This is a genomic window from Consotaella salsifontis (genome assembly GCF_900167365.1).
Classification (GTDB): Bacteria; Pseudomonadota; Alphaproteobacteria; order Rhizobiales; family Rhizobiaceae; genus Consotaella; species Consotaella salsifontis.
Genome location: NZ_FUXL01000012.1, coordinates 1 through 114,604 on the forward strand (window position 1 = coordinate 1; position 114,604 = coordinate 114,604).

The following is a 114,604-nucleotide window of genomic DNA, read 5'->3' on the forward strand; positions in this document are numbered from 1 at the left end:
TCTCTAGGCTGATGAAGCGGGATCCGTGAGGACCCGTGGAGGTATGAGAAGTGCGAATGCTGACATGAGTAACGATAAAGGGAGTGAGAGACTCCCTCGCCGAAAGTCCAAGGGTTCCTGCTTAAAGTTAATCTGAGCAGGGTTAGCCGGCCCCTAAGGCGAGGCCGAAAGGCGTAGTCGATGGGAACCACGTTAACAATCGTGGGCCTGGTGGGAAGTGACGGATTGCGTATGTCGTAAGGTCTTATTGGATTGATCTTGCGGCGAAGCGGTCCCGGGAAATAGCCCCACCGTATAGACCGTACCCGAAACCGACACAGGTGGACTGGTAGAGTATACCAAGGCGCTTGAGAGAACTCTGCTGAAGGAACTCGGCAAATTGCACGCGTAACTTCGGAAGAAGCGTGACCTTGCATCGGGCAACCGGTGTGAGGTGGCACAGACCAGGGGGTAGCGACTGTTTACCAAAAACACAGGGCTCTGCGAAGTCGCAAGACGACGTATAGGGTCTGACGCCTGCCCGGTGCTGGAAGGTTAAGAGGAGGGGTGCAAGCTCTGAATCGAAGCCCCAGTAAACGGCGGCCGTAACTATAACGGTCCTAAGGTAGCGAAATTCCTTGTCGGGTAAGTTCCGACCTGCACGAATGGCGTAACGACTTCCCCGCTGTCTCCAGCAGAGACTCAGTGAAATTGAATTCCTCGTGAAGATGCGAGGTTCCTGCGGTCAGACGGAAAGACCCCGTGCACCTTTACTATAGCTTTACACTGGCATTCGTGTCGGCATGTGTAGGATAGGTGGTAGGCTTTGAAGCGAGGGCGCCAGCCTTCGTGGAGCCACCCTTGAAATACCACCCTTATCGTCATGGATGTCTAACCGCGGCCCGTTATCCGGGTCCGAGACAGTGTATGGTGGGTAGTTTGACTGGGGCGGTCGCCTCCCAAAGAGTAACGGAGGCGCGCGATGGTGGGCTCAGACCGGTCGGAAATCGGTCGTCGAGTGCAATGGCATAAGCCCGCCTGACTGCGAGACAGACAAGTCGAGCAGAGACGAAAGTCGGTCATAGTGATCCGGTGGTCCCGCGTGGAAGGGCCATCGCTCAACGGATAAAAGGTACGCCGGGGATAACAGGCTGATGACCCCCAAGAGTCCATATCGACGGGGTTGTTTGGCACCTCGATGTCGGCTCATCGCATCCTGGGGCTGGAGCAGGTCCCAAGGGTTTGGCTGTTCGCCAATTAAAGCGGTACGTGAGCTGGGTTCAGAACGTCGTGAGACAGTTCGGTCCCTATCTGCCGTGGGTGTAGGAATATTGACAGGATCTGTCCCTAGTACGAGAGGACCGGGATGGACGTATCACTGGTGGACCTGTTATCGCGCCAGCGGTAGTGCAGGGTAGCTATATACGGACGGGATAACCGCTGAAGGCATCTAAGCGGGAAACCCACCTGAAAACGAGTGTTCCCTATCAGGGCCGTGGAAGACGACCACGTCGATAGGCCGGGTGTGGAAGCGTGGCAACACGTGAAGCTTACCGGTACTAATAGCCCGATCGGCTTGATCATTCTCATTCGCCAATGTTCATCAGATGAACGGCAAATCTCTCCAGCTTCTCAAAATCTTGGAATTGGCTGACCTGGTGGTTATAGCGGGGCGGCCGCACCCGATCCCATTCCGAACTCGGCCGTGAAACGCCCCAGCGCCCATGATACTTCGTCTTAAGACGCGGGAAAGTCGGTCGCTGCCAGGTCTGCCAATTCCAAGATCAACCTTCTCTTCATTCGCATCAAAAAGCCCCGCTCGGTTCAAACCGGCGGGGCTTTTGCGCGTCTCAAGCCCAGCCCCCCACGCTCAGCCTCCCCCACGCTTGCCCGGGCGCCAGCACGAGCAAACCTACACACAATCAAACACCGCTCGCCAGATCAAACCACGCGCCGAAAACCCGGTCGGTCAAAACACCGCTCGGCCCTCAATCCTTGCGCCCTGACGTTGCCCCAAAGGCCAAGCAGCGCTCGCGCGCCGCTCCACAAACCCCATAACCCCGGTCCCAAAACGCCGCAATTCGACCGGACATCCGGCGTAAGCGGAAAGGCTCCAGGATGTCCTTGAGGACAGGCTTAGGTCGGACGAGTGTCAGCGGATCGAGGTGATCACGGGCACGGCCCGACGGCGCCGTTGGTCGGTGGTGGAGAGACTGCGGGTCCTCGAGAAGAGCCTGTCGCCGGGCAAGGAGGTGTCACTGGTGGCGCGACGCAACGGTTTGGCCTGACCCTGCTGACTCGATGCTGACGGGCGAGGAGCGAGGGAGACGCGACGGCGGTGGGATCGGACGAACCGGTGATCGGCGCCTGGGAGGTGAGTCGGCTCGCGCTGGTGAACCGCGAGCGGAAAGCCGAGGGCTTGGCGCCGGTCAACCGCAAGCGGGTTCATCGCATGATGCAGCGGCACGCCCTTGTTCTCGTGCGCTGCACCGGGCGGCGCGAAGGCTGTGTCCACGACGGCAAGATCATGGTGATGCGCTCGAACGTGCGCTCGTGCCCGGACGGTCTGGAGTTCACCTGCTGGATTGGCGAGATCGTGCGGCTCGCCTTCGTGATCGACGCCTTCGACCGCGAGATCATCGCTTATGCGGTCGTGTCGGGCGCCGGCATCAGCGGCTCGAATGTGTGCGACATGATGCTGGCAGCGGTGGAACGCCGCTTCGGCATCCTTCAGGCGCCGGATCCGATCGAGTTCCTCAGTGGCAACGGCAACCCCTACATCGCCAAGGAGACGCGGGACTTTGCCATTGCGCTGAATCTGACACCGTGTTTCACGCCGGTTCGCAGCCCGGAACGGTTTGCATGGCGGAAGCCGTCGTGAAGACCTTCAAGCGCGCTGGACAGCCGCTTGCCTTTTGCTTCCCAGCCGCGCCATATTCGTCTTGATCCGCGGGTCGTCAATGAATCACCAACCGCCGCGAGTCGAGATTGGCTCGGCCACGCCGGCGAGGAATGTGGGCACGGGCCTGACCAAGAGCGAGCAGAGTTTTTCGCCGGCACGTCTCGCGGCGCGGGAATAGCCAGACGGCGTTGTGCGGCCCCTTCAACCTACGCTCTGCGAGTTCATATTCCGGGCCGTGCCGCGTCGAATGAGGCGCCTCGATCCGGTCTGGCGGTAGCGTTGCGACCACTTCGCCGCAGACGAGACCGCCCCCTAACCACAAGGCCTCTGACCGGCATGTCTCCCCCGCCAGGGTCGCCGTTCCACCCGCTCGCGAAGATCGTTGAAAAGGGGCTTGACCATCTGATGGTGGCAACCACCCAGCCAGCATCTTGAACCACATTTCCAACCCGCCAGAATCGCGGGATTCAAGGCCCCTGTGAAAAAGCTCTAGTCTTGTTGATGACCGGATTCTTGTCGCCGCTCGACCAGCGCCTTCTCGATCCGTCGCAGCGTTTCAATGATCTCATCCATGGCCGACGGATCGTCCACAATGCCATCAAGGGCCGCGCTCCAGGCATCGCGCATGCGAACGAAGTTGCGCGCCGCCATATCCGTCAAATGAAGATCGACGCTCCGCGCGTCCGCTTCGTTCGTCTCCCGTCGCACGAGACCCTTTGCTTCCAGTCCACGTACCGCTCTGGAAAAGTTGCTCGAGGGCAACCGGGAGGCCTGCGATATCGCCCGCGCCGCCTTGCCCGGATGCTTCGAGATGCAGCGCATCACATGGATCTCAACCGGCGTGCAAATGCCGGGCTCCAGATTGCTCGGAGGCGGAAGCTGGCGGCTGATGCCATGAACAACATCCGCTAGGTCGAAAAGTCGTCGGGCGTCGGCTTCGTCCACTCTTTCCCTCGTGACAAAAGCTATCAAACGATAGCGAAAGCAAGTAAGCTCGGTCGATCTCGGGCCAAGTGGCCTTCGCTGGCCTACCCGATACCACACCACACCCACAACGAGGGAAGCAGTCATGGAAATTAATCGGTCGATAGCAATCGTCACCGGCGCCTCTTCCGGTATCGGCGCCGCCACAGCGCGCGCTTTGTCTGCTGCCGGGGCAAAAGTGGTGCTGCTCGCTCGACGCAAGGACCGAATCGAAAAGCTCGCCGACGAGCTGAAGGACGCGATCGCACTCCCTTGCGATGTGACCGACAGGGAGCAGGTGGACCACGCGGTTGAGGAAACGCTCAGGGTCCATGGTCGGATCGATATTTTGGTGAACAACGCGGGTCAGGCTCTGCAAGCCTCGATCGAGAATATCGATGTCGATGACTTTCGCGACATCTTCGAACTCAACGTTTTGGCACCGCTGGTCATGATGCAAAAGGTCATTCCGACCATGCGTAGGCAGCGCGCCGGAAGCATCGTCAATGTCAGCTCGGGTATCTGGTTCCGCCCGCTTCCAGAAAGCGGTGCCTATAGTGCGACGAAAGCAGCACTCAGCACACTGACCGGCGTGGCGCAGGTGGAACTTGCCGAAGCCAACATTGCTGTTTCTCTGATGTATCCCTTCATCACGAAGACCGAGCTGGTCGCATCGATCAAGGCGGGAAGGGAGTCGGCCGAGAGGATGGAGGCGCCGATCGACGCCGAACGGCAGCGTCCCGAGCAGGTCGCAGACAAGATCCTTGAATTGATCAAGTCCGGTGAGAAGCAGGGCGACCTGGTGCCGGTCAAATATGGCGGCACCTACCAAGGCTGACGTGCGGCAAGGACGAGGGGTTGCAACGCGGCCGACGACCAACACCACCGGCCCCTGTGGACTTGCAGCGGGGCCGGCCAAAGGGCCTCGGGCTAAAGAACTTGCCTCGCCAGGAGATTGGGGGCGCCAAGGCAAACCTTCTTTCGCAAAGCGAGCCGAACCGCCGTCTGTTCCGTCTCTTGCAAGCCAATATTCGCGCGTGCCGGGATGGCGGATGATCTCGAAGGACAGCACCTTTATCTAGACGCTTGCGTTCCCACCGCTCTCGAGGAGAGAAGACGAAAGGTCGATCGTGATCTTGGTGCCCCCGCCTTCCGCGGAGACGATGCGCAAGGTCGCTTCGTGCAGAGCGGCGATGCGCTGGGCGATCTTGAGACCGACGCCGAGCGAGCCGCTGCGCTTCACCTCTCCGATCTCCGTCTGCTCTCCCCTCGGCGCGCTGGGCATCCCAGGCCCATTGTCTCTGACGATGAGGCGCGCCGGAGCCTCCACCGCGATTTCGATGGCGGTGCCCACGGGCGTGTGTTTCACCGCATTCTCGACGAGGTTGCGCATCAGGGTCGAAATGAGGGTCGGAACAGCGCGAACCTCAGGATCCGTGCGCTTGTCGAGGCCGATCGAGCGCCCGCTGGCGAACACCAGCGGCGCGAGCTGCTCGACCGTCGCCTCCGCGAGGTTGCCAAGGCGAACATCGGCGAAGGAGCTCGGCTCCACGACATCAAGGCGGGCAAGGGCTGTCAGCTGTTCCAGCGTGTGGGTCAACTGCCCGAGATCCGCCTCGGCGGCACGCGCCCGTGGACCCTCGATCTGCTCGAGTTCGAGTTTGACGATGGCGAGCGGGGTGCGGATCTCGTGGGCGATGGAGGCCGAAAAGACCCGCTGCGACCGGATCAGGTCCGACACCCGGTCGAGCGCCTGGTTCACCGCGCCCGTCAGATGGGCAATTTCCCGCGGCATGCCTTCGGTTGGTAGCGGGTCGATGCGCTTCGTTGGATCGAGTGCGCGCGCGGCCTCGGCGGTGGCGGCGACCGGGCGCAGCGCCTCGCGGATCGACAGCAGCATGCCGCCAAAGACGAGCCCCAGAGTCACCAGGGTCGGGATCACCATGTGCTCGACGACTTCTCCGCCGAGCACTTCCAGAAGCAGATTGTTCGGATCGCCGAGGGAGAGGAATTCGATCCTCAGTGGTGGGTGACCGTTTAACTCGACGACCTGCCCCCCGACGACGTCGAGCGGTTTGCCCCAGTTAAGAGCACGTTGCCAGAACATGCCGCTGTCGACCTGAAGCGGAGGGAAGCGATCGCAGGCTTCGCCGCAGCTCGAATAGATCACTTGTTCGTCGGCCTGCCTGACTCGAAGAGCGTATCCAGGGCCGCCCTTATGCCAAGGTTGATGAAGGTCGTAACGATTGATCAATGAGGCGCCGGGAAAATGGACCGGGTCATCCCAGTAATTCTGAGCGACGATCTCAGTTTCCTGCGCGATGAGCAGGCTTCCCAGCTCTCCATCCTTGAACCAGTACTCGGCAAAGACAAGCGCGGTCTGCAGCGTTGCCGCTAAGCCTGCGAAAGCGAGGATGCGCCAACCGATAAGACTGAAGAGAGAACGATGGCTGTTCATTACCCGACGGTTCGCAGCAGATAGCCCACACCGCGCACCGTCTCGATGACGGCACCCGCGGCACCCAGGTCGATCTTCTTGCGCAGCCGGGAGACGGCGAGCTCCAGGGCATTGGCGCTCATCATGTCACCGTATTCAGAAAGCGCATGTTCGAGCTTGCGCTTGGGCACCACGCGATCCGCGTCCCGCATCAGGAGCTCGATCAATTGACGTTCCCGCGGCGGCAACGCCAGGACTTCGCCATTGCACGTCACGACGGATGTGGCGGGATCGTAGGACAGGCGCCCCACCGAGAGCACCGGCAGCGCGCCGGAAGCACTCCTGCGGGCGATGGCACGGCAGCGGGCGAGGAATTCACGGTGGTGGAACGGCTTGGTGAGGTAGTCGTCGGCCCCGGCATCGAGACCGGCGATCCGCGAATCCACGCCATCGGCGGCCGTGATGATCAGGACGGGGATCGTGTCGCCGCGCTGGCGCAATTCCCTGAGGAGATCCAGCCCGCTTCCGTCGGGCAGGCTGAGATCGAGGATCAGGATGTTGTGCTCGCTGCTCGCCAGGGCGAGCCGGGCATCCGCGAGGGTTGAGACACCATCAATCCGCCAGCCGGCACCGTGGACGGTCTCCGTCAGCAATTGCAGAAGCCTCGGACTGTCCTCAACGAGCAGCAGCCGCATCAGTCCTCCGCGCGCTTGTCTCCCGTGATCATCGCCAGGACAAGGTTTTCCCCGTGCCTGTGACCCTCGACCAGGGCAGCGAGCGCATGAACGAGCGCCAGATAGAGGATCGAGTTGGCGAGAATCTCATGTGCCTCCTTGACCCATCTGACGCCCCAGAAAGCATCGAGCGTCATCATATACCCTGTCGCGCCGGTCGCGGCCAGGACCAGCATCAATATCAGCATCATGATGGCGCCGAGGGGATTGTGCCCGAGGAACCTTGGTTCCTCGCCATGGCGGAGGGCATGGATATACCGCGCCAGCCGCCGAGGTGTCGGAATGAAATCAGAAAAGCGCGCGTAGCGGCTGCCGACGAACCCCCAGACGAGGCGAAAGGCGAGGCTGCCGAGAATGACATAGCCGACGGCGCGATGCGCCGTCTTGCCCTCTTCGAGAACGAAGAGATTGAGGCAGACGCCGGCGACCACTGTCCAGTGGAACAGCCGCACCGCCGGGTCCCAGACGCGCACCGTCTCGCCGGCGTGGGCGAACCTATTGGCTCGCCCGATGTTTCCGATCCGCGTCACCGCTCTCAATCCTGTTCCTCGGACGGATAGATCGTGGCCGTCGCCGGATCGACATAGATTTCGGCGCGCTTGCCGTCCTTGTCGAAAGCGTAGATTTCGATGCAGCTGCCAAGGCGCTCCATGCTGCGGATGTTCTTGTAGCCGGCTGCTTCGACCTTCGCCTTGAGGGCGTCCTGGCTCATCCACTGGGCTTCAGGCACGGTGGTGCAGTCCTTCTTCTCTTCCTCGGCCTGGGCGAGCGCCGGCAGAAGCATGACAAGGAGGAGGGAGGCCGAAAGCGCGATCTTCATGAGGATCTCCTTTTCTGAGAGGATGGGAGTTCAGACCGGATCGATCTACGGCTTTTCATCTGTCCATCAGCCGTCGTGGGGGAGAAAAGCGGAACCGTCTATCAGGCAAGATGAAACAGGTGCTGGACTGGTCGGGCCCGCTCTGTGAAGCGTGGCTAAGTCCTCAGGCCACCTTGACCAGCGGAATGACCGGAGCCGGCGTCGAGGTCAGACGCGCGCGCATCTCGATCAGCATGGAGACGAGGAGATCGCGGTCTTCCTGAGCAATGCCATCCATCATCATCTCGTGAGTCGCCGAGATGATGGGTCGAACCTCCTCGAAGACCTGATCAGCCTTGGCGGTCACGCTCACCAGCTTGGCCCGCCGATCTCTCGGATCGGTCTGGCGCGTGACCAGGCCGTAGGCTTCGAGCCTGTCGATGTAGGCGGAGACCGTCATCGGTTCGATGCCCATGCGCTCTGCAAGGACAGCCTGCCGCACACCTTCATAGCGAGCGATATGAACCAGCGTCCGGATTTCGCCTGGGGTCAGGCTGAGGCCGCGCGAGATGACGCTCTTGTCGAGCGCCGCGCGGTACATCCGGGTCACGTCGGTCAGAAGAAAGCCGAAGATGGTCTCGAGGTCGTTGTGCAGCATGGTTCCTCTCCTGGATCTGTCGTTGGTCGTCGCCTACGTCCAAAGGGGTACCAGCGCGAAGCTGTCGATCAGCTGTCCGAGAGTGAGCCATATCATGGGGCCTGAATGTAAAACGGCGTGACCGGATGGATGTCGTCAACAAACAGTCCGCTGTTCTGCCCAAAACAGAAGAAAATTCTACTGGTTCGAGGCCAGGTGAAACTTGTCGTTATGAAGGAATGATTTGGCAGCCGGAGTAGGTCGGGCGGACGCCCGGGCGCGGCGGAACAAGGCTCGCACTTTCTGTCTGATCCTGTGCCGGATGCCGTTCCTCGATTTCCCGCGGATTTCCAGTGGATGGCGCGGTGGAGACTCCAACGGTGGGGCGATCAGCCCTAGATTGTCGACGGGACGGCGATTTGCTCGCCACCGAGGGAGGGAACCATGTTGATCGGCATCGACGCGAGAATGACGCCTGACCTGATCTATTGTCTGGCGGCGATGGGGCATGGCGACGAGATCGCCGTGGTTGACGCGAATTTTCCGGCGCATTCGACCGCGGCCCACACGGCATTCGGAGAAACAATCCAGCTCGCCGGTCTTTCGGCTGCCGAGGCGGTTTCGCTGATCTCCGGCCTGATGCCGCTCGACGCCTTCGTCGATCACTGTGCCGTCAGGATGGAGGTTGACGGGAAGGCGGATGAGATGAACGAGGTCCATAAGGACGTGTTCACCGTTCTGGAAGCCGCCAAGCCGGCCGAAGCGGGGTTGGGCTCCATCGAGCGCCAGGACTTCTACAGCCGCGCCAACCGCTGCTTCGCCATCGTCCAGACGGGCGAGCGCCGAGCCTATGGCTGCTTCATCCTGCGCAAGGGCGTCGTCTTCTAGACGGCGGGAACCGCCGCCGCACCCGCTCTATTGGAATGCCTGACGGCGGGAACGACCTCCGCGCGCAATCATCCGGCCTTGCAATTTGGCCGATGCGATTGACATGATGGATGAACGCAACGAGAGCCGAAATGCCGAGTTTTTCGTCCCCTCAGCCTGATCCCTCTGTGCTTGGTGGCGTCGCCAAGGCGCCCTTTGCCATCGCGCCGCTGCCGGGGCGGCTGTTTGCCGAAAGAGCCGCGCGGTTTGTCGCGTTGGCGCAGGGCAATCCGCTCGGTCCCTATCTCCGCTTCCTCGGCGATCTTTCGCATCTGCAGGACCGGATCGTCGCCGGAACGGAAGCCCCGGCACCGCTCGCCGAGGAACAGGTCGCGCGCGCCCGTGCCGGGGAAATGCCACCGCTCGACAGCGATAGCATCAAGTTGGCCATGCTCCGGCTCTTCGAGCCGTTTCGTGATGGTGCTGCGGCGCTCGCCATGCCCGCGCCCGCATCCGCCGCCCTTGCCGAGGTGTCGGCGGCCTCGCCCGAGGCTCTTGGAGCGATGGCCGACGCTATCATGGCGGCGGCTGTGCCTCCGGAGCGGCTGGCCCAGCATCTCTTCGTCGCAGCCGCCCTTGAGATCGGGGCTTGCCGGCTCGCGGCGAGCCTCGATGGCGCTCGCCTCGTCCCTGTCGGCGTCGGTGTCTGCCCGGCTTGCGGTGGGCGGCCTTTGGCCTCCCTGGTGGTCGGCTTCCAGGGCGCGGAAGGCGCGCGCTATGCCGTCTGCTCCCTCTGCTCGACGCGCTGGAACGAAGTTCGGGTGAAATGCCTGGCCTGTGGCTCGACAAAGGGCATCAGCTACCACGCGGCGACCGCCGGGGAGACCACCGATGAAGCCGAGGCGACGGTCAAGGCGGAGGCGTGCAGCACCTGCGGGAGCTGGCTCAAGATCCTCTATCAGAACAAGAATCCCTCGCTCGACGTGGTCGCCGACGATGTCGCGAGCCTGGGCCTCGATATGCTGATGCGCGAGACAGACTATCGCCGCGCAGGCTTCGCGCCCTTTCTTCTCGGCTACTGAACCCATGGATTCCTCCAGCGCCTATCGCGCCTTGCCGTCGGTCGACGCAGTCCTGAACGACCCTGGCGTTGCGGCAATTCTGGATCGCCATGGACGCGAGCGCGTGACGGCGGTCGCGCGGCAAGCTCTTGCTGAGGTGCGCTCCGCCATCGGCGCCGGCGAACCGGCACCCGACCGGGCTGCGCTCGTCGCCCAGATCGGATCACGGCTGGAGGCCGAGCACAGCACGAACCTTCGCCCGCTCTTCAACCTGACAGGAACCGTCCTGCACACCAATCTCGGCCGCGCGCTTTTGGCCGAGGAGGCGGTGGAGGCGGCGGTCGCGGCAATGCGCTCGGCGCTTGCCCTCGAATTCGACCTGTCGAGCGGGCGGCGCGGCGAGCGCGACAGCCACCTGCGCGGCTTGCTCTGCGAACTGACCGGCGCCGAGGATGCGACCCTCGTCAACAACAACGCCGCCGCCGTTCTGATCGCTCTCAACACGCTCGGCGAGGGCCGGGAGGCGATTGTCTCGCGCGGTGAACTGATCGAGATCGGCGGCGCCTTTCGCATGCCCGACATCATGGCGCGGGCCGGCGTCCGGCTTGTCGAGGTCGGCACCACCAACCGAACCCACCCGAAGGACTATCGCGGCGCGATCCGGCCCGAGACGGCGCTGATCCTGAAAGTGCATACCTCGAACTACCGCATCGAGGGCTTTACCGCCGAGGTGGCGGGGAAGGATCTGGCGGCGATCGCGCGAGAGGCGGGGGTGCCTCTTCTCAACGATCTCGGTTCGGGCACGCTGGCGGATCTGTCGCGCTATGGCCTTGCGAAGGAGCCGACGGTGCGCGAGGTGGTGGCGGAGGGCGCTGATCTCGTGACCTTCTCCGGCGACAAGCTTCTGGGCGGCCCGCAGGCCGGCTTCATCGTCGGGCGGCGCGATCTGATTGCGGCGATCAACAGGAACCCGATGAAGCGGGCGCTGCGGGTGGACAAGCTGCGCATCGCGGCGATGGATGCGACGTTGAGGCTCTATCTCAACCCTGAACGGCTTGCCGAACGCCTGCCCACCCTGCGACTGCTGGCTCGGCCGCTTGCCTCTGTCGAAGCGGCGGCGGCGCGTCTGCTGCTCCCTGTCGCGGCGCTCATGAAGGGGCGTGGCGTTTCCGTCGAACTTTGCCGTTGCGCGAGTCAGATCGGCTCCGGCGCGCTGCCGACCGAGACGATCCCCAGCGCCGGGCTTCGCCTCGCCGTCGCGGGCGGGAAGGAACTGGAGGAACTGGCAGGCGCCCTGCGCGAGCTGCCAAGACCCATCCTCGGACATATCCGCGAAGGGGCGCTGATCCTCGACCTTCGCTGTCTTGAGGACGAAGCGGCATTTTTGGAGAGCCTTTCGGCCCTTCCTCCGCTTGATCCTTCACCCGAGGCGGCCGCGTGATCGTCGGCACGGCGGGCCACATCGACCATGGCAAGACCGCGCTGGTCAAGGCGCTGACGGGCGTCGACGCCGATCGGCTGAAGGAGGAGAAGGCGCGCGGCATCACCATCGAGCTGGGCTTCGCCTATGCCGAGATCGGCGGGGGAACGATCGGCTTCATCGACGTGCCGGGGCATGAGCGGTTCATCCACACCATGGCGGCGGGCGCGTCGGGCGTCGATTTCGCCCTGCTCGTCGTCGCCGTGGATGACGGCGTCATGCCGCAAACGCGCGAGCATCTGGCCATTCTCGATCTCTTCGGCGTCGAGCGTGGCATCGTCGCGTTGACCAAGGCCGATCTCGCCGATGCCGGGCGAAGGCAGGCCGTCACCCATGACGTTCGAGCGCTGCTTTCGGAAAGCCGGCTAAGGAATGCACCTATCCTGCCGGTTTCGGCCCTCACCGGCGAGGGCATCGACGAGCTGAAGGACGCTCTTGCCAGGGCGGCAGAGGAGACCGAGGCGCGCCGCGCCGACGGCCGCTTCCGCCTCGCGGTCGATCGCTGCTTCACGCTCGCCGGCGCGGGAACCGTGGTGACGGGCACGGTGCTGTCGGGAAAAGTGGCTGGGGGCGAGCGCGTGACGGTCAGCCCGAGGGGCCTTGCCGCAAGGGTGCGCTCGATCCATGCCCAGAACCGACCCGCGCAAGAAGGCCGGGCGGGGGATCGCTGCGCGCTGAATCTGGCCGGCGAAGGGGTGTCGAAGGAGGCGATCGCGCGCGGCGACATGGTGCTCGATCCGGTGCTGCACGCCCCGACCGCCCGCCTCGACGCCGAACTGACCGTGCTCGCCAGCGAGCGCAAGCCGATCGGGCCGTGGTTTCCCGCCCATCTTCACCACGCGAGCGCCGAGGTCGGAGCGCGGATCGTTCCCCTTGCCGATATCGTAGCGCCGGGCGAGACGGCGCTTGTTCAGATCGTTCTGGATCGGCCGATCGCCGCCGCCGCTCTCGACCGCTTCATTCTGCGCGACGCCTCGGCTCAGCGCACCATCGGCGGCGGCCGCTTCCTCGATCTTCGCGCTCCCGCCCGCAAGCGCCGCTCGCAGGAGCGTCTGGCGCAGCTCTCCGCCATGGCCGAAGCCGATCCGACGCAGGCGCTTCGCCGGCTTGTCGGCGCACCACCGGGGATCGTCGATCTCGCCGTCTTTGCGCGGGATCGTGCGCTCGGGCCATCGCGCATGAACGCGCTTGCGCAAGACGCGGGCGCAGCGGTGGTCGACACGGGCAATGGCATCTTCGCCATGGAGCGGTCGGAGTTGGCGTTGTTTTCCCGGCGCCTTCTGGCGACGGTCGGCGAATTTCACGCCGACAATCCGGAGCTTCAGGGCATTGGCCGGGAGCGCCTTCGCTTGGCGATCGCGCCCCGAATGCCGTTTCCGCTGTTCTCGGCGCTGCTTCAGGCGGAGGCGAGGGCGGGCAAGATCCTTCTCGCGGGCTCGTTCGTCGCCCTGGCGGGCCACGAGGCGCGGCTGTCACCTGAGGATGAGGCGCTCTATCGGCGCATCGTGCCGCTGCTGTCTGGTGAGGCGCGCTTTCGCCCGCCCCGGACACGCGATATCGCCGGTGAATTCGGCATGGACGAGGAGCGGGTTCGGCTTGTCCTCAGGTTGGCCGCGCGTGCCGGCCGGATCGACGAGATCGCCCACGACCACTTCTTCCTGCGCGAGGTCACGGCGGAGATGGTGGCGCAGGCACAGGCGGCGTCAGAGGCTTCCGAGGATGGCTGGTTCTCCGCCGCTGCGTTTCGCGACCGTGTCCAGAACGGGCGCAAGGTAGCGATCCAGATCCTCGACTTCTTCGACCGCCATGGCGTAACCTTGCGGCGCGGCGACCTCCGCCGCATGAACCCGCACCGCCTCGACCTCTTCTCTGATTAGGAGAGGAGTAGAAGCGGCCGTGCGACGGAAGAGAATCGTCCCCGGTGGGGCGTCCGGACTTCAAATCCGGGTGGGGCAGCGAGACTGTCCTGGGTGGGTTCGACTCCCATTCTCTTCCGCCATACACCCAGGCGAAAGAGGGTCGCGCCAAGCGACCGCAGCGTCCGGTCGTAAGTCGCGAAATGGGATTGAGCCTCAGCAGGCCGAGGCGGCGGGCGTCGGCTCCGGCCGTCCCGCCAGATCCAGGCCGCGCACGGTCGGCGGCTGCCACGTGCGCGAGCTCGGCACGGCGCCCGCGGTATTGGTGCCGATCTGCGAGCCACCCGTGCCGCCGGTCCAACCGGTGGAGCCCGCATTGCCCGGCGCCGTAGCATCGCCCGGCTGGGGCTGCGTTGCCGGCTCCGCCTGACTGCTCGCGTTGCAGGCCGCCTTGTTCTCCAGCGTCTGGCCGGAAGGGGCGGCGCTCCCTTGCGCCTGCGGGCTTTCCGCACTCGCGAGGCTGCTGAGGGAAAGGCTTGCGGCAAAAGCGAGAGCGGTGGCGAGGGCTATGCGCATGGATGGCCTCCCGGCAATGGATTTAGTGGCAACGGCTGAGAGGGCGGCGGGGTTCCGCGCCTCTGCTATGTGAGCGCTGCCCGAAACCCCGCAAAGGCTCGGAGGACCCTTTCAGGAGACGATGATCTTGGCCGGTCCCTCGCGCGCGGTGCCGATGATCGCGGCAAGCGGGTAGCCCTCGGCTCGGATTTCCTCGACCAGGGATTCGGCGCGGTCGGGTGCGACGGCGACGAGAAGCCCGCCGGACGTCTGCGGATCGGTGATAAGCTTCCGCCGCCACTCGGGCAGGTCCCGCGGCAGTTCGACATCGTGCCCGTAGCTCGCCCAGTTGCGGCCCGAGGCGCCGGTGGCAAAACCTGCTTCGGCGAGTTCGGCCGCCTTCGACAGCAGCGGCAGGGCGGAGAGGTTGAGATCGAAGGTGAGCCCCGAGGCGCGGGCCATCTCCAGACCATGGCCGAGAACGCCGAAGCCGGTGACGTCGGTGAGGGCATGGACGTCCGCCCGCGCGGCGAGCTTCGGCCCGATGCGGTTGAGCAGAGTCGTCGAGGCGATCATCTCGTGATAGGCGTCCTCGGGCAGCGCGCCCTTCTTGATCGCCGCGGAATAGATGCCGATGCCGAGCCCCTTGGTCAGGATCAAGGCGTCACCGGACTTGGCGGCGGCATTGCGCCGCACCTCGCTCGGATGGCAGAGCCCGATCACGGCGAGGCCGTAGATCGGCTCCGGCGCATCGATGGAGTGACCGCCCGCCACTGGAATGCCCGCCTCGGCGCAGATCGACGCTCCCCCTTCGAGGATTTGGCGGATCATCTCCACCGGGAGCTTGTCGATGGGCATTCCGAGGATGGCGAGCGCCATGATCGGCCGCCCGCCCATGGCATAGACGTCCGAAATCGCGTTGGTGGCGGCGATCCGGCCGAAGTCGCGCGGATCGTCCACCATCGGCATGAAGAAATCGGTCGTGGCGATGACGCAGGTCTTGTCGTCCACCTGCCAGACGGCGGCGTCGTCCGCCGTTTCCGCACCGACGAGGAGTTGGGCGAAGGGAGGCGAGAGAGAGGCATCCGAAAGGAGCTGTTGCAGAACGGACGGCGCGAGCTTGCACCCGCATCCGCCGCCGTGGGAGAGCTGTGACAGGCGAAGAGGCTGATCCATGGTAGCTCCTGTTCCTTCCTGGAGAGGATTGCCGGATAGGTAATGTGCTGGACGATTGCTCCACTGGAGATTTAGAGCGCTATTCTATGCACCCAAGACACTCGCGATCGGCGGCGATGATGGCCGGCGGCGCGGCTTTATCCTTTGGCTTCGGCGATCGAGTGGCGGATTTCGCGCTCCACGCTCTGAAGGCGGATGAAGGCCTCGTACTTTGCCGCGTGAAGCGCCGCGATGCGTCCTTCGTGCGGCGCAATCTCCTCGCGAATGCGGCACATCCTCGCGGCGGCGGCCGAAATATCCTCGAAGGCGCCGGAAGCAACGGCGCCAAGGATCGCGCTGCCCAGGAGAACCGCCTCCTGCGTTTCGGGCAAAGCGACGCGATGGCCGGTGGCGTCGGCGAGAATGCGGCGCAGAAGCACCCCTTGCGCAGCTCCGCCGGCGACCACCAGCGTTCTGAACTCGATGCCCTTCTCGCGATTGGCCTCGATGATCTGCCGCGTGCCATAGCAGAGGCCGCAGAGCGCTGCGACAAAGAGCCGGGTCAGGCTGTCGAGGCCGTTGGCAAGCGTCAGACCGGAGATGACGGCAGTCGCCTCGGGATCGGCATGGGGCGATCGATTGCCAAGGAAATCCGGGACAATGTGGATATCAGCCCCCAGAAACGCCGCTTCCTCCACCGAGCCCGCCATCTGGATTGCCCGGCGCTCCAGGAAGGAGAGGAGGGAGAGGCCTGCCACGCGGGCCTTTTCCGTCGCTTCGGCGGTGGCCGGATGCATCGCGACCAGCTGATCGAGAGCCGCGCCAAAGGCGGATTGCCCGCCTTCGAGCAGCCAGTATCCGGGCACCATGGCGCTGTAATAGGGGCCCCAAACGCCGTCGACGAAGGCGGCTTCGCGCGTCAGCGACATGGTGCAGGAGGAGGTGCCCATGATGAAGGCGAGTTGGCTCCTGGGGTCGGATACCACGCCCCTGGGCGAAATGCCGCCAAGCGTGCCGACGCCACCGGCATGAGCGTCGATGAGCGAGGCGCCGACGGGCGTGCCGGGCAGAAGGCCGAGTTCGTCCGCCGCTTGCTTGGTCAGGCCCGCGCCAAGAGGCGTTGCGATGTCCACCACCTCGGCGCCGATGCGTGAGAAATCCTCCTCGACGAATTCGCCGAGCCCCACGGTGCGGAAATAGTCCGGGTCCCATCGACGCTCATGGGCGAGATAGGTCCATTTGCAGGTGAGGGTGCAGACCGAGCGCGCGGTGGAGCCGGTGGCGCGCCACGACAGATAGTCGGCGAGATCGAAGAAGTGCGCCGCGCGCGCGAAGGTATCCGGCTGGTTCTTCTTCAGCCAAAGCAGCTTCGGCGTTTCCATCTCCGGCGAAATCGCGCCGCCGACATAACGCAGCACCGGGTGGCGGGTCGCGTTGATCGTCGCGGTTTCGGCAAGAGCCCGATGGTCCATCCAGACGATGATGTTGCGGTCGGGATCGCCGGATGGCCCGACGGGGAGCGGCGCGCCGTCCCTGTCCACCACGACCAGGGAGCAGGTGGCGTCGAAGCCGATACCCTTGACCGCTTCGGGGCCGATGCGGGCAGTGTCCAGCGCCTCCGCCACAGCCGCGCGGATCGCCTGCCAGATATCGGCGGACGATTGTTCGACGATATTGCCGTCCTCGCGCCATATGCGGATCGGCCTTCGCGCCACCGCCAGCAGGTTCCCCCTCGGATCGAACAGCCCGACGCGCGCGCTGCCCGTCCCGACATCAATGCCGATGAAGACGCTGTCCATGACGCTTCCGACCCTCCCCGGAAGCGCACTAGACCATTTTCTGCCGGGAGGGAAACTCTCTCCTCGCCGCAGTCTCCTTCACAGCCGTGTGACATCGAGGCAAGTTGGCCGCTCCCCCCGATGTCCGTCTTTGCGTTCGCGCCTTCCTCCGGCGGCACACCTCCGAGCGGTTGCGCGAGGGGACTCAGGTTCTGCCGAGATATGCGTCGAGCATGGCCCGAACGCCCTTTTCGGAAAGGCCCTTCAGGGCCGCTGAGAAACGCTCGACCATGTGCGGGTTCTTGCCGAGCTCGCCATAGACGTTGCCGAGCGCCAGGAACGCCGCCGGGTCGCTTTGCGCCGCCTTGGCCGCCGCGCGAATCTCCTCGATGTTCGGATCGTTGTATTCGAGCTCCTTGCCGCCTTCGCTCGGCCCCTGGAGGTAGCGGCACCACAGGGCCGAGACCAGCGCCAAGCCGTCGATGCTCTCGCCCTTCGCAAGGCGGTCGCGGATCGTCGGAACGATAAACTTCGGCTGGCGGTTCGAACCGTCCTGGGCAAGGCGCGGGATGGTGTCGCCGATCTTGGGATTGGAGAAACGGCGCTCGATGAGCTTGCGGTAGTCCTCGAGCGAGGTGTCGGGCACGGGCGGGACGATCGGGATGATCTCGTCCTTGGTCAGCTTTTCGAGGAATGCCCGGATCTGCTCATCCTCCATCGCCTCATGAACGAAATGGATGTCGAGCAGCGCCGCCGGATAGGCGATCGAGGCATGGCCGCCGTTGAGGATGCGGATCTTCATCATCTCGTAGGGCGCGACATCCTCGACGATGGTGACGCCTACCTCCTCGAAGGCCGGCCGGCCGTCGGTGAAATGATCCTCTAGAACCCATTGGCGGAATTCCTCGCAGAACACCGGCCAGGCATCCTCGACGCCGAAGGCCTCCTTGAGGCTGTCGATCTCGCGCTTGCCGGTGGCGGGCACGATGCGGTCCACCATGGAATTGGGGAAGGCGACATTCGCCTTGATCCAGTCGGCCAGCTCGGGGTCGGAAAGCCGGGCGAGGCCCGTCACCACCTGCTCGGTCACCTTGCCGTTGTGGGGGATGTTGTCGCAGCTCATCACCGTGAAGGGCACGAGCCCCTTGGCACGCCGGGCCTTGAGACCGGCGGCGATGAGGCCGAAGACGGTCTTCGGGTCGCCCGGATTGGCCGCGTCCGCCTGGATCGCGGGATGTCCCTCGTTGAAGGCGCCTGCCGAATCGATGAAGTAGCCGCCCTCGGTGATGGTCATCGAGACGATGTGGATCGAGGGATCGGCGAGCCTTTCTATGATCGACTTGCTGTCGCCCACCGGCAGGAAGCCGACGAGAGAGCCAATAACGCGGGCCGCCGTTCGGGCGTTGTCCTGCTCGACGACGGTGGTGAGAAAGTCCTGGGCGCCGAGCTTGTCGGCCATTGCCTTGTCCGACGGCAGCATTCCCGCGCCAAGCACCGCAAAGTCGCGGCTCTTGCCCGCCTGGAAGAGGTCGTCGAGATAGACCTCCTGGTGGGCTCGATGGAAGTTTCCGACCCCGAAATGAACGATGCCCGGCGACACGGCGCCTCGGTCATAGCCGGGGACCGCCGCCTTGCCGGCGATCTCGCCAAGGGTGGCGGACGAAAGCCGAATGCTCATTTCAAAGCACCTCCCGATGTCTCGTTAGCGTTGGGCCACAGGTTTCCGTTCGCCCGGCACCAGCCGGGCGTTGTTCGCGGTCCCAAGAATTTGCCGTCTCCGGCGTCAGCTCATCCCGTTGCCGCCGCCGACCTCGCTGGTTTGGGCGACGACGTGGCCGGGCTCGGCGCAACCTCTGCCAGTGCCGCGCGCAGCGCCCATGCCCGGCTCTCCATCCGGATGTTTCACCGGATGGCCTTGCCCTGGGCGTCGAAACGATGGAGCCGGTCCTCGTCCGGTGTCAGCCACACCGTGTCGCCATGGCGCAGGACGCTGTCGCCCGAGGTTCGGACGGTGATCATCTGGTCGGGAGCGACATGGACATGGACGAAGGTATCGGAGCCGAGATGCTCGGCGACGCCCGCCGTGCCCTTGATGAGGCCGCTCTCCTTCGAGATTTTGATGTGCTCCGGTCGCACACCGACCGTCGCCGCGCCGTGCTCCTTGGCGTAGGTCGGCCCAAGGAAATTCATCTTCGGGCTGCCGATAAAGCCGGCAACGAAGAGGTTGTCGGGCTTGTTGTAGAGCGTCAGCGGCGAGCCGACCTGCTCGATGTGGCCGCGATTGAGCACGACGATCTTGTCGGCCATGGTCATCGCCTCCACCTGATCGTGGGTGACGTAGATCATGGTCGTCTTGAGCTGGGCGTGGAGCTCGGACAGCTCCAGGCGCATGTTGACGCGCAGCGCCGCATCGAGGTTCGACAGCGGTTCGTCAAAGAGGAAGCCCTTGGGCTCGCGCACGATCGCGCGGCCGATGGCGACGCGCTGGCGCTGGCCGCCCGAAAGCTCGCGCGGCTTGCGGTGAAGGTAATCGGTGAGGTTCAGCGTCGCCGCTGCCGCCCGGACCTTCTTGTCGATGGCCTCCTTGGATTCACCGGCCATCCTGAGCGGAAAGCCGATATTGCCCGCCACCGACATATGCGGATAGAGGGCATAGGACTGGAACACCATGGCGAGGCCGCGCTTGGCCGGCGCCGTGCCCGTCACATCGGCGCCGTCGATATCGATGACGCCCGCCGATACATCCTCCAGGCCCGCGATCAGGCGAAGAAGAGTCGACTTGCCGCAGCCCGAAGGCCCGACGAAGACCACGAACTCCCCGTCCTCGATCGACAGGTCGATGCCGGGAATGACGGTGACGTCGCCGAAGCGTTTGGTCACGTTCTTGAGGGTGATGGCGCTCATCGGGAGACCCCATTGTGACTCTTGATCATTTGACCGCTCCGAAGGTGAGACCGCGCACCAGCTGCTTCTGGCTGAACCAGCCGAGGATCAGGATCGGCGCGATCGCCATGGTGGAGGCGGCGGACAGCTTAGCGTAGAACAAGCCCTCCGGGCTCGAATAGGATGCGATGAAGGCCGTGAGCGGCGCCGCGTTGGCCGCCGTCAGGTTGAGGGTCCAGAATGCCTCGTTCCATGCCAGGATGACGTTGAGGAGCAGGGTCGAAGCGATGCCGGGAACGGCCATCGGCGTCAGGATGTAGATGATCTCCTCGCGCAGGCCCGCGCCATCCATGCGTGCCGCTTCCAGGATCTCTCCCGGAATCTCGCGGAAATAGGTGTAGAGCATCCACACGATGATCGGCAGGTTCATCAGCGTCAGGACGACGACGAGGCCGGTGCGGGTGTCGAGCAATCCCGCGTCGCGGAAGAGCAGGTAGATCGGGATGAGCACGCCCACCGGCGGCAGCATCTTGGTCGACAGCATCCACATCAACACGTCCTTCGTCCGCTTGCCCGGCACGAAGGCCATGGACCAGGCGGCGGGGATCGCGATGATGAGACCGAGGACGGTGGAGCCGAGCGATATCACCACCGAATTCCAGAAGTGTAGGAAGTAGTTCGAGCGCTCCTGGACTGTCGTGTAGTTTTCCAGTGTCCAGTCGAAGAACAGGAAGGACGGCGGCGAGGCGATGGCCTCACCCTCGGTCTTGAAGCTCGTCAGGATGGTCCACAGGATCGGGAAGAAGATCGCGATTCCGATGACCCATGCGATGACGGTGAAGGTGATCTTGCGGCGGGTTGAAACGGCGCGGGCCATGTCAGATCGAGCCTCCCATGCGCCGGAAAATTCCGGCAATCGTTAGAGGAATGGCCAGGCGCGTGGCGGCCCTGGTGAGCGGGCCGTCACGCATCGAGGTTCTTTCCGATCATGCGCATCAGGAAGATGGCGACAATGTTGGCGAGGATGATGGCGACCACACCGCCGGCCGATCCGCCGCCGACATCGAACTGGAGCAGCGACTGCACGTAGACGAGATAGGTCAGGTTCGTCGTCGCGGTGCCCGGTCCGCCATTCGTTGTCACCAGGATTTCGGCAAAGGTCGACAGGAGGAAGATGGTCTGGATGAGGATGACCACCGTGATCGCGCGGGAAAGATGCGGCAGCACGATGTAGAAGAAGCGTGAGATGAAGCTCGCGCCATCCATCTCCGCCGCCTCGAGCTGCTCGCTGTCCAGCGATTGAAGAGCGGTCAGAAGGATCAGGGTGGCAAAGGGGAGCCATTCCCAGGCGACGATCATAATGATCGACAGCATGGGCGCCTGCGCCAGGAAGTCGAAGGGTGGCAACCCGAAGACCTTCGCGAGGTAGGCGAAGAGCCCGTTCACCGGGTTCATGAACATGTTCTTCCACACCAACGCCGAAACGGTCGGCATGACGAAGAACGGCGCGATCACGAGGATGCGGACAGCACCTTGACCCCAGAATTGCTGGTCGAGCAGCAGCGCCAACAGGATGCCGCCGACCACGGTGATGATGAGCACGCCGCCCACCAGCTCGAGCGTCTTCCAGACCGCCGAGAAGAACGCGGGATCGGTGAGGAAGAACTTGTAGTTGAGAAATCCCGCCCACTCCTCCATGCCGGGCATGAGCAGGTTGTAGCGCAGGAAAGAGAAATAGAGCGTCAGGGCGAGAGGCACGATCATCCATGCCAGCAGCAGAAGGACCGCTGGAGAGATCATCAGCCGGGCCGTGGCGCGCGAATGTTCAGTCGCCATCGCACCAGTCCTTGAAGCGGATCGCGCGGCAGCCGCCATCGAGGCGGGCTGGAACGCGAAGCGGCCGAAGCCATCGGCGGGAGGGGGCGCGTGAAACGGTGATGGTTTCGCGCGCCCCGTCTTTGTCAGGCGTTGCCCTTACTTGGGATAGCCCGCCTTTTGCATCTCACGATTGGTGAGCTGCTGCGCGTTCTGAAGCGCCTGGTCGGCCGAGGTTTGGCCGGCGAGAGCCGCCGAGAACTGTTGGCCGACGGCCGTGCCGATGCCCTGGAATTCGGGGATCGCTACCCACTGCGAGCCGATGTAGGGCACTTCCTGCGATGTCGGATGAGCCAGGTCGACGCCATTGATCGCCTTGATCGTCTTTTCGGCGAAGGGAGCGGCAGCCTTGTAGTCCGCATTATCGTAAAGCGATGTGCGGGTTCCCGGAGGTGCGGCGCGCCATCCTTCCTTTTCGGCGACGAGCTTGGTGTAGTCCTTGGACGTCGCCCACGCGACGAACTTCTTTGCGGCATCTACCTTGTTCGAACCCGCCGGAATGGCGAGGTTCCACGACCACAGCCATTCGCCCCGGCCTTCCTTTCCAGCCTTGTTGGGGAACTGGGCGTATCCGACTTTGTCCGCGACCGTCGATTCCTTCGGGTCCGTCACGAAGGAAGCGGCCACCGTAGCGTCGATCCACATGCCGCACTTGCCCTGCTGGAAGAGCGACAGGTTCTCGTTGAACCCGTTGGAGGACGCGCCCGGAGGCCCGTACTTGTTCATCATGTCGAGGTACTTGGTGAGGGTTTCTTTCCACTCGGGGCTGTCGAACTGGGGCTTCCAGTCCATGTCGAACCATCGCGCATCCATCGAATGAGCCATGGCGGTAAGAAACGCCATATTCTCGCCCCAACCCGCCTTGCCGCGCAGGCAGATGCCATACACCTCATTGTCCTTGTCGGTCATCTTGGCCGCGGCTTCCTCGATCTGGCCCCAGTTAGGGGTGTCGGGGATAGTCACTCCGGCCTTCTCGGCCAGATCGGTGCGGTACATCACCATGGCTGATTCGCCGTAGAACGGTGCGGCATAGAGCTTGCCGTCCACCGACAGGCCATTGGCGATGGCGGGCAGAAGATCGCCGGCGTCGTAGCCCTCGGGCATGCCTTCCAGCGGGGCCAGCCAGCCCTGCTTGGCCCAGATCGGAACCTCGTAGTTGCCGATGGTGAGGACGTCGTACTGGCCACCCTTGGTGGCGATGTCGGTGGTGACGCGCTGGCGAAGAACGTTCTCTTCCAGCGTCACCCAGTCCAGCTTGATGTCGGGGTTATTCTTGGTGAAATCGTCCGTCAGCTTCTGCATCCGGATCATATCGCCATTGTTGACAGTGGCGATCGTCAAAGTCGTTTCAGCTTGGGCATATGTCCCAAGGGCCAGAAGCGAAACCGCTCCCAGCAGCAAAGTTCTGCTCATCCGTTGCCTCCCAAACCGTGAGCAATTACTCAATCTACGAGCAAATATTCAAACACCTGCGGCATGATGTCAATGGGCAATCTTGACCTCCTCGCCAATTCATTCCCGGACCTTAACACAACCCCGGGCTGAGTCCCATGGCTGCCAACGGGCCGACGATTTGCCTGCCATTGCGGCGTTTCCTCCAGTTGGCTGCCGGCTATTCCGCCAACAGCGCGGCGGCGGTCGCCTCGTCGGTGATGACGCCGTTGACGAGGCGCCCGACGATGGCCGCCCGGGTGCCGACGAGCTTGGCCGGCCCCATGGCCACCGCGATCACTTCGCCGCGATCCGTGGAGGGGATGGGCGCGCTGGCGACCCTTTGATTGTGCGGGCAGTCGATCAGGCGGCCGTCGCGGTTGAACGCCCAGCCGACGATCTCGCCCACGGCGCCTGTCTCCTCCAGCATCGCGACGTCGCCGCGCGAGATGAAGCCGTCGGCCAGGAGCGGCGCGGCGGGGCCGAGCTCGCCGATGCCGACGAAGGTCACGGAGGCTTCCTTGACCAGGGCGAGCGTGTTCTGCACCACCTTTTGCTCGTGAAGCAGCTCGCGCTCGGCCGGGCTCGACACCACCACCGGCAGCGGCATCGGGTAGTGCCGCGCCTCCTGCAGCGTGTCGGCCATAACGTAGACGACGTTGTAGACCGAGGCCGAGCCATCGGAGGAGAGGTTGCCGGTGAGCGAGACCACGCGGTGCTGCGGGCAGCTCATCTTCGGGAGGTTTTCGACGGCCGCCTTGAGGGTGCGGCCGGTGCCCACGGCGAGAACGAGCGGGTCGGATTGGACGAGGCGCCGCTCCATCTCGGCGGCGCAAGCCTCGGCGACGCCGAGAATGGTCGATGTCGAATTGGGGTCTGTCGGCACGACCTCCGCCAACGTCAGCCGAAAGCGCTTCTTCAGCTTCTCGGCGAGCTCCAGACAGGCGGCGATGGGATGGTCGAGACGCACCCGGATCAGCCCCGCGCTGACCGACAGCGAAACGAGACGCTGGGCCGTCTGGCGCGAGACGCCGAGCTTGGCGGCAATCTGGTCCTGGGTGTTGCCGGCGACATAGTAGAGCCATCCCGCCCGCGCCGCTTCATCGAGCCGGCCGGCCTCGCCGCGCGCCTTCGCCATCGTCTCCTCCCCCATCTTCTTGCGCCGTCGCCGGCGAGAGCCCCGCGAATGCTGGAGCGGCATGGTGCGCGGGTCTCTATCGTTCACGCCCTCACAATGCCGGACCTTCCCCCTCCACAAAGGAGCGGAAACGGCATCTGGCGCCGCGGGGCCGCTTCAGCGGCCCGCAGACTTGCCGCGACGCCTCTTCTCGCGCCTATGCCGGTTCCCGCATCGAATCCATTCCGGCCATAGCGACATCCCCCGGCTTCTCGTTGTACTCTTCTTCCATACCCCAAGGGACAGGGATCGTCATGTCCGAGCTTTCCTCCTCGCAGGCCGAGCGGATCATCCAGAAGCTCGCGCGCGTGCGCCGCGCGCCGCAGCCCATCGATGATCCCGACCTTGCCCCCCTCATGCCCGGCTATGGCTTTGCCACCCGTCTCACCGCCGGCATCACGCCGATCGAGCGCGGCAGCCCGCTCGATTTCGTCATCGAACGGCCAAAGGGAATGGCCGGCTGGATCATCAATCTGACGGTGCGCGGCCGGGGCCGCATCGGTCGCGAGGAGGGCTTCGACGCCGAAGCCGGCGATCTCCTCCTTTTCTCTCCGGGCATCGTCCACCACTATGGACGCCACCCCGACGCCGAAAACTGGTGGCACCGCTGGGTCTATTTCCAGCCGCGGGCCTTCTGGGCGAGCTGGCTGGCGTGGAAGACCCGCATCGACGGCGTCTATGTGCTGCGCCGACAGGACGACGATCTTTTCCGCGAGCAGGACCGGCTGTTCGCCGAGATCGCCAGTTGGCCCTCCAACACCGATCCTTTGTCGATGGAGTTGTCGATGAACCTTCTGGAGCGCCTGATTCTCCTGTGCGCAAAGCAGAACCAGACGCCGGGCCTTACCGAGCATTTCGACGAGCGTCTGCTGGCCGCCTGCCGCTTCATGATCGACAATCTTCACCGTCCCATGCCGGTGGAGGTGGTGGCGCGCGCGGTCTGCCTTTCGCCTTCGCGGCTGGCGCATCTCTTCTCCAGGAAGCTCGGTCTTTCGGTCATGCGTTGGTGGGAGGAACAGCGCATCCAGAAGGCCAGCCAGCTGCTCCAGATCACCAACATGTCGGTCAAGCAGATATCGGCCCAGGTGGGCTATGACGATCCGCTGTATTTCGCCCGCGTCTTCCGAAAGCATCAGCGCCTCAGTCCGAAGGCATTCCGCGAGCGGCACGGCGCTCTTTGACGGAAGCAATGTTCGTCGGCGTTGGAGATTGTCGGAGGAGAGCGGCGGTCGGCGATACCACTTTCGCCCCCGATGCTTTATGAGCGAAGGAAGGCTGGGCGGCGCGAGCGGGCCGCCGGCGCATATCGAGAGTATCGAGGAGCCGTCCCTTGCCATCGCTCCAGGCCACCTTGCGCCATCAGGCCATCCTCACCGTCATCGGCGAGCGCGGACAGGCCAGCGTCAACGACCTCTCCGATCGGCTGGGCGTTTCCGCCGTGACGATACGCCAGGATCTGCGCGATCTGGAGGCGGAGCGGCGGCTGCTGCGCACCCGGGGCGGAGCGCTTGCGCTGGTCGACCCCGGCAAGGAAATGCCGCTCGAGGTTTCGAGCAAGACCCACACGGCCGAGAAACGCGCCATCGCGGCCGCCGCCGCCGCCCACATCCGCGATGGCCAGACGATCATCATCGACGTCGGCTCCACGACGTCCGCTCTTGCCGAGCTTCTGCCGGGCAAGCGCAAGAATCTCACGGTGATTACCAACGGCCTGACGATCGCGCTTCTGCTGGAGCGCCATCCCGAGATCACCGTCGTGGTGACGGGCGGCACGTTGCGCGCGCTGCAACACGCCCTGGTCGCCCCGCTCGGAAATGTGCTGCTCCAGCACGTCAATGCCGACATCGCCTTCATCGGCTGCAACGGCATCGACGTTCGGCGCGGCATCACCAACTCCAACATCGCCGAGGCCGAGATCAAGCAGGCCATGTTGGCCGCCGCCCGGCGCACGGTCGTGCTCGCCGACCACTCCAAGATCGGCGTCGTCTCCACCGCCTTTGTCGCAAACCCTGCCTCCGTTGATCGTGTGATCACCGACGAGGCGGCCGATTCGAAAACCGTGGCGCGCCTGCGCGAGACGGGGCTCGCGATCGAGCTGGTGAAACGGGCAATGGTGGACGCCGTGGCGGACTGACGCGGCTCCCGCTTCGTCGACGGGCCTTTCCGTCTTGTGACAGAACTGCGCGCTGCCGTCTCGGCGCTAATTGGCGCTTCCGCTGACGGCGTCGTCGCTTTCGAAAATCTTCCTTTTCCTTCTTTTTCTTGTGAAGTGGCGCAATTGGGCCTATGATCGCGGCCATTCGGGGAGCGATGGCGATGAGTGAATCTGTGTTGGTATGCGGGGGAGCCGGCTATATCGGCTCGCATATGACCCGGCTTTTGGCGGAGGAAGGCTTCGATGTGACCGTTTTCGATAATTTATCGAGCGGTCATCGCGAAGCGGTGCGCGGTGCGCGCCTCGTCGTGGGAGACGTCAACGATCGGGCGGCCCTGGACGATCTGTTCAGAAGCAAGCGCTTCACCGCAGTCTTCCACTTCGCCGCGCTGATCTCGGTTTCGGATTCGGTCTCCGACCCCGCCTCCTACTATCGCAACAATGTCGTCGGCACGCTCAACCTGCTCGATGCGATGCGCGCGGCCGGGGTCGAGCGTTTCGTCTTCTCCTCGACGGCGGCGACCTACGGCAACCCCGAATACACGCCCATCGACGAGGACCACCCTCATCGGCCTCTCAACTCCTATGGCCGCACCAAGAAGATGGTCGAGGAGGTGCTGGCCGATTACGCCGTCGCCTATGGCCTGAAGTCCGTCTGTTTCCGCTATTTCAACGCGGCGGGCGCCCACCCCGACGGTACGATGGGCGAGGCCCATGACCCCGAGACCCACCTCGTTCCCAACGTGTTGAGGGCGATCGCCGGGGAGATTCCGGCGCTCCAGATCTTTGGGCGCGATTATCCGACGCCGGACGGCACCTGTGTGCGCGATTACATCCACATCCTGGACCTTTGCTCCGCGCATCTGGCCGCGCTCGGCTGGATGGGCCGGGAAGGGGGCGCCTCGATCTTCAATCTCGGCAACGGCGCCGGCTTCTCGATCCTCGAGGTGATGGCGGCGGCCGAGAAGGTGACCGGGCGCCCGGTGCCGCACAGCTTCGCGCCGCGCCGCGCGGGCGACGCCGCCGTGCTGGTGGCCGACAGCAGCAAGGCGCGGCAGGCTCTCGGCTGGACGCCGCGCTTTGCCGATCTTTCCACCATCGTCGAGACGGCTTGGCGCTGGCAGACGAACCGCGCCTATTGAGCGCCGCCGCATCCACTTCTTCCACCGGGTAGTCCATGATGTCTGAGTTCGACCCGCGCGAACATCCGCACCGCCGCTTCAACCCGCTCATCGGGGAATGGGTTCTGGTGTCGCCCCATCGGGCCCGGCGGCCATGGCAGGGCGGCCAGGAAAAGACCGCGCGCGAGGCCATGCCCTCCTACGATTCGGGCTGCTATCTGTGCCCCGGCAACAAGCGCGTGACCGGCGAGCTGAATCCCCATTATGCCGACACGTTCGTCTTCACCAACGACTTTGCCGCGATGCAGCCGGATGTGCCGACGGGCGGCGGCGAGGATGATGGCCTGATGCGGCTCGTGCCGGTGCGCGGCACGGCGCGGGTGCTCTGCTATTCGCCGCGTCACGACCTGACGCTGGCGATGATGGACGCGCCGGCGATCCGCAAGGTGGTCGATATGTGGGCCGAGCAGCTCGCCGATCTCGGCCGCACCTATCGCTGGGTACAGATCTTCGAGAATCGCGGCGCCGTCATGGGCAGCTCCATGCCGCATCCGCACGGCCAGATCTGGGCCGGCGATGCGCTGCCCAACGAGCCGGCCAAGGAGGACGCCTGTCAGCGCGCCTATTTCGAAGAGCACGGCCGGGCGCTGCTCGTCGACTATGCCGAGCGCGAGGCCCGGGAAGAAATTCGCGTCATCGTCGAGAACGAGGGGTGGCTCGCCGTGGTGCCATTCTGGGCGGTCTGGCCCTTCGAGGCCCTGGTCCTGCCGCGCCGCCCTGTCCAGCGGCTGACCGACCTTCGGGAGGCCGAGCGCGACGGGCTGGCGGACATCATGCGGCGGCTGACCATCCGTTACGACAATCTCTTCGAGGTCGATTTCCCCTATTCCATGGGCTGGCACGGCGCGCCCACCGGGCCAGGGGCGGGGGCTCAGCCCCATTGGCAGCTCCACGCGCATTTCTATCCGCCGCTTCTGCGCTCGGCGACGGTGAAGAAGTTTCAGGTGGGCTATGAGATGCTGGCCGAGGCCCAGCGCGACCTGACGCCGGAGCAGGCGGCCGAGCGGCTGCGCTCGCTTCCCGACATCCGCTTCGACAGACGGGAGGCCGCCGTCTGAGATCGGCGGACGCATGAAACCAACCGTCATGCGTGTCGGCTAACCAGGCGGCGTCAGGCTCTTGGGAACCCCTTCAATGGGCGGAGCGATTGGGCACGATCGGACCGATAGCCGTCGCGATCTCGCTGCCCGGTTCCGGCCACGCCGCAGGAGTGACGATCCCTCGCCTCTCGCCTTCGAGGCGGATGCCTTCAGGCATGCCGATGGCGGCGCTCCTGCCCAGGAAGACCGCGGCCATCCACTCGGCGGCCTTGTCGGAGACGGCACCGAGAGTGGAGTGATGTGGCTTGCGCGAAGCGCTCATGGCTGGACCCTCGACGAGGTCGATTTCGGACAACCCGAACGCGAAAAAATGAGTTCGTCCCTGATCTATGCGAGAAGATAGCGGCGGCAAGGGATGAGCCGCATTGACTTCGGTCAACCATGTCGAGAACTGAAAATTCTGGCATTTGGAAGAAGAATAAACTTCCGGTCTTAACTTTCGTCGTCCGGCTCTTCTTTATCGCCGGTTGCAAGAGGCAGCTCCGAGCGCAGGAACGGCTCGGCGGCGATCAGCGCCTCGACGCGAATGGCGATCTCTTCGAAGAGAATCTCGGTTTCCGGGGCGTGAGGGGAGAGCGCAGCCTTCATCGAGCCCACGGCCCCGGCGGAGCAGACGCGCGCGGCGCCGGCCGTGCGATAGAAGAGGTTGGTGATCCTGGCGAGTTCGCTCGGGTCGCCATCGATGATGAGAGCGGCGGCGGTGGTGGCGTCGAAGGCGCCCGAGCGCTGGCGCCAGCGCTGTGAAAGGCCGGCGATCTTGGTGTGCTTGAGCGAGATGTCGTAGCGACCGGGGCAGAACGCGTCAGGTCTTTCTCCGGCCACCGCCTCGAGGCCGTAAGGCGAAAGAGCCGCGATCAGCAGCCGAGCGAGTTCCTCATAAAGCGCTTCCGTGGTGCCTCCCGGCACGACGCGCCGGGCCAGGGCGATCTGCAGCGTTCCCGGCGAAACCGGACAGGCCAAGCCGCCGCTGTTGCGCACCAGAACCGGCCAGCCTTCCGCGGCCAGCTTTTCCACGGCGGCCTCGAAGCGCGGCAGCCGTGTATCGCCCCGACCGACGATGAGGGCCGGCGGCGAGCGCCACATCAAAAGCGCCGGCCGCTTCTCGTCGGGAATGGCGTCAGCAAGATGTTCCTGGCGATCGAGACCACTCGCACATGTTGGATGGTTTTCGATGAGCACCGGAGGACACGCCTCACGTGGGATCATTCGACTTTTCCTGTTGGATGTCGGCGGGCTGGGAAGGCCCATGTGGGAAGCGGCATCGTTGCCGTAAGCGGGAGCGCGACAACCCGCCATGGCGGGTTGTGCTTCTGCACAGAGCCCTAGCGCAATCGGTCGTCAGCCGACAGCCAATCTTTCCGTGATCCATTGAATGATTTGGCGCGCCGTCATGGCGCCCGAGACGCGATCCACCTCGGCGCCGCCGCGATAGAGCAGCAGCGTCGGAATGCCGCGAATGCCCAAACGCCCGGCCACTGGCTGTTCCTCGTCGGAATTCAGCTTGAGGAACCGCACATTGGGCTCCAGCGTGTGGGCCGCCTCCTCGAAGGCGGGAGCCATCATGCGGCACGGGCCGCACCAGGGCGCCCAGACGTCCACGGCCACGGGAATGGTGCTCCTGGCGATCTGGCGCTCAAACAGGGCGCCGGTCACAGGTGCGGGGTGACCGGAAAACAGCTTCTCGTGGCAGGAGCCGCAACGCGCGGCCTCGGCCGGCCTGCCGTCAGGGACGCGGTTGATCCCGCCGCAATGCGGGCAAACGATGTGGCGATCCTCGCTCATGAGCTTCTCGTACCGGAGGGACTCGGCGCCCTGCGGGATGGCCGGCGCGAGACGCGGCGGCATCGGCCGTGGGCGTTGGCGGGTGCCCTTTGTGTATGTGCCTTCCTTATTTAAGAAGGCGAAGGCGTGTCGCCCAGCGCTCTCGAGAGCTTCATCCACCTCAAGAACCCAGAAAAAATCTTGCCCGCGAGAAGCTCGGGATTCGCTGGGATTTGGGCCGCTTGCGATCCTCCCCTTCCGCCTTGAGCCTCTACCCACCGGCTTGACTCTTTTCCTAAAGCGAGTCCTTTCTAGAACAAAAGAAGAACGGATATTGATCGTGAACGCAGAGATCATCTCTTCCCTGCGGCGGGAGATCGCGCGCCTGGAAAAGGCGCCGGTCGCCAGCCTGCCTCCCGGCAATCTCGAAGCGCCCTCGGCGCCTCGGGCCTCCGCGCGAGGGCAAGCGGGCGGGGCGGAGCGGGTGGCGCTCGGTCCGGTCGATCTCGACCGTCGTCTCGGCGGCGGTCTTGCGCGGGGCACCGTTCATGAGGTGCGGGCCGGCCGGCCTGCCGATGGCACGGCGGCGGCGGGTTTCGCGCTTGGCGCCGCGCTGCGTCTGGCTCCTCGCCGGCCTCTCCTCTGGGTGCGACAGGATTTTCTTGATGCCGAGACCGGCGGGCTTTATGCGCCGGGCCTTGCCGAGTTCGGCTGCGACCCCGCCCGTCTCGTCCTGGTTCGGGTGCGCGACGGCGCGGCGGCCTTGCGCGCCGGCCTCGATGGCGCACGCTCGCCGGCTCTCGGCGCGATGCTTCTCGCCTTCTGGGGCGAACCCAAGGCATTCGATCTTTCGGCGAGCCGCCGCCTGTCTCTGGCGGCCGAGGCCTCGGGGGTTTCCGTCCTCCTCCTGCGTCTGGCGGCCGAGCCCGCTCCGAGCGCCGCCGAGACGCGCTGGCGCGTCGAGGCCTCGCCCTCCCGTGCTCTGGAGGCGGGCGCTCCCGGCCCGCCCGCCTTCACGGTGACGCTGGAGCGCCAGCGCGGCGGCATGAATGGCGGACCATGGCATATGGAGTGGAATCGTGAGCGAGACTGCTTTGAGGAAAGATCGGTCGAACCGGCGCTATCTCGCCCTGTGGTTCCCGTTCCTCTCGACCGACCGGTTCCGCGCCCTCCGGCAGGGCAGGCGTGGCGCCGCGCCGGATGAGCCTGCCGCCGGGGTGCCGCTCGTGCTTTACGCCAAGGAGCGCGGAGCGCTACGGATCGTGGCCGTGGACGCCCATGCGGCGGCGCTCGGCCTTGCTCCCGGCCTTGCGCTTGCCGATGCGCGCGCCCGCTTCCCCAGGCTTTTCAGCGCGGAGGGCGACCCTCACGCAGATGCGCGGCTTCTCGAAAGGCTGGCGCTTTTTTGCGACCGGTTTAGCCCGCTGGTCGCCGTGGACGGCGAGGCCGGGCTTCTCCTCGACGTCACGGGATGCGCCCATCTCTTCGGCGGCGAGGCCGCGCTTTTGAAGGATGTTCGCCGCCGGCTCCAGGGTTTCGGCCTCGCCGTCGAGGCGGCGCTTGCCGCGACGCCCGAGGCGGCCCATGTCCTCTCCCGCTTCCGCTCCGGCGCCATCGCCGCGCCGGGGGAGGAGGGGGGGCTCGTCCGACCCCTGCCGCTCGCCGCGCTGGAGCTTTCCGGCGAGACGGCGCTGGCCCTCGCTCGCGCCGGTCTCAAGACGGTTGGCCAGGTGGCGGATCGCACGCCTTCCGAGCTCGTGGCCCGCTTCGGTGCCGAGCTGACGCGCCGTCTCGGCCGGGTGCTCGGCGAGGAAGATATTCGCATCTCGCCCTTGCGGCCCGCTCCCGAGGTCATCGCCGAGCGCCACCTCGCCGAACCCCTGCTGGAGACGGAGGCGCTGGTTTCGCTGCTCGCCCGGCTTGCCGGTGAGATCGCCCTTTGCCTGGAGCGGCGAGGGGAGGGTGGCCGGCGCTTCGAAGCGAGCTTCTACCGCACCGACGGGCTGGTGCGCCGCATTCCCCTGGAGACCAGCCGCCCCTCGCGCGATGCGGCGATGCTCATCCGCCTTTACCGCGAGCGGCTGGACGCGCTGTCCGATCCGCTCGAAGCCGGCTTCGGCTTCGACGCCGTTCGCCTTTCGGTGCTGCGCGCCGAGAAGCTGGAGAACGTTCAGCCTTCCCTCGATGGCCACGCCGTGGAGGAGGCCGACATGGCGGCGCTGGTCGATCGGCTGATCGCCCGCTTCGGGGCCGAGCGCGTGCTGCGCCTTGCCTTTGCCGATACGCATGATCCGCGCCGTGTGGCCGTGGCGCTTCCCGCCGTGAGCGCGGCGCGGGAGAAGCCGGTCCTCTGGCCCGAGCCGGAAGCCGGAGAGCCGCCCTTGCGCCCCTTGCAGCTCTTCGATCCACCCCAGGCGATCGAGACGCTGGCCGAGGTGCCCGACGGTCCGCCCTTGCGCTTTCGCTGGCGCAAGGTGCTCCACACCATCGCCCGGGCGGAGGGGCCGGAGCGCATCGCTCCCGAGTGGTGGCGCGAGGATGCGCGAGCCCTGCCGCGCGACTATTACCGGATCGAGGATCTGGAGGGGCGGCGCTTCTGGGTGTTTCGGGAGGGGCTGGCCGGCGAGATGGAGGGCCTGCCGCGCTGGTATCTCCACGGTCTCTTTGCGTGAGGACGGGGTGATGGAATCGCTCTCTTCGGACGCGCCCTTCTTCGCTGAGATGGTGGCCGCCTCGAACTTCTCGTTTCTCACCGGGGCGTCGCACCCGGAGGAGCTGGTGCTTCGGGCCCTCGCCCTCGGCCTTCAGGGAATGGGGATCGCCGACCGCAACACGCTGGCCGGCGTGGTGCGCGCCCACAGCGCCCTCATGGAAATCCGCGAGTCGGACGATGGCACCTCCGAGGGAGCCGCGCTGGCGGCGCGCGCGGGGGCGTTCAGGCTGGTCGTGGGCGCCCGCCTCGTTTTCGCGGATGGTGCGCCGGACGTCGTCGTCTATCCCGAGAATCGCACAGGCTGGGCCAGGCTTTGCCGGCTTCTGACGGATGGCAATCGCAAGGCTGCGAAAGGCGAATGCCATCTCGTCCTTGACGACCTTCTGGCGGACATGGCCGACCTCTGTCTCATTTTGATGCCGCCCCATCGCCTGACGGGGATCGAGGAGCCGCTGCGTCGCCTTGCCGACGCCGCCCCCGGCCGCCTCTGGCTCGGCGCGACGATGGCCCGGCGCGGCGACGACCGGCGCCGCCTCCAGCGCCTAGAGGCCCTTGCCCGCCCGCTTGGTGTGCCGCTTCTGGCCACGGGTGACGTTCTCTACGCCGCTCCGGCAGAGCGTGACCTTCAGGACGTTCTCTCCTGCATCCGCGAGAAGACGACGATCTTTGCGGCCGGTCGGCTTCTCGAAGCCAATGGGGAGAGGCATCTGAAGGCGCCCGGCGAGATGGCTCGCCTTTTCGCCGACGTGCCCGAGGCGGTCGGCGAAACGCATCGGCTTCTTCAGCGCATCGGCTTCTCTCTCACCCAGCTGAAATACGAATATCCCGACGAGCCGGTGCCGCCGGGCTGGGAGGCGCAAGCCTGGCTGGAGGATCTCACCTGGCGCTGCGCCGAGAAGCGCTATCCGGAAGGCGTGTCGCAGAAGGTGCGCGGGCTTCTCGAAGGCGAGCTGAAGCTCATCGCCGAACTGTCCTATGCCCCTTATTTCCTGACGATCTACGACATCGTCTCCTTCGCCAAGGAGCGCGGCATTCTTCATCAGGGGCGAGGCTCGGCGGCCAATTCCGCCGTCTGCTACGTCCTCGGCATCACCGCGGTCGACCCGATGGAGCACGACCTGCTCTTCGCCCGCTTCATCTCCGCCGAGCGTCAGGAGCCGCCCGATATCGACGTCGATTTCGAGCACGAGCGGCGCGAGGAGGTGATCCAGCACATCTACGAGAAATACGGCCGCCACCGCGCCGGGATCGTCGCCACGGTCATCCGCTATCGGCCGCGCAGCGCCATCCGCGAGGTGGGCAAGGCGCTGGGGCTGACGGAGGACGTGACGGCCCGCCTTTCCAGCACGCAGTGGGGAAGCTGGGGCAGCGACATCACGCGACGCCAGATCGAGGCGACAGGGCTCGACCCCGACAATCCCGAAATCGCCCGGGCCGTGCGCTTCGCCGTGCGCCTGCTCGATTTTCCCCGCCATCTCTCCCAGCATGTCGGCGGCTTCGTGCTCGCGCGCGGTCGGCTCGACGAGTTGGTGCCCATCGGCAACGCGGCGATGGCCGATCGCACCTTCATCGAGTGGGACAAGGACGACATCGACGCCCTCGGCCTGATGAAGGTCGATGTGCTTGCCCTCGGCATGCTCACCTGTATCCGCAAGGCCTTCGAACTGCTGGAGAGGCACGAGGGCATCGTCCATGACCTCGCCAGCGTGCCGAAGGAGGAAAAGCCGGTCTACGACATGCTGTGCCGGGGCGATTCCCTCGGCGTCTTCCAGGTGGAGAGCCGGGCGCAGATGAACATGCTGCCGCGCCTGAAGCCGGAAAAATTCTACGACCTCGTCATCGAGGTGGCGATCGTGCGCCCCGGCCCCATCCAGGGCGACATGGTACACCCCTATCTGCGCCGCCGCGCCGGCCTGGAACCGGTGGAGTTTCCCTCGCCGTCACCCGATCACGGGCCGGCGAACGAGCTGGTCAGCGTGCTCGGCAAGACCATGGGCGTGCCGCTCTTCCAGGAGCAGGCGATGAAGCTCGCCATGGTGGCGGCGAAGTTCTCCGATATCGAGGCCAACAAGCTGCGGCGCGCCATGGCGACCTTCAGAAATGTCGGCACCATCGGCTCCTTCGAGGAACTGATGGTCGGGCGCATGGTGGCGCGCGGCTATGACGAAGGCTTTGCTCGGCGCTGCTTCGAGCAGATCAAGGGCTTCGGCAGCTACGGCTTTCCCGAGAGCCACGCCGCCTCCTTCGCCAAGCTCGTATATGTTTCCTCCTGGATCAAATGCGTCCATCCGGCGGTCTTTGCCTGTGCGCTTCTGAACTCCCAGCCCATGGGCTTCTATGCTCCGGCGCAGATCGTGCGCGACGCTGAAAGCCATGGCGTCAGGGTGCTGCCCGTCGACGTCGATCGCAGCTTTTGGGACAACGGCCTGGAAAGGGACGGGAACGGGCGCCTATGCCTGCGCCTCGGCTTTCGCCAGATCGACGGCTTCTCCCAGGACGATGGGGAGAGCATCGCGGCGGCGCGGCAGATGATGGACGCTGCCACCTCGTCTCATTTCGATATCGAGCGCCCCTATGCCTCCATCGAGGATCTTGCCGCGCGCACGGGTCTCCTGCGCCGGCCACTGCGCCTTTTGGCCGATGCCGACGCCTTTTCGTCCATGCGGGTTTCCCGGCGCGAGGCGCTGTGGGCGATCCGGCGCCTGCCGGGGGGCGAGGCGCTGCCTCTCTTCGCTGCGGCCGACGCCCGCGAGCTTGGCGAAGAGGCCGGCGAGCGTCTTCCCGTCATGATGCGCTCGGAGGAGGTGGGGGCGGACTATCAGACCGTCCGCCTCTCGCTCAAAGGCCATCCGATGGAATTTCTGCGCCCGGTCTTTGCCGCCGAGCGGGTTTCGACCTCGGCCGAAATCGCGGCGGCGCGCGATGGAGCCTGGAAAAAGGTGGCGGGCGTCGTTCTGGTGCGCCAGCGCCCCGGCAATGGCAAGGCGATCTTCATCACTATCGAGGACGAAACCGGCGTCACCAACATCGTTCTATGGTCATCCACCTTCGAGCGTTTCCGCAGCGCCGTGATGGGCGCGCGGCTTCTTCTCGTCGAGGGCAAGGTGCAGAAGAGCCCGGAAGGCATCGTTCACCTGATGGCGATGCGCCTCACCGACCGCACGGGGGATCTGAAGCGCCTGTCGGAGAGCCATGAGCCGAAGATCACGCTCTCGGGGGCCGACGAGTTCCTTCACCCGCAGATGCGTCGCCATCCGCGCAATGTTCGCGTTCTGCCGAAATCCCGCGACTTCCACTGAGAGATGAGTGCCATGGCTGGCAGAGAAGGGCGGCGGCCGGCGGAGAAGCAAATCGAGGACGTTCCGCCACTCCTCGCATGCATTAACCCCAGAACCATTCAACCTGACGCTGCGTCAATATAGGATTTGCAGGATACCTTATGATCAGCTTTGATGAGAGCTGCCTGTCATCGCGCGCCAGGGGAGGGATGCTCTGCGATCGCGCTTGTCCTGTCCTGCCCGGCGCGCGGCCCTTCTTCTCCGCCTTCCTCGGCCGCTTTTCCTTGTCCTCGCAAGCCTGACCCTTTGCAGTCCGGCATTCGCCGGAGCGTGGACGCTGGAGAAGGGCAAGGCCCAGATCATCGTCACCGCGACACACACCAAGGCGGATCGGGTCTTCGATGCCGATCGCGCCAAGAAGCCAGCGGAACACTTCTCCAAGACCGGGATCGACGCGCTCGCGGAATACGGCCTTGTCGATGGCGTGACGGTGATGCTGAAGGGCGAGGCGGAAAGCCTGACGATCGATCACTGGTACGGAGAGCAGACGCCAAAATCCGGCCTTGCCGATATCGGCGCAAGGGTGCGGCTTTGGCAGGGCGGCTCGTCCGTCGTCGCCGTCGAGGGACATCTCCGCACCTCCGGCGTCGGCGAGGATATAGAGGCCATCGGAAAGGACGGCATGGCCGGCGAGGTCCGGCTTCTATGGGGGCGCAGCATCTCGCTTTGGGAGCGGCCCGCCTTCGCGGGCGCCGAGATCGCCTATCGCGTGGAGGAGGGGGCGGCCCCCGACGTGGCGAAGCTCGATCTGGCGGCCGGCATCCGGCCCTGGCGCGACGTTCTTTTGATGGCGCAGAGCTTCTCGACCTTGGCCGCCGAGGGCGAGCCCCAGGATCAGCACAAGCTCGAGCTGTCCGTCGTCTACGACTTTACCGAGGCCGTCTCCCTCCAGCTCGGCGGCATCGCCACGGTGGCCGGCAGCAACGCGCCCGCCGAAAAGGGGCTGGTCGCCGGCCTCTGGCTGCGATTCTGACCAAATCTCCGCATCCGGCGACGGCAGCGCCTTTTCGATCCCGCGTCACGATCCAAGCGCTTCAGCAATGACCTTGTCGAAGCGGTTGCCCGTGCAGGCGCTGAGGTCGCTGGTTGCGAAACGTCCGTCCACGAAAAGGCTGAAGATCGTAGCCGGACTCGGCGCATTCTGTGCCGCCGACACCGTATCGAGCTTGTGGATGGTGAGGTGAAGGCCCCTGTCATGGCACACCTGCCTGAGTGAGACCTCGACATGATGCTTGGTGAATGGGCAGCGGTCGGAGTAATAGGCTGTGATTCCAGGGCATTCGAAAGCACTGAGGTTACGGGCGCATTCCGCGAAGCGGGGCACCTCGGCCGAGCCGCTCTCGTTCAGTGCCAACGCCAGCAGACAGAATCCGCTGTCGAGCGCATCCACTTCTCGGAAGCCCTGCCGCAACAGCCACTCGCCATCGCTCTGAAAAGGCATCTTCCTGCGCCCGACGACAGCCACGAGGCCGGCGCGCCCTTGATCCCGCGCATCCTGAAGAGCGCAGCCGAGAAGGGCCTTGCCGTGCCCATGCCCCTTGTGCCGCCCCGAAACCCAGAAGCACCCCATCACCAGCCAGCCTGGCGCGATCACGGGCATCCAGGCGGACTCCGCAGGCCCATACTCGATGAACACCTTGGCCCGTTCGTCCAGACGGCGAAACCGATAGCCATAGGCATATTGTTCGCCGAGCCACTGCTTCTTCGCTTCAGAGCCACCCGCGCATTTCTTGTCTGAAAGAGCGCAGCAAATGTGAGAGCCGGGAAGGGTTTCGGGAGTCAGCGTTAAATAGGCCATCTTTGATCCATTGCAGCGCGCTCACTCGAAATCGATGGTGTGGAGGCTGGCGCCATGATGCTTCAGCCAAGCTTTGCTCTCTTCCGTGCGGGGGCACAGCGAGCGGCAGAGGGCCCAGAAATGTGGCCCATGGTTCATTTCGCGAAAATGGGCGACCTCGTGGGCGACGAGATAGTCGAGCACGTGCGGCGGCGCCATGATGATGCGCCAGGAAAAGGCGAGGCGGCGGTCATGGGTGCACGAGCCCCAGCGGCTGGTCGTATCCTTGAGCTGCATGGCCCGGGGCGACAGGCCGACCGCCGCGGCGTGCTTCGCGACGGCCTTCTGAAGGCGCGTCTTCGCCTCGCGCTTCAGCCGGTCGGCGGTGCGGCGGCCAAGATGCTCGGGCGCTCCGCCGACGAAAAGGCGCGCCGGCTCTCCATCCTCGTCTGGCGGCAGGAGTTCGCTTGCCCGCCGCCCCGGCTCGTGAACGATGAGGAGGGTGCCGCCGCGAAAGGGCAGCTCGGCGCCGTCTTCCACCTTGAGACGCTTCGGCGCCGCGGCGATGCGTGCCTCCGCCCAGCCGCGATGGCGCTCCAGAAAGTCGAGCACGATTTCTGCCCGCGCGCGCGGCGGGATGGTGAGCGACAGCGCGGCGCCCCCTGGCGCGACGCGCATGATGATGCGCTTGGCGCGGGGGTTATGGCGAATCTCCAGGGGGATCTCGCCGCTCGAAAGCGCAAGCGCCCGCGGCAGCGCGGGTGCCGCCGGCCTAAGGGTCGCGATGCGTTTGAGGAGCGGCGGCCGTGTCATGCGGGCGACCCTATCCGATTCGCGTTGCTCTTGCCGATGTGCTCAAGGCACGCGCATTCGCCAAAATGCAGGCGCGCCTCTGGACCGCCCCGTCCTCCGTCCCTATAACTCGCGCCCCGTCCGGGATGGACAAGGCACCGGAATTTGCGTCGCGAGCCCGCCATCCCGCATCGTTCATCGGCGCGAGCCAATTGCTCGCCGATCCGTTGTCTTCGCCAGCGAGTTTCACCATGCCTAACGCCGTCTCGGGCCTCGATTTCGGCACGACCAATTCCACCATCGGCCTGGTCCGGCAAGGGGTGCCCACCCTGTTGCCGGTCGAGGGCGAGGACGTGACGATACCCTCCGCCCTGTTCTTCAGCCTCGAGGACGGGCGCACCTATTTCGGCCGGTCCGCAGTCGCCGAATATGTCGATGGCTCCGAAGGGCGTTTCATGCGCGCTTTGAAGAGCGTTCTGGGCTCCTCGCTGATGAGTGAGACGACGCAGGTCGGCCGCATGCGCCTGACCTTTCAGGATCTGATCGGCCGCTTCCTCGGCCACCTTCGCGAGAAATATTCCGAGGCGATGGGCGAGGCACCCGATGCGGTGGTGCTCGGCCGTCCGGTGCATTTCGTCGACGGCGACGAGACGGCCGATCGCACCGCCCAGGATCAGCTCGAGGAGGCGGCGCGGCAACAGGGCTTCCGACACATCGAGTTCCAGTTCGAGCCGGTGGCCGCCGCGCTCTATTTCGAGCGGCAGGTAACGTCCGAACAGCTTGCGCTCGTGGTCGACATCGGCGGCGGCACTTCCGACTTTTCCGTCGTCCGTCTCTCGCCCGAGGCGGCGAGGGCCACGAACCGCCTCAGCGACATCCTGGCCTCGACCGGCGTCCATGTCGGCGGCACGGACTTCGACCGAATGCTGTCGATCGCGCGCGTCATGCCGCTTCTGGGGATGGGTTCGGAAACCGCCGACCGCAAGCGCACGATGCCGAACTGGTACTTCAACGAGATGGCCACCTGGCACCGGATCAACACGCTCTATACGCCGAAGATCAAGCGCGACATCTTTGAGCTCAAGCGCGAGGCGGCCGAGCCCGAAAAGCTCGCGCGTTTCGAGCATGTCCTGGAGCATCGCTCAGGGCACCGGCTGGCGGGCGCCGTCGAGGCCGCCAAGATCGCGCTTTCCGACCGTGACGAGGCCGTCATTCGCCTGAAGGAGGGGGGCTTTGCCCTTCATGCGCCGGCGCCGCGCGCCGCCTTCGAGGCGGCGGTGGGCGAGTTGGTCGAGCGCATTGCCGGCGCCATCGACGAGGCGCTTGCTCAGGCGGCCGTCGCGGCGGAGGCGATCGAGACGGTGATCCTCACCGGTGGCGGCGCGCAGACGCCCATCGTCCGGGCCGCCGCGACCGCGCGTTTCCCCTCCGCCCAGATCGTCCAGTCGGACGCCTTCGGCTCGGTCGGCCTTGGCCTTACCATCGACGCCGCCCGGCGTTTTGCCTGAAGGCGGAAAAAAGCGCAAAAAAAGCGGCGCCGGATGAAGGGCGCCGCCGTAGCGAAGCAAGGGGATCCGCCGCCTTAGCCGTCGATGGTGGGCTCGCTGTCCGTCGAAGGACGGGGCTTCCTCGACGCCATGAAGCGATCGAACTCTTCCTGGTCCTTGGCGCGGCGAAGCTCGCGGGCATAGGACTCGAATTCCTCCGACGCCTCATGGAGCTTGCGGCGCTCCTCGTCGAGACGGGCAAGTTCCTTCTCGCGCCAGTCGTCGAAGGCGACGTTGCCGGTACGCTCCATGCCGAAGGGCCGACGCATGCCGGCGCGGCGGAAGCCGCACATGACCCGGTCTGTCGAACGGTTCACGTCGCGGCGGAAGGCCTCGAGCCGATCGCCCCAAAGAATGTAAGCGATCATGGCAAGGCCAAGCGGCCAGTAGATCATGAAGCCAACAACCATCAACGCGATGGTGGCGGGCGTCCAAGCAGGCCGGATCAATGCATGAGAGATCATGTCTTCAGCTTCCTTCATCTCAAACGCGACGCGCGCATCGCATGGAAATCGAGATGGGAACGCTGAAAACGACCTTCAATAACCTTTCGAAGGAAAATCGGACATCAGGCTCTTCTTGAACCTTCTTCACATGTTTGCGCGCGCCGCTTGACGCTCGCGAGGCGGGCCGGGCGGCGCGCCTGCCCGCCTCGCCGCCTCAGTGCGCCTCGTCCCAGTTGTCGGCGGCGCGCGCTTCCACCTCCAGCGGCACGGAAAGCTCGACCGCCGGCAGCGCCGCTTCCTCCATCACGCGCTTGACCACCGGGATCGTCGCCTCGATCTCATCCTCCTCCACCTCGAAGATGAGTTCATCGTGGACCTGGAGCAGCATCCGCGCCGACAGGCGGGCCTCGGCGAGGGCATCCTCCATTCGGATCATGGCGCGGCGGATGATGTCGGCGGCCGTGCCCTGGATCGGCGCGTTGATCGCGGCGCGCTCCAGCGCCGCGCGCACCGAGGCGTTGGAGTGGCGAATGTCGGGATAATGCGCGCGCCGGCCGAACAGCGTCTCCACATAGCCGTGCTCGCGGCAGAAGGCCTTGGCCTCGTCCATGTAGTCGCGAATGCCGGGGAAGCGCTCGAAATAGCGCCTGATATAGGCGCCGGCCTCCTCGCGCGGGATGGAAAGCTGGTTGGAGAGGCCAAAGGCCGAGATGCCGTAAACGATGCCGAAATTGATCGCCTTGGCGCGGCGCCGGATTTCCGACGGCATGCCCTCCACCGGCACGCCGAACATCTCGGAGGCCGTCATCGCATGAATGTCGAGCCCTTCCTGGAAGGCCGTCTTGAGCTGCGGAATGTCGGCGACATGGGCGAGGATGCGAAGCTCGATCTGGCTGTAGTCGGCCGAGAGCAGCTTCTTGCCGGGAGGCGCGATGAAGGCGGTGCGGATCGCCCGACCTTCCTCCGTCCTCACCGGGATGTTTTGAAGATTGGGTTCCGAGGAGGAAAGGCGCCCCGTGGTGGTCGAGGCCATGGAATAGGAGGTGTGGATGCGCCCTTCGCCGTCCATATAAGCCGGCAAAGCATCCGTGTAGGTGCCCTTGAGCTTGGTCAGCTGGCGCCAGTCGACGATGTGGCGGGCGATGGGATTGCCGGAGAGCGCCAGCTCTTCGAGCACTTTGGCGTCCGTCGACCATTGTCCGGTCTTGGTCTTCTTGCCGCCGGGCAGGCCGAGCTTGCCGAAGAGGATCTCGGCGATCTGCTTGGGGCTTCCGGGGTTGAAGCGCTCGCCGGCGAGCTCGGCAATTTCCTCCTCCAGCGCCGCCGCCTTTTGCGAGAAGCGGGCGGAAAGGCGGGAAAGGATGTCGCGATCGACCCTGATCCCGCGCGCCTCCATGCGCATGAGCACAGGAAGAAGCGGGCGCTCCAGGCGCTCGTAGACGGCAGTCAGCCCCTCTCCGGCAAGGCGCGGCTTCAGCGTCTTCCAGAGGCGCAGCGTCACGTCGGCGTCCTCGGCCGCGTACTCCGTCACCTTGTCGATGGCGCAGTGGGCGATGGCCACCTGTCCCTTGCCCGAGCCGCACAGCTCCTTGTAGCTGATGGGCTTGTGGCCGAGAAAACGCTCCGAGAGCTCGTCCATGCCGTGCCCTTCGAGAGAGGACGAGGCGTCGAGCGCATAGGAGATCAGCATCGTATCGTCGAAGGGCGCGATGGTGACGCCGTATCGCGACATGACGAGGCAGTCGAACTTGAAGTTCTGGCCGATCTTGAGAACGGCCGGGTCCTCCAGCACGGGCTTCAGGATCGACAGCGCCACATCGAGCGGGATCTGCGGCCCGACGCTGTCGTCGGCGCCCTTCTCGTCCCAGAGATCGCCGGTGGTGGCCGCCGAGGCATGGGCGAGGGGAACATAGGCGGCGCGCCCCGGCGCCGTCGCGAAGGAGACGCCGACGAGATCGGCCATGTTGGCGAAGAGCGAGTTGGTCTCGATGTCGAAGGCCAGGATGCCGGCCTCGCGCGCCTCGTCCATCCAGGCTTCCAGCGTTTCGACGTCGCGAATGGTGACATAGGTCGAGCGGTCGAAGGGCGCGGGCTTGGCGCCCTCGAGCACGGCCGCGGCGTGGGCGACGGGGCTCAGCGGCAAAAGGGAAGAGGTGGCCGCCGTAACAAACTGCGCGGGCTTTGTTGCCCCGTCGAAATCGGGGCCACGCAGCGCGCCGGTGGTCGCTACCGGCGCCGCTTCGACCGAAGAGGCCTCCAGGCCGAGCTTGGTCGAAACCCGACGCGTCAGCGAGGTGAACTCCATCGCCTTCAGGAAGGCGATGAGCTTCTCCCCATCGGGCTCATGAACGAAGAGCTCGTCGAGCGGCGTGTCGAGCGGCGTCGAACAGTCGAGCGTCACCAGCTTCTTCGACAGGCGCGCCTGGTCCGCGAACTGGATGAGGTTCTCCCGCCGCTTGGCCTGCTTGATCTCGGAGGCGCGCGCCAGCAGCGTTTCGAGATCGCCGTATTCGTCGAGCAGCTGGGCGGCCGTCTTGGGGCCGATGCCCGGCACGCCGGGAACATTGTCCGAGGTGTCGCCGACCAGGGCCTGGAGGTCGATCATCTTCTCGGGGTAGACGCCGAACTTCTCCTTCACCTCCTCCGGGCCGAGGCGCTTGTCCTTCATCTGGTCGTAGAGAATGACCTGCGGCCCGACGAGCTGCATCAGATCCTTGTCGGAGGAGACGATCGTCACCTCGCCGCCCGCCGCCACCGCATGGCAGGCATAGGTGGCTATAAGGTCGTCCGCCTCGTATCCCTCCTTCTCGATGCACGGCAGATCGAAGGCCCTGACCGCCTCGCGGATCAGCGGGAACTGCGGGATCAAGTCCTCGGGCGGCGCCTCGCGGTTGGCCTTGTAACCGTCGTAAAGAGCGTTCCGGAAGGTCGTCGAGGAATAGTCGAAAATCACCGCGAAATGCGTCGGCGCGACGCCCACCGCAGTCTCGCGCGCTTCCTCGACGAGCTTCCACAGCATGTTGCAGAAGCCGGAAACCGCACCGACCGGCAGACCGTCGGATTTGCGCGTCAGGGGGGGCAGCGCGTGATAGGCCCGGAAGATGTAGGCCGAGCCGTCCACCAGGAAGAGATGATCGCCTTTTTGCATGAAGGAGGTGGTACCTTGCCGTAATGGCCGAGTCCATCATTTGTCGCCGGCAAGCTGCCTCATGCCGTCGTGGACCCTGCAAAACCGAGCGCTTCGAGAAGATTCCGCGAGGTTATTCAACCGGTAATTTCGCGGTTAACAAAGTGTAATGAAGGCTTCACGTCGATGTGACGGAAAAAAAGTTGGCGACCCTTGAAACCAAATCGGCCGGGCGTCATTTTATCAGCAACGGCGAGACAAATCGCCGCCTTCGGCCAAAGCTTGTCCCCCGCTTTTGAGCCGGAAGTGAGAAAGCAGATCGTTCCCATCCCCCTCTCCGGAACGATCAATGCTAGAAAAAGAGAGCCGTCGCGGTGTTCCCCCTCCAGGCCGTGGCGGCTCTCTTCTTTTATCACCCCTCGCTATCGCGCGAGGCTTGAGCGGGCCTGATCCTGCTTCCTGGGACATTCGGCTTTTCTCTTCCGCTCTCCTGACCTACCTTGCCGCCCTGGCGCGCCGCTTTCCCGCCGAATCGCACGAGACGATATCGGCATCTGGCGCCCCGTTTGCTCAAGGAGTGTCGTTCCATGCCCAGCCTCGACAGCGTGCTCGCCTGTCTCGATCTCAACATCGACCGCTCGGTCGCTCGGCTGATGGAACTGTTGAGGATACCCTCCATCTCCACCGATCCGGCCTATGCCGGCCATTGCCGCTCCGCTGCCGAATGGCTCGCCAAGGATCTTTCGGCCATTGGTTTCGAGGCCGCCGTTCGCCCGACGCCGGGCCACCCCATGGTCGTCGCCCATGATGGGCCGGAAGGGGCGCCGCACGTCCTCTTCTACGGCCATTACGACGTTCAGCCGGTGGTGCCGCTGGAGCTGTGGGAGGATGATCCGTTCGATCCCAAGCTCAAGGAAATGCCTGACGGAACGAAGCGCCTCACCGGGCGCGGCACGGCCGACGACAAGGGCCAGCTGATGACGTTCATCGAGGCGGCGCGGGCCTACAAGGCCGAGACGGGCGGGCTGCCCTGCCGCGTCACCGTGCTCCTGGAGGGCGAGGAGGAATCCGGCTCGCCCTCGCTCAATCCCTTTCTCGACGCCAACAAGGGCGAGCTCAAGGCCGATATCGCACTCGTCTGCGACACCAATATGTGGGACGGCGAAACGCCCGCCATCTCGACGGGCCTTCGCGGCCTCGTCGGCGAGGAGGTGACGATCCACGCCGCCAACCAGGACCTCCATTCGGGCTATTTCGGCGGCGCCGCCGCCAATCCCATCCGCGTGCTTTCGAAGATTCTCGCCGCTCTTCACGACGACAATGGCCGCGTCACGCTGCCGGGCTTCTACGACGGCGTGCAGGAGCTGCCCGAGGAGGTCAAGAAAATCTGGGACGGCCTCGGTTTCGACCCTGCCGCCTTCCTCGGCTCCGTCGGCCTCTCGGTGCCCGCCGGGGAGAAGGATCGCGCTGTCCTCGAACAGCTCTGGTCGCGCCCGACCGCGGAGATCAACGGCATTTTCGGTGGCTACACCGGCGAGGGCTTCAAGACTGTGATTCCGGCGGAAGCGTTCGCTAAGGTGTCGTTCCGGCTTGTTGCCGGTCAGGACCCCGATAAGATCAGGGCGGCCTTCCGCGCCTTCGTCGAGGAGCGCCTTCCGGCCGACTGCACCGCGAGCTTCTCGCCCCATGGCGGCTCGCCGGCGATCCAGCTTCCCTTCGATTCGCCCTATCTCGACACGGCGCGCGCCGCCCTGTCGACGGAATGGGAGAAGCCGGCGGTGATGATCGCCATGGGTGGATCGATTCCGGTGGTTGGCGAGTTCAAGAGCCGTCTAGGTATGGAGTCGCTGCTCATCGGCTTCGGCCTCGGCGACGATCGCATTCATTCGCCCAACGAGAAGTACGAGCTGAAGTCATTTCACAAAGGCCAGCGGTCCTGGGCCCGCGTGCTCGACGCCATCGGCCGTATGAGATGAGCCGGACGAGCCCAAAGGACGCATTTTGACATCCAGAATCGAAGATTACGCCCTCATCGGAGATTGCGAGACGGCGGCGCTGGTTTGCCGCGACGGATCAATCGACTGGCTTTGCCTGCCGCGCTTCGACTCGTCCGCTGTCTTCGCCGCGCTTCTCGGAGACGAGGAAAACGGGCGCTGGCGCATCAACCCGTCTGAGGAATACGAGGTTTCGCGGCGCTACCGCCCCGGAACCTTGGTGCTCGAAACCGAGTATCGGACGAAGACCGGCAGGGCGACGATCATCGACTTCATGCCGCCGCGCGACGGCGTCTCCGACATCATGCGGATCGTCGTCGGCGAGGAGGGCACGGTCGAGTTCGACTTCGATCTGGTCATGCGCTTCGACTACGGCCGGTCCGTTCCCTGGGTGGACCGGATCGACGACCATACGCTGACGGCGGTCGCCGGCCCCAATCTTCTGGTGCTGCATACGCCGGTCGATTTGCACGGCGAGGACATGCACACCAAGGGGTGCTTCACCGTCTCCGCCGGTGAGCGCCTCGGCTTCTCGTTGACGCACAACGCCTCCCACCTTCCGCCGCCGGCACCGCGCGACGCCGAAGCGTGCCTCAAGGACACGGAAGCCTTCTGGATCGAGTTCTCCTCGCGCTGTCCAGAAATCGACGGATTCACCGAGGACGTGCGCCGCTCAATCATCACGCTGAAGGCACTGACCTTCCGTCCGACGGGGGGCATTGTCGCCGCGCCCACCACGTCGCTGCCGGAGGAGATCGGCGGCAAGCGCAACTGGGACTATCGCTATTGCTGGCTGCGTGACGCCACGCTGACGCTGATGGCTTTCATGGACCTTGGCTATTACGAGGAGGCGGAGGCTTGGCGCGAGTGGCTGATGCGCTCGGTGGCGGGCAACCCGGCGCAGATGCAAATCATGTACGGCGTCGCCGGCGAGCGCGAGTTGGTGGAATGGGAAATTCCCTGGCTCAAGGGCTTTCGCGAGTCCGCCCCGGTGCGCGTCGGCAACGCGGCGGCCGGCCAGCATCAGCTCGACATCTTCGGCGAGGTCGCCGACATGCTGATGCAGGCCCGCAAGGGCGGGCTGGCGGCCCACCCTCGCACCGGCGCTCTCGGCCGAACAGTCATTCCCTATCTCGAGCAGATCTGGCGGCAACCCGATTCCGGCATCTGGGAGGTTCGCGGCGGCCCCCGTCATTTCGTCCATTCCAAGGTCATGGCCTGGGTCGCCTTCGACCGCGCCGCCCGCATGGCGGAGGACATGAATGACGACGGCAATTACACCGAGCTCGTCGAGCGCTGGCGCGCGGAGGCGGACGCCGTTCATGCCGAGGTCTGCGAGCAGGGCTTCGATGCCGGCCTCGGCAGCTTCGTCCAGTCCTACGGCGCGAAGGTCGTGGACGCGAGCCTGCTCTTCATCCCGCTGACGGGCTTCTTGCCGATCGATGACGAACGGGTCGAGGGTACCATCGCCTTGATCGAGAAGAAGCTGCTGAAGGACGGCTTCGTTCTGCGCTACGACACCGACGAGACGGATGACGGCGTTGAAGGCTCGGAAGGTGCCTTTCTCGCCTGCTCGCTATGGCTGGCCGACATCTACATCATGCAGGAGCGGTTCGACGAGGCGCGAACCCTGTTCGAGCGGGTGCGCGCGGTTCAGAACGACGTCGGCCTTCTTGCCGAGGAGTACGACCCGAAGGAAGGGGTGATGCTGGGCAATTTCCCGCAGGCCTTCAGCCATCTCGCGCTGATCGTGACCGCGCTCAACCTGTCGCGGGCCGTCGGCCCGGCGCAAAAGCGCGCCGATGGCAAGGAGGAGGAAAGCGAAACGCCGCTCAGCGAAATGCCACGATGACCGCGCTGCCGCGGCAGAGTCGTCCTCGTCAGACGCCGGCTTCGCGCAGCAGGCGATCGACCAGAGAGGCATAGCCGACGCCGAAGAGGCGCAGATGCATGAGAGCTGGCCAGAGTTGATAGATTGGCCGGCGTTGCTCGAAGCCGGGGTCCAGGGTGCCATAGGCGTCAAAGAACGAGCGCCCCGGCTGGCCGAACAGCGAGAGCATGGCGAGGTCGACCTCGCCATGGCCGTAATAGCAGGCGGGGTCGATCAGGCCGGTCACATGGTCGTGGTCGACCAGCACGTTGCCGCTCCAGAGATCGCCGTGCAGCAGCGCCGGCTCTGGCGTCGCGGGCAAAAGTTCAGGCAGGCGGCCGACCAGACGGTCGATCCGGCGTGATAGCGATGCGTCGATATGTCCGCGATGGGGGCCGAGCCGCTGTTCCGCCCAGAAGGCCGGCCAGTCTTCGCTCCAGCGGTTGTCGATCCTCACAAGGCCGCAGGCGTAGCTCTCCCGCCAGCCATAGCGAGGCCCCTGCGCGCCGTGGAGCGTCGCGACAGCCACGCCGAGATTCTCCCAGGCATAGGACAGGCTGCCGCGCGTCGGAAGCTGCTCGATGACCAGCGTCCGGTCATCGACCGCCAGCACTGCCGGGGCGGGGGCGCCGGTGGCTGAGATGGCAGCGAGCATCGCGGCCTCGGTGCGTGGTGCCGGGCCGGACTTCACCACCGCCTCCCGCCCGTCCGCGAGACGGATGAGCACGACATCGGAAAGATCGCCGCCATGAACGGTAGTGGCGTGATCGAGAACGCCGCCGATGAGCGCGGCGCCCGCCTCGGCGAGAGCGTTCATGAGCCCCCCGCGAGCTTGCGCAGGAGGGCCGCCGAGCCGAGCGCGACGTCTGCCCAGGTTTCCTCGAATTGTGAGAGGTCGCCGTAATAGGGGTCGGAGACGGCCTCACCTTCGCGGCCGGGCACATGGTCGAGCAACAAGCTCACTTCCGCCGTGGCATCGGCGGGCGACAGGGCATGAAGGACGCGTAGATTGTCAGGATCGAGCGCGACGATATGGGTGAAGCGGTGGAAATCCTCGCGCGACACCAGCCGGCCGCGATAGGCGGAAATGTCGATGCCGTGGCGTTTGGCCACAGCCTGTGCTCGGCGATCCGGAGCCTCGCCGATGTGCCAGCGTCCGGTGCCGGCCGATTCAGCCTCTACCTCGACGCCGACACGCGCGGCCTCCTGCCGGAAGGCGGCTTCGGCCAGCGGCGAGCGGCAGATGTTGCCGAGACAGACAAAGAGAACGGATGGCGGCTTCGACATGGCTGGCCTTCGCTCAAACGTCCCGGTGGACGGGGCAGGGGCCTCGATGCGCCAGGCGGGCGCGAGCCATGCCCGCACCCGCCATTATGACCTGTTGTCCGCCCCCGTCCAGACGGGGCGTGATATCTGCGGCTAAAGCGCCTGTCGTCAGGACTTCGCGCTGGTGGCGATATCGACCCAGACGGCCAGCAGCAGGATCGATCCCTTGACGATCATCTGCCAGAAGGTCTCGACGCCGAGCATGGACATGCCGTTGTCGAGGCTCGCCATGATGAGCGCGCCGATGAGAGCGCCGTAAACCGTGCCTGAGCCGCCGCGCATGGACGTGCCGCCGATGATGCACGACGCGATGGCGTCGAGCTCGCCGAGATTGCCCGCCGAGGGCGAGCCGGCGGCGAGGCGCGCCGTGGTGGTGAGGCCGGCAAAGGCGCACATCAGGCCGACGAGGCCGAAGATCATCAGCTTGACCATGCGCACGTTGACGCCCGAGAGCCTCGTTGCTTCGAGGTTCGAGCCGACTGCGTAGATGCGGCGGCCGAACACGGTGCGCTGGGCCAGCAGGGTGAAGACGCCGAGGATGATCATCATCACGAGGACGGGGATCGGAATGCCGCGATAGTCGTCGAGGGTGATGACGATGCCTGCAATGACGATGCCGATAGCAACGAGCTTGGCGACTTCCTGCCAGAGCGGCGGCACATCGAGATTGTACTGCTGACGCTTCTGGCGCGAGCGGAGGATCAGGAATGCGATGAGGAGGAAGGCAAGACCGGCCAGGATGTCGCCGACGAGAAGCGGCAGATAGGCCTGGCCGATGATGACGAAGCCGGGAGAGACCGGGGCAATGGTAGCGCCGTCGGTGACGCCGAGCAGCACGCCGCGATAGGCCATCAGGCCGGCGAGACCGACGATGAAGGACGGGACGCCGCGAAATGCCACCCACCAGCCGTTGAAGAGGCCGGCGGCGAGACCGAGCAGAATGACCACAAGGAAGTTGGCCACCACCGGCACACCGTATCGCACGTCAAGAATGGCCGCGACACCGCCGAGGAGGCCGAGCAGAGAGCCGACCGAGAGGTCGATCTCGCCGGAGATGATGACGAAAACCATGGCCGAGGCCAGCATCCCGGTGATCGCCATCTGGCGCAGAAGGTTGGAGAAGTTGCGCGGGGACAGGAAGAAACCGTCCGTCAACCATCCGAACAAAAGCCAGATCACCGCGATGACGAACAGAAGGCTCAGGACCTTGTAGCGGCTGAAAAGGCTGGTGAAGTTTTTCGTCCCCGACGCGATCATCGGCTTCCCCCTTGAACTGTGATTGTCTGCAAGCCGGTCAGGCGGCCATCTGGCGCCGGGTCAGGGCGGCGGTCAGGATCTTCTCCTGCGTCAATGTGCCGTCGTTGACGAAATCGCCGCGCAGCTGGCCCTCCCCGATCACCAGGACGCGATCCGAAATGCCCAGAACTTCCGGCATTTCGGACGAGATCATGATGATGGCGATGCCTTGCTTGGCCAACTCGTAGATCAGTTTGTAGATTTCGTATTTCGCCCCGACGTCGACGCCACGCGTCGGCTCGTCCAGGATCAGGACCCGTGGGTTGGCCAGCAGCATCTTCGACACCACCGCCTTTTGCTGGTTGCCGCCGGATAGGCTGGCGATCGCCAACACCGGGCTCGCGGTCTTGATGCCCATGCGGTCGATCTCACCTCGGATCGTCGCGAATTCGGCCGCCTCGTTGATCAGGCCGCCCTGGGTAAAGCGCGGCAGCACAGCCATGGTGATGTTCTGGCCGACGCCGAGCAACGGAACGATGCCGTGGCGCTTGCGGTCCTCCGGAACCATGCAGATGCCGTGCTTGACGGCGGCTTCGGGGTCCTTGACGCTGATCTGCTCGCCATTGAGGTAGACCTCAAGGGAATGCGGCCCCTTGTAGTAGCCGAAGATGGCGCTGGCCATTTCCGTGCGTCCGGCGCCCACCAACCCGGCGATTCCGAGAATCTCGCCGGCGCGCACCTGGAAGGAGACGTCGTCGACCTTCTTCATTTGTGGATTCAGCGGGTCGTAGCAGTTTATGTGGCGCACCTCGAAGATGACATCGCCGATGGTGTGCTCTTCGTGCGGATATTTTTCCGTGAGCTCGCGCCCCACCATCATGTTGATGATCTTGTCGATGGTGAGCTCGCTCATCGGCGCCGAGCCGATGAACTGGCCGTCGCGGATGACCGTAACGGTATCGGCGATCGCCTCGATCTCCTCCAACTTGTGGGAGATGTAGACGCAGGCGACATTGCGGTGCTTAAGGCCGCGGATGAGGTCGAGAAGAATCTCTGTTTCGGTCTGCGACAAGGCCGAGGATGGTTCGTCGAGGATGAGGAGCTTGGCGTTCTTGCCCAGCGCCTTGGCGATTTCGATGAGCTGCAGCACGCCGCCCGAATAGTGCGAAACCGGCATGGCCACGTTGACGTGGCTCATCTTGAGCTCGGCCATGAGACGCGCCGCCTCGGCGTTCATCGCCTCGTAGTCGAGAAAGCCGCCATTGGTGATCTCGCGGCCGAGGAAGATGTTCTCGGCCACCGAGAGCTCGGGCACCAGCATCAGTTCCTGGTGGATGATGACGATGCCGGCATCTTCCGTTTCACGGATCGAGGCAGCCTGAAGGGGTTTGCCCTCCCAGAGAATTTCGCCGTCCCACGTGCCGTAGGGATAGACCGCCGAGAGGACCTTCATCATGGTCGACTTGCCGGCGCCGTTCTCTCCGCACAGTCCCACCACCTCGCCGGGATGAACCTTGAGATCGATCCCATCGAGCGCCTTGACGCCCGAGAATTCCTTGACGATGCCCTTCATCTCGAGAAGGTAGTCGGACATGACGGATGCTCCCCCTCATGGCGAGCCCTAGGGCTCGTGGGCGATCGACAGGCGGATCGCCTCTTTCAATCGGTTCAATAATGGCAAAAGGGGCAGCTTGCGCTGCCCCTCGATATCATCGGTCTTAGTTTCCGAAGACCTGCTCTTTGGTGTAGAAGCCGTCGTCGACCAGGAGCTGAGCGTTCTCCTTGGTGATGATCGTCGGCGTCAGCAGCAGGCTGTCGACCTCTTTCATGCCGTTGTCGAGCTTGGCGTTGAACTCGGGCTTCTCGCCCTTGACGAGCTGGATCGCCAGCTTGGCCGCCTCGGTGGCGATCTGCTTCAGGGGCTTATAGACGGTCATCGTCTGCGTGCCCTTGACGACGCGCTGGACGCCGGCGAGGTCCGCATCCTGGCCCGACACGGCAACCTTGCCGGCGAGACCCTGCGCGGCGAGCGCCTGGATCGCGCCGCCAGCCGTGCCGTCGTTCGAGGCGACGATGGCGTCGATCTTGTTGGCGTTCGCGGTGAGCGCGTTCTCGACGATCGACAGAGCCTCGGTTGGGCTCCACTCTTTCACCCACTGATCGCCGACGATCTTGATGTCACCCTTGTCGACCAGGGGCTTCAGGACGTTCATCTGGCCTTCGCGCAGAAGCTTGGCGTTGTTGTCGGTCGGCGAGCCGCCCAGCAGGTAGTAGTTGCCGGTGGGCTGGGCGTCGACCACGCCCTTGGCCTGGAACTCGCCGACGCGCACGTTGTCGAACGAGATATAGGCGTCGACATCGGCGTTGAGGATCAGGCGGTCATAGGAGACGACCTTGACGCCGGCGCTCTTGGCTTCGTTGATGGTGTTGGTCAGGACCTTGGAGTTGAACGGGACGATGACGATGGCGTCGACGCCCTGGGCGATCATGGTCTCGATCTGCTGAATCTGGCGCTGCTCGTCGGCGTTGGCCGACTGCACGTTCACCGTCGCGCCCATATCCTCCGCGGCGGCGACGAAATAGTCGCGATCACGCGCCCAGCGCTCGACGCGAAGATCATCGATCGAGAACCCGATCACCGGCTTTTCAGGGCTGGCGGCGGCGGGCGCCACGAGCGCACCGAGACCGACCATGGCCACGGTCACGTAGCTGGCGACGGAAAACAGGCTCTTCATGAATTCCTCTCCTTTTAGCCGCCCGGCGGGGACTTCTCCTCTTCCCCGAACGGCATTCGCGCGCGGGCTGCGCGCAGCTTTGCGCTCGTCCCCTGGCTCGCCGGACGGACCGTCCGTCGGCGAACATAAGGATGCAACGTCACTCCCTATGGCTCCCGCTGTCTCCCGTCCGTCGACTGGACCGAAGCGAGGGAAGCCGCGTCAGCTCGCGGTCAAGTGGAACCGGGTTGACTGCTGCCTTATAGACAGCGGACGGCCGTACCTCAAGACCCCCTCAGCGCCCATCAGAGGTCTCGACCAATCCTGTGGATTGTCTACCGGCCGGCCCGGGCTCTCCTTGGCGATCGAGCTCAAGGTCTTGCTGTTCAACGGTCAAATGCCTTAACAAGATGCATCCGCTGCGCCTCGCCTGGAGTACGGACAGGACGAGGCGCTGGTGGCGCCTGCCGTCATGCGGCTTGAAATCTGGCGTGGAATTTGATGAGCGTACCTCAAATATCGATCCGGCGATCGCGTCGCGCGGTGATGTCGTGAAACGCGTCACGGTCCATGACGTCGCGGCCGAGGCGGGCGTCAGCTTGGCCACGGTGGACCGTGTTTTGAACGGGCGCAGCGGCGTGACGACAGCCACGGCCGCTCGCGTCAAGGACGCGGTGGAGCGGCTCAACTACCGGCGCGACCTTTTTGCCGCGAGCCTGGCCACCGGCCGGGAGTATCGCTTCCAGTTTGTCGTCCCGAGTGGCAACGCCAACACCTTCATGGGCAATCTCGGGCGTGCCGTCGAGGAGGAGGCCGAGCGCCTCGCCGAGCAACGCATCCTCGTCTCCGTCGATCATTATGTCGCATTCGACGAAGTGTCGCTGGCGGAGCGTCTGGCGGCCATCGACACGGAGCGCGTCAGGGGCGTTGCGGTGGTGGCTGTCGATACGCCGCGCGTCAAAGAAGCCGTGGACGCCCTGGTCCTTGCGGGCGTCAAGGTGGTGACGATCGTCTCCGACGTGATCCCCTCGCTCCGCAGCCACACTATCGCGATCAACAACATCTGCGCCGGCCGCGTCGCCGGAACGCTCATCGGCCGCTTTCTCGGAGGGCGGGAAGGCGAAGTTGCACTGGTGTCGGGCTCGATGGCGCTGCGCGACCATGTGGAGCGGCGCATCGGGTTCGAGCAGGTCTTGCTGCGGGACTTCCCGCACCTCCAGATTCTCTCGCCCTCGGAAGGCCGTGACGACAGCGGCGTGACGCGGCCCTTGATGCGGCGGATGCTTCACGATCATCCTCGCCTCATCGGCCTCTACAGCATCGGCGCCGGCAATCGCGGCATCATCGACGCGATGGAGGAAAGCGGGCGGGCGCGCGATATCGTCGCAGTGGCGCACGAGCTCACGATCCATTCTCGCCAGGCCTTAATTTCCGGAAGCTTCGACGCCGTGATCCATCAAAATGTCACGGCGGAGGTCGCCGCTGCCGTTCGGGTGCTCAAGGCGCTCTGCGACGGTCAGGCCGATGTCGTTCAGCCGGGTATCCCCATCGACATCTTCTTCCGCGACAATCTGCCCTGATGCTCCGCGCTCGATGATGAGACCTTCGCAAGGAGAAGCATTTCGCTTCGCCCCGGTCGTCCGGCCTTGCGCATGGCGCCGATGAACGCATCTCTTGCGGGTAAGGACAGAAGAGCAAGAGTTGGAGATCGTGCGATGAACGAACGGACCAAGACCACGACGCTGCCGGTGCGGCGCCTGGGCCGCAGCGACATGGAGATCACGCGCGTCGGCTTCGGCGCCTGGGCGGTCGGCGGTGCCAATTCGCCGTTCAACTGGGGAAACCAGGACGATCGCCAGTCGGTCGCGGCCATTCGCCACGCCGTGGCGCGCGGCATCAATTGGATCGACACCGCACCCATCTACGGCATGGGCCATTCGGAGGAGGTGGTGCGCGAGGCACTGGCCGAAATGCCCGCGGCCGAGCGGCCCTTCGTCTTCACCAAATGCGGCATCGTCTGGGAAAAGGGCGAGGCATCGGAGACGACGCGGCGTGTCGGCGCCCCGGCCAGCATCCGCCGGGAGGTCGAGGCTTCGCTGAAGCGTCTGGGCGTCGAGCGGATCGATCTTTACCAGATGCACTGGCCGGCCGAGGACGGCACGCCGCTCGAGGAATACTGGCAGACCTTCCAAGAGCTGAAGCAGGAAGGCAAGGTGCGCGCCGTCGGCCTCTCCAACCACTCCGTCGAACAGTTGGAGCGGGCCGAGGTCATCGGCCATGTCGATTCGCTTCAGCCGCCGTTTTCGGCCATTCGCCGCGATGCCGCGGCCGAGCTGTCCTGGTGCGGCGCGCATGAGACGGGCGTCATCGTCTACAGCCCCATGCAGTCAGGACTGCTCACGGGTCGTTTCTCGCTGGAGAGGGCAGAGGCTCTCGCTCCCGGTGACTGGCGCCGACGCAACCCGCTGTTTTCGGGCGAGGCGCTACGGAAGAACCTCGCGCTCGCCGACGCCATGAAGCCTGTTGCCGAGCGTCATGACACGACGGTTGCCGCCGTCGCGGTGGCCTGGACGCTGGCCTGGGCGCCTGTGACGGGCGCGATCGTCGGCGCGCGCGGCCCCGAGCAGGTGGACGGCTGGATCGGCGCGGCCCATCTGGGACTGACCGCCGACGACCTCGACGAGATCGCCGGTGCCATCGAGAAGACCGGCGCGGGAAGCGGCCCCGCTAGACCCTAGGGAAATGCGCCTGGGAGACATTGTCGCGCGGCAACTTGATTGACGCACCCCGCCGGCCCTTCCTATGGTCGCCGGCGGCGGCGTCGCGAAAATGGACGGCGGCTGCTATTCCATGTTTCGCGACAGGACCTCGATTCTCCTGGAAACACACGGCCGCGCGCGATCGGCGCCGGCCGCAAAAAAGCGAGAAGACAAAGATGACCAGCGATCCGACCGCGCCCGAAGGCGCGCGCCTCCAGATTCCCGACCTCTCCGGCAAGGCGGTTCTGATCACCGGCGCCTCGACTGGCATCGGCGCCGCCTTGGCGCGCGAGTTCGCGCGGCAGGGCGCGCGCGTCGGCCTTCACTACAATGCCAGCGTCGACGCCGCGGAGGCCGTGGCCGAGGAGATCGTCAACAATGGCGGCACCGTCTTCCTGACTCGCGGCGACGCCTCGAAATCGGCTGAGATCACGCGCGTCGTCGAGGAAACCGCTGCCCATTTCGGCGGGCTGGACGGTCTCATCAACAACGCCGGCGCCATGCTCGGCCGCGTTCCCTATGCCGAGATGACCGACGAGCAGTACGATCGGGTGATGGATCTCAACTGCCGCTCGGTAATCGTCGCGTCGCGCGCCGCGCTACCGTTCCTGAAGAACCAGGGCGGGTTCATCATCAACACCTCCTCCATCGCGGCGCGCAACGGCGCCTCCTTGGGCTCGGGCGTCTATGGCTCGGCCAAGGCCTTCGTCTCCAACGTCACGAAGGGCATGGCCAAGGAGTGGATCGAGTTCGGCATCCGCGTGAATGCCGTCTCGCCAGGCACGATCATGACGCCGTTCCACGAGCGCTATTCGACGCCCGAACGTCTCGCCGCCATCGCGGAGACGATCCCGCAAAAGCGTCTCGGCCTCGCCGAGGACTGTGTCGGCGCCTATCTCTTCCTCGCCTCGGAAATGCTCTCCGGCTACGTCGTCGGCCAGACCATAGAGGTCAACGGCGGCCAGCTCATGGTGTGACGCGCTCCGCGGTTCTTCAGGCAGTGCCGGCCCATCCGGCCGGCGCTCCATTCATTCATCTTCTTTGAGACGGAAGGAAATCCATGTCCAAGCGGATCGTCTTCACCGGCGGCTCCGGCAAGGCCGGCCGTCACGTGGTTCCCTGGCTGAAGGCGAGGGGACATGAGATCCTGAACGTCGATCTCGTGCCTCTCGACTGTCCCGGCGTCAACACGCTGATCACCGATCTTGCGCAAGAGGGGCAGGTGATGAATGCCCTCTCGACCCATTTTGGCTTCGAGGATCAGAACGCCGGAGCCTTTCCGCCGAAGATCGATGCGGTGGTCCACTTCGCCGCGATCCCGCGCATTCTGATCAAGCCGGACAACGAGACCTTCCGCGTCAACGTTCAGAGCACCTACAACGTCATCGAAGCGGCGATGAAGCTCGGCATCCGCAAGGTCATCATCGCCTCCAGCGAGACGACCTACGGCGTGTGCTTCGCGGAAGGCGACAAGGACTTCCATTCCTTCCCGCTGGAAGAGGACTACGACACCGACCCGATGGACAGCTACGGCCTGTCGAAGGTGGTGGGCGAGAAGATCGCGCGCGCCTTTTCCATGCGCTTTGGCGCCGACATCTACGCGCTGAGGATCGGCAACGTCATCGAGCCGCACGAATACGACAAGTTCCCCGCCTTCCTTGCCGAGCCCATGTCGAGAAAGCGCAATGCGTGGAGCTATATCGACGCCCGCGATCTCGGGCAGATGGTGCATCTGTGCGTGGAAAAGGATGGGTTGGGCTTCCAGATCTTCAACGCGACGAACGACACGATCACGCTGAACGAGCCGACGGAAGACTTCCTGAAGCGCGCCTGCCCGGGCGTGCCAATCACCCGGAAGATGGGCGAGTTCGAGGCGCCGCTCTCCAACCGCAAGATCCGCGAGGTCCTCGGCTTCAAGGAAGAGCACGACTGGCGCAAATACGTGCCGCAGGCTTAAAGCCCGCGCCGCGATCGGCCATAAATGCAAGACGCCATCCTCGCGAACGTTCAGCGAGGATGGCGCCATGACTTGTGGCGAATAGCGTCGACCGATCCTAGAGGGTCGTCATGCGCAGATAGGGCCGCACCGCGTCCCAGCCCTGCGGATAGATATCCCTGGCCTGCTCGTCGGAAACGGAAAGCGGGATGATGACCTTGGAGCCGGGGCGCCAGTCGGCCGGCATCGCCACCTTCTTCGCGTCCCCGGTCTGAAGCGCGTCGATGACGCGGATGATCTCGTCGAAATTGCGCCCGACCGCCATCGGATAGGTCATGGTGAGGCGGATCTTCTTGTTCGGATCGATGATGAAAACCGAACGCACCGCCGCCGTCTCGCTCTCATGCGGATGGATCATCTCGTAGAGCTTGGCGACCTTGAGGTCCTTGTCGGCGACGATGGGGAAGGTCGCGTTCGTGCCGGAGAAATGGTTGACGTCGGCGAGCCATTTCTTGTGCTCGTCCACCGTATCGGTCGACAGGCCGATTGGCTTGACGTTGCGCTTGGCGAACTCCTCCGAGAGCTGCGAGGTGCGGCCCATCTCGGTGGTACAGACGGGCGTGAAGTCGGCGGGATGGCTGAAGAAGAAGACCCAGGAATTGCCGATCCACTCGTGAAAGTCGATGGGGCCGTTGGTGGTGTCGGCCTGAAAGTTCGGCGCGACCTCGCCAATGTGAAGAGACATGGGGAACTCCTGAAGGTTGTGGACCTGGCTGCGCGGGAGGACAGCGCGCTATCGATGCATCCGCCTCGAGCGAGACGTCAATAGACGGGATCTAATATGAATCGTTTTTAATATTCGGATCGTCGTCGATGCGAAAATGGCCGGCGCCCTGGGGGGACGCCGGCCATTCGCTTCGCGCAATGACGAGACGGTCAGGCGGCCTGGAGCGTCTCGTTGGGATAGCCGGCGGCCGCGATCGCCTCTTTGATGGCGGTGGCGTCAGCCGATGAATCGACGACCGCCGTGCCGGCGGAAAGATCGACATCCACCTTGGCGGCGGGATCGACGCTCTTCACCGCCTTCTCGACATTGGCGACGCAGTGTTTGCAGGACATTTCCTCGACTTTGAGCTTCAGCATGGCAGTCTCCTTGTTGACTGAATTTTCGACGAGCGGCGCGGCCTTCACTTCCGTGCGCGCCGGTGACTGGTTGGTTTCGGGCCGCGCCGCCGTATGGGGCAGAGGCGGCAATGCCGCATCCGCACCGGCTCGGCGCGAGGGGGAGTAGCGCTTCAGCCGCAGGGCGTTCGACACGACGAAGACGCTGGAGAGCGCCATCGCGGCCGCCGCGAAGACCGGCGAAAGCAGGATGCCGAAGGCCGGGTAGAGCGCGCCTGCGGCAAGGGGGATGAGAACGACGTTGTAGGCGAAAGCCCAGAACAGGTTCTGCTTGATGTTCCGGAGTGTCGCCTTGGAAAGGCCGATGGCGTCGGCGACCGCGCGAAGGTCGCCGGACATGAGGACGACATCGGCGCTCTCGATCGCAACGTCGGTTCCCGTGCCGATAGCGAGCCCGATGTCAGCCTCCGCGAGGGCTGGCGCATCGTTGATGCCGTCACCGACGAAGGCAATGCGGCCGCCATTCTCCCGCAGGCTCTTCACCGCCTCGATCTTGCCCTCGGGCAGGACCTCGGCGACGACACGGTCGATCTTCAGGCGCGCGGCGACGGCCTCGGCGGTTTTGCGGTTGTCGCCGGTGATCATGGCGACCTTCAGCCCCAGCGCATGGAGCGCCGCGATGGCGGCCGGCGTCGTCTCCTTGATCGGGTCGGAAACGGCGAGAAGCGCCGCCGCCTTGCCGTCGATGGCGACATAGAGCGGCGATTTGCCCTCCCTCGCCAGTCGCTCCGCCGCTTGCGTGAACGCCGAAAGGTCGAGCTCCTGGCGGGCCATCAGCCGATCGGCGCCGACCGCGACCGCATGGCCGGCGACCTTTGCCGTGACGCCGAAGCCCGGAACCGCCTCGAAGCGCTCGAGCGCCGGCAGAGCGAGCCGCCGCTCCTCGGCCGCCGCGACGATGGCCGCCGCGATCGGGTGTTCGGATTTGGCCTCGATCGCCGCCACCAGCGCCAGAACCTCCGGCTCGGCGAAGCCCTGGGAGACAATGAAGTCGGTCAGCTCCGGCCGGCCGCGCGTCAACGTCCCCGTCTTGTCCAAGGCGATGGTCGTCGCGCCGGAGAGCGATTGCAGCGCCTCGCCCTTGCGAAACAGCACGCCGAGCTCGGCCGCGCGACCCGTGCCCACCATGATCGAGGTGGGCGTGGCGAGCCCCATGGCGCAGGGGCAGGCGATGATGAGGACGGCGACTGCGTTGACCAGCGCGAAGCTCAAGGCGGGTGAAGGGCCAAAGGCGAGCCAGACGACGAAGGTGAGTGCCGCCGCGCTCATTACCGCCGGCACGAACCAGCCCGTCACCTGATCCACCATGGCCTGGATCGGCAGCTTTCCGCCCTGGGCAGCCTCCACCATCCGGACGATCTGGGCGAGCATGGTGTCGGCGCCGACCTTCTCCGCCCGATAGGTGAAGGCGCCGGTCTTGTTGATCGTGCCGCCAACGACCGCCGCGCCCTCGCTCTTGGCCACCGGCACCGGCTCGCCGGTGATCATGGATTCGTCGACATAGGAGCCGCCGGAAAGGACAGTTCCATCCACCGGCACCTTCTCGCCTGGCCGCACCTCGATGACGTCGCCGACGATGACCTCGGCGATCGGCACCTCGGCGACCGCGCCGTCGCGGTTGACGCGCGCCTTCTTCGGCTGAAGGCCGATCAGGCGCCGCACGGCCTCGCCGGTCCTGCCCTTGGCGCGCGCCTCCAGCGTCCGGCCGAAGAGGATCAGCGTGACGATCATCGCCGCTGCCTCGAAATAGACATGGGCGGTGCCCGCCGGCAAAAGGCCAGGCGCGAACGTCGCCACCACCGAATAGGCATAGGCGGCGGACGCGCCCATCACCACCAGCGAATTCATATCGGGCGACAGATGGAGCAGCGCCGGCAGGCCCTTCTTGAAGAAGCGCAGGCCGGGGCCGAAGAGGACGAGGCTGGTCAAAACGAATTCGACCACGCGCATCGGGGTCATGCTGAGGGTCGTCATCAGAAGATCGCCGAAGCCAGGGATGACGTGCGATCCCATCTCCATGATGAAGACGGGCAGCGTCAGGACCACCGCAATCATCAAGTCGCGCTTCAGGCGCCGGTATTCCTCGGCCTTGGCCTCGGCGCGCTTGTCGGAGGCGGCGTTGCCCGTTTCAAGCCGCTTGGGCTCATAGCCCGCCTCGCGCACGGCCTTTTCGACGGCCGCCATGTCGAGCCCGACGCCCGACAGGCTGGCGCGCTCGGTGGCAAGGTTGACAGAAACGGAAGCGACGCCCGGCACGGCGGCGATCACCTTTTCCACGCGTCGTACGCAGGAGGCGCAGGTCATGCCCTCGATGCCGAGCTCGGCCGTTTCGCGCGGCACGCCGTAGCCTGCCGCCTCGATGGCGCTGATCACGGCGTCGTCGTTCGCGGGGCCGGAAAAGGTGACGTCCGCGCCCTCGGTCGCGAGGTTGACCGCGGCGCCGGAAACACCCGGCACAGCGGCGATCGCCTTTTCGACGCGCTTGACGCAGGAGGCGCAGGTCATGCCCTCGACGACATAGTGGCGCCGGAGGGGAGAACCGGCCGCGAAACGGTCGGTGGGGAGACTTTCGTTCATCGCACCGCCTTTAGGAGAAATTCCGAAGACGGGGTGAAGATGGACCTTCCCGTTACGGGAAGGTCAAGGGCCTACGTCAAATTCATGGTGCGCAGGCGGCGAGGCGCGTTTCCAGCGGTAGAAGCGCCGAGGAGCCAGCGTTTTTCCATGGCGCATCCGAATGCGGCTTCCCGTCGCACGTCTGTTGGGCCTGCCTTACGCGGCGGCCTTCTTGCGGAACGACACCGAGCCGTGCTCCGACATCCACAGGATGCCGCGCTGCAGGGCGATGAAGCCGAAGAGCAGGAGGCCGATGACGATCTTCGTCCACCAGCTCGACAAGGTGCCGTCAAAGACGATGTAGGTCTGGATCAGACCCTGGATGAAGATGCCGATCAAGGTGCCGGCGATGAAGCCCGAGCCGCCGCTGAGCAACGTGCCGCCGATAACGACGGCCGCGATAGCGTCGAGTTCCACGCCGGAGGCCGAAAGCGAATAGCCGGCCGAGGTGTAGAGCGAGAAGACGATGCCGGAAAGGCCGGCGAGGAAGCCCGAGACGGCATAGATGCCGATCGTCGTGCGCCCCACGGGCACGCCCATCAGCTCCGCCGATTGGATATTGCCGCCAAGCGCGTAGACATTGGCGCCGAAGCGCGTGCGCTGGGCGACGATGGAGCCGACGAGGAAGACCACCAGCATGGTGATGCCGATGAGGGTCAGGCGCCCGCCGCCCGGCATCTTGAAGTAGAGGTGCTGAAGCGTCGCGTAGAACGGATGGTTGATCGGGACGGACTGGGTCGACAGGAGAAACGAGACGCCGCGGGCCAGGAACATTCCCGCCAGCGTGACGATGAAGGCCGGCATTTCCAGATAATGGATCACCGCTCCCATGAAGGCGCCGAAGGCCGTCGTGATCATCAGCGCCAGGACGAAGGCGAAGAGCGGATGGATCGAGGTGTTCTGGAGAAGGACGGCCAGGAAGACGCCGGTAAAGGCGATGACCGAGCCGACCGAAAGGTCGATGCCGCCGGACAGGATAACGAAGGTCATACCCACCGCCGTGATGCCGAGGAAGGCATTGTCGGTCAGAAGGTTGCCGATGACCCTGGTCGACCACATCGAGGGAAACTGCGCGATGCAGATGAGATAGGCGAGGACAAAGACCGCGATCGTGGTGATGAGCGGCAGGTATTTGGAGGATGTCATCGCACCGCCCTTTCCTGTTTTGCCGTCGGATGGCGATCGCGCCTGAGGAACGTCCACAGGGACTGGCTCGTCGGCGACTGAACCACCAGGATGATGAGGATGATCACCGCCTTGATGATGAGGTTGAACTCGGGCGGGAAGCCGGAAAGCAGGATGCCGGTGTTGACCGACTGCATGATCATCGCGCCGATCAGCGAGCCGGCGATGGAGAAGCGCCCGCCGAGCAGCGAGTTGCCGCCGATGACGACGGCGAGGATGGCGTCGAGCTCCAGCCAGAGGCCGGCATTGTTGGCGTCCGCGCCCTTGATGTCGGCCGCCGCGATGATGCCGGCGATCGCGGCGCAAAGCCCCGAGGTGGCGTAGACGGCGAAGAGCAGCGAGCGCGAGCCGACGCCCGACAGCGTCGAGGCGCGGCGGTTGACGCCGATCGCCTCGATGAGCAGGCCGAGCGCCGTGCGCCGGACGATCGTCACCATCAGGATCGCCATCACGAACCAGATGATGAAGGGCATGGGCAGGCCGAGGAAGGCGCCGCTGCCGACGAAGATCAGATCCGGCTTGTCGTTGAAAGTGAGGATGATGCCTTCGGTGATGAGCTGGGCGATGCCGCGCCCGGCAACCATGAGGATGAGCGTGGCGATGATCGGCTGAATGTCCAGAAGCGCGACGAGCGCGCCGTTCCACAGGCCGCAGAAGAGCCCGACGGCCAGCGTGCCGCCGAGCGTGGCGACGAGCGGATAGCCCTGCGTGATCAGCGACGCGGCCACGGCCCCTGTAATCGCCATGACGGCGCCAACCGAAAGGTCGATGCCCTTGGTGGCGATGACGAGCGTCATGCCGATGGCGAGCAACGCCACCGGCGCGCCGCGGTTGATGACATCGATAAGGCTGCCGTAGAGCCGCCCGTTCTGCATCTCGACATGGAAGAAGCCGGGCGAGATCATCGCGTTGAGCAGAAGGATGATGCCAAGGGCCGCCAGCTGTGGCAGCAGGCGCCTGAGGGCGGAAAGAAAGCGTTTCATGCCGCAGCTCCCGTGGTGCCGCTCGCCGCGATCGCCTTGAGAATGCCGGTGGTCGAAACCTCCTCGCCGACGAGCTCGGCGACATGCCGCCGGTCGCGCAGAACGAGGACGCGGGCGCTGTAGCCCACCAGCTCCTCGAGCTCGGAGGATATGACGAGAAGCGACATGCCGTCGGCGCAGAGCCGGCGAATGAGGCGGATGATCTCCGCATGGGCGCCGACGTCGATGCCGCGTGTCGGCTCGTCCAGAATGAGGAAGCGGGGGTTGGTGGCGAGCCAGCGGGCGAGCAGCACCTTCTGTTGATTGCCGCCGGAGAGAAACTTTACCGGCATCTCGGCGCCGGCCGTGCGGATGTCGAGAGCCTCGATATATTGACTGGCGAGATCGTCCTGCTCGCGCCGCGACAGCGGCTTGGCCCAGCCGCGCCGGGCCTGAAGGGCGAGCGCGATGTTCTCGCGCACCGAAAGATCGCCGATGATGCCGTCGGTCTTGCGGTCTTCGGGACAGAAGCCGAAGCCGGCGTGGACCGCCTTCTGCGGCGAGGCGAGATTGGTCGCCTGCCCCTCGACCTCGACCGTGCCGCCATCGGCCCGCTCGATGCCGAACAGGAGCTGGGCCGTCTCCGTGCGCCCCGAGCCGAGCAGGCCGGCGATGCCGACCACCTCGCCGCGCTTCACGTCCAGATCGAAGGGCGCAAGGACGCCGCGTTTGCCGAGATGGCGCACCTTGATGACGGTCTCGCCCCCCGTGTCAGCGGCCACGCCGTTGCCGGTGTCTTCGGCCTCTTCCAGGCGGCGGCCAAGCATCATGGAGACGAGATCGATGCGCTCCAGTCCCTCGACGGCGCGGCTGGCGATCAGGCGGCCATTGCGCAGCACCGTTATGGTGTCGGCGATCGAAAAGACCTGATCGAGGAAATGGCTGATGAAGATGATGCCGAGGCCCTCGGCCCGCAGTTGCCGCACGACCGAAAAGAGCATCTCGACCTCGTGGGTGTCGAGACTGGCCGTCGGCTCGTCAAGGATCAGCACCTTGCCGGAAATGTCGACGGCGCGGGCGATCGCGATGATCTGCTGAATGGCGACGGAGAAGCTCGAGAGCGGCGCCGCCACATCGATGTCGAGGCCATAGCGCTTCAGAAGCTCGCGAGACAGGCGGTTCATCGCGCGCATGTCGATCATGCCGAAGCGCTTCGGCTGGCGACCGAGATAGAGGTTTTCAGCCACCGACAGATTGGGCAGGAGGTTGACCTCTTGATAGACGGTGCCGATGCCGAGCGCCTGCGCGTCCAGCACGTCTCGCGGGAAGATCGGTTTGCCTTCCAGCAGCACTTCGCCGGCATCGCGGCGGTAGGCGCCGGTGATGACCTTGATCAGGGTCGACTTGCCGGCCCCGTTCTCTCCGAGAAGCGCGTGAACTTCTCCCGAGCGAAGCGTGAAATCCACATCGTCGAGCGCGGCGACGCCGAAAAAGGATTTGCTGACGCCCTTGGCCCTGAGGAGCGGCGTTTCGTTGGCCATGGTCCCTCCACCCCGATCAACTCCATCCGGAGCCGCCGGCCCGGGGGGCGGGGCGAGGAACCGGATCGTCTGTCGCAGGAAACGCCGCCCGCCCAAGGGCAGGCGGCGGCAGTGGGTCGTGGCTCAGTAGCCGAGGCCCTTCTTTTCCTCGTAGACCTTCATCGGCTCGTCGGCGGGCGTGTAGAGCTTGGATTCGGTCTGAATCCACTTCGCCGGCTCTTTCTTGTCCTTGAGGTAGGCGTCGAGCGCGTCGAAGGCGGGGCCGGCCATGTTGGGGGTCAGCTCGACCGTGGCATTGGCCTCGCCGTTGGCCATGGCCTGGAAGATGTCCGGCACGGCGTCGATGGACACGACCTTGATGTCGGTGCCGGGCTTCAGCCCCGCTTCCTTGATGGCCTGGATGGCGCCGACCGCCATGTCGTCATTGTGGGCGTAGAGGGCGCAGATGTTCTTGCCGCCATCCTCGGCCTTGATGAAGCTCTCCATGACTTCCTTGCCCTTGGTGCGGGTGAAGTCACCGGTCTGACTGCGCACGATCTTGATGTTGTCGTGGCCGGCGATCGCCTGCTCGAAGCCCTTCTTGCGGTTAATCGCGGGCGAGGAGCCGGTGGTGCCCTGAAGCTCGACGACATTGCATTCCTTGTCGCCCACATCCTTGACCAGCCAGTCGCCGGCGACCTTGCCTTCATAAGTCTGATCGGAGGTGACGGCGGTGAGATAGAGGTCTTCCGGCGCGTCGATCTGGCGATCGAGCAACACGACGGGGATATCGGCTTCCTTGGCCTCTTCGAGCACCGAATCCCAGCCCGTGGCGACGACGGGCGCGAGCAGGATAGCGTCGACGCCCTGCGCGATGAAGGAGCGGATGGCCTTGATCTGGTTTTCCTGCTTCTGCTGGGCATCGGCGAACTTCAGGTCGATGCCGCGCTTCTCGGCTTCCTGTTTGGTCACGCTGGTCTCAGCCGCGCGCCAGCCCGACTCCGAGCCGATCTGTGAGAAGCCGACAGTCATGGCGTTGGCGCTGACGGACGACAAGACCAACCCCGCCGCGACAGCCGTCCCGGCAAGCAAAATCAACGATCGCATTGAATTCTCTCCCATCATTGACCGGTCTCCCCACCGGCACGTTCACGCTACCGCGCAATCGAAGCCATTGCTAGAGAGCAAAACCGCTACAATGATGGACAATCCTGCTACCTTATCGCTGCTGCTTATTTCGCGAGAGCTTGATATCTTTCCATAAAACCAAGATTTTAGCCGGAGAGATCAGCTCCGTGACGATTCGGCTATCGACGAACTCCGAAATTTTTCGAAAAGGAATGAAAGCTCACGAAGCCGCTACTTCGAAGGCAGAGAACATTCGATGAAGCAGCTCTCTCGGACGTTGATTGTAACGAATCGCTACTCCAGGTAGTCCGCCTTCCTCGCCAAGCCGGGTGGCCTGTCACAGAGACCGTGCATCGCGCGCCTGCGCTTCGATGAGCTGGCCGAAGGCAAGGCCCCCGTCGTTGGCCGGCACGGTCTCTGGCAGATGCACGGCGATGCCCTCCGCCACGAAAAGCGCCGCCACGCGCTCGGCGAGTCGCCGATTCTGGAACACGCCGCCGCAGAGGCCCACCGCGTCGAAGGCTTGATGGCGGGCGACGGCCAGCGCCTGTCGAACAAGGCCGCGCGCTAGGCTCTCATGAAACAGCGCCGCGCGACCGCCCGGCGATAGCGTCGGGTCCGTCAGGGGCGAGAGCAGCGGCGCCCAGTCCAGTCGAAGAAGGCCGTACCCGTCTTCCACGATCGGCAGGTCCACGAAGCCGCCGGTATCCTCCGCCATTGCCTCGAGACGCATCGGCCCTTCGCCCTCGAAGCTGACGCGCTCGATGCCGAGCGCGAGCGCTGCGGCGGCGTCGAAGAGGCGTCCGATCGACGAGGTGGAAAGCGTGCGCACCCGCTTTTCCCAGGCCTGACGGGCGATAGCGCCGCCTTCCGCCTCGGGCAGCCAGTCGTGGCAGGCTTCCCACATCAATCCGGCGGCGGAGCGCCACGGCTCGCGCCCGGCCTTGTCGCCACCGACCAAACGGAATTGCCGGATGCTCCCGACGCGGTGGAACCCGCCCGGAGCCCCGAGCAGAGCCTCGCCGCCCCAAAGCTCGTTGTCCGGGCCGAGGCCGACACCGTCCCAGGCGAAGACGAGCCATCTGGCGACGTCCGGGTTTTCGCCGGCGATCGCCGAGGCATGGGCGACATGATGCTGGACCAGCGTTACCGGGCGCCCGTCCGAGAGGGCCCAGCGTGTCGAGGCGTAGTCGGGATGGACGTCGGCGACGAGGCGCGTTGCCTCCACCGCGTAGAGCGCCTGGAGATCCGCCGCCACCTGGGAGAAGACGGCTAGGCTTCGCGGGCTGTCGAGCTCGCCGATGTGCGGCGAGACGACCGCACGCCGCCCCCAGCCAAGGGCGATCGCGCCCTTCATGTGGCCGCCGACCGCGAGAGTCGGCTCGGCGAGTGGACGGGCGAGCTCGATCTCCAGCGGCGCCACGCCCCTGCCGATCCGGATCGGCCGGGCCTTGCCCGCGATCACTCGAACGACGGAATCGTCGGCCGGCCGGACGATCGGCCGGTCGTGGTCGAGAAACGCGTCGGCGACCTGGGCGAGGCGGCGATGGGCCTCGTCCTCGTCGGTGATCACCGGCTCGCCGGAGATGTTGCCGGAGGTCGCCACGATCGGCGCGCCGAAATCGCCGAGAAGGAGATGATGGAGCGGGCTGTAGGGCAGGAAGACGCCAAGCTCCGCAAGTCCCGGCGCCAGCCCCGCCGCGAGGCCGCTACCCGGCCTCTTGGCGGTGAGGACGATGGGGCGCGCCGGATCGGCGATCGCCGCGGCCTCGGCGGCATCCGGAGAGACGAAGCGGCGCACGGCATCGAGCCCATCGATGCCTTCCTGCGGGATCATCACGGCGAACGGCTTGGTCGGCCGGTGCTTGCGGGACCTGAGGCGGGCCACAGCCGCCTCGTCGCGGGCATCGCAGACGAGATGGTAGCCGCCAATGCCCTTGACCGCGACGATACCGCCCGCGCTAAGGCACGCCACCGCTGCCGCCAGCGCCTGCTCCCCGTGCTCCTCGGCGGCACCCGCCCTGACGAAGGAGAGCCGTGGCCCGCACGCCGGGCAGGCCAATGGCTGGGCATGAAAGCGCCGGTCGAGCGGATCGGAATATTCGCCCGCGCAATCCGGGCACAGGGGAAAGCCGGCCATTGAGGTGGCCGGCCGATCGTAGGGCAGGGCCCTGATGATGGTGTAGCGCGGACCGCATTGGGTGCAGTTGGTGAAGGGATAGCGATGCCGCCGCGCGGAAGGGTCCGAAAGCTCGGCCACGCATTCCGCGCAACAGAAGAGGTCCGGCGGAAGGTGGATATCCGGTTCCTCCGTTCCCTCGCTGTGGCGGATTTCGAAACCATGAAACAGGCCGAGCGAAGCCGGCTCTGAAAGGTCGATCCGTGGCCGGGCCAGCGGTGGCGCCTCTTTGATGAGCACCGTCTCGAAGGCAGCGAGAGCCTCAGGCGCGCCGGCAATTTCGATGATGACGCGACCGGCGCCGTTCCTGACCCAGCCCGTGAGACCATGGGCATGGGCGATGCGATAGACGAAGGGGCGGAAACCGACTCCCTGGACGCGCCCGCTGACGAGGATTCTCCGCCCGTTTGCTGCCGCCTCGTCCATTGATGGATGGCCTGTCTCGTTGCTCACGCGTCGCTCCTTCCCGCGCGGCGAATCCGTTAGCCGGCTGGACGTCGTCCATCGCGCATTCTGGCGCCATTTGCTTCGGAGATCGAGTGTGGTCGGAGAGAGAGTGCGGCCGCGAGGACCGGAAAATCAGGCTTCGTCACCCTCGGCAAGGGGCGTTGCGTGAGGCGCGACGCTCTCGGGCTCGCAATAGAGCGAATAGAGGGTGCTCAGGATGGCGCTCACCTCGCGCCCGTTCAACGAGTAGAAGATCATTTGAGCCGAACGACGGGTGCGCACCAGCTCGTGGCGGCGGAGCACCATGAGGTGCTGGGAAAGCGCCGACTGGCTCAATCCGATGATGCGCTCCAACTCGCCAACGGATTTTTCGCCGTGGACGAGCTGGCAAAGGATGAGAAGGCGCCATTTGCTGCCGATCGAACGGAGCAAAGTCGCGGCGCGCTCGGCATTTCTCTCGAGCGCGGTCATCTCCATATTCTGAGGCAAGTCCAACATCGGCGACCACTGCGGCAGATCGGCCCTTCCACTCTACAACCTGTCAGGTCATGGCAGGACCGCGTCAAATTCTTTATCAAACATTCCACTTTTCCTGCTTCAGGATCAAGAGCCCACGACGTCCTCTTGGATATTGTCCCCGATGGCCAGGAAAGCGACGGATTTGTTTCTTCCGAAGCTGTATTGCGCGAGGCATTTCAGACGCAAGGGGAGAGCCGGAGGCTGGGAACCAGGTTCGGTGCTCGCGAGAGGGAGCCGGGGCTGAGTGCCAGCGAGAGCGAAAGGGTGGGGATGGCCGACAAGATGCTGGATGCCAGAGGGCTCAATTGCCCGTTGCCGATCCTGAAGGCAGCCAGGGCGCTCCGGGACGTTCCGGTCGGCGGGACGCTGGAGGTTCTGGCGACCGATCCGCTCGCCCCGCAAGATTTTTCGGATTTCTGCCGCTCGACAGGCAGCGAGCTTGTCGAGCGCGAGGTGGCGAGCGGCGTCTTCCGCTTCGTCATCCGGCGCGGGAGGTGACCCCGCGCCGGTAGGGGGCCGGGCTTATTCTTGGGCTTCGTCGGTGGTCGCCCGGATCGAGGCGACAAGCTGCGGATCGAGATTGAGGCGCGCCGCCAGCATGTCGAGATAGGCTCTTTCCGCCGGATGATCGGGGTCGATGGCCAGAAGCGACACGGTATAGACTTCGGCCGCCGTCTCGGGATTGGGCACCCGCGCCACCAGATCGTCGATGGAGAGCGGGCGGCGCATCTCGTCCATCAGCCGGCCCTTCTCCTCGGGTGCGAGATCGAGATCCTCGATCTTGGAGAAAATGCCTTCCTGCTCGTCACGATCGATATAGCCATCGGCCTTGGCCGCGGCGATCATAGCGGACAGCATGAGGCTCGCCCGCTCTTCGGCAGCCTCGCCCTCGGGGTGGAAGTGCGTGCCTTCGAGGCGCGGCAGATCGTCGGCCGGAGCGGCGGGAGCCGGAGCCTCGCCCCCCTGGCGCGCCTGATAGTCCTGCCAAGCCTTGTAGGCGAGACCGGCGACAAGCGCCATTCCGCCGTATTTCACCGCCTTTCCGCCAAGCTTGCGGCCGCGCTTGCTCGACAGAAGGTAGGTGGCAAGGCCACCCGCCACCGCGCCCGGCAGCATGGAGCCGCCCTTTCCGCCTCCGAGAAATCCGCCGATCTGATCCTGAAGGGAAGAGCCGCTGCCGCCGCCGTTCGCCTGTCCGCCTCGCGGGGGCTGACGGGCGGCTGCGCCCGTGCCGAGGAACTGGTCGAGAAGCTTCTGCGCGTCGATCATTCCGAAGGTCCTTTGTGCCAATGGGTCCGGCACGGATATCGGAATGCGCATGTCGCGGCGCAACGGTCGATAACGCAGGCTTTATGAAGTGCTCAGTCTTCGCCGAAAGGCTCCAGTGAATGGCGCTTCAGAAGCGGCAGCTGGGCCATCATGAAGATGATCGTGAGCGGCATCGTGCCCCACACCTTGAAGGCGACCCAGGTATCGGTCGAGAACAGGCGCCAGACCACCTCGTTCAATCCCGCGAGCACGAAGAAGAACAGCCCCCATCGCAGCGTCAGCTTTCGCCAGCCCTCGTCGGTGAGCTTGAACGCCTGGTCGAAGACATAGCCGAGCAGCGGCTTGCCGACCATGAGACCGCCAAGAAGGATCACGCCGAAGAGGGCGTTGACGATGGTCGGCTTCATCTTGATGAAGGTGTCGTTCTGCAGCCAGAGCGTCAGCCCGCCGAAGACCACGACGAAGACACCCGTGACCAGGGGCATGACCGGCAGCGTCTTGGTCAGCGCCCATGACAGGGCGAGCGCGATCACCGTCGCCGCCATGAACAACGCGGTGGCGATGAAGATCGGCCCGCCGAGCGCGGCCAGCGCTGGGAAATGATCAACGAGGGCCTCGCCCCGCGAATTGGCGAAGAAGAAGACGGCGAGAGGGCCCAGTTCCAGGGCGAGCTTCAGAAGCGGGTTGAGCGCCTTGTGCCCCGGTGTGTTCGGCGCCTCTTCGAAAATGTGCTGCTGATCGGTCATCACGCGTCCTGTCTCGTCTGCCGCCCTCATATTGGCACGGAAAGCGACGAGAGGAAGACGAAACCGCAAGATTGCAGGACGGGCACTGAACTTGCCGTGCGCCGGTCGGGCTCACGAAATCAGCGGCGGGCTGTCAAACGGTGTCGATCTCGATCAGCAAAGCCTCGCCCGATGCCGCCACGGGCTCGAGGATGACGTCGCCATCGAGGATGAGCGCGTCGCGCGGCGCGAGGGTTTCGGCCTCCGCATCTGACCGGACCGCAAGTGGCGTCAAGGCGAAGACAATCGTTGTTTCACCCTTCTCAAGGGCCTGTGCGCCGTCGAGCCTCAGCCGCCGCACGTGGTGCTGGAAGGCGGCGCGGCGCGTCATGACGTTGAGATCCGTGATGGGGCCGGCGAGGAGACGGCATTCGGCCGCCACGTCTCCGGCGAAGGCAAAGGGCGCATCCGCCGCCGTGAGGCGTGCGGTCGTCACCTTGCCCTCGAAATCGAGGACGATGCCGTCGCCTTCGATGACGGTCAGTGTGCGGTCAATGCCGGGAAAGGCGGAGAACAGGCCGTCGGTGGCGACGTGCGCCATGCTGATCCGCCAGCCGAACTCCTCCAGACCGGCATTCGGCGGAAAGACGGCGATCTCCGCCGTCTCGCCGCCGCCGTTCTTCCATGGCATGCGCCTGTAACGGGCGCTCGCGAGGATCGTCATCACTCAGTTGCCGAGAATGCCGGGAAGGCGCAGCCCATGTTCCTTGGCACAGTCGATCGCCGCCTCGTAGCCGGCGTCGGCATGGCGCATGACGCCGGTGGCTGGATCGTTCCAGAGCACCCGCCCGATGCGTCGATCGGCATCCTCGGACCCGTCGCAGCAGATCACCATGCCTGCGTGCTGGGAAAAGCCCATCCCGACGCCGCCACCGTGGTGGAGCGAGACCCAGGTCGCCCCCGAGGCGGTGTTGAGGAGGGCGTTGAGGAGCGGCCAGTCGGAGACGGCGTCGGAGCCGTCGCTCATCGCTTCTGTCTCACGGTTGGGCGAGGCGACGGAGCCGGAGTCGAGATGGTCGCGGCCGATGACGATAGGGGTCTTCAGCTCGCCCTTGCGCACCATCTCGTTGAAGGCGAGGCCGATGCGGTGGCGATCGCCGAGGCCGACCCAGCAGATGCGTGCCGGCAGGCCCTGAAAGGCGATGCGCTCGCGCGCCATGTCGAGCCAGCGGTGGAGATGGCCGTCTTGCGGCATCAGCTCCTTCACCTTCTCGTCGGTGCGATAGATATCCTCCGGGTCGCCCGAGAGCGCGGCCCAGCGGAACGGCCCGACGCCCCGGCAGAACAGAGGCCGGATGTAGGCCGGCACGAAGCCGGGGAAGGCAAAGGCATCCTCGAGACCCTCTTCCTTGGCCATCTGGCGGATGTTGTTGCCGTAGTCGACGGTGGGAACGCCGGCCTTGGCGAAGTCGACCATGGCGGCGACATGCTGGAGCATGGAGGCGCGGGCGGCCTTTTCGACCGTCTTCGGCTCGCTCTCCTGGCGCTCGCGCCACTCGGCGACGGACCACCCGAGGGGCAGATAGCCATGGACGGGATCATGCGCGGAGGTCTGGTCGGTGACGATGTCGGGCCGCACGCCGCGACGGAAGAGCTCCGGGAAGATGTCGGCGGCGTTGCCGATGAGGCCGACGGATTTCGCCTCGCCCGCCTTTGTCCAGCGCCCGATCATCTCCAGCGCCTCGTCGAGGCTCGCCGTTTTTTCGTCGACGTAGCGGGTGCGCAGGCGGAAATCGATGCGGCTCTCGTCGCACTCGACGGCCAGGCAGCAGGCGCCGGCCATGACGGCGGCAAGCGGCTGGGCGCCGCCCATGCCGCCAAGCCCGCCGGTCAGGATCCACTTGCCCTTGAGGTCGCCGCCATAATGCTGGCGTCCCGCCTCGGCGAAGGTCTCGTAGGTGCCCTGAACGATGCCCTGAGCGCCGATATAGATCCACGAGCCGGCCGTCATCTGGCCGTACATCATCAGGCCCTTTTTATCGAGCTCGTTGAAGTGGTCCCAGTTGGCCCAGCGCGGCACGAGGTTGGAATTGGCGATGAGGACGCGCGGCGCGTCCTTGTGGGTGCGGAACACGCCGACCGGCTTGCCCGACTGGACGAGCAGCGTCTCCTCGTCGGTGAGCGTCTTCAGCGTCGCGACAATGCGGTCGAAATCGTCCCAGGTGCGCGCGGCACGGCCGATGCCGCCATAGACGACGAGCTCGTTCGGCCGCTCGGCCACATCGGGATCGAGGTTGTTCATGATCATGCGCAGCGGCGCTTCGGTGAGCCAGCTCCGGGCATTGAGCTCGGAGCCATGCGGCGCCCTGACTTCGCGAATGTTGTGGCGGGGATTGGTCATCATGTCACCTGGCGGACTGGAGTTCGGGGGCGATCGCCACCATGCGTGTCAGGATCGCCTTGAGATGGATGCGGAGCCGCTCAGTCTTCTCATCGTCATAGGCGAAGGGCGCGCTTTCGGTCGTGAGATAGGCCGACTGCGCCAGCTCCATCTGGAGGGCGTGGATATTTTCGGCGGGCTTGCCGTAGTGGCGCGTCGTCCAGCCGCCGCGAAAGCGTCCGTTGACGACATGGCTGTAGCCATCGGCGCCGGCCGCCACCTCCGCCGCGGCCGCCTCGATGCGCGGATCGCAGGTCTTGCCGTTGTCGGTGCCGATGTTGAAGTCGGGCAGCCGCCCTTCGAAAAGGAAGGGGATGAGCGAGCGGATGGAATGGCAGTCGTAGAGGACGGCGACGCCATGGAGCGCCCTGACGCGCTCGATCTCGGCGGCGAGCGCCGCGTGATAGGGCTGATGATAGGCCTCGCGTCGCGCCTCGATCTCGGCGGCGTCAGGCTCCTCGCCCTCCTGCCACAGCGGCAGGCCGTCGAAATCGGTCATGGGCACCAGGCCGGTGGTATTCTGGCCCGGATAGAGGCTCGCCCCGCTCGGATCGCGGTTGGCGTCGATCACGGTGCGGTGGAAGGTCGCGCGCACCACCGTCGCATCGGGCACCAGCCCATCATAGAGCCGCTCGATGTGCCAGTCGGCATCGGCGCGGCTTTTGCCGACCTCGCTGAGGCGGGAGAAGATGTCCCCTGGAATGTCGAGGCCGACATGCGGCATGGCGAGAATGAGGGGCGAGCGCCCCTGCTGGACGATGACGGGGTTCATCGGGCCGTCTCCAGAGCCGGCAGGACGTCGGCCACGGGCGCGACGAGAGCGCCGGAGGCGACGAGAGCACGGGCCTTCTCCAGGTCGCCGGCCATATAGCGGTCTTCTTCGAGAGGCGGCACGACTTGGCGCAGCGCCGCCATCACCGCCGCGAGACGCGCGCTGGTCTGAAGTGGGGCGCGGTATTCGATGCCGCGAACCGCCGTCAACGCCTCAATGCCGATGATGGTGTGAAGGTTCTCGGTCATGGCGAGAAGGCGGCGCGCGCCGTGGCAGGCCATGGAGACGTGATCCTCCTGATTGGCGGAGGTCGGCGTCGAATCCACCGAGGCGGGATGCGCCATCTGCTTGTTCTCGCTCATCAGCGCCGCCGACGTTACCTCGGCGATCATGAAGCCCGAGTTGAGCCCCGGCTTGGAGGCGAGGAACGCGGGAAGCCCGAAGCTCAGGGCCGGATCGACGAGAAGGGCGATGCGCCGCTGGGTGATCGCGCCGATCTCGCAGATGGCGAGGGCGATCTGGTCGGCGGCGAAGGCCACGGGCTCGGCGTGGAAGTTGCCGCCGGAGACGGCGGTTCCGTCATCGAGGATGAGCGGGTTGTCGGTCGCCGCGTTGGCCTCGATCTCGAGCGTGGTCGCCGCCTGGCGCAGCAGGTCGAGACAGGCTCCGATCACCTGCGGCTGACAGCGGATGCAATAAGGGTCCTGCACCCGGCCATCCCCAACGAGGTGGCTTTCGAGGATGGCGGAGCCATCGAGCAACGTCCGCAGCGATGCGGCGACGTCGATCTGGCCCTTGTGTCCGCGCAGATCGTGGATCGGCGCCTTGAAGGGAGCGGCCGAGCCCATGGCTGCGTCGGTGGAAAGGGCGCCGGAGACGACGGCGGCGCGGATCGCGTGGCTCGCGCGGAAAAGGCCGGCAAGGGCAAGCGCGGTTGAGACCTGCGTGCCGTTGATGAGGGCAAGGCCCTCCTTGGCGGCGAACGCGACCGGAGAAAGCCCGGCCGCCTCCAGCGCCTCGCGCCCCGGCCGGCGCTCGCCGGCGACGAAAGCCTCGCCCTCGCCCATCATCACCGCCGCCATGTGGGCGAGCGGCGCGAGATCGCCCGAAGCCCCGACCGAGCCCTTTTCGGGAATGACGGGCACGACGTTCCTGGCGAGCATCGCCTCGAGAAGCCGCACCACCTCGAGCCGCACGCCCGAGGCGCCTCGCCCGAGGGAGACGAGCTTCAGCGCCATGATCAGCCGCACGATCTCGGGGGCCAGCGGTGCGCCGACGCCGCAGCAGTGGGAAAGGATGAGGTTGCGCTGAAGCAGCGCGAGATCGCCTTTGGAAACCTGGACCTGGGCGAGTTTGCCGAAGCCGGTGTTGACGCCATAGACGGGGGCGTCGCCGGCGGCGATCGCCGCCACCGCGGCCGAGGACTTCTCGACCCCGGCGATGGCCTCGGGCGCGAGCCTGACGGCGCCGCCGTCATGATAGATCGTGGCGAGGACTTCCAGGGAAACCGACCCTGGATTCAGCATCAGCGTCATCGTGTCTTGCCTTCTTAAATGTTGCCGCGCCAGACCCGCCCGTGGAGCGGGTTGAAACCAATTCGGTAGACGAGCTCGGCCGGCTCCTCGATGTCCCAGATGGCCAGGTCCGCCCACTTGCCGGGCTCGAGCGTCCCGATCTCGCCGAGCCGGCCGAGTGCCCGTGCCGCCTCGCGCGTGACGCCGGTAAGGCACTCGTCGACGGAGAGGCCGAAGAGCGTCGCGGCCATGTTCATGGTGAGGAGAAGCGAGGTCAGCGGCGACGTGCCGGGATTGTTGTCTGTGGCGATGGCGATCGGCACGCCCGCCTTGCGCATGTCATCGACAGCTGGCTTCTTCGTCTCATGGATGAAGTAGAACGCGCCGGGCAGCAGCACCGCAACGGTGCCGGCGGCGGCCATCGCCGCGATGCCGTCGGCGCTTGCATGTTCGATGTGGTCGGCCGACAGCGCGCCATGGCGCGCGGCGAGGGCGGCGCCGCCATTGTCGTGAAGCTGGTCGGCGTGGAGCTTCACCGGCAGGCCGAGCGCTCGCGCCCTGGTGAAGACGCGGTCGACCTCCTCGGCCGAAAAGGCGATGGTCTCGTGGAAGGCGTCGACGGCGTCGGCAAGGCCGAGCCGGGCGATCTCCGACAGCATGTCCTCCACCACATGCGCGACATAGCCCGCGCGGTCGTCCTTGAATTCCGGCGGCACGGCATGGGCGCCGAGAAAGCTCGTCGTCACCGATACGGGTCGCTTCTCGGCGAGCCGGCGCGCCGCCCGCAGCGCCTTGATCTCGTTGCTCAAGTCGAGGCCGTATCCCGACTTGATTTCGACCGTGGTGACTCCCTCGGCGATCAGCGCGTCGAGGCGGGGCAGCGTCTCGGCGATGAGCGCTGCCTCGTCGGCTGCCCGGAAGGCGCGCAGGCTGGAAATGATGCCGCCGCCCGCCTTGGCGATCTCCTCATAGGAGGCGCCCTTCAACCGCATCTCGAATTCGCGGGCGCGGTTGCCGGCATGGACGAGATGGGTGTGGCAATCGATGAGGCCGGGCGTGATCCAGCGCCCGCCGCAGTCGATCGTCTCCTCCGCGTCGAACGCGCCGAGACCGGCCGCCGGGCCGGCATAGACGATGTGGCCGTCGCGGGCCGCGACGACGCCGTCCTCGATACGGCCGAGAGGATTGGTCCCCGCCACCATGGTGGCGAGGCGCGCGTTGCGCCAAAGGCGTGATGGTGTGTGAGCAGTCATTGTTGACTCGTCCATGGGCTGGCATCAGTCATGAATTTATGTATAGACATAAACCTGAGATGCTTGTCCAGTGGTCACTGTTCAAAAAAGAGGATCGTCGATGTCCACCCTGTGGTTTGATCAGGCTCTGCTGCCCAGCGGCTGGGCGAGGAACGTCGCCATCGAAATCGACGGCGGAAGGATCGTGGCCGTCGAGGCCGATCGCGAACGCACCGGATGCGACGAGGCCCACGCGATCGGCGTGCCCGGCCTTCCCAACGTTCATAGCCATGCCTTCCAGCGGGCGATGGCGGGCCTCACCGAGGTGCGGGGGGCTTCGCAGGACAGCTTCTGGACGTGGCGCCAGCAGATGTACCGCACTGTCGACGCGATGACGCCGGACGACGTCGAGGCTGTGGCGGCGCTCGCCTATGTCGAAATGCTGGAGTCGGGTTTCACCCGCGTCGGCGAGTTCCACTACCTCCACCACGCCGAGGATGGCTCGCGCTATTCGAACGTCGGCGAGATGTCCGCCCGCATCGCCGCAGCGGCGGAGACGACCGGCATCGGCCTGACGATGCTTCCGGTCTTCTACGCCCATGCCAATTTCGGCGGCGCCGAGCCATCTCCTAGCCAGCGTCGCTTCATTTCGAGCATCGAGACCTATGGCGAAATCGTCGAGACCGCGCGGGCCGAGGTTTCGCGTCTTCCGGGTGCGGTGGTCGGGATCGCGCCCCACAGCCTCCGCGCCGCGACGTTTCGTGAGATCGAGGACATTCTTCCGCTTGCCGGAGGCGGGCCGGTGCATATCCATGTCGCCGAGCAGACGCGCGAGGTCGAGGAATGCCTTGCCATCGAGGGCGGACGGCCGGTGGAGCTGCTGCTGGCCCGCGCCCCGGTCGATGAGCGCTGGTGCCTCATCCACGCGACGCATGTGACGGATGAGGAGGTGCGCGGCATCGTCGCGGCGGGGGCAACGGTGGGGCTTTGCCCTATCACCGAGGCCAATCTCGGCGACGGCATCTTTCCGGCCGCGGAGTTCGCGGCGGCTGGCGGCCATTTCGCGGTCGGCTCTGATTCCAATGTGGAAATATCGGCGCCGGGCGAGCTGCGAATGCTCGAATACTCGCAGCGCCTCTCGCGACGGGTTCGCAACGCCATGGCGGCGGGCAGCGGCCGTTCCACGGGCCGATCGCTGTTCGAGGCGGCGCTTTCCGGCGGCAGCCGCGCGTTAGGCGTAGAGGGAAGGGGGCTCGCTGTCGGCGCCCCGGCCGATATTGTTTCGCTCGATCCGGCGCGCGCGATCGGCGCGGGGCTTGATCAAGACGCCGTGTTCGATACCTGGATATTCACAGGCGCATCCTCGCTGGTCGACTGCGTGTGGCGGCATGGTATCAAGCAGGTGGAAGGCGGCAGGCATCGCGCGCGGGAAGTGATCGCCGCCCGCCTTCGAGCGAGTCTGAAGCGGATGATGATTTGAACGAGACAAGCAACAAGGGTGAGTCGCGGGCCGATCCGGCGCTCTACCGGCGCATTCGCGCGGACCTTGAGGAAGCGATCCTTTCCGGGAAATGGCCTCCCGGCCACCGTATTCCCTTCGAGCATGAGCTCATGGTCCGCTATGACTGCGCGCGCATGACCGTGAACCGGGCGGTCTCGGCGCTGGTGGATTCGGGGCTCGTCGAGCGCCGCCGCCGCGCCGGAACGTTCGTCGCGCAACGAAAGGTCGAGTCCGCCGTCCTCAACATTCCAAACCTCGCCGACGAGGTGAAGGCGCGCGGCATGCGCTACAGCTATCGCCGCCTCTCCCTCGATCGTCGCGCGGCCGGCGCCGAGGACGTGAAGGACTATGGCGTGGAAGAACGGGCGGATATCATCGAGATTCGCTCGCTGCACTTCGCCGACGACATTCCGCTCGTCTGCGAGCTCCGTCTCATCCACGTCGCGGCGGTGCCGGCGGTCGCGGATCTGACCTTCGAGGAGGCTTCGCCGGGAAGCTGGCTTCTGGCCCATGTGCCGTGGACGGAAGCCCAGCACCGGATCTCGGCCGTCACCCCCGATCGGCAGACCACGGCGCTTCTCGAAATTCCGCGCAACACGGCCTGCCTCTGCCTCGAGCGGCGAACCTGGCGCAACGGCGGCCCCGTCACCTTCGCGCGGCAGATTTTCCGCGGCGACATGTACCATTTCGCCGCCCACTTCGTGCCGAGCAACTGAGCGTATTTTCCTGATCGTCGCCGGCCTGCCACGCCATGGAGGCGCGGCAGGCCGGCGGCTTCATTCAAGTCTGGTCAGTCGATGACCTTCATCTCCAGGACGCGGCCCTGGTCGAACCAGGTTTCCATGCCGGTGACGCGGAGCTGCATCTGGCCTTCCACGACCTCGCCGATATAGGAGATCGGCAGGGGCTCGTCGGAGGTGTCGTCGCCATAGACGATGCAGAACTGCTGGCGCGGGCTGTAGAAGCAGACGGTGCCGGCGGCCGTGCCGTACTGCTTGATGCGCTCCTTGCCGAGATCGCCGGTGACATGCAGGTTTTCCCACGGCGCGACGATGGGCAGCGTGAAGAAGATCAGGTCGCCGTTGAGCTTGCCGTGCTGAAGCATCGTCTTCATCGGCAGCTTTTCGCGCAGCTCCTTGGCAATGATCGGGACCTTGTCTTCCCAGACCTCGATCTTGCAGATTTCCTTGCCTTCGATTTCAATCGCGAGACGCATTTTTTCTCTCCTCGTTCGTGTGGGGCTTAGTCGGCTTTGGCCTTGAGCGGCTTCTTGCGGAAGCCGCCACCCAGGCCCCAGGGGAGGATGAAATCGACCCACATGTGCAGGCGGTTGGCATAGCCGAGCGCTGCCTTGGTGAGAGCCAGAAGCTCGGCGTTGGTGGTGCAGGCCTGGGCCGCATCCACATACATGCGGGTCATCTCGCAGGCATGCGGCAGGCCGACGAAGTCGAAGAACGACGCCTTGTAGCCGATGACCTGGGCAATATAGGCCTGCAGCGTCTTGAGGTCGGGCTCGCTGTCCTCAATGACGCGGATGATGCCCCAAAGGAACTCGTCGGCGAAGGTGCGGGTCTCGCCCTCGGCGAAGATGATGGTCGACAGATACTGGCCACGCGAGCCGGAATTGCGCGGGACATAGCCCTCGCTGAGCGAGCGAACCTCCTCCGGTTGATCGAGCCAAATCTTCTCCCGCTCGGCTTCGAGCTTCCTGATCGCCTCTTCAACGGTCATGAACTTTCCTTTCTTCCTGGATTTGCTGGCCGTTCCGCCGCATGGCGATGACGGCATGGAGGGCTCGGCGTCAGCGCGCCGATCGCTGTGGCCGCCGGCATTCGCGCGGCCGCTTTTTCCTTTCAGAGAACGCGGGCGAAGAAGGAGCGCGCGCGTTCGCTGGTGGGATTGTTGAAGACCTCGTTGGGAGGACCGCACTCGACGACGCGACCGTCGTCCATGAAGGCGACGCGATCGCAGACTTCCCTGGCGAAGGCCATTTCGTGGGTCACCACGACCATGGTCATGCCGTCGGCCGCGAGGTCCTTCATCACGGCCAGAACCTCGCCCACCAGCTCGGGATCGAGCGCGGAGGTCGGCTCGTCGAAGAGCATCAGCTTGGGGTCCATTGCCAGCGCCCTGGCGATGGCCACCCGCTGCTGCTGACCGCCGGAAAGCTGGGATGGATAGGCATCCGCCTTGGATGACAGGCCGACGCGCTCGAGAAGCGCAGCCGCTCTGGCGCGCGCGCGCTCGACGGGCTGCCGCTTCACCTGCACCGGGCCCTCGATAACGTTCTCGATCGCCGTCTTGTGGCCGAAGAGGTTGAAGCGCTGAAACACCATGCCGATTTCGGCCCGCGTCAGCGCCACTTCCGCGTCGGACAGCTCGTAGAGCTTGTTGTCGCTGCGTCGGTAGCCGACGGGCTCGCCATCGACGGCGAGATAGCCGCCGGTGATCTTGGTCAGATGGTTGATGCAGCGCAGAAAGGTCGACTTGCCGGAGCCGGAGGGGCCGATGAGGCTGACGACCTCGCCTCGGTCGACGGTGAAATCGATGCCCTTCAGGATCATCTGGTGGCCGATCTGCTTCTCCACGCCGACCGCTTCGACCATGTGGAAACTCATGTCCGCTCTCCCGGCTGAGGTGTGGCGGAGTGCCGGCCCCGGGCATAATGGCGCTCGATGCGCCCCTGGATCACGGTCAGCACCGACGTCAGCAAGAGGTACCAGCAGCAGCACACGAGCAGCAGCGGAATCACCTCGAAATTGCGCGAATAGATGGTCTGCGCCGAGTAGAGCAGGTCCGACAGGGAAATGACGCTGACGAGGGACGTCATCTTCAACATGCCGATGGTCTCGTTGCCCGTCGGCGGAATGATGAACGGCATGGCCTGCGGCAACACGATACGCCGCATGGCGCGCAGACGCGTCATGCCGATGGCGCGCGCCGCCTCTTCCTGTCCCGTGTCGACCGACCCGATGCCCGCCCGCACGATCTCCGCCATATAGGCGCCCTCGTTGAGGCTGAGGCCGAGAAACGCCGCCATGAAGGGCGTGATGAGGGTGTTGGTGTTGACGGTGAAGAGGCTCGGGCCGAAGGGCACGCCGATCGACAGATTGGGGAACAGCGCCGCGAGGTTGTACCAGAAGATCAGCTGCACCAGGATCGGGGTGCCCCGGAAGAACCAGATGTAGACCTTGGCGAAACCGACCACCAGCCAGTGCTCCGAGCGGTGCATGACGGCGATGATGATGCCCAGGACCGCGCCGGTGAGCATGCACATCGCGGTGAGGCCGAGCGTGGTGGCGAGGCCTTCGAGAATAGCGGTCGAGAACAGGTAGCTGCCGACCAGCGGCCATTCGAAGTTGGGATTGAGAACCACGCTCTGGAGAAGCGCCAGCCCGACGAAGACGACGATCAGAGGCGGAACGAAGCGCAGGACCGAGCGGCGAGGGACGACTTCCATGTGCTCGTGCCGAGGCGGATCGTTGATGTCCTGTGAGGTCTCGTGGGTCACCATGGCGATTTCCCCTTCCAGCGAATGAAACGGGGGCCGCCGGGAGAGCCGGCGGCCCGTGCGGCATCGGCTCAGGGCTTCGGCTGGGTCAGCGGCTTCTTGGTCGCCAGGTTGATGCCAGGCTCCTTGAGCGCCAGCAGGGAAATGTCCCACTTCTCCATGATCTTGTCATAGACGCCCTCGGCATGGACCGCCTTGAGGCCCGCCAGAAGCGCCTCGGCCAATTCCATGTTGTCCTTCTTGACCACCATCCCGTTGTAGTACTTCGGGAGATACTCGTTCTCGACGACGCGGATCGGCTTGGGCGCGCGCTTCTTAATCTCCTCCGTGGCGGCGATGTCGTTCAGCACGAAATCGACGCGCCCCGAATAGAGGGCCAGCAGCACGGCGTCGCCCGACGGGTACTGGTTGACGGTGACGGGCTTCAACCCCTTCGACGTGCAGTGAGGCGTCATCTCGTCATTGACGACGTTGACGAAGTCGAAGCCTTGCTGGACCGCGACGGTGAGCCCGCAGAGCGAATCCGCGTCCGACGTGATGGACGTGTTGGATGCCAGCTTGAACACGGCACCGGTGGCATAGGCGTCGTCAATGAAGGTCACGCGCTTCTGGCGCTCGGGATTGTCGGAGATGCACTCGGCGGCCATGTCGTAGCGGCCACCCTCCACGCCGGGGATGAGGCCGGCGAAATCGATCGACTCGACAGTGTAGGTGATGCCGAGCTTTTCGGTGATCGCCTTCCACAGATCCGGCTCGTAGCCGACGATCGTCTTGTTGTCCGCCGCGAAATATTGGCACGGCGGGTAATGGGCATCGGTGACGATGGAGATCTTGCCGGCTTCCCGGATCTTCTCGGGCAGCATGTCGTGCAGACTCTTGTCGGCTTGCAGAGCCGGAATTCCGGCCCCAACCACCTCCGCCTCGTCGGCGAAGGCAACACCCGTCAGCATGGTGAATGCGAGGACTGCGGTGGCAAGCGGTGTCGGAATCCCGGCTGTCATATTCGAACCCTCATGGTGTTTTGATCTGGACGGCATCAGGTGCCGGTCCTTGTTTTTGTATAGACATATAGAAGGCTGTCAAGCGCATTCTGTCTATCCTGGTAGCGAGCCCAATTTTTAGGCAAAAGACAAGCGGCCTCCGGTTGTCGCCTTGCGCACCAATGCGAACTGAACGTGTTTTCTGGGATGGAGGGGCGACAGGGCAGGCTGAGGGGCGATGGCGGTCGACTGTCGATCTGCGGCGGGACGGTGTCGCCTGCGTCAAAAAAAGCCTTTGACAGGCACCCCGGTTGCTTCGTATGTAAGCGCTTACAGGAGTGAGGGTATGGTCTGGGAGATGAGGCTCGAGCCGGGGGAGCGACAGGCTTCCTTCTGAAGCCGGCATTGGGCTGCCGAACGATCGTTCCGACCTGAAGAAATTTGCGGCGTCCAGGGCTTGTCGGCGCCGTCGCGTTCGCGCGGCGGCATGCTCGGCGGCAACGGGAAAGCCATGTGCGGGCGGGGGCGGAGCACGTCTTCTGGCGGCGCTCCGCCCTCCGGGTGAATTAGCGTTGCCGCGCTGCGGTGGTGCGCGAGGATTGGATAGTTGGTGGGCAGGAAATGACGCGATACGAAGGTATCATTCCGGTGATGATCACGCCGTTCAAGGACGACGGCGCGATCGATTATGAGGGCGTCTCCAGGCTGGTGGACTGGTATGTGGAGAACGGTGCCGACGTTCTGTTCGCCGTCTGCCAGTCGAGCGAGATGCTGTTCCTCAGCCTGGACGAGCGGGTCGCTCTCGCCCGTCACGTCAAGAAGGCGGCGGCGGGCCGCATCCCGGTCATCGCGTCCGGCCATGTCAGCGATCGCCTTGAGGACCAGGAGCGCGAACTCAATGCGGTGGCGGAGGCGGGTGTCGACGGCATCGTGCTCGTGACCAATCGCCTCGACGCCGATCAGCGGGGCGGCGGCAAGTTTCTCGATGACCTCGGCTGGCTGCTCGACCGCCTGCCGGCGGATCTGCCGCTCGGCCTCTATGAGTGCCCTGCGCCCTATCGGCGGCTTCTGAGCGACGATGAGATCCGGTTCTGCGCGCAGTCGGGGCGGTTCGTGGTGCTCAAGGATGTGTCCTGCGACCTCGCCACCGTCGAGCGCCGGGTCGCCCTCACCAAAGGCTCCAAGCTGTCGGTGGTCAATGCCAACGCCGCCATCGCCTTCGCGGCGATGCGCGCCGGCTCCAACGGCTTCACCGGCGTCTTCACCAACATCCACCCCGATCTCTACAAGTGGCTGCTCACCCATTGGCGGGAGCATCGGGAACTGGCGGACGAACTGTCGGTCTATCTGGCGCTGTCGGCCATGGCCGAGCCGATGGGCTACCCCAAGCTCGCCAAGCTCTATCACCAGCGTCTTGGAACCTTCGCGGGCGTCGGCAGCCGCGCCGTGACCTTCGATATTCGTGAGAAATTCTGGGCGCTCGATGCGCTGATCGACAAGATCGTCGAGGGGCAGGACCAGTTCCGCCGCCGCATCGCCGCGCTCTGAGCGGCGGCGATCCGTCAGACGATGCCATCGGGTCAAGGGCGTTTCCTTCGCAGTCGAGGGCGCCCGGGCACCGGGAGAGAGTGAGGGCAAGCCATGTCACACAAGGTGCTGGTCACTGCGACCAATTATTCGAAACTGTGCCGCGAGGCGAAGGCGCTGTTCGAGGAGAACGGCTGGGAGGTGGTGGAGAACACCTTCGGCCGGCCGATGACTTTCGACGAGCTGAAGTCGCGCGTCGGCGATATCGATGCCGTCATCGCCGGTGTCGACGACTGGAACGAGGCGGTCTTCAAGATCGCTCCGAAGCTCAAGGTGATCAGCCGTTTCGGCGTCGGTGTCGACAATATCGACGTGGAGACCGCGCGCCGCCACGGCATCGCCGTGACCAATGCGGCCGGCGGCAACTCCAACGCGGTGGCGGAGATCACCATCGGCCTCATCATTTCCGCGATGCGCGCCATCCCTCAGCTTCACCAGACGACCCGCCAGGGCCGCTGGGATCGCTTCGTCGGCGAGGAAATTCTCGGCCGGACCGTCGGCATTCTCGGCTTCGGCAATATCGCCCAGAAGATCGCCCGGAAATTGCAGGGGTTCGAGGTCGAGGTTCTCGCCTACGACAAGTACCCCAACCAGGAGGCGGCTTCGCGCCTGGGCGTGACATTGGCAACCTCGGAGGATGTGCTGTCGCGGGCCGACGTGCTCCTGATGATGCTGCCGAGCCTGCCCGAGACGCGCGGCTTCATGAACGCCGAGACCTTCGCGAAAATGAAGGACGACGCCTACTTCATCAACACGGCCCGAGGCGCCCTGGTCGACGAGACGGCGCTGGCAGACGCGCTTTCGAGCGGCAAGCTCAGGGCGGCGGCGATCGACGTCTATCAAAGCGAGCCGACCTCGGCGGACAATCCGCTGTTCCAGTTGGACGGCATCGTCACCACGCCCCACACCGCGGCCGAGACCTTTGAGGCCTATCGCGGTATCGGGCTCCTGACAGCGCGGGCCGTGCTCGACGTCTTCGCCGGTCGCAGCCCTGCCAATCTTCTGTAGCGGCCTCAAAGCCCGCCCCCGAAACTTCAGTCGCCCGGTGGAGCGGGCAGGGGAGGAATCTTGAAAATCGTCGACCTCTTCGATCGTAACTTCGAGAAGTCCATCGTCACGGTGATCCTCGTGGCCACGTCGTTGATCCTCGTGGTCCAGGTCTTCATGCGCTATGTGCTCGGCTCCCCGCTGGTTTGGGCGGAGGAGCTGGCGCGGTATCTGCTCGTCTGGTGCACCATGATCGGCACCAGTCTGGCGGTCAGGGAGAGCCGCCACATCGTCGTCGATTTCGCTCCCGTTGTCTTCGGCGCGCGCTCCGTCGGCCTCTTCAGCGTGCTCTCCCATATTGGTGTCCTGATCTTCTGCGGGGTGATCCTCTACTACGCCATCCCCTTCGTCGAGCGGGTTCGCGCGCTTGGTCAGCTTTCGCCGACGCTCGAGATCCCGATGTGGCTGGTCTACGCCGCTCTTCCCGTCGGCGCCGCAGCCTCCGCGCTGCGCACCCTTCAGGCCATGTGGTTGCTCCATAGGGGTGTTCCGGTTCCGGCCGGACAGAATGCCGAGGAGTCGCTCTGATGTATCCTCTCGTCGCTCTCGGCTCTTTCCTCCTCATTCTGCTTCTCACCGTGCCCATCGCCATGTCGCTTGGACTGGCGGCCTTCATTCCGGGCTGGATGGGGGCGCCGGTCAACCCGAGCCAGGTGGTGCGCACGATCGTCACGGCGATCGATTCGTTCCCGCTGCTCGCCGTGCCGCTGTTCATGGTCGCCGGCGACATCATGACCCGCGGCGGCCTCGCCAAGCGGCTCTTCAATTTTGCCGATGCGCTGCTCGGACGCTTCAACGGCGGACTGGCCATCGCCACCGTCGTCGCCTGCATGCTGTTCGGCGCCATTTCCGGTTCCTCGCCCGCCACGGTCGCGGCCATTGGCTCCATGGCGATCCCGCTCCTGGTGTCGAATGGCTACGAGAAGCGCTTCGCCACCGTGCTCGTGGTTTGCGCCGGCACCCTCGGCGTGATCGTGCCGCCGAGCATCCCCATGATCATCTACGGCATGTCGGCGGGCGTCTCGGTCAGCGCGCTGTTCATCGCCGGCATCGGCCCGGCCTGCGTCATTGGCGGCCTGCTGTCGGCCTATGCCTTCTGGTACGGCACCAAGAACAAGCACAGGATCACGACCCAAGCAGGCAAGATTTCCCTGATCCGAGCGACACGCGAGAGCTTCTGGGCGTTGCTGGCCCCGGTCGTGGTGCTCGGTGGCATCTATTCGGGCGCCTTCACGCCGACCGAGGCGGCGGCGATCGCGGTAGCCTACAGCGCCGTTGTCTCGCTCTTCATCTTCCGCGAGATGAACCTGCCGCAGCTTCTGGACACCATCGGGCGCACTTCGCTCACCATCGCGCCGATCCTCATCATCGCCGGCACCGGCGCCGCCCTCGGCCGCGTCTTCAACCTGCTGCGCGTGCCCGTGATGCTGGGTGACCTGATCTCCAGCGTCGTCAGCGAGCCGGTGATGCTGCTCCTGCTCATCAACGCGATGTTGCTGGTCGTCGGCATGTTCATGGAGACGCTCGCCGCCATCATCGTGCTGACGCCGATCTTCCTGCCGATCGTCATGCCGTACGGCGTCGACCCGATCCATTTCGGCCTGATCATGACGACCAACCTTGCCATCGGCTTCGTCACGCCGCCAGTGGGCGCCAACATCTTCGTCGCCACGGGACTGACCAAGTTGTCGATGGTGGACGTGTGCAAGGGGCTGCCTGTTCCCCTGGCCATGCTCGTCATCGCCCTGGCCATCATCACCTATGTGCCGGCGCTGTCGCTCTGGCTGCCGGGCCTCGGCGGCTGAACCGGTCAACTATCATCCGCGATCCAAAAAGGGAGTGAGAAAAATGAAACTGACGAGATCCTTCGTCGCTGCCGCCGCGCTTGCCGTGGCGACCGCACTGCCGACCATCGCGTCGGCGGCCGATTACACGATGATCATGGCCCACACGCTGTCGGACACCAAGCATCCGATCTATCAGGCGTTCCTCAAGCTGAAGAAGGACATCGAGGAGCGCTCGGGTGGGCGCATCGAGGTGGTGGACCAGGGTGGCGGCGCCCTCGGCGGCGATCGCGAGATCATGGAATCCACCATGTTCGGCGATGTGCAGTTCGGGCCGATGGCGAGCTCCGGCGCCACGCAGTTCATCCCCGAACTCGCCGTTTTCGACATTCCTTACGTGATGCCGACGGACAGCGAGGAGAGGCGCGCGCTGACCAACGAGGGTCCTCTGGCCGATGCCATCGCCAAGGCGCTCGAGGCCAAGGGCCTGCGCTTTGAGGGCACTATGGACGGCGGCTTCCGCAACCTCACCACGTCCAACACCGAGGTTCACACCCCCAAGGACATCGCCGATGCGGGATTGCGCATCCGTGTCCAGGAGAACCCGATCCACATCGCCATCTGGAAGGCTCTCGGTGCCGCGCCGACGCCGATCTCCTTCCCCGAGCTTTACGGCGCGTTGCAGCAGGGCGTCGTCGACGGACAGGAGAATCCCTACGGTCACATCCTGTCCCAGCATTTCTACGAGGTGCAGAAGTACCTCATGAACACGCGCCACATCTTCCTGGCGAACCTCAACATCATCAACCTCGCCTGGTACCAGGATCTGCCGGACGATCTGAAGAAGGTCGTGGACGACAGCTTCAAGGATGCGACCGACTACCAGTGGCAGCTTCAGGCCGAGCTCGAGCAGGGACAGCGCGCCGAACTCGCCAAGCACATGACGATCGTCGACCTCTCTCCCGAGGAGCTGAAGCAGTTCCAGGAAAAGACCGCCGACGTCATCGATATGGTGCGGGAGAAGGCTGGCAACGAGATCGTCGACACGCTGATGTCGCAGATCAAGAAATAAGCTAGCCAAGAGGGTATGGCTTGCCGCCCCAGGCGGTAGGCCATCCCTCTAGAGCGGGATGAGTTGAGCTTCGCTCATCATCCCGCTCCATCTTCTTCTGTGCGCATGACCTTTTCCGAAAACCGGTTCCCACTTTTCGGGATCATGCTCTAGGCACTCATTCGTGTGAAGGCTTGATAAGCCGGCTACCTGTGATATTTGCCGCCGGGCCGTCGACCAGTGTCGAGGTCCACTTCCGGAGGTGCCCTTGGCCGCTGCCATCGTCATTCCACCAAGGTCCATCCCGCCGCAGAAGCGATCGCCATGAGAGCGCCCGGCGGCAGGACGCCGCAAGGTGGCGGAGGCAGCCAGGAGCCCCCGGCGGATACGGCGGCGGGCGACGCCAAGCGCGGTGATGCCGTCGTGCGCCGCACGCGTGGCAGCAGTGGCAAGGTCAAGCTCGACGAGGTGGCCCGCGCCGCCGGCGTATCGACCGCCACGGTGTCTCGTGCCTTCAACGAGCCCGACAAGGTCTCGGACGAGATTCGCGAGCGCGTCTTCGCGGTCGCCAACGCACTTCATTGGATTCCCAATGCCGCGGGTCGCGCGCTTGCATCCAGCCGGACTCATATTGCCGGCGCTATCATCCCAACGCTCGACAATGAGGTTTTCGCCCGCCAGATCAACGCCATGCAGGCCGTCATGGCCGGCCATGGCTATACCCTCTTTATTGGCTGCTCCAACTACGACCAGGCGGAGGGGCTGAAGCAGGCCCAGGCTATGCTGGCGCGAGGCGTCGAAGCTTTGGCTTTTGCCGGCGAGCGCCATCCGGCGGAACTCTTCCAGGCGCTCAAGGCGCGGGGTCTCCCCTATGTTGTGACCTATTCCTATCGAGCTGACAGCCCGCATTGCTGCGTCGGCTTCGACAACAAGGTCGCGTTTCGCCGGATCACGCGCCATCTTCTCGAACTTGGCCATCGTCGCTTCGGCATCATCTCCCAGCCGGTGGCCGACAACGACCGCGTCGAGGCGCGCCTCGCTGGAATAAACGAGGAGCTCGCCGACGCTGGGCTCGCTGTGCCGGAGGGCCGGTGCCTGATCGGCCCCGGCACGCTGGACGCTGGCGCACAAGGCTTGGCGCGCCTGATGGACAGTCCGAAGGCAGATCGGCCCACCGCCGTCATCTGCGGCAACGACAATCTCGCCCTTGGCGCGCTGGCCTGCGCGCCATTCCTCGGCTTGCGCGCACCGGACGATTTTTCCATCACCGGCTTCGACGATCTTGCGATCTCCTCGCGCCTTTCACCGCGTCTCACCACCATGAGGGTCGACAACCATGCCATCGGGGCGATCGCTGCCGAGAAGCTGCTCTGGTCCATGGGGCACAAGGGCAAGGCGGCGGAGCCCCGCGAACTCGTGCCCGACCTGATCGTGCGCGACACGAGCGGGCCGCCCAGTGGGGATTGAAATGGGGGGACGCTCATGCTTCGCGCCTTCACAGGCTGCGACAGACCGGTGAGGCGTCTTGCCGCGTCGATCGATGATGTGGTTGCGTAAAGAAACGAGTCGGCCGGCAAGACCGGATTGCGTAAAGGGAGTGGGATCAGCGATGAGCATTGTCGTTTTCGGCAGCACCAACATGGACATCTTCGCTTATGCGGAGCGGCTGCCGCGTCCGGGAGAGACGGTCCATGGTGAAAGCTATTCCATCACCCTGGGCGGCAAGGGAGCAAACCAGGCTGTCGCCGTGGCCCAGCTCGGCGGCAGGGTCGAACTGGCAGGGCGAACCGGTCAGGACACGTTCGGCGCCCTGGCGCGGGAGCGTCTGACGCAGAAGGGCGTCGGCCTCACCTATCTTCTGGAGGACCCGGCGAGCCCGACGGGCATCGCCGCCATCGGTGTCGACGCCCGCGCCGAAAACTGCATCACCGTGGTCGGCGGTGCCAACATGGCGGTGGGCGAAAGCGACGTCGAGCGACTGGCGCCGCTGATCGGCGCGACCCGCGTCCTGCTTCTCCAGCTCGAAATCCCGCTCGAGGCCTCCCTTGCGGCGGCGAAGCGATTCCGCGCCGGCGGGGCACTCGCGATCCTCGACCCGGCGCCCGCGCCTTCGGGCGGCTTTGCGCCGGAGATCTGGTCATCGGTCGATGCGATGACGCCCAACGAAACGGAGACCGAGGCGCTGGTGGGCATCCGCCCGACCGACATTCCCTCGGCCGCCAAGGCCGCCGCCGCGCTGATCGAGCGCGGGCTGCGCATCGCCGTCGTCAAGATGGGCGGTGCCGGCGTCTACTATCGCGGCGGGGGCGGGGAGGGGCATATTCCCGCCTTCAAGGTAACACCTATAGACACGGTGGCCGCCGGCGACTGCTTCAATGGCGGCCTCGCCTTCGCCCTGGGGCGCGGCGACGACTGGCCTGATGCGCTCCGCTTCGCCTCGGCCTGCGGTGCTTTGGCCACGACCCGCCGCGGCGCATCCGACGCGGCGCCTTCTCTCGCCGAGGTCGAGGAGATGATGGCTCGCGGCTGAAGCCGGCGCGGGGCATTTCATCGACCTTTTCACGGCTCGCGCTCCGCGAGCCTCAACGGCTGGATTTGATCAAGCCATGCAGCCGGAGCGCTGCTTGAGAACAGGCGCGGCACCACGCCCGCCTGTCGGTGCGGCGCGCCTGGCTGCACCGCGCTTGTCCTCTCGTCTCGGATCGGCGCTTTTGGCCGCTACAAATGGACGCAGAACGATATCGGCGCGGTCACCGGGGGGCCGGCGCGATGGCGGCGCTTTGCTTGAACGATAACGATTTCAGGCAGCAAACCTCGCCTGCCTGCCGCCAGCTTAGACACGTCCTGCCTTCCACAACTGCGGCAGCGATTCTTCAAATTGATCAATCTCAAGGCGAAAATTCGTCAAGTGCCCGAATGATCCTGGTCGTGGCCGCATAGTTCCCTGCCGCGTTGAAAAGCCTGGACATCCCGCGTGAAAGTCAGCCTTCGCGATCGGCGGAGGACTCTCTTGGTGCGTCGGCATGTTCGTCATGAGGGAAGAGTGATGACTGAAAGACGCGATGAGACCATGTCCTTCATGAGCGCCTCGCCAACCCGCCGCCAGTTGCTGCAAGCTGCCGGCTGGTGTGGGCTCGCGACGGCCGCCGCAGGGCTGAGCTCACCCTTCTCCTGGTCCGCGATGGCGGAGCCCGCCGCTTCAGGCGTTGCGGCCGCTTCGAAAGGAATCGACAAGACGGTCTGGAGCGCATGCACGGTCAATTGCGGCAGCCGCTGTCCGCTGCGCATGCACGTCGAGAACGGCGTGATCAAGTGGGTCGAGACCGACAACACGGGCCTGGACGTTTACGGCGAGCATCAGGTGCGCGCCTGCCTGCGTGGCCGCTCGATGCGTCGGCGCGTCTATAATCCCGACCGATTGAAGTATCCGATGAAGCGGGTCGGCCGGCGCGGAGAGGGCAAGTTCGAGCGAATTTCGTGGGAAGAAGCCTACGATCTGGTGGCCGACAATCTCAAGCGGGTCATTGCCGAGCATGGCAACGAGGCCGTCTATCTCAACTATGGCACGGGCACTTTGGGGGGCAGCGTCACCCGCTCCTGGCCTCCCGCAAACTCTCTCATCGCGCGCCTGATGAACCTGTGCGGCGGCTATCTCAACCACTACGGCACCTACAGCACCGCGCAGATCTCGTTTGCGACGCCATTTACCTATGGGACGTCGGCGGATGGCAACAGCCCGTCCGATATCGCCAACACCAAGCTCCTGGTGATGTTCGGCAACAATCCCGCCGAAACCCGAATGAGCGGTGGCGGCGTGATCTATCATCTGGCCGAGGCGCGGGCGCGCTCCAATGCCCGCATGATCGTGGTCGATCCGCGCTACACTGATACGGCCGGAGGCCGTGAGGATGAATGGATACCCATTCGTCCCGGCACGGACGCCGCCCTGGTTGCGGGGCTTGCCCATGTGCTGATCACCGAGAACATGGTCGACCAGCCCTTCCTTGATCGCTATTGCGTCGGCTACGACGAGACGACGCTGCCTCCCGAGGCGCCGCGCAACGGCCATTACAAGGCCTATATCCTGGGCGAAGGGCCGGATGGCATCGCCAAGACGCCGGCCTGGGCGGCCTCGATCACCGGAATCCCGGCTGATCGCATCATCAAGTTGGCGCGCGAGATTGGTTCGACCAAGCCGTGCTGCATCATGCAAGGCTGGGGGCCGCAGCGCCATGCCAATGGCGAGATGAGCTCGCGCGCCGTCCTGATGTTGGCCATTCTCACCGGGAACGTGGGCATCAGCGGTGGCGGGTCTGGCGGCCGCGAGGGCTCGTTCTCGATTCCCTTCGAGCGCTTCCCGACCCTGAAGAACCCGGTGAGCACTGCGATCCCCGTGTTCATGTGGACCGACGCCATCAAGCGCGGGCCAGAAATGACCGCGCTGCGCGACGGCATTCAGGGCAAGGAAAAGCTCGACGTTCCCATCAAGTTCATCTGGAACTACGCCGGAAACGCGCTCGTCAATCAGCACGCGGACATCAACCGCACGGACGAGGTTCTGGGCGACGATAGCCTTTGCGAGATGATTGTCGTCATCGACAATCACATGACCGCCTCGGCGCGCTATGCCGACGTTCTTTTGCCCGACCTGACCACCTCGGAGCAGATGGACCTGGTGATGGACGCCAGCGCCGGCAACATGAATTACCTCATTTTCGCGGATCAGGCGATCGAGCCGCTGTTCGAGTGTCGGTCGATCTACGACATGTGCTCGGAGATCGCCGCGCGAATGGGCGTCAAGGACGCCTTCACCGAGGGACGGACGCAGGAGGAATGGCTGCGCCATCTGGTGGAGATCAACCGCGAAAAAGACCCCGCCCTGCCGGATTTGGACAGCTTCCGCGCCGCCGGCATCTACAAGCGTCACGATCCCGACGGCCATCACATCGCCTACAAGGACTTCCGGGCAGACCCGGAGGGGCACCCGCTGAAGACGCCTTCGGGCAAGATCGAGATCTACTCGCAGCGTCTGGCGGATATCGCCGCCACATGGGAGCTGGCGCCGGACGACGTCATCGATCCGCTGCCGATATATGCCTCCACTTTCCGTGGCTGGGACAGTCCGGAGCGCAAGACCTATCCGCTGCAGCTCACCGGCTTCCATTTCAAGGCACGCACCCATTCCACCTATGGCAATGTCGATGTGCTAAAGGCGGCGGCGCAGCAGGAGGTTTGGATCAACCCGATCGATGCCGGGCCTCGCGGCATCGCCAACGGCGATCTCGTGCGCGTCTTCAATGCCGAGGGCGAGACGCGCCTCCACGCCAAGGTGACGCCGCGCATCATGCCGGGCGTGACCGCCATGGGCGAGGGCGCCTGGCACAGCGCCGACAGCTCGAAAGTCGATCATGCCGGAAGCATCAACGTGCTGACCACGCAGCGCCCGTCGCCGCTGGCCAAGGGCAACCCGCAGCACACCAACCTTGTCGACGTGCAGAAGGTGGCGTGAGGAAGAGATCATGACCCAACAATACGGCTTCTTCATCGATTCCAGCCGCTGCACGGGATGCAAGACCTGCATGCTCGCCTGCAAGGACCTCAAGGATCTTCCGCCCGAGGTCAACTTCCGCCGCGTCTATGAATACACCGGCGGCGAGTGGACACAGGACGGCGATGCCTGGCGGCAGGACGTTTTCTCGTATTACACCTCCATCGCCTGCAATCACTGCGCCGATCCGGCCTGCACCAAGGTTTGCCCGACAGGCGCCATGGCCAAGCACGAGAACGGCTTCGTCATCGTCGACGAGGAGGTTTGCATCGGCTGCAAGTCCTGCGCCATGGCGTGCCCCTATGGCGCCCCGCAATACAGCGAGGTGAAGCGGCACATGACCAAGTGCGACGGCTGCTACGGCCGCGTCGCCGAGGGCAAGAAGCCAGTGTGTGTCGAGGCCTGCCCGCTGCGCGCCCTGGACTTCGGCCCGATCGAGGAACTTCGGGAAAAGCACGGCACGCTGGCGGCCGTGGCGCCCTTGCCCGAGGACACCTACACCCATCCCTCGATCGTCATCAAACCCAACCCCAAAGCGCGTCCGGTGGGCAACCACGACGGCTTCCTGGCCAACCCGAGGGAGGTGTAAGATGGGCTGGAACGAATGGCCGCTGATGCTCTTCACGGTCCTGGCGCAAAGCGCCATCGGCGCCTACTGGCTGTGCGCCTTCGCTCTTTTCACCGAGCGCCGGGACGTTCTCGCCCGCCGGCGGCTTGAACGGTTGATGATCGTGGTGTGGGTGGTGCTGGGCGCCGCCTTCCTCTCATCGACCGCCCATGTGGGCTCGCCCATGCGCGGCGCCAACGTGCTGCTGCGCGTCGGGCAGGCCCCGTTGAGCAACGAGCTCTTCTTCGGCATGAGCTTCATCGCCGTCGGCGGTATCGCCTGGCTGCTCAGCCTGTTCGCCGACTCTTCGCGAACGCTGCGCAACGCGCTTTATCTGCTTGCCCTGGTGCTCAGCATCGCCTTGCTGTGGAACATGACGCGGTTCTACCTCATGCCCACGGTGCCGACATGGAACACGCCGCTGACGCCCGTGGCCTTCGTCGTGACCGCGGTGCTGGGGGGCGCGATGCTCGCCAACCTGCTGTTCGCCCTGGCCGGCCTCGCCTCGCGCCGGCTCGACCGGCTGGTGGCGGCGGTCGCCGTCCTCGGTCTCATCGGGGGCGTCGTCGCGGCGGTGGTCCTGATCACCACCTTGCCCGGCATTCAGACGTCGGTTCACGCCGCGACGTCCATGTCGCCCGACATGGGGATGTGGCAGGCGGCGCGCTTCCTGCTGCTCTTCGCGGCAGTAGCCCTGGTGCTGGGGCAGGTGATCGTCGGGCGCCGGGTTCTGCCGGTGATGGTCGTGGCCCTGCTCCTGGTGCTGGGCGGTGAGATCATCGGGCGCGGCGTCTTCTATGCGCTTCACATGACCGTTGGTCTGGTGTGACGTGACCGGCGATCCGAAAGACAGCCGGGTCGCGGCGGGGGACGGCGTCCCTCTCCGCGATCCCGCGAACGAAGAGATCTCGGCCTGCCTCGCCGTGCTCGGGGCGCTGTTCCGCTCCTCGCCGGACGATCCTTCGCTGGCGCCGGTTCTCGCCCTTCTCGCTGATCCGGATTTCAGCCGGGAGTGGCCCCTGGGCGAACCGCAAGCGCTCGCCTCCATCCAGGAGAGAATGCGGCAGGCGGGCTCGACCGGGGAAATGAAGGAGGCTTGGCAGAAGCTCTTCATCGGTCCCGACCATTTCGACGCGCCGCCCTGGGGATCGGTCTATTTGGACAAGGAGAGCGTGCTCTTCGGCGACTCCACCATGGCGTTGCGGAGCTTCCTCGCGGGACGCGGCATCGCCGTGCGCAAGGAGGTGAACGAGCCAGAAGACCACATCGGCCTTCTGCTCCAGCTCGCCTCGGGGCTGGCGGCGCGTGGCGACGAGGAGGCCCTGCGCGAGCTTCTGGCTGAGCATGTGCTGCCGTGGAGCGGGCGCTATTGCCAGCTTCTGGCCGCCAACGCCGGACATCCGTTCTACGCCGGCCTTGCCGACCTCGCCGCTCTCAGTCTTGCATACCTTGCGGAGCATCTCGGCGCCGCTCCTGCAAAGAAGGCGCTGCACTTCTGAAGTGGGTGGGGCGCGCTAGGCCCCCGTTGCCCCAGCATCGCTGGATATCTCGGCAAGGCTCGCCTTGAGGCGGCGAACGAGAAGCGGGTCGGTCATCGCGGCCTGCGGACTCTGAAAGCCGAAGTCGCGCATCGTCGATGCCGGCAGGCGCCGGGAGCAGGACGCGTGGACCTCGTGGACGCCGGTGCTCGCGACAAGATCGGCGGCGGTCTCCAGCTTGATGCCGCTGCCCGCCATGATGGCGATCCGGCTCGCCGCCTGCCGCTGAAGACGCGCGATCAGCGCTGCCCCGGCCGGCGCCGTCGGGGCCTGACCCGAGGTCAGGATGCGCTCGAAGCCGAGTTCGACGGCTTCCTCGAGCGCCGCCGCCGGGTCCGGCGTCAGGTCGAAGGCGCGATGCAGCGTCGTGCCCATTCCCCGTGCCTCGGCCATGAGAGCCGCCAGCAGCGGCCGGTCGAGACGGTTGTCGGGCAGGCTCGCGCCGAGCACGACGCCGGCAAGGCCAGCCTCGCGCGCGGCGCGGATATCGTCCATCATCATCTCAAACTCGGCCGGTGCAAAGACGAAATCGCCCTCGCGCGGTCGGATCATGGCATAGACGGGGATCGGCGCCCGCGCCGCCAGGCGCATCAGCCCCATCGACGGCGTTAAGCCGCCAAGCGCCAGAGCCGAGCACAGCTCCACTCGATCGGCACCCCCCTCGATCGCGGCAGCCAGGCCGTCGGCCGAATCGACGCAAACTTCGAGGATCATTGGAAGAGTTCCGTGCGGATGCAGGCCGAGACATGGTCGGGCTCGACGGCGATCGCCGGCGGCACGATCTCGGCGCAGTCCTTGATGGCGTAGGGGCAGCGCGTGCGGAAAACGCATCCCGAGGGCGGATTGATCGGGCTCGGCACCTCGCCCTCCAGCACCTGTTTCTCATGCGCCGCGTTGCGGTCGAGAGAGGGCGCGGCCGAAAGCAGGGCTCGGGTGTAGGGATGGCGCGGCGCCGAATAGAGGCGCTTGGTCGGCGCCACCTCCATGATCCTGCCGAGATACATGACGATGGTGCGGTCGCACAGATGCTCGATGACACCGAGATCGTGGGCGATGAAGAGCAGCGAAAGGCCGAGCTCCGACTGAAGGTCCTGGATGAGGTTGACGATCTGCGCCTGGACGGAGACGTCGAGCGCCGACACCGGCTCGTCGGCGATGACAAAGCGCGGCTCGACCGCCAGCGCCCGGGCGATGCCGATGCGCTGGCGCTGCCCGCCGGAAAACTCATGCGGGAACCGCGCCATCGCGTCCTCGGGAAGGCCGACGAGCCGCAGCAGCTCGGCGATGCGCCCGCGCCGTTCCGAGCGCCGGCCCAGCCGGTGGATCGACAGCGCCTCGCCGATGATGGCGTCCACCCGCTTGCGCGGGTCGAGGCTGGCGAACGGGTCCTGGAAGATAATCTGCATCTTCCGCCGATAGGGCTGGAACTCCCGGTCGGAAAGCCCCGTCAGCTCCTGACCTTCGAAGCGGATGGAGCCGGCCGTTGCCCGATTCAGCCGTACGAGCGAGCGGCCGACCGTGGTCTTGCCGGAGCCGGATTCGCCGACGAGGCCGACGACCTCGCTATGGCCGATGTGAAAGGAAATGTCGTCGACGGCGTGGACGTGGCCGACGGTGCGCGACAAGACGCCTTCGTTCACCGGAAAGTAGGTCTTGAGATTGGCGACCTCGACCAGCGGGGCTGGGCGGGGCGTGGGGCTGTCCGGCGTCGTCATACGACCTCCCAGCGGATGCAGCGGGCGCGGTGAGCCTCGCTATCGGTGGGCATGAGCGATGGCACGCCGGCCCGGCACGCCTCGATGGCGTAGCCGCAGCGTGGCGCGAAGGAGCAGCCGGGCGGCAGTCTGAGGAGGTTGGGCACCGTGCCCTGGATGGCGTGGAGGCGTCGCCGGCCCTTCTCGTCGATCATGCCATGGCCGGGGCGCGGCACGCTTTCGAGCAGAGCCTTGGTGTAGGGATGGCGGGGATGGGCGAAGACCGTGTCGACGTCGCCGGATTCGACGATGCGTCCAGCATACATCACCGCCACCTTGTCCGCGACCTCCGCCACCACCGCGAGATCGTGGGTGATGAACAGAACCGCCATGCCGATCTCCTCCTGAAGCTCCTTCATGAGCTTGAGGATCTGCGCCTGGATGGTGACATCGAGGGCGGTGGTCGGCTCGTCAGCGATCAGAAGTTTCGGCCGGCAGCACAGCGCCATGGCGATCATCACGCGCTGGCGCATGCCGCCGGACATCTGATGCGGATAGTCCCGCGCGCGTCGTTCCGGCGCGGGAATGCCGACCCGGCGGAGCATCGCCACGGCCGCCTCGCGCGCGGCGGCGCGGCCCTTGTTCTGATGCAGCATGATCGCTTCCGCGATCTGGTCGCCGGCCCTCTGCACCGGGTTGAGCGAGGTCATCGGCTCCTGGAAGATCATGCCGATCTGGTTGCCCCAGAGCCGGCGCATCTGGGTTTCCGTGGCGGTGGCGAGATCGAGGGCGCCGCCGTCGCCGGCAAAGATCATGCTGCCGCCGGCGATCCGGCCGGGTTGCCCGATGAGCCGCATGATCGACAGGCTGGTGACGCTCTTGCCGGAGCCGGATTCGCCGACGATCGCCAGCGTCTCGCCGCGCCGGATCGAAAGGTCCACCCCATCGACCGAGCGAACATTGCCCCGGTCGGTCTCGAAATGGGTGCGGAGCCCTTCGATCGACAGGACGGGCGGGGCCTCTGATGGTTCGCCGGTGACGCTCACGGTACTACTCCTGGATCGCGCAGCGAGCGGAGGGCCGCGCATCGGCCCCTGCCGCGTTGTCATGTGTTCCAAGGGGCAGGGTCATCCCTTTCCGTGTCCTTTGAGCCGCGCCGCCGACCGCGCCGAGAGGAAGACTTCCGGAGCAAAGTCGAAGTCCTTGTCGAAGGGGTAGGTCGGCTTCATCTTGCGGTGGCGCGGCAGCCGCTCGATGAACTGGTCGACGACGCCGGGCGACAGGGCCATCAGGTTGGGATTGGCGATCGGCGCCAGCTCCGGCGACAGATAGCCGGATTTGACGACGACGATCCCGGCCGCCTTCGGGTCGAGGCCCAGGCGGGTGAAGTCCTCGATGTTGTGATAGGGGCGGCGCCGCGCCGCCAGCACCAGCGTGATGCCGCCGAACCGCACCACCGCCTCGCGCTCCGCCGGTGCGGCCGCCTCCACCAGATGAACCACCGTCGCTTCGACCGTAACGCGCGGGCTCGAGGGATCGAGACTGCCGCCCACCGTCAGCGAGACCGTCGCGCCAAGCCCCGCCGCATAGGCCGCCTCGGCGGCGGGCCGGTCGGTGATGCCGACGACGATGGTGTCGCTCGCACCCTTGTCGATGAGTTCGGCCAGGACGTCGGCGCGGTCACCGACGCCGCCGCCTGTCGGATTGTCGCCGGAATCGGCCAGGATCACCGGATGCGTCGGGGAGGCGAGCGCCCAGCCGACGCACTCCTCGATGCTGCCGGTCTTCGGCCCGAAGACGAAGGCGTCACGGGCGCCCCAATAGGACCGCGCCAGCGCCTTGGCCTGGGTTTCGAGAGCGTCGCGGTCCGTGCCGGAAAGGATCGCCGCAGCCGTGGCGCGCGGTTCGTCCGCCCAGACATAGCCGACGTTCAGCGAGGCGTCCCAGATGCCGGGCAGGGCGTCGATCGCGGGAAGGGCGGCATAGAGCCCCTTGGCCGGCTGATCCTCCGTGCTCGTGCGCTCGCCCGGCAAAACCACCGGCACCGGCGCCCACAGAAGGATCGGCCTGACGCCCGTCCTGATGCTTTCCACCAGCATGGTGACGGCGCGGCGCATCGTCTCTTCAACGTCGATATGCGGCGCTGTGCGATAGGTCGAATACATGTCGAGCGCGTCGATGATGCGCTGGCTGAGATTGCCGTGCAGGTCGTAGCTCGCCGACACCGGCACGTCGTCGCCGACCACGGCGCGCGCCGCCGTGATCCAGTCGCCCTCAGCGTCCTCCATCCCCTCGACGTTCATCGCGCCATGCATCGGCAGATAGAGCCCGTCGAGCGGGCCGAGCGCGGCGAGGCGGGCGAGAAAGTCGGCCTTGAAGGCTTCGTAGGTCGCGCGGCTGACCGGCCCCCCCGGCACGGCGCGGGCATGCAGCGTCGGCAGGAACTGGGCTTCGTAGTCCTTGAGGAAGGCGAAACGCGGCGAGCGGATGAGCTCATCCCCGCGCACGACGTTGAAGTCGCGCTCTTCCATGAGCACCGGGTTGTACGTGCTGCATTCGACGTGAATGCCTCCGACGGCGATGCGCATTAGACGACGTCCTTTTGATGCAAAACGGGATTGGACAGGAACTTGTCGGCGGCGATGCTGGCGGCGCCCCGCGCCCATATATCGGCCGACACATGCCGGAACTGGATGTCGATCTCGCCGGCGATCCGCGGCAGAACGTTGGCTTCGATGGTCGCCCGTGTCACGGTGCCGTAGAGTCCATCGAGTGCCCCATGCCGATGGGTGACGATGATCCGTTCCGGATCGATGATCTGAATGATCTGCGCGATGGCGAGGCCGAGTGCCGCGCCCGCGCGATGGAGAATAGCGATCGCCTCGCCGTGGCCGTTGGACGCCAGCTGCTCCAGGGCCTTCACGTCGCCCGGGAGCCCGGCCGTGCGCGCACTCGACTGGATCGCCATCAGCGAGGCGACAGTGTCGAGGCAGCCGCGCTTGCCGCAACGGCAGGGCAGGCCGTCGGGCTCGATCGTGGCATGGGCGATCTCGCCGGCGCCGCCATGGGAGCCGCGATAAAGGCGACCATTGATGATGTGGCCACAGCCGATGCCGTCGCCGACCGAGATCAGGCTGAAGGAGCCCTTGTCGCGGATGGCGCCGAACAGGCGCTCGCCCAGCGCCACGGCCTTGGCGTCGTTCTCGATGGCTGTCGGCAACCCGATCTCGGCTTCCATCAGGCTTGCAGCCGGCACGTCCTGCCAGCCGAGAAGCGTTGATTTGAGGCAGCGGGTCTGTGACGGGTCGACATAGCCGGACAGCGCCACGCCAACCCCCGCCACATTCGCCCGCCCCGCCGTGAGCGCCGGCAGTCCAGCGGCGATCAGCCGGCCGACCTCGCTGGCATCGTTGGACCAGTCGATTTCGTGACGCCCGAGAAGCTTGCCGTTGAGGTCCGTCAGCACCATGACCACCGGCGCCTCCACCAGCGAAACGCCGACGAAATGGGCCGAGCTTCCCAAAAGGCCGAGCCGAATGGAGGGGCGGCCCGTCCCACGAACCGTCTCGGTCTCTGCCAGAAGTCCGCCGTCGAGAAGCTCCCGCGTCAGAAGCGAGACGGCCGCCTTGCTCATGCCGGTGCGCCCGGCGAGCTCGGTCCGGCTGAGCGGTCCCGCCTCGCTGATCAGGCGCAGCATCTGCAACTGGACGGGATTGAACATGCTGAAACTTTCAACAGGGCCGTTCGCTTGACACTTAATTCAACACGTGAACCAATAGGGCCGTCAAGTGGGTGAATTGGAACAAAGCCGACTCGATTTCCTCCTTCAGTGAACGAATAGAAGGGAAAGACCATGGCAGTTCACGTCAAAGCACTACGCGGGGTTGCGCTGCTTTGCCTTGCCGCCGCCTCTGTCGCGGTACCTGGATATGCCGGCGCCACGACGCTGACGATCCTTCAGTCCGAGCCGCCCCGCAGCATGGACCCGGCGGATCAGGGCGCGACGTTCACCGGAAACGTTCTCATGCCGATGTATGAGGGCCTGGTCACGCGCGGGGAGGACCTGAAGCTCCATCCGGGCCTTGCCACCAAGTGGACGGTGAGCGATGACGGCCTGACCTGGACCTTCGACTTGAGGGAAGGCGTCAAGTTCCACGACGGCTCGGATTTCAACGCCGAATCCGCCGCCAAGTCCTTTCACCGCCTGATGGACGAAAAGCTTGGTCTCGCCGGCGCCGGGCGCCTCCGGCCGTTGCTCAAGACCGTCGAGGCGGCCGATCCGAAGACGCTGAAGATCGAGCTGACGCGCAATTATCCCGCCTTCCTCGATCTTCTGGCTTCGCCTCAGGCGATGATCGTTTCGCCGTCCGAGGCGGAGAAGGGCGATCTCAACCGCGTGGCCAGCGGCACCGGGCCGTTCAAGTTCGTCGAGTGGTCGTCGGGGGATCATGTGCTCGAGGAGGTGAACCCCGACTATTGGGGCGAGAAGCCCAGCGTCGACCAGCTCAAATGGACCTGGTCGGCCGAGCAGTCGGTGATGAACATGGCGCTGCAGACGGGCGATGCCGACATCGTCAATCCGCTGCCCCCGGTCTTCGCGGCCAGCATCGAGAACAATCCGGATCTGAAGCTGGTCACGGGCAATGGCTCGGCAGTGTTCTGGGTCGCGCTCAACGTCCAGCAGAAGCCGCTCGACAAGGTCGAGGTGCGCCAGGCGCTGAACTATGCCACCGACCGCGACGCGCTGGTCAAGGCTCTGCTCCACGGCTACGGCACGCCCGCCGATTCGCCGCTCGCCCCGATCCCGCCCTATCATCTCGACGGGCCGCAGCCCTATCCGTATGACATCGACAAGGCCAAGGCGCTCTTGGAGAAGGCCGGCGTTCCCGACGGCTTCACCATGTCGGTCGCCGTGCAGGAGCCGGAGGCCAACATCGCCGAGGCCCTTCAGGGCATGTGGGCCAAGATCGGCGTGAAGCTCGATATCCGTCGGCTCGAAAGCGGCGTGTGGACCAAGGCGGCGTTCAACGATCCGGAAGCGAAGAAGGCCGACAATCTCGGCTCCGTCGTCGCCTCCTGGTCGTCCGGCGGCTTCAATCCCGATCAGCAGCTGCGGCCGCTCTACGACACGTCGAGCTGGGCGCCGAGCGGGGCCAATCTCGGCTTCTACTCCAGCAAGGAGCTGGATGATCTGCTCGATACGGCCGCTTCGACGGCCGAGCCGGCCAAGCGCAAGGAACTCTACGACCAGGCGCAGAAGATCGTGAACACCGATGCGCCCATGGTGCTGCTCTACGTCACCAAGGATCTCGTCGGCGTCAAGAAGGGCGTCGATGGCGTCTGGCTGATCCCGGGCGGCGACATCCGCGCCACCTACGCGACCAAGTCGTCGAACTGACGCGCCGCTGAAACCGGCGGGGCCGGCGAGAGCGCCGGACCCGCCCTGCTTCCACCCTTGCCACGGAGAGGGCGGTGAAAACCTATATCGCCAGAAAGCTGCTGGCGCTGCCACTGATCGTTCTCGGCGTGTCGCTCTTGGTGTTCCTGGCGATCCGCATGCTGCCCGGGGACCCTGCCAGGATGATGGCGGGCCCCGAGGCGCCCGAGGCGGCGGTCGAGGCGATGCGCGTCCGCCTCGGCTTGGGGCAGCCCCTGTTCATGCAGTATTTCGGCTTCGTGGTGCATGCCATCCAGGGCGATTTCGGCATCTCCATCCGCTCCAACCTCCCGGTGGCGAGCGAGATCGCGAACCGCTTTCCCTATACCTTCGCGCTCGCCCTCACGAGCTACGCCATGGCCATCTTGATCGGCGTGCCGGCCGGCATGGCCGCCGCCGTGTTCCGCAACCGCTGGCCCGACCAGATCGTGATGCTGCTGGCGATCGCCGGCGCCTCGGTGGCCAATTTCTGGCTGGCGCTGATGGCGATGAACTATTTCGCGGTGGAGCTGCACTGGCTGCCGCTCTTGGGCGCCGGCTCGTGGAAACACTACATCCTGCCGACGATCGCGCTTGGCACGCTGCCGACCGCGCTGATTGCCCGCATGACCCGCTCGTCCATGATCGAGGTGCTGAGCCAGGATTTCATCCGCACGGCCCGCGCCAAGGGTCTCGGCTCCTTCGCCATCTACCGCAAGCACGCCCTGCGCAACGCGCTCATCCCCATCGTCACGATCGTCGGTCTCAATTTCGGTTCGATCATGGGCGGCGCGGTCGTCACCGAATCCGTCTTCAACTGGCCGGGAATCGGCCGCCTGCTGGTGGATTCCGTGCGTTATCGCGATTATCCGATGATCGAGGGCGTGACGTTGCTGGCGGTTGTCAGCGTGGTCGTCGTCAACTTTCTCGCCGAGATGGCGATCGCCGCCATCAACCCACGCATAAGGCTGACCTGACATGACGGCCGCCGAAGAAACATTGAGCGAGATGGACGCGCCTCGCTCGCGAACCTCCATCGTGATGCGCTGGCTCTTGCGCCGCGCCAACCTCGTCCTCGGCGCCGTGCTGGTCGGCCTGATCGTGATCGTCGCTATCTTCGCTCCGATGATCGCGACCGCCCAGCCGGACGCGCAGGACCTGATGAACACCCTGTCCGCCCCATCGGCGATCCACTGGTTCGGAACCGACAATTTCGGCCGGGACATCTTCTCGCGCGTCGTCTACGGCGCCCGAATCTCCCTGCTCGAGGTCGTCATCAGCGTTGGGATCTCCTGCCTCGTCGGCGTGCCGCTCGGCCTCATCGCCGGGACGCTGGGCAAGCGCGCGGACCAGATCATCATGTGGATCATGGACATCCTCTTCGCCTTTCCCGGCATCATCCTCGCCATCCTCCTGGTGAGCGTGCTGGGCGCGAGCCTGTTCAACATGATGCTGGCGATCGCCATCTTCTCCATTCCCGTCTATGCGCGCCTCAGCCGCAACGTGTCGCTCGGATTGAAGGAGATGGAATATGTCGAGGCGGCGACGGCGCTCGGCGCCAGCATCTGGCGCGTCATGTTCGATCACATTCTGCGCAATTCGCTCGGCCCCATCATCGTGCAGTCGACCCTGACCGCCGGCACGGTGGTGCTGGCGGCGGCGAGCCTCTCCTTCCTCGGCCTCGGCGCGCAGCCGCCGACGCCGGAATGGGGCGCGATGATGAGCGACGGCCGAAACTTCCTGGGAGTGAACGTGTACTTGTCGCTGTTCCCTGGGCTTGCGGTCACGGTGATGGTACTCGGCTTCAACATTCTGGGCGATGGGCTGCGCGATCTGCTCGATCCACGCTCCTGATCCGGCAGACAGTCCCGACGATGAACGAATCCCTGGCTCCTCTCCGTCCGGCGGCGATCCTTTGCGCCGATATTGGCGGCTCCTTCATCCACGCCGCGCTGGCGGACGACGCGGGCGTCTTGAGCGGCCATTGGCGCGTTCCGACGCCGACGACGGATTTCGCGTCCTTCGTCGCTGCTCTCGATGAGGTTGCCCGGCACTACCGCGATCATCTGCCGCCACGCGCGTCGCTCTCCATCTCCGTCGCCGGCCTCGTCGACCCGGACAACGGCACCATGATCAGCGCCAACATTCCGTGCGTCACGGGCCGCCCGCTGGCGAGCGAGCTTTCGGCGGCGCTTGGTCGTCCGGTCGAAATCGCCAACGATGCCGATTGCTTCGCCGTCGCCGAGGCGCTTAGCGGGGCGGGGCGGGGGCATGCCATCGTCTTCGGCGCCATCCTCGGCACGGGCGTCGGCGGCGGGCTTGTGGTGGAGGGGCGCCTGGTGCGGGGCGCCGGCGGGTTGACGGGGGAGTGGGGCCATGGCCCGATCGTCGCCTCCTATGCCCGCTCCGGCCGTTTCGTCCCGCGCTTCCAATGCGGCTGCGGCCGCATCGGCTGCGTCGATACGGTCGGCGGCGCCCGCGGCATGGAACGGCTCGACGCGACGCTGCATGGCGGTTCGCCGCGCGACAGCCGCGCCATTCTCGCTGCATGGCGGGAGGGCGAGCCGCGCGCGCTGGAGACGATCGAGACCTATCTCGATCTCGTCGCCGAGCCGCTTGCCCTGGTGGTCAATGTGACAGGCGCCGGCATTGTGCCGGTCGGCGGCGGGCTTTCCAACGACGGCGAGCTGATTTCTGCGCTCGACAAGGCCGTGCGCGAGCGCATCCTGAGGCGCACCGACCGGCCGCTCGTCGTGGCTGCCCTTAACAGAGCCGACGCCGGCCTTCGCGGCGCCGCGCTGCTGGGGCTAAGGCATTCGGCGGCCTGAGGCGCGCGCCGGCCTTCCCCCGCGACGAGTGCCGAAGGCTCAGAAGCCTTCGAGCACAACCTTGCCCCGGGCCTTGCCGCTTTCCAGAAACGCGTGCGCCTGACGTAGGTTGGCCGCGTTGATCGGCTTGAGCGTCTTCGTCAGCGTGGTCCGAATCCGGCCGTCGTCGACAAGCTTGGCCACCTCGGCCAGGATACGGCCCTGCTCGTCCATGTCGGGCGTCTGGAAGACCGGCCGGGTGAACATCAGCTCCCAGTGGATCGAGATGGCCTTGCGCTTGAACGGCATGACATCCAGGCTGTCCGGATCGTCGATGAGGCCGAAGCGACCCTGGGGCGCGATGAGCTCGACGATGTCCTTCAGGTGATGGTGCGTGCCATGGGTCGAGAAGGCGAAGGCAGGCGCGCCGATGCCAAGGGCCGCGACTTCCTTGGCGAGCGGCTTGGTGTGATCGACGACGTGGTGCGCCCCGAGTTCTCGCGCCCAGTCCTGTGTTTCGGGCCGCGAGGCTGTCGCGATGACCGTGAGGTCCGTCAGGGCGCGCACGAGCTGGATCGCGATGGAGCCGACACCGCCCGCGCCGCCGACGATGAGGATCGCGTTTGCCGCGCCTGGCACGGCCTTGCGGATGTCCAGACGATCAAAGAGCATCTCCCAGGCGGTGAGCGCCGTCAGTGGAAGCGCCGCGGCTTCCGCTTTGGAGAGCGAGGTCGGCTTTGGTCCGACGATGCGTTCGTCGACGAGCTGGAATTCGCTGTTGCTGCCGGGCCGGTTGATGGAGCCGGCATAGAACACCTCGTCGCCAGGCTTGAAGCCGGTGACCCCTTCGCCGGCCTCGACCACATGGCCGACGGCGTCCCAGCCCAGAACTTTCCACTCGCCTTCCGCCGGCGCGGCGCTGCGGCGCACTTTCGTGTCGACCGGGTTCACCGAGACCGCCTCCACCGCAACGAGAAGATCGCGCCCGGTGGGGGAGGGCCGAGGCAGCTCGATATCCTCCAGCGCGTCCGCGCGGTCGATCTCTCCAGGCGCCTTGTAGCCGATGGCCTTCATGGATTTGTGCTCCTGCAACAGGTTCGTTCGTTGATAGGAGCTGAAGATGGCACTAGCTTCCGGAAGCTCAATACGCACAAAATCAGCCTATAGTGACCAAAAGGATACTGTGATGGCCAAGGCCCGGTTCTCTCGGTTCGATTGCAGTCCCGGTTGCTCGGTGGAGGCGGCTGTTGGGCTGATCGACGGCAAGTGGAAATCGGTCATTCTCTTTCACCTTCTGTCGGGCACGCTGCGCTTCGGTGAGATCAGGCGGCAGGTGCCGAACGTCACGCCGCGCACGCTGACCAACCAGCTTCGGGAGCTGGAGGAGGATGGATTGGTGGACCGCAAGGTCTATGCGCAGGTGCCGCCGAAGGTGGAATACAGCCTCTCGCCACTTGGCCGCTCGATGGAGCCGATCCTTTTGGCCCTGAAGACCTGGGGCGACGCCAATTTGAACCTCTACGGAAAGCCGCGCCCGGCCGTGGCCGGAGACGGTTCGGATGAGGCCGCGTCCGCAACAAGCCGCAACGCTCCAGCATGAAGCGGGCTAGTCCCTCGGAAGCACAATCCGCTTGCGCCGTGTCAGGCTGAACGTGTTCGCCGGCGACCACGCCGCCAAAGCCGGACATGACCAATGCGCCACCGGGCGCTTGCCCGAAGCCCGTTTGTGGTCAAGCTTATTCGCTGGGTCGAGTTCATCATTCTGCCTCGGGAAGGCGCGTCGGGACCCCCAGAGGCGATCGGTTGAAGGAATGTGTGCTTGCAGCGAGTTTTGATCACCGGTGCCGCCGGGCGCCTCGGCAGGGTGTTACGGGCAGGATTGGCACGGCCCGATCGAATCCTGCGGCTGACCGACATCGCCGATCTGGGCTTGGCTTCGGTCAACGAGGAATTGCATCAAGTCGATGCGACCGACTTGGAAGCCGTGTTGCCGCTCATGGATGGCGTCGACGTCGTCGTGCATCTCGCGGCCTATCCAGAGGAAGCCGCGTGGGAGCGCATCTTCCCGCTGAACTACGCGTTGAACTATGCGGTGCTCGAAGCGGCCCATCGTGCAGGCGTCAAGCGCTTCGTCTTTGCCAGTTCGGTACAGGCCGTTGGGTTTCATCCGCTCGCAGATATGATCGATCAATCGGCGCGACCGCGCCCGAGTGGCTATTACGGGGTATCGAAGGTGAGCGGCGAGGCGCTGGCCAGCGTTTACGCGGACAAGCATGGCATGTCGGTCGGTTGCGTTCGCGTCGCCTCATTCGAGCCGCGCCCGACGGACGCGCGGATGCTGTCGACATGGCTGAGCCATCAGGACGGCGTGCACCTGTTCGAACGGTGCATCCAGGCGCCGGACCATCATTATTACGTGGTGTACGGCGTGTCGGCCAACACGCGCGCGCGGGTCGACAATTCACATGTCGCATGGCTTGGTTACGAGCCGCGCTCGAATGCGGAGGATTACGCACACGAGGTGCTTCTGCACGGCGACGCCCTCGGTCCGCTCGCCCGCGTGACGCAAGGCGGCGGGGCCTGCGATGTCGGATTCAGCGGCGACGCGGGAAAAACCCTTCGGGCTGATTGAGCGTCAATGATCGGTGATTGTTCGCGAACTTCTCGTGTTCACGCTGGCGCCTGAAAATCGACACTCAACAGGCCAGCCGTTCGCACCGCGTCCCGCCGAGCCGGGCGGAGCCGCCTTCCAGCGGACGCGTCGGCGCCAGTCCTTGCCAGCCGCGCCGTCAACAATGTTATGGACTTGCCATGAAACGCGAGAACAGGCTGTTCCAGCTTCGTCGCCGCTCTCGCAACTTTGATGTTTCAGCAATTTCAGGATGTTAATGGCGCGCCGCACCGGGTGATGATGAGAACTATGTCTACTCCGTAGCCCTCTAAGACCCTCCTTTTAGAAGAAGCAGGGCTTGCTGATCTCCGGTCGCGGCATTGGTCAGCTTGCTTCCATTCATGTCCTTCCCAACGAGGACTATCGGAATGCTGGCCGCCGCCGCGGCGCAGTCAAGCCCGGCCCGCACCAAACCGTGTTGGGCCTGACTGCGCCGCTCGATTGCGTCGGCCTGACGCCTCCTCGCCCTCGATGGGAGGGTGACACCGAATGGAGGCAATCATGGCCGAACCGCTCATCACCGAAAGCCAACTCGCCCAACTCCTCGCAAACGGCGCGCGCAGCGCCGCCGGCGAGGACATCGACCCACGCCCCGTCGTCAAGCTCTTCACGCCCGACGCCGGCGCAACCTGGCTCATCACCGAAGCCGATCCCGCCGACCCCGACCGCCTGTTCGGTCTCTGCGACCTCGGCCTGGGCGAACCGGAACTCGGCTACGTCAGCCTGTCTGAGATCCAGTCCGTGCGTGGCAAGCTCGGCCTGCCGATCGAACGCGACCTGTGTTTCACCGCCGAATATCGGCTGAGCCTCTATACGAAACGCGCTCGCGACACGGGCAGGATCGTCACCGACTGATCCTTCATCATCGCGCCCCGCCGTCGGGTGGGGCGCCTTCGCGTGCGGTTTCTCTAATTTTCTCTAATTTTCTCTTGTCGCCGACATGGAATCACGGCATCATTCCGGCATGATGGAAAATATTCTAACAATCCGGGAAGTTGCGGACCTCCTCAAGATCAACGAGAAAACGGTCTACAAACTGGCCGCCGATGCCAAAATTCCTGGATTCAAGGTCGGCGGATCGTGGCGCTTTGATCGCGCAACCATCACAAAATGGATCGAAAAGGGAGTAGTTGCCGCAAGTGACAGCTCGCAACTCGAGACGGAAACGGAAGCGCTAGGCCGCGCGACGCTCGCATCAGCTTACTACTCGCCGCAACAGGCGGCATTCTTCGCCCATCGCCTCACCCTGGAGGGCACAGGCGAGGACGCCCTCGCGCAGTCGCTTTCCACCGCTCGCGTCGATATGAACCCGCACCAGGTGGACGCCGCCCTGTTCGCGCTGGCGTCGCCGCTCTCCAAGGGGGTGCTGCTGGCCGATGAGGTCGGACTCGGCAAGACCATCGAGGCCAGCCTGGTCATCGCCCAGCGTTGGGCAGAGCGGCGCCGCCGCATCCTGCTGATCGTGCCCGCCTCGCTGCGCAAGCAATGGAGCCAGGAACTTTACGACAAGTTCTCGCTGCCTTCCGTCATCGTGGAGAGCAAGACCTACAATGAGGCGCGCAAGGCAGGCGTGGCCCGCCCCTTCGACCAGAAGGACAAAATCGTCATCACGTCCTACGAGTTCGCCGCTCTCAAGGACTCCGAAATCGCGCGCGGCGGCTGGGATTTGGTCGTGTTCGACGAGGCGCATCGTTTGCGCAACGTCTATAAGAAGGACGGCTCGACGCGCGCCAAGCGCCTGCGCGAAGCCACTAAATCCTCCTTCAAGGTGCTGCTGACGGCCACGCCGCTGCAAAACTCCCTCATGGAGCTTTACGGCCTCGTCTCCGTCGTGGACGAGCGTCACTTCGGCGATGAGGCCTCGTTCCGCAGCCAATATGTGGCGGGGCCGGGCGCACGGAACGGCCTAGTATTTCTGCGCAAACGGCTGGAGCCGATTTGCAAGCGCACGCTGCGCCGCCAGGTCCAGCAGGCGGGCCTCATCCGCTACACCGAGCGCCGCCCGCTTACCGTGCAGTTCGACCCTTCACCAGATGAAATGCGCCTCTACGTGGGGGTGTCGGCCTATCTGCAGCGCTCCGACACCATCGCCTTCGGAAACAAGCCCAACCAGCTTGTGACGATGGTGGTGCGGAAAATTCTCGGCTCATCGACCTTTGCCGTCGCCGAAACCCTCACCAAGATCATCGACCGCCTCAAACAGATGCGACCCGTCGATATTGAAACCGTCGCCGACTATGACGTGATCGACGAGGACGCCGAGGAGCTTGGGGATAGCGACGACGCGGATGCCGAGCCGACTATCGACCCCAAGAAGCTGGAGGCCGAGATCGCCGAGCTTGAGGGCTACCGCACGCTCGCGCTCGCCATCGGTCAGAACGCCAAGGGCCTGGAACTGGTCAAGGCGTTGCCGAAAGTCCTTGATGAAATCGCCGCCAAGGGCGGTCAGCGCAAGGCGGTGATCTTCACCGAGTCGGTGCGTACACAAGGGTATCTCGCCGAGCTTCTCGCCGCCAACGGCTACGACAACGACGTCGCCCTGCTCAATGGCCAGAACAACGATCCCGCCAGCAAGGCGATCTATCAGGACTGGCTGGCGCGCCATAAAGGCTCCGACGCCGTATCCGGCTCGAAAACCGCCGACATGAAAGCCGCCATCGTCGAAGCCTTCAAAGACGGCAAGAGCATCCTGATTGCCACCGAATCCGGCGCAGAAGGCATCAACCTACAATTCTGCTCGCTGCTCATCAATTTCGACCTGCCGTGGAACCCGCAGCGGGTGGAGCAGCGCATTGGCCGCTGCCACCGCTACGGCCAGAAAATCGACGTCACCGTCGTCAATTTCCTCAACCTGAAAAACCACGCCGAACGGCGGGTGCATCAGCTTCTCGACGAGAAGTTCAACCTGTTCAAGGGAGTCTTCGGCGCGAGCGACGAAGTGCTGGGCGTGATCGAGCGCGGAGTGGACATCGAGCGGCGCATCTTCGAGATCGTGCAAGGCGCCCGCGACGAGGCGCAGATCAACACGGCCTTCGACCAGCTCCAGGACGAGCTTCAAGCGCAGATTAACGAGCAGGTGCTCGACGCGCGGCGGCGGCTTCTGGAGCATATGGACGAGCGGGTCATCGACCGTCTGAAAGCCCGCGACCAGGAAATCGTCCAGCGCCTCTCCGAGTTCGAGCGCCAGCTTCTGTACGTGGCGCGCGCCGAGCTTCCCGACGCTCGTTTCCACCCCGACAACGAGCGACGCTTCGACTATCGCGGTGAAACCTACACCACCGAATGGCCGCTGGCCGACGAGAAGGGTTGGAAATTCTTCCGCCTGTTGGAAGGGACGCTGGCGACCAACCTGGTCGCCAGCGCCAAAGAACGCCGTTTCGACGCGCTCTCCTGCCTGCGCTTCGATCTTGCCGCCTATCCGGGCGGACGGCTGGCCGATGTGGAGCAATTGCGCGGCAAGGCCGGATGGGCGCGCGTCGGCAAACTCCACATCGAAACGCCCAAGATCACCCGCGAGTATCTGGTGCTTTCCGCCGTCGCCGATGACGGCGCCGCCATCCACACCGAAACCTTTGAGCGTCTGCTCCATGTGCCCGCGAAGAATGAGCCCGTGGATGGGGCAGCGCCCGAAGAACAGTTGAAGGCGGCCGAAGCCGAGCGGCGCAAGGCGCTGCTCGACGAGGCCGAACAGCAGAACGCCGAGTGGCTCGACCTCGAAAGCGAGAAGCTCGACGACTACGCAGCGGATTTGGAACGGGCCTTCGAGACGGAAATCAAAACCATCGAAACCGAAATCCGCGAGGCCAAGAAGGCCATGCGCGGCTCCAGCCTGCCGATGGCCGAAAAGCTGGCCGAGAAGCGCCGCATCAGCGGGCTTGAAGGCAAGCGCGACAAACTCAAAGCCGAGTTCTTCGACCGCCGCGCCACCATCCGCGCCGAGGTCGAGGCCATGCTCGACCAGATTCAGGAAAGCCTGAAACTCGAACCGGCCCTGACGGACCTATTCACTATCCGCTGGGAGGTGGCATGACGCGCGACCTCATCAGCAAGACCACGCGCAACGAGTTCCGCGAGCTTCTCGTCGGATACACCCTCCGCGAAATCGAAATGACCTTCGATGCGGGCAACCTTACCCCGCGCGAGGGCTATCAGCCCATAGTCAGCGGCGAGCGGCGCGGCCTGGTGGAAGCCTACTACGCCAACCTCGATTTTACCTCGCCGACCGACGTGAAGGATCTGCTTGTCGTCTATGAGGAGGTCATCGAGCTACTTCGCAAAGTCCAGGATCGCGTCGTCAATCCCGAATCCGTTGACGAGACGATCGGAGCGCTCTTGCGCCGGATGGAGCGGGACGGCTTCCGCTACGAAGGCGGACGCTTCGTTTCCGACGCGCTGAATGTCGTCGTCGTCCATACGCCGTCGCTGGTGCAACTCAGCGAAGCCTCCATCCAGGAGCACTTGGAAAAGGCGCGCCAGAAAATCGCCAACGGCGATCCGGCGGGGGCCATCGCCAATGCCTACACCCTGGTTGAGGAGTTCCTGAAACAGCTCCTCCGCAAGATTGGGACCGCCTTCAACGAGAATGAGGGCGACATTCGCGCACTCTACAAGCTCCTTGCCGAACCGCTGCATCTCGTGCCGAAGAATGACTCCTTGGAAAGTTACCTGAAGGCCATCCTGGAGGGGCTGCAACGCCAGATCGGTGGCCTGTTTGAGGTGGCCAACAAGGCCAGCGACCGGCACGCCCGGAAATACAACCCAGCGCCGCACCATGCGCGGCTTGCCGTCAACGCGGCTTTCACGCTGTGCGAGTTCCTGCTGGAGGCCTACG

Annotated in this window: 99 protein-coding genes, 1 tRNA gene and 2 rRNA genes (1 of these 102 cut by a window edge); 48 read left to right on the forward strand and 54 right to left on the reverse strand. The window is 65.0% G+C overall.

What is annotated here, in order from left to right; translation table 11 throughout:
- The 4 genes from B5D38_RS15755 to B5D38_RS15770 form a co-directional block, all read left to right on the forward strand.
- Positions 1-1,563: ribosomal RNA gene (locus B5D38_RS15755) — 23S ribosomal RNA — on the forward strand; the annotation flags it as partial.
- Between the two features lie 70 nt (positions 1,564-1,633).
- Positions 1,634-1,748, forward strand: a 5S ribosomal RNA gene (gene rrf, locus B5D38_RS15760).
- Between the two features lie 396 nt (positions 1,749-2,144).
- Positions 2,145-2,267, forward strand: coding sequence for a transposase (locus tag B5D38_RS22855; RefSeq protein ID WP_165690878.1), 123 nt, complete (start codon positions 2,145-2,147; stop codon positions 2,265-2,267).
- 50 nt (positions 2,268-2,317) lie between these two features.
- Positions 2,318-2,860: a DDE-type integrase/transposase/recombinase gene (locus tag B5D38_RS15770; protein ID WP_078709401.1), complete on the forward strand. Its 543-nt coding sequence runs from the start codon at positions 2,318-2,320 to the stop codon at positions 2,858-2,860.
- Between the two features lie 510 nt (positions 2,861-3,370).
- Here the strand turns inward: B5D38_RS15770 and B5D38_RS15775 are convergent.
- Entirely contained in the window at positions 3,371-3,826 is a 456-nt protein-coding gene (locus B5D38_RS15775) for a MarR family winged helix-turn-helix transcriptional regulator (protein WP_165690879.1), read from the reverse strand.
- Between the two features lie 124 nt (positions 3,827-3,950).
- Here B5D38_RS15775 and B5D38_RS15780 point away from each other — a divergent pair, with 124 nt between their 5' ends.
- Positions 3,951-4,682 carry an SDR family oxidoreductase gene (locus tag B5D38_RS15780; protein WP_078709403.1) on the forward strand — a complete coding sequence of 244 codons (732 nt, stop codon included), beginning with the start codon at positions 3,951-3,953 and terminating at the stop codon, positions 4,680-4,682.
- A gap of 240 nt (positions 4,683-4,922) precedes the next feature.
- Here the strand turns inward: B5D38_RS15780 and B5D38_RS15785 are convergent, their stop codons facing one another.
- The 5 genes from B5D38_RS15785 to B5D38_RS15805 all read right to left on the reverse strand — a co-directional run bounded on the left by B5D38_RS15785 (position 4,923) and on the right by B5D38_RS15805 (position 8,472).
- Positions 4,923-6,302 carry a sensor histidine kinase gene (locus tag B5D38_RS15785; RefSeq protein WP_078709404.1) on the reverse strand — a complete coding sequence of 460 codons (1,380 nt, stop codon included), beginning with the start codon at positions 6,300-6,302 and terminating at the stop codon, positions 4,923-4,925.
- Positions 6,302-6,976, reverse strand: a complete 675-nt coding sequence (locus tag B5D38_RS15790) for a response regulator transcription factor (protein WP_078709405.1) — start codon at positions 6,974-6,976, stop codon at positions 6,302-6,304. Before B5D38_RS15790 ends, B5D38_RS15785 begins: the two co-directional genes overlap by 1 nt.
- Positions 6,976-7,545, reverse strand: a complete 570-nt coding sequence (locus B5D38_RS15795; RefSeq protein WP_078709495.1) for a cytochrome b/b6 domain-containing protein — start codon at positions 7,543-7,545, stop codon at positions 6,976-6,978. The genes B5D38_RS15790 and B5D38_RS15795 overlap by 1 nt, the downstream gene beginning before the upstream one ends.
- A gap of 5 nt (positions 7,546-7,550) precedes the next feature.
- Complete coding sequence (locus tag B5D38_RS15800; RefSeq protein WP_078709406.1) at positions 7,551-7,835, reverse strand: PepSY domain-containing protein; 285 nt, start codon at positions 7,833-7,835, stop codon at positions 7,551-7,553.
- A 163-nt stretch (positions 7,836-7,998) separates the two neighbouring features.
- Entirely contained in the window at positions 7,999-8,472 is a 474-nt protein-coding gene (locus tag B5D38_RS15805) for a MarR family winged helix-turn-helix transcriptional regulator (RefSeq protein WP_078709407.1), read from the reverse strand.
- A gap of 423 nt (positions 8,473-8,895) precedes the next feature.
- Here B5D38_RS15805 and B5D38_RS15810 point away from each other — a divergent pair, with 423 nt between their 5' ends.
- The 5 genes from B5D38_RS15810 to B5D38_RS22230 all read left to right on the forward strand — a co-directional run bounded on the left by B5D38_RS15810 (position 8,896) and on the right by B5D38_RS22230 (position 13,858).
- Positions 8,896-9,339 carry an RbsD/FucU family protein gene (locus tag B5D38_RS15810; RefSeq protein WP_078709408.1) on the forward strand — a complete coding sequence of 148 codons (444 nt, stop codon included), beginning with the start codon at positions 8,896-8,898 and terminating at the stop codon, positions 9,337-9,339.
- Positions 9,340-9,470: 131 nt separating this feature from the next.
- Positions 9,471-10,400 carry a formate dehydrogenase accessory protein FdhE gene (fdhE, locus tag B5D38_RS15815; protein ID WP_078709409.1) on the forward strand — a complete coding sequence of 310 codons (930 nt, stop codon included), beginning with the start codon at positions 9,471-9,473 and terminating at the stop codon, positions 10,398-10,400.
- A gap of 4 nt (positions 10,401-10,404) precedes the next feature.
- Positions 10,405-11,820, forward strand: coding sequence for an L-seryl-tRNA(Sec) selenium transferase (gene selA / locus B5D38_RS15820; RefSeq protein ID WP_078709410.1), 1,416 nt, complete (start codon positions 10,405-10,407; stop codon positions 11,818-11,820).
- Positions 11,817-13,736, forward strand: a complete 1,920-nt coding sequence (gene selB / locus B5D38_RS15825; protein WP_078709411.1) for a selenocysteine-specific translation elongation factor — start codon at positions 11,817-11,819, stop codon at positions 13,734-13,736. The genes selA and selB overlap by 4 nt, the downstream gene beginning before the upstream one ends.
- 26 nt (positions 13,737-13,762) lie before the next feature.
- Positions 13,763-13,858 (forward strand) — tRNA-Sec (locus B5D38_RS22230).
- Positions 13,859-13,931: 73 nt separating this feature from the next.
- Here the strand turns inward: B5D38_RS22230 and B5D38_RS15830 are convergent.
- The 9 genes from B5D38_RS15830 to B5D38_RS15870 form a co-directional block, all read right to left on the reverse strand.
- Positions 13,932-14,291, reverse strand: coding sequence for a hypothetical protein (locus B5D38_RS15830; RefSeq protein ID WP_078709412.1), 360 nt, complete (start codon positions 14,289-14,291; stop codon positions 13,932-13,934).
- Positions 14,292-14,402: 111 nt separating this feature from the next.
- Positions 14,403-15,446 carry a selenide, water dikinase SelD gene (gene selD / locus B5D38_RS15835; RefSeq protein ID WP_078709413.1) on the reverse strand — a complete coding sequence of 348 codons (1,044 nt, stop codon included), beginning with the start codon at positions 15,444-15,446 and terminating at the stop codon, positions 14,403-14,405.
- A 137-nt stretch (positions 15,447-15,583) separates the two neighbouring features.
- Positions 15,584-17,224, reverse strand: coding sequence for an FGGY-family carbohydrate kinase (locus B5D38_RS15840; protein WP_078709414.1), 1,641 nt, complete (start codon positions 17,222-17,224; stop codon positions 15,584-15,586).
- A gap of 184 nt (positions 17,225-17,408) precedes the next feature.
- A complete protein-coding gene (locus tag B5D38_RS15845) occupies positions 17,409-18,881 on the reverse strand; it encodes a mannitol dehydrogenase family protein (protein ID WP_078709415.1) in 1,473 nt (490 codons plus the stop codon).
- 224 nt (positions 18,882-19,105) lie between these two features.
- A complete protein-coding gene (locus B5D38_RS15850) occupies positions 19,106-20,107 on the reverse strand; it encodes an ABC transporter ATP-binding protein (protein WP_078709416.1) in 1,002 nt (333 codons plus the stop codon).
- Between the two features lie 25 nt (positions 20,108-20,132).
- A complete protein-coding gene (locus B5D38_RS15855) occupies positions 20,133-20,963 on the reverse strand; it encodes a carbohydrate ABC transporter permease (RefSeq protein ID WP_078709417.1) in 831 nt (276 codons plus the stop codon).
- Between the two features lie 86 nt (positions 20,964-21,049).
- Positions 21,050-21,922, reverse strand: a complete 873-nt coding sequence (locus tag B5D38_RS15860; protein ID WP_078709418.1) for a carbohydrate ABC transporter permease — start codon at positions 21,920-21,922, stop codon at positions 21,050-21,052.
- A 138-nt stretch (positions 21,923-22,060) separates the two neighbouring features.
- Positions 22,061-23,374: an ABC transporter substrate-binding protein gene (locus B5D38_RS15865; RefSeq protein ID WP_078709419.1), complete on the reverse strand. Its 1,314-nt coding sequence runs from the start codon at positions 23,372-23,374 to the stop codon at positions 22,061-22,063.
- Positions 23,375-23,573: 199 nt separating this feature from the next.
- A complete protein-coding gene (locus tag B5D38_RS15870; protein WP_078709496.1) occupies positions 23,574-24,530 on the reverse strand; it encodes a sugar-binding transcriptional regulator in 957 nt (318 codons plus the stop codon).
- A gap of 293 nt (positions 24,531-24,823) precedes the next feature.
- Between B5D38_RS15870 and araC the strand changes: the two genes are divergently transcribed.
- From araC to B5D38_RS15890, 4 genes are all read left to right on the forward strand, one after another.
- Positions 24,824-25,750, forward strand: coding sequence for an arabinose operon transcriptional regulator AraC (gene araC, locus B5D38_RS15875; RefSeq protein WP_078709420.1), 927 nt, complete (start codon positions 24,824-24,826; stop codon positions 25,748-25,750).
- Positions 25,751-25,899: 149 nt separating this feature from the next.
- A complete protein-coding gene (locus B5D38_RS15880; RefSeq protein ID WP_078709421.1) occupies positions 25,900-26,703 on the forward strand; it encodes a DeoR/GlpR family DNA-binding transcription regulator in 804 nt (267 codons plus the stop codon).
- 182 nt (positions 26,704-26,885) lie between these two features.
- Positions 26,886-27,866, forward strand: coding sequence for a UDP-glucose 4-epimerase GalE (gene galE / locus B5D38_RS15885; protein WP_207552972.1), 981 nt, complete (start codon positions 26,886-26,888; stop codon positions 27,864-27,866).
- 38 nt (positions 27,867-27,904) lie between these two features.
- Positions 27,905-28,963 (forward strand): UDP-glucose--hexose-1-phosphate uridylyltransferase, encoded by a 1,059-nt coding sequence (locus tag B5D38_RS15890; protein WP_078709497.1) that lies wholly within the window; start codon positions 27,905-27,907, stop codon positions 28,961-28,963.
- 73 nt (positions 28,964-29,036) lie between these two features.
- Here B5D38_RS15890 and B5D38_RS15895 read toward each other — a convergent pair whose 3' ends face one another.
- The 3 genes from B5D38_RS15895 to trxC form a co-directional block, all read right to left on the reverse strand.
- Positions 29,037-29,267: a hypothetical protein gene (locus tag B5D38_RS15895; RefSeq protein ID WP_131829937.1), complete on the reverse strand. Its 231-nt coding sequence runs from the start codon at positions 29,265-29,267 to the stop codon at positions 29,037-29,039.
- 170 nt (positions 29,268-29,437) lie between these two features.
- Positions 29,438-30,211 (reverse strand): lipoate--protein ligase family protein, encoded by a 774-nt coding sequence (locus B5D38_RS15900; protein ID WP_131829938.1) that lies wholly within the window; start codon positions 30,209-30,211, stop codon positions 29,438-29,440.
- A 132-nt stretch (positions 30,212-30,343) separates the two neighbouring features.
- Positions 30,344-30,787 (reverse strand): thioredoxin TrxC, encoded by a 444-nt coding sequence (gene trxC / locus B5D38_RS15905; protein WP_078709498.1) that lies wholly within the window; start codon positions 30,785-30,787, stop codon positions 30,344-30,346.
- Between the two features lie 319 nt (positions 30,788-31,106).
- Between trxC and B5D38_RS21880 the strand changes: the two genes are divergently transcribed.
- The 4 genes from B5D38_RS21880 (at position 31,107) to B5D38_RS15930 (ending at position 37,790) form a co-directional block, all read left to right on the forward strand.
- Positions 31,107-31,970 (forward strand): ImuA family protein, encoded by an 864-nt coding sequence (locus B5D38_RS21880; protein WP_245319278.1) that lies wholly within the window; start codon positions 31,107-31,109, stop codon positions 31,968-31,970.
- A 22-nt stretch (positions 31,971-31,992) separates the two neighbouring features.
- Positions 31,993-33,438, forward strand: a complete 1,446-nt coding sequence (locus tag B5D38_RS15920; RefSeq protein ID WP_078709499.1) for a DinB/UmuC family translesion DNA polymerase — start codon at positions 31,993-31,995, stop codon at positions 33,436-33,438.
- Between the two features lie 10 nt (positions 33,439-33,448).
- Positions 33,449-36,778, forward strand: coding sequence for an error-prone DNA polymerase (locus B5D38_RS15925; protein WP_078709500.1), 3,330 nt, complete (start codon positions 33,449-33,451; stop codon positions 36,776-36,778).
- A 205-nt stretch (positions 36,779-36,983) separates the two neighbouring features.
- Complete coding sequence (locus tag B5D38_RS15930) at positions 36,984-37,790, forward strand: hypothetical protein (protein WP_078709427.1); 807 nt, start codon at positions 36,984-36,986, stop codon at positions 37,788-37,790.
- Positions 37,791-37,835: 45 nt separating this feature from the next.
- On the opposite strand, the gene B5D38_RS15935 is transcribed toward B5D38_RS15930, so the two are convergent.
- Positions 37,836-38,615: a YoaP domain-containing protein gene (locus B5D38_RS15935; RefSeq protein ID WP_078709428.1), complete on the reverse strand. Its 780-nt coding sequence runs from the start codon at positions 38,613-38,615 to the stop codon at positions 37,836-37,838.
- Positions 38,616-38,636: 21 nt separating this feature from the next.
- On the reverse strand, positions 38,637-39,407 hold the full coding sequence (locus tag B5D38_RS15940; protein ID WP_078709429.1) for a M48 family metallopeptidase: 771 nt from the start codon (positions 39,405-39,407) through the stop codon (positions 38,637-38,639).
- A gap of 230 nt (positions 39,408-39,637) precedes the next feature.
- On the opposite strand from B5D38_RS15940, the gene B5D38_RS15945 reads away from it, so the two are divergent.
- Entirely contained in the window at positions 39,638-40,894 is a 1,257-nt protein-coding gene (locus tag B5D38_RS15945) for an Hsp70 family protein (protein WP_078709430.1), read from the forward strand.
- Between the two features lie 74 nt (positions 40,895-40,968).
- Here B5D38_RS15945 and B5D38_RS15950 read toward each other — a convergent pair whose 3' ends face one another.
- The 3 genes from B5D38_RS15950 to B5D38_RS22085 all read right to left on the reverse strand — a co-directional run bounded on the left by B5D38_RS15950 (position 40,969) and on the right by B5D38_RS22085 (position 44,922).
- Complete coding sequence (locus B5D38_RS15950; protein WP_078709431.1) at positions 40,969-41,397, reverse strand: DUF2852 domain-containing protein; 429 nt, start codon at positions 41,395-41,397, stop codon at positions 40,969-40,971.
- A gap of 196 nt (positions 41,398-41,593) precedes the next feature.
- Positions 41,594-44,527 (reverse strand): DNA polymerase I, encoded by a 2,934-nt coding sequence (gene polA, locus B5D38_RS15955; RefSeq protein WP_078709432.1) that lies wholly within the window; start codon positions 44,525-44,527, stop codon positions 41,594-41,596.
- Between the two features lie 116 nt (positions 44,528-44,643).
- Positions 44,644-44,922, reverse strand: coding sequence for a hypothetical protein (locus B5D38_RS22085; RefSeq protein ID WP_131829939.1), 279 nt, complete (start codon positions 44,920-44,922; stop codon positions 44,644-44,646).
- A 171-nt stretch (positions 44,923-45,093) separates the two neighbouring features.
- On the opposite strand from B5D38_RS22085, the gene B5D38_RS15960 reads away from it, so the two are divergent.
- Positions 45,094-46,482 (forward strand): M20/M25/M40 family metallo-hydrolase, encoded by a 1,389-nt coding sequence (locus B5D38_RS15960; RefSeq protein ID WP_078709433.1) that lies wholly within the window; start codon positions 45,094-45,096, stop codon positions 46,480-46,482.
- A gap of 25 nt (positions 46,483-46,507) precedes the next feature.
- Positions 46,508-48,352, forward strand: coding sequence for a glycoside hydrolase family 15 protein (locus B5D38_RS15965; protein ID WP_078709434.1), 1,845 nt, complete (start codon positions 46,508-46,510; stop codon positions 48,350-48,352).
- Between the two features lie 28 nt (positions 48,353-48,380).
- Here B5D38_RS15965 and B5D38_RS15970 read toward each other — a convergent pair whose 3' ends face one another.
- The 5 genes from B5D38_RS15970 to xylF form a co-directional block, all read right to left on the reverse strand.
- Positions 48,381-49,187 carry a fructosamine kinase family protein gene (locus B5D38_RS15970; RefSeq protein WP_078709435.1) on the reverse strand — a complete coding sequence of 269 codons (807 nt, stop codon included), beginning with the start codon at positions 49,185-49,187 and terminating at the stop codon, positions 48,381-48,383.
- Positions 49,184-49,657, reverse strand: coding sequence for a low molecular weight protein-tyrosine-phosphatase (locus B5D38_RS15975; RefSeq protein WP_078709436.1), 474 nt, complete (start codon positions 49,655-49,657; stop codon positions 49,184-49,186). Before B5D38_RS15975 ends, B5D38_RS15970 begins: the two co-directional genes overlap by 4 nt.
- A gap of 147 nt (positions 49,658-49,804) precedes the next feature.
- Positions 49,805-50,953, reverse strand: coding sequence for a sugar ABC transporter permease (locus B5D38_RS15980; protein ID WP_078709437.1), 1,149 nt, complete (start codon positions 50,951-50,953; stop codon positions 49,805-49,807).
- Positions 50,954-50,990: 37 nt separating this feature from the next.
- Positions 50,991-52,526: a xylose ABC transporter ATP-binding protein gene (locus tag B5D38_RS15985; protein ID WP_078709438.1), complete on the reverse strand. Its 1,536-nt coding sequence runs from the start codon at positions 52,524-52,526 to the stop codon at positions 50,991-50,993.
- Between the two features lie 124 nt (positions 52,527-52,650).
- The gene (xylF, locus tag B5D38_RS15990; RefSeq protein ID WP_078709439.1) at positions 52,651-53,667 is read right to left on the reverse strand and encodes a D-xylose ABC transporter substrate-binding protein; all 1,017 of its coding nucleotides are present in this window, start codon (positions 53,665-53,667) and stop codon (positions 52,651-52,653) included.
- 530 nt (positions 53,668-54,197) lie between these two features.
- Between xylF and B5D38_RS15995 the strand changes: the two genes are divergently transcribed.
- The 4 genes from B5D38_RS15995 (at position 54,198) to B5D38_RS16010 (ending at position 58,362) form a co-directional block, all read left to right on the forward strand.
- Positions 54,198-55,226 carry a LacI family DNA-binding transcriptional regulator gene (locus B5D38_RS15995; RefSeq protein WP_245319279.1) on the forward strand — a complete coding sequence of 343 codons (1,029 nt, stop codon included), beginning with the start codon at positions 54,198-54,200 and terminating at the stop codon, positions 55,224-55,226.
- Positions 55,227-55,361: 135 nt separating this feature from the next.
- A complete protein-coding gene (locus B5D38_RS16000) occupies positions 55,362-56,384 on the forward strand; it encodes an aldo/keto reductase (protein ID WP_207552973.1) in 1,023 nt (340 codons plus the stop codon).
- A 197-nt stretch (positions 56,385-56,581) separates the two neighbouring features.
- The gene (locus B5D38_RS16005) at positions 56,582-57,382 is read left to right on the forward strand and encodes an SDR family NAD(P)-dependent oxidoreductase (protein ID WP_078709441.1); all 801 of its coding nucleotides are present in this window, start codon (positions 56,582-56,584) and stop codon (positions 57,380-57,382) included.
- Positions 57,383-57,465: 83 nt separating this feature from the next.
- Positions 57,466-58,362, forward strand: a complete 897-nt coding sequence (locus B5D38_RS16010; protein WP_078709442.1) for an NAD-dependent epimerase/dehydratase family protein — start codon at positions 57,466-57,468, stop codon at positions 58,360-58,362.
- 97 nt (positions 58,363-58,459) lie between these two features.
- On the opposite strand, the gene B5D38_RS16015 is transcribed toward B5D38_RS16010, so the two are convergent.
- The 8 genes from B5D38_RS16015 to B5D38_RS16050 all read right to left on the reverse strand — a co-directional run bounded on the left by B5D38_RS16015 (position 58,460) and on the right by B5D38_RS16050 (position 70,031).
- Entirely contained in the window at positions 58,460-59,086 is a 627-nt protein-coding gene (locus B5D38_RS16015; protein WP_078709443.1) for a peroxiredoxin, read from the reverse strand.
- A 191-nt stretch (positions 59,087-59,277) separates the two neighbouring features.
- On the reverse strand, positions 59,278-62,100 hold the full coding sequence (locus B5D38_RS16020) for a heavy metal translocating P-type ATPase (protein WP_078709444.1): 2,823 nt from the start codon (positions 62,098-62,100) through the stop codon (positions 59,278-59,280).
- Between the two features lie 195 nt (positions 62,101-62,295).
- On the reverse strand, positions 62,296-63,285 hold the full coding sequence (yjfF, locus tag B5D38_RS16025) for a galactofuranose ABC transporter, permease protein YjfF (protein WP_078709445.1): 990 nt from the start codon (positions 63,283-63,285) through the stop codon (positions 62,296-62,298).
- Positions 63,282-64,307, reverse strand: a complete 1,026-nt coding sequence (locus B5D38_RS16030; RefSeq protein ID WP_078709446.1) for an ABC transporter permease — start codon at positions 64,305-64,307, stop codon at positions 63,282-63,284. The genes yjfF and B5D38_RS16030 overlap by 4 nt, the downstream gene beginning before the upstream one ends.
- Positions 64,304-65,827 carry a galactofuranose ABC transporter, ATP-binding protein YtfR gene (gene ytfR / locus B5D38_RS16035; protein WP_078709447.1) on the reverse strand — a complete coding sequence of 508 codons (1,524 nt, stop codon included), beginning with the start codon at positions 65,825-65,827 and terminating at the stop codon, positions 64,304-64,306. The genes B5D38_RS16030 and ytfR overlap by 4 nt, the downstream gene beginning before the upstream one ends.
- 123 nt (positions 65,828-65,950) lie before the next feature.
- Complete coding sequence (ytfQ, locus tag B5D38_RS16040) at positions 65,951-66,913, reverse strand: galactofuranose ABC transporter, galactofuranose-binding protein YtfQ (protein WP_078709448.1); 963 nt, start codon at positions 66,911-66,913, stop codon at positions 65,951-65,953.
- A gap of 358 nt (positions 66,914-67,271) precedes the next feature.
- The gene (gene hypF / locus B5D38_RS16045; protein ID WP_245319280.1) at positions 67,272-69,566 is read right to left on the reverse strand and encodes a carbamoyltransferase HypF; all 2,295 of its coding nucleotides are present in this window, start codon (positions 69,564-69,566) and stop codon (positions 67,272-67,274) included.
- 126 nt (positions 69,567-69,692) lie between these two features.
- Complete coding sequence (locus B5D38_RS16050; RefSeq protein ID WP_245319281.1) at positions 69,693-70,031, reverse strand: ArsR/SmtB family transcription factor; 339 nt, start codon at positions 70,029-70,031, stop codon at positions 69,693-69,695.
- A gap of 318 nt (positions 70,032-70,349) precedes the next feature.
- On the opposite strand from B5D38_RS16050, the gene B5D38_RS16055 reads away from it, so the two are divergent.
- Complete coding sequence (locus tag B5D38_RS16055; RefSeq protein ID WP_078709450.1) at positions 70,350-70,577, forward strand: sulfurtransferase TusA family protein; 228 nt, start codon at positions 70,350-70,352, stop codon at positions 70,575-70,577.
- 24 nt (positions 70,578-70,601) lie between these two features.
- Here the strand turns inward: B5D38_RS16055 and B5D38_RS16060 are convergent, their stop codons facing one another.
- The 7 genes from B5D38_RS16060 to hutI form a co-directional block, all read right to left on the reverse strand.
- Positions 70,602-71,348: a tellurite resistance TerB family protein gene (locus tag B5D38_RS16060; RefSeq protein WP_078709451.1), complete on the reverse strand. Its 747-nt coding sequence runs from the start codon at positions 71,346-71,348 to the stop codon at positions 70,602-70,604.
- Between the two features lie 92 nt (positions 71,349-71,440).
- Positions 71,441-72,094: a septation protein A gene (locus B5D38_RS16065; RefSeq protein ID WP_078709452.1), complete on the reverse strand. Its 654-nt coding sequence runs from the start codon at positions 72,092-72,094 to the stop codon at positions 71,441-71,443.
- A 133-nt stretch (positions 72,095-72,227) separates the two neighbouring features.
- Complete coding sequence (locus B5D38_RS16070; protein WP_078709453.1) at positions 72,228-72,797, reverse strand: HutD/Ves family protein; 570 nt, start codon at positions 72,795-72,797, stop codon at positions 72,228-72,230.
- Between the two features lie 3 nt (positions 72,798-72,800).
- Entirely contained in the window at positions 72,801-74,474 is a 1,674-nt protein-coding gene (gene hutU / locus B5D38_RS16075; protein ID WP_078709503.1) for a urocanate hydratase, read from the reverse strand.
- Positions 74,475-74,478: 4 nt separating this feature from the next.
- Entirely contained in the window at positions 74,479-75,285 is an 807-nt protein-coding gene (gene hutG, locus B5D38_RS16080; protein ID WP_078709454.1) for an N-formylglutamate deformylase, read from the reverse strand.
- Positions 75,282-76,820 (reverse strand): histidine ammonia-lyase, encoded by a 1,539-nt coding sequence (gene hutH, locus B5D38_RS16085; RefSeq protein WP_078709455.1) that lies wholly within the window; start codon positions 76,818-76,820, stop codon positions 75,282-75,284. Before hutH ends, hutG begins: the two co-directional genes overlap by 4 nt.
- Positions 76,821-76,834: 14 nt before the next feature.
- Complete coding sequence (gene hutI / locus B5D38_RS16090) at positions 76,835-78,052, reverse strand: imidazolonepropionase (protein ID WP_078709456.1); 1,218 nt, start codon at positions 78,050-78,052, stop codon at positions 76,835-76,837.
- A gap of 100 nt (positions 78,053-78,152) precedes the next feature.
- Between hutI and B5D38_RS16095 the strand changes: the two genes are divergently transcribed.
- Both B5D38_RS16095 and hutC read left to right on the forward strand, forming a co-directional pair.
- The gene (locus B5D38_RS16095; RefSeq protein ID WP_078709457.1) at positions 78,153-79,511 is read left to right on the forward strand and encodes a formimidoylglutamate deiminase; all 1,359 of its coding nucleotides are present in this window, start codon (positions 78,153-78,155) and stop codon (positions 79,509-79,511) included.
- Entirely contained in the window at positions 79,508-80,248 is a 741-nt protein-coding gene (hutC, locus tag B5D38_RS16100) for a histidine utilization transcriptional repressor HutC (RefSeq protein WP_078709458.1), read from the forward strand. Before B5D38_RS16095 ends, hutC begins: the two co-directional genes overlap by 4 nt.
- Positions 80,249-80,322: 74 nt before the next feature.
- On the opposite strand, the gene B5D38_RS16105 is transcribed toward hutC, so the two are convergent.
- The 5 genes from B5D38_RS16105 to B5D38_RS16125 form a co-directional block, all read right to left on the reverse strand.
- Positions 80,323-80,748, reverse strand: coding sequence for a cyclophilin-like fold protein (locus tag B5D38_RS16105; protein ID WP_078709459.1), 426 nt, complete (start codon positions 80,746-80,748; stop codon positions 80,323-80,325).
- A 26-nt stretch (positions 80,749-80,774) separates the two neighbouring features.
- The gene (locus B5D38_RS16110) at positions 80,775-81,263 is read right to left on the reverse strand and encodes a cucumopine synthase-related protein (protein WP_078709460.1); all 489 of its coding nucleotides are present in this window, start codon (positions 81,261-81,263) and stop codon (positions 80,775-80,777) included.
- Positions 81,264-81,385: 122 nt separating this feature from the next.
- On the reverse strand, positions 81,386-82,150 hold the full coding sequence (locus B5D38_RS16115) for an amino acid ABC transporter ATP-binding protein (RefSeq protein WP_280949398.1): 765 nt from the start codon (positions 82,148-82,150) through the stop codon (positions 81,386-81,388).
- Positions 82,147-83,046 carry an amino acid ABC transporter permease gene (locus B5D38_RS16120; RefSeq protein ID WP_078709462.1) on the reverse strand — a complete coding sequence of 300 codons (900 nt, stop codon included), beginning with the start codon at positions 83,044-83,046 and terminating at the stop codon, positions 82,147-82,149. The genes B5D38_RS16115 and B5D38_RS16120 overlap by 4 nt, the downstream gene beginning before the upstream one ends.
- A 68-nt stretch (positions 83,047-83,114) precedes the next feature.
- A complete protein-coding gene (locus B5D38_RS16125; protein WP_078709463.1) occupies positions 83,115-84,044 on the reverse strand; it encodes an ABC transporter substrate-binding protein in 930 nt (309 codons plus the stop codon).
- 600 nt (positions 84,045-84,644) lie between these two features.
- On the opposite strand from B5D38_RS16125, the gene B5D38_RS16130 reads away from it, so the two are divergent.
- From B5D38_RS16130 to dmsD, 11 genes are all read left to right on the forward strand, one after another.
- Positions 84,645-85,571: a dihydrodipicolinate synthase family protein gene (locus B5D38_RS16130; protein ID WP_078709464.1), complete on the forward strand. Its 927-nt coding sequence runs from the start codon at positions 84,645-84,647 to the stop codon at positions 85,569-85,571.
- A gap of 93 nt (positions 85,572-85,664) precedes the next feature.
- Complete coding sequence (locus tag B5D38_RS16135) at positions 85,665-86,618, forward strand: phosphoglycerate dehydrogenase (protein ID WP_078709465.1); 954 nt, start codon at positions 85,665-85,667, stop codon at positions 86,616-86,618.
- Between the two features lie 60 nt (positions 86,619-86,678).
- Positions 86,679-87,185: a TRAP transporter small permease gene (locus tag B5D38_RS16140; RefSeq protein ID WP_078709466.1), complete on the forward strand. Its 507-nt coding sequence runs from the start codon at positions 86,679-86,681 to the stop codon at positions 87,183-87,185.
- Positions 87,185-88,462, forward strand: coding sequence for a TRAP transporter large permease (locus B5D38_RS16145; RefSeq protein WP_078709467.1), 1,278 nt, complete (start codon positions 87,185-87,187; stop codon positions 88,460-88,462). The genes B5D38_RS16140 and B5D38_RS16145 overlap by 1 nt, the downstream gene beginning before the upstream one ends.
- Positions 88,463-88,505: 43 nt before the next feature.
- On the forward strand, positions 88,506-89,513 hold the full coding sequence (locus B5D38_RS16150; protein WP_165690880.1) for a TRAP transporter substrate-binding protein: 1,008 nt from the start codon (positions 88,506-88,508) through the stop codon (positions 89,511-89,513).
- 303 nt (positions 89,514-89,816) lie between these two features.
- Positions 89,817-90,959, forward strand: a complete 1,143-nt coding sequence (locus B5D38_RS16155) for a LacI family DNA-binding transcriptional regulator (protein ID WP_078709469.1) — start codon at positions 89,817-89,819, stop codon at positions 90,957-90,959.
- A 142-nt stretch (positions 90,960-91,101) separates the two neighbouring features.
- Positions 91,102-92,022 (forward strand): ribokinase, encoded by a 921-nt coding sequence (rbsK, locus tag B5D38_RS16160; protein ID WP_078709470.1) that lies wholly within the window; start codon positions 91,102-91,104, stop codon positions 92,020-92,022.
- Between the two features lie 516 nt (positions 92,023-92,538).
- Positions 92,539-95,001 carry a DmsA/YnfE/YnfF family dimethyl sulfoxide reductase gene (locus B5D38_RS16165; RefSeq protein ID WP_078709471.1) on the forward strand — a complete coding sequence of 821 codons (2,463 nt, stop codon included), beginning with the start codon at positions 92,539-92,541 and terminating at the stop codon, positions 94,999-95,001.
- Positions 95,002-95,011: 10 nt separating this feature from the next.
- Positions 95,012-95,629 carry a DMSO/selenate family reductase complex B subunit gene (locus B5D38_RS16170; RefSeq protein WP_078709472.1) on the forward strand — a complete coding sequence of 206 codons (618 nt, stop codon included), beginning with the start codon at positions 95,012-95,014 and terminating at the stop codon, positions 95,627-95,629.
- Position 95,630: 1 nt separating this feature from the next.
- Complete coding sequence (locus B5D38_RS16175) at positions 95,631-96,476, forward strand: dimethyl sulfoxide reductase anchor subunit family protein (RefSeq protein WP_078709473.1); 846 nt, start codon at positions 95,631-95,633, stop codon at positions 96,474-96,476.
- 1 nt (position 96,477) lies between these two features.
- Complete coding sequence (dmsD, locus tag B5D38_RS16180; RefSeq protein ID WP_207552975.1) at positions 96,478-97,146, forward strand: Tat proofreading chaperone DmsD; 669 nt, start codon at positions 96,478-96,480, stop codon at positions 97,144-97,146.
- Positions 97,147-97,161: 15 nt separating this feature from the next.
- Here the strand turns inward: dmsD and B5D38_RS16185 are convergent, their stop codons facing one another.
- The 5 genes from B5D38_RS16185 to B5D38_RS16205 all read right to left on the reverse strand — a co-directional run bounded on the left by B5D38_RS16185 (position 97,162) and on the right by B5D38_RS16205 (position 102,600).
- A complete protein-coding gene (locus B5D38_RS16185) occupies positions 97,162-97,899 on the reverse strand; it encodes a copper homeostasis protein CutC (protein WP_078709474.1) in 738 nt (245 codons plus the stop codon).
- The gene (locus tag B5D38_RS16190) at positions 97,896-98,900 is read right to left on the reverse strand and encodes an ABC transporter ATP-binding protein (protein WP_078709475.1); all 1,005 of its coding nucleotides are present in this window, start codon (positions 98,898-98,900) and stop codon (positions 97,896-97,898) included. The genes B5D38_RS16185 and B5D38_RS16190 overlap by 4 nt, the downstream gene beginning before the upstream one ends.
- Positions 98,897-99,925, reverse strand: coding sequence for an ABC transporter ATP-binding protein (locus B5D38_RS16195; RefSeq protein WP_245319282.1), 1,029 nt, complete (start codon positions 99,923-99,925; stop codon positions 98,897-98,899). The genes B5D38_RS16190 and B5D38_RS16195 overlap by 4 nt, the downstream gene beginning before the upstream one ends.
- An 81-nt stretch (positions 99,926-100,006) precedes the next feature.
- Positions 100,007-101,467, reverse strand: coding sequence for a M81 family metallopeptidase (locus B5D38_RS16200; protein WP_078709476.1), 1,461 nt, complete (start codon positions 101,465-101,467; stop codon positions 100,007-100,009).
- Entirely contained in the window at positions 101,467-102,600 is a 1,134-nt protein-coding gene (locus B5D38_RS16205) for an ROK family transcriptional regulator (protein WP_078709477.1), read from the reverse strand. Before B5D38_RS16205 ends, B5D38_RS16200 begins: the two co-directional genes overlap by 1 nt.
- A gap of 132 nt (positions 102,601-102,732) precedes the next feature.
- Here B5D38_RS16205 and B5D38_RS16210 point away from each other — a divergent pair, with 132 nt between their 5' ends.
- The 4 genes from B5D38_RS16210 to B5D38_RS16225 all read left to right on the forward strand — a co-directional run bounded on the left by B5D38_RS16210 (position 102,733) and on the right by B5D38_RS16225 (position 107,123).
- The gene (locus B5D38_RS16210; protein WP_078709478.1) at positions 102,733-104,277 is read left to right on the forward strand and encodes an ABC transporter substrate-binding protein; all 1,545 of its coding nucleotides are present in this window, start codon (positions 102,733-102,735) and stop codon (positions 104,275-104,277) included.
- 74 nt (positions 104,278-104,351) lie between these two features.
- Positions 104,352-105,272, forward strand: coding sequence for an ABC transporter permease (locus B5D38_RS16215; RefSeq protein WP_078709479.1), 921 nt, complete (start codon positions 104,352-104,354; stop codon positions 105,270-105,272).
- 1 nt (position 105,273) lies between these two features.
- Entirely contained in the window at positions 105,274-106,149 is an 876-nt protein-coding gene (locus tag B5D38_RS16220) for an ABC transporter permease (RefSeq protein ID WP_078709480.1), read from the forward strand.
- Between the two features lie 20 nt (positions 106,150-106,169).
- A complete protein-coding gene (locus B5D38_RS16225) occupies positions 106,170-107,123 on the forward strand; it encodes an ROK family protein (protein ID WP_078709481.1) in 954 nt (317 codons plus the stop codon).
- 39 nt (positions 107,124-107,162) lie between these two features.
- Here the strand turns inward: B5D38_RS16225 and B5D38_RS16230 are convergent, their stop codons facing one another.
- On the reverse strand, positions 107,163-108,176 hold the full coding sequence (locus B5D38_RS16230) for a zinc-binding alcohol dehydrogenase family protein (RefSeq protein WP_078709506.1): 1,014 nt from the start codon (positions 108,174-108,176) through the stop codon (positions 107,163-107,165).
- A 112-nt stretch (positions 108,177-108,288) separates the two neighbouring features.
- Between B5D38_RS16230 and B5D38_RS16235 the strand changes: the two genes are divergently transcribed.
- The 5 genes from B5D38_RS16235 to B5D38_RS16255 all read left to right on the forward strand — a co-directional run.
- On the forward strand, positions 108,289-108,702 hold the full coding sequence (locus B5D38_RS16235) for a winged helix-turn-helix transcriptional regulator (RefSeq protein WP_078709482.1): 414 nt from the start codon (positions 108,289-108,291) through the stop codon (positions 108,700-108,702).
- 219 nt (positions 108,703-108,921) lie between these two features.
- On the forward strand, positions 108,922-109,734 hold the full coding sequence (locus B5D38_RS16240) for an NAD-dependent epimerase/dehydratase family protein (protein ID WP_078709483.1): 813 nt from the start codon (positions 108,922-108,924) through the stop codon (positions 109,732-109,734).
- A gap of 540 nt (positions 109,735-110,274) precedes the next feature.
- Positions 110,275-110,628 (forward strand): DUF2958 domain-containing protein, encoded by a 354-nt coding sequence (locus B5D38_RS16245; RefSeq protein WP_078709507.1) that lies wholly within the window; start codon positions 110,275-110,277, stop codon positions 110,626-110,628.
- Positions 110,629-110,737: 109 nt separating this feature from the next.
- Positions 110,738-113,803 carry an SNF2-related protein gene (locus tag B5D38_RS16250; protein ID WP_245319284.1) on the forward strand — a complete coding sequence of 1,022 codons (3,066 nt, stop codon included), beginning with the start codon at positions 110,738-110,740 and terminating at the stop codon, positions 113,801-113,803.
- On the forward strand, positions 113,800-114,604 hold the 5' portion of the coding sequence (locus B5D38_RS16255) for an abortive infection family protein (RefSeq protein ID WP_078709485.1). 38 nt of this gene lie beyond the right edge of the window; the window shows 805 of its 843 coding nt (coding positions 1-805); its start codon is at positions 113,800-113,802; the stop codon falls past the right edge of the window. The genes B5D38_RS16250 and B5D38_RS16255 overlap by 4 nt, the downstream gene beginning before the upstream one ends.

Excerpts from the sequence above, each read along its gene's own strand:
- B5D38_RS15780 (WP_078709403.1), top strand. The coding sequence starts at position 3,951 with ATGGAAATTAATCGGTCGATAGCAATCGTCACCGGCGCCTCTTCCGGT.
- B5D38_RS15785 (WP_078709404.1), bottom strand. The coding sequence starts at position 6,302 with ATGAACAGCCATCGTTCTCTCTTCAGTCTTATCGGTTGGCGCATCCTC.
- B5D38_RS15790 (WP_078709405.1), bottom strand. The coding sequence starts at position 6,976 with ATGCGGCTGCTGCTCGTTGAGGACAGTCCGAGGCTTCTGCAATTGCTG.
- B5D38_RS15800 (WP_078709406.1), bottom strand. The coding sequence starts at position 7,835 with ATGAAGATCGCGCTTTCGGCCTCCCTCCTCCTTGTCATGCTTCTGCCG.
- B5D38_RS15805 (WP_078709407.1), bottom strand. The coding sequence starts at position 8,472 with ATGCTGCACAACGACCTCGAGACCATCTTCGGCTTTCTTCTGACCGAC.
- B5D38_RS15810 (WP_078709408.1), top strand. The coding sequence starts at position 8,896 with ATGTTGATCGGCATCGACGCGAGAATGACGCCTGACCTGATCTATTGT.
- fdhE (WP_078709409.1), top strand. The coding sequence starts at position 9,471 with ATGCCGAGTTTTTCGTCCCCTCAGCCTGATCCCTCTGTGCTTGGTGGC.
- selA (WP_078709410.1), top strand. The coding sequence starts at position 10,405 with ATGGATTCCTCCAGCGCCTATCGCGCCTTGCCGTCGGTCGACGCAGTC.
- B5D38_RS15830 (WP_078709412.1), bottom strand. The coding sequence starts at position 14,291 with ATGCGCATAGCCCTCGCCACCGCTCTCGCTTTTGCCGCAAGCCTTTCC.
- selD (WP_078709413.1), bottom strand. The coding sequence starts at position 15,446 with ATGGATCAGCCTCTTCGCCTGTCACAGCTCTCCCACGGCGGCGGATGC.
- B5D38_RS15840 (WP_078709414.1), bottom strand. The coding sequence starts at position 17,224 with ATGGACAGCGTCTTCATCGGCATTGATGTCGGGACGGGCAGCGCGCGC.
- B5D38_RS15845 (WP_078709415.1), bottom strand. The coding sequence starts at position 18,881 with ATGAGCATTCGGCTTTCGTCCGCCACCCTTGGCGAGATCGCCGGCAAG.
- B5D38_RS15850 (WP_078709416.1), bottom strand. The coding sequence starts at position 20,107 with ATGAGCGCCATCACCCTCAAGAACGTGACCAAACGCTTCGGCGACGTC.
- B5D38_RS15855 (WP_078709417.1), bottom strand. The coding sequence starts at position 20,963 with ATGGCCCGCGCCGTTTCAACCCGCCGCAAGATCACCTTCACCGTCATC.
- B5D38_RS15860 (WP_078709418.1), bottom strand. The coding sequence starts at position 21,922 with ATGGCGACTGAACATTCGCGCGCCACGGCCCGGCTGATGATCTCTCCA.
- B5D38_RS15865 (WP_078709419.1), bottom strand. The coding sequence starts at position 23,374 with ATGAGCAGAACTTTGCTGCTGGGAGCGGTTTCGCTTCTGGCCCTTGGG.
- B5D38_RS15870 (WP_078709496.1), bottom strand. The coding sequence starts at position 24,530 with ATGGCGAAGGCGCGCGGCGAGGCCGGCCGGCTCGATGAAGCGGCGCGG.
- araC (WP_078709420.1), top strand. The coding sequence starts at position 24,824 with ATGTCCGAGCTTTCCTCCTCGCAGGCCGAGCGGATCATCCAGAAGCTC.
- galE (WP_207552972.1), top strand. The coding sequence starts at position 26,886 with ATGAGTGAATCTGTGTTGGTATGCGGGGGAGCCGGCTATATCGGCTCG.
- B5D38_RS15890 (WP_078709497.1), top strand. The coding sequence starts at position 27,905 with ATGTCTGAGTTCGACCCGCGCGAACATCCGCACCGCCGCTTCAACCCG.
- B5D38_RS15895 (WP_131829937.1), bottom strand. The coding sequence starts at position 29,267 with ATGAGCGCTTCGCGCAAGCCACATCACTCCACTCTCGGTGCCGTCTCC.
- B5D38_RS15900 (WP_131829938.1), bottom strand. The coding sequence starts at position 30,211 with ATGATCCCACGTGAGGCGTGTCCTCCGGTGCTCATCGAAAACCATCCA.
- trxC (WP_078709498.1), bottom strand. The coding sequence starts at position 30,787 with ATGAGCGAGGATCGCCACATCGTTTGCCCGCATTGCGGCGGGATCAAC.
- B5D38_RS15925 (WP_078709500.1), top strand. The coding sequence starts at position 33,449 with ATGGAATCGCTCTCTTCGGACGCGCCCTTCTTCGCTGAGATGGTGGCC.
- B5D38_RS15935 (WP_078709428.1), bottom strand. The coding sequence starts at position 38,615 with ATGGCCTATTTAACGCTGACTCCCGAAACCCTTCCCGGCTCTCACATT.
- B5D38_RS15940 (WP_078709429.1), bottom strand. The coding sequence starts at position 39,407 with ATGACACGGCCGCCGCTCCTCAAACGCATCGCGACCCTTAGGCCGGCG.
- B5D38_RS15945 (WP_078709430.1), top strand. The coding sequence starts at position 39,638 with ATGCCTAACGCCGTCTCGGGCCTCGATTTCGGCACGACCAATTCCACC.
- B5D38_RS15950 (WP_078709431.1), bottom strand. The coding sequence starts at position 41,397 with ATGATCTCTCATGCATTGATCCGGCCTGCTTGGACGCCCGCCACCATC.
- polA (WP_078709432.1), bottom strand. The coding sequence starts at position 44,527 with ATGCAAAAAGGCGATCATCTCTTCCTGGTGGACGGCTCGGCCTACATC.
- B5D38_RS15960 (WP_078709433.1), top strand. The coding sequence starts at position 45,094 with ATGCCCAGCCTCGACAGCGTGCTCGCCTGTCTCGATCTCAACATCGAC.
- B5D38_RS15970 (WP_078709435.1), bottom strand. The coding sequence starts at position 49,187 with ATGAACGCTCTCGCCGAGGCGGGCGCCGCGCTCATCGGCGGCGTTCTC.
- B5D38_RS15975 (WP_078709436.1), bottom strand. The coding sequence starts at position 49,657 with ATGTCGAAGCCGCCATCCGTTCTCTTTGTCTGTCTCGGCAACATCTGC.
- B5D38_RS15980 (WP_078709437.1), bottom strand. The coding sequence starts at position 50,953 with ATGATCGCGTCGGGGACGAAAAACTTCACCAGCCTTTTCAGCCGCTAC.
- B5D38_RS15985 (WP_078709438.1), bottom strand. The coding sequence starts at position 52,526 with ATGTCCGACTACCTTCTCGAGATGAAGGGCATCGTCAAGGAATTCTCG.
- xylF (WP_078709439.1), bottom strand. The coding sequence starts at position 53,667 with ATGAAGAGCCTGTTTTCCGTCGCCAGCTACGTGACCGTGGCCATGGTC.
- B5D38_RS16000 (WP_207552973.1), top strand. The coding sequence starts at position 55,362 with ATGAACGAACGGACCAAGACCACGACGCTGCCGGTGCGGCGCCTGGGC.
- B5D38_RS16005 (WP_078709441.1), top strand. The coding sequence starts at position 56,582 with ATGACCAGCGATCCGACCGCGCCCGAAGGCGCGCGCCTCCAGATTCCC.
- B5D38_RS16010 (WP_078709442.1), top strand. The coding sequence starts at position 57,466 with ATGTCCAAGCGGATCGTCTTCACCGGCGGCTCCGGCAAGGCCGGCCGT.
- B5D38_RS16015 (WP_078709443.1), bottom strand. The coding sequence starts at position 59,086 with ATGTCTCTTCACATTGGCGAGGTCGCGCCGAACTTTCAGGCCGACACC.
- B5D38_RS16020 (WP_078709444.1), bottom strand. The coding sequence starts at position 62,100 with ATGAACGAAAGTCTCCCCACCGACCGTTTCGCGGCCGGTTCTCCCCTC.
- yjfF (WP_078709445.1), bottom strand. The coding sequence starts at position 63,285 with ATGACATCCTCCAAATACCTGCCGCTCATCACCACGATCGCGGTCTTT.
- B5D38_RS16030 (WP_078709446.1), bottom strand. The coding sequence starts at position 64,307 with ATGAAACGCTTTCTTTCCGCCCTCAGGCGCCTGCTGCCACAGCTGGCG.
- ytfR (WP_078709447.1), bottom strand. The coding sequence starts at position 65,827 with ATGGCCAACGAAACGCCGCTCCTCAGGGCCAAGGGCGTCAGCAAATCC.
- ytfQ (WP_078709448.1), bottom strand. The coding sequence starts at position 66,913 with ATGCGATCGTTGATTTTGCTTGCCGGGACGGCTGTCGCGGCGGGGTTG.
- B5D38_RS16050 (WP_245319281.1), bottom strand. The coding sequence starts at position 70,031 with ATGACCGCGCTCGAGAGAAATGCCGAGCGCGCCGCGACTTTGCTCCGT.
- B5D38_RS16055 (WP_078709450.1), top strand. The coding sequence starts at position 70,350 with ATGGCCGACAAGATGCTGGATGCCAGAGGGCTCAATTGCCCGTTGCCG.
- B5D38_RS16060 (WP_078709451.1), bottom strand. The coding sequence starts at position 71,348 with ATGATCGACGCGCAGAAGCTTCTCGACCAGTTCCTCGGCACGGGCGCA.
- B5D38_RS16065 (WP_078709452.1), bottom strand. The coding sequence starts at position 72,094 with ATGACCGATCAGCAGCACATTTTCGAAGAGGCGCCGAACACACCGGGG.
- B5D38_RS16070 (WP_078709453.1), bottom strand. The coding sequence starts at position 72,797 with ATGACGATCCTCGCGAGCGCCCGTTACAGGCGCATGCCATGGAAGAAC.
- hutU (WP_078709503.1), bottom strand. The coding sequence starts at position 74,474 with ATGACCAATCCCCGCCACAACATTCGCGAAGTCAGGGCGCCGCATGGC.
- hutG (WP_078709454.1), bottom strand. The coding sequence starts at position 75,285 with ATGAACCCCGTCATCGTCCAGCAGGGGCGCTCGCCCCTCATTCTCGCC.
- hutH (WP_078709455.1), bottom strand. The coding sequence starts at position 76,820 with ATGACGCTGATGCTGAATCCAGGGTCGGTTTCCCTGGAAGTCCTCGCC.
- hutI (WP_078709456.1), bottom strand. The coding sequence starts at position 78,052 with ATGACTGCTCACACACCATCACGCCTTTGGCGCAACGCGCGCCTCGCC.
- B5D38_RS16095 (WP_078709457.1), top strand. The coding sequence starts at position 78,153 with ATGTCCACCCTGTGGTTTGATCAGGCTCTGCTGCCCAGCGGCTGGGCG.
- B5D38_RS16105 (WP_078709459.1), bottom strand. The coding sequence starts at position 80,748 with ATGCGTCTCGCGATTGAAATCGAAGGCAAGGAAATCTGCAAGATCGAG.
- B5D38_RS16110 (WP_078709460.1), bottom strand. The coding sequence starts at position 81,263 with ATGACCGTTGAAGAGGCGATCAGGAAGCTCGAAGCCGAGCGGGAGAAG.
- B5D38_RS16115 (WP_280949398.1), bottom strand. The coding sequence starts at position 82,150 with ATGAGTTTCCACATGGTCGAAGCGGTCGGCGTGGAGAAGCAGATCGGC.
- B5D38_RS16120 (WP_078709462.1), bottom strand. The coding sequence starts at position 83,046 with ATGGTGACCCACGAGACCTCACAGGACATCAACGATCCGCCTCGGCAC.
- B5D38_RS16125 (WP_078709463.1), bottom strand. The coding sequence starts at position 84,044 with ATGACAGCCGGGATTCCGACACCGCTTGCCACCGCAGTCCTCGCATTC.
- B5D38_RS16130 (WP_078709464.1), top strand. The coding sequence starts at position 84,645 with ATGACGCGATACGAAGGTATCATTCCGGTGATGATCACGCCGTTCAAG.
- B5D38_RS16135 (WP_078709465.1), top strand. The coding sequence starts at position 85,665 with ATGTCACACAAGGTGCTGGTCACTGCGACCAATTATTCGAAACTGTGC.
- B5D38_RS16145 (WP_078709467.1), top strand. The coding sequence starts at position 87,185 with ATGTATCCTCTCGTCGCTCTCGGCTCTTTCCTCCTCATTCTGCTTCTC.
- B5D38_RS16150 (WP_165690880.1), top strand. The coding sequence starts at position 88,506 with ATGAAACTGACGAGATCCTTCGTCGCTGCCGCCGCGCTTGCCGTGGCG.
- B5D38_RS16155 (WP_078709469.1), top strand. The coding sequence starts at position 89,817 with ATGAGAGCGCCCGGCGGCAGGACGCCGCAAGGTGGCGGAGGCAGCCAG.
- rbsK (WP_078709470.1), top strand. The coding sequence starts at position 91,102 with ATGAGCATTGTCGTTTTCGGCAGCACCAACATGGACATCTTCGCTTAT.
- B5D38_RS16165 (WP_078709471.1), top strand. The coding sequence starts at position 92,539 with ATGACTGAAAGACGCGATGAGACCATGTCCTTCATGAGCGCCTCGCCA.
- B5D38_RS16170 (WP_078709472.1), top strand. The coding sequence starts at position 95,012 with ATGACCCAACAATACGGCTTCTTCATCGATTCCAGCCGCTGCACGGGA.
- B5D38_RS16175 (WP_078709473.1), top strand. The coding sequence starts at position 95,631 with ATGGGCTGGAACGAATGGCCGCTGATGCTCTTCACGGTCCTGGCGCAA.
- B5D38_RS16185 (WP_078709474.1), bottom strand. The coding sequence starts at position 97,899 with ATGATCCTCGAAGTTTGCGTCGATTCGGCCGACGGCCTGGCTGCCGCG.
- B5D38_RS16190 (WP_078709475.1), bottom strand. The coding sequence starts at position 98,900 with ATGACGACGCCGGACAGCCCCACGCCCCGCCCAGCCCCGCTGGTCGAG.
- B5D38_RS16200 (WP_078709476.1), bottom strand. The coding sequence starts at position 101,467 with ATGCGCATCGCCGTCGGAGGCATTCACGTCGAATGCAGCACGTACAAC.
- B5D38_RS16205 (WP_078709477.1), bottom strand. The coding sequence starts at position 102,600 with ATGTTCAATCCCGTCCAGTTGCAGATGCTGCGCCTGATCAGCGAGGCG.
- B5D38_RS16210 (WP_078709478.1), top strand. The coding sequence starts at position 102,733 with ATGGCAGTTCACGTCAAAGCACTACGCGGGGTTGCGCTGCTTTGCCTT.
- B5D38_RS16220 (WP_078709480.1), top strand. The coding sequence starts at position 105,274 with ATGACGGCCGCCGAAGAAACATTGAGCGAGATGGACGCGCCTCGCTCG.
- B5D38_RS16225 (WP_078709481.1), top strand. The coding sequence starts at position 106,170 with ATGAACGAATCCCTGGCTCCTCTCCGTCCGGCGGCGATCCTTTGCGCC.
- B5D38_RS16230 (WP_078709506.1), bottom strand. The coding sequence starts at position 108,176 with ATGAAGGCCATCGGCTACAAGGCGCCTGGAGAGATCGACCGCGCGGAC.
- B5D38_RS16235 (WP_078709482.1), top strand. The coding sequence starts at position 108,289 with ATGGCCAAGGCCCGGTTCTCTCGGTTCGATTGCAGTCCCGGTTGCTCG.
- B5D38_RS16245 (WP_078709507.1), top strand. The coding sequence starts at position 110,275 with ATGGCCGAACCGCTCATCACCGAAAGCCAACTCGCCCAACTCCTCGCA.
- B5D38_RS16250 (WP_245319284.1), top strand. The coding sequence starts at position 110,738 with ATGATGGAAAATATTCTAACAATCCGGGAAGTTGCGGACCTCCTCAAG.